Origin of the sequence: Pseudomonas sp. 18-147 (assembly GCF_051048045.1) — a bacterium.
Taxonomy (GTDB): domain Bacteria; phylum Pseudomonadota; class Gammaproteobacteria; order Pseudomonadales; family Pseudomonadaceae; genus Pseudomonas; species Pseudomonas aeruginosa.
In genome coordinates, this window is record NZ_CP182296.1 from 4,694,120 (window position 1) to 4,805,061 (window position 110,942).

The window sequence follows — 110,942 nt, forward strand, 5'->3', positions numbered from 1 at the left end:
CCGACCGCCTGGTGATGGCGGTGCCCCAGGGCCATCCGCTGGCCGGACAGGCCAGGGTACGCCTACGCGACACCCTGCAGTTCCAGCATATCGGCCTGCCCGAGGGCACCACCCTGCACGCCTTCCTGTACGAACGGGTGGAGCAGATGGGCGAGCAGCTATCGCTGCGCATCCAGGTCTCCAGCTTCGAGGCGATCTGCCGGATGATCGAGGGCGGCGTCGGCATCGGCGTGATCCCGCAGTCCGCCGCGCGCCGCCACAGCCGGACGATGAAGCTGGCGACCATCGAACTCGACGAGCCCTGGGCGATCCGCGAGCGCAGCCTGCTGGTACGCGACCTGGAAGCACTGCCGAGTTGCCTGCGGGCGTTGATCGAGGAGTTGCAGAGGGTGGGAGACAGCCTGTAGGGCGGATAACGCCCCTGGCGTTGTCCGCGGGGCTCCGGAGAATCGGCGGACAACCGCCAGGCGGTTATCCGCCCTACGACTCCCGACAAGCCGGGGTGCGATCGTCGCGAAGGGCGCCGCCCACCACTCCCGCTCAGTTCGCCAACCCACCGCTCTCCGCCAGGCTGTGCTCGTCCGCGGCGAGCATCGCCGGCATGTGCTCGCGGAGGAACTCGACCCAGGTGCGGATCTTCGCATCCAGGTACTGCCGCGAGGGGTAGAGGGCGTAGACGTTGAGATGGAACAGGCTATAGCGCGGCAACACCCGCACCAGGCTGCCGTCCTTCAGGCCGTTGACCGCCGCGTACACCGGCAGCGCGCCGATACCCATGCCGGAGACCACCGCCTCGGTCATGGCGTCGGCGGTGTTGACCTGGAAATGCGTCTGGTTGATGCAGGCCAGTTCCTGGCCGTCGGGACCGTCGAACAGCCAGCGGTCCAGCGACATCACCGAGTTCACCAGGCGCAGGCAACGGTGCGCGGACAGCTCCGCCGGCAGCTTGGGGAAGCCGTGCGCGGCAATGTAGCCCGGCGAGGCGCAGAGGATGCTGTAGGTCTGGCCGATGCACTTGGAGACGAAACCGGAGTCCGGCAGCTCGGGGGCGATCACCACGGAAATGTCGTAGCCCTCGTCGAGAATGTCGGTGATCCGGTTGGCCAGGGTCAGGTCGAAGCCAACCTCCGGGTAGGTCTCGCAATATTGCGAGATGGCCTTGATCAGGTAGTGCTGGCCGATGCCGGTCATCGCGTGGACCTTCAGCGTGCCCGACGGCCGCGCATGGGCGTCGCCCGCCTCGGCCTCGGCCTCCTCGATGTAGGCGAGTATCTGCTGGGCGCGCATCAGGTAGCGCTGCCCGGCTTCGGTCAGCGCGATGCGCCGGGTGGTGCGATGCAGCAGGCGGGTCTGCAGGTGGGCCTCCAGCTTGGCCACCGCACGGGAGACATAGGCGGTCGTCAGGTCCAGGCGCTGGGCGGCGGCAGTGAAACTGCCGGTCTCCGCGACGCTGACGAACGCGCGCATATTGAACAGGATATCCATCACGGCCCTCTAGGCTCTGACGCTTATGGCGCGTCTCTTTTCCACGCAACCCGGAGGACACCCCAAGGCGGCGCAGATTCTGTCACGAGTCAACCCACCTATTATTGCCTTTTGTGACAAAAATTTTTCACCTATCCGAGCTCTTATCCGCAAGCGCGGGCGCTCCTAGAATTCCCAGCCGTTTCGGCCTCCCCTCGCCGTCGTTCAGGATTCGCAGCAGTGCCCCGCGCCACCCGGAAAGGTCTCCCCCTGGTTCCACCGGCTCCCCTCGCGTTCTTTCCCAGCCCCGACGAATTGCGCCGCGCCCTGCTCGAATGGGCGCGTAGCGACGGCGTCGCCTGGGTCTTCGTGTTCAAGGCCCTGATCACCGCCAGCCTCGCCCTGTGGCTGGCCTATCGCCTGGAACTGCCGCAGCCGAGCACGGTGCTGGTGACGGTCTTCATCGTCATGCAGACGCAGAGCGGGCAGGTCCTGGCCAAGAGCTTCTACCGCATCGTCGGAACCCTGATCGGCCTCAGCGTGATGGTCACTCTGATCGCCCTGTTCGCCCAGGAGCGCGTGCTGTTCCTCGCCTGCCTGGCGCTCTGGGTCGGCCTGTGCACCGCCGGCGCCGCGCGCTACCGCGATTTCCGCGGCTACGCCTGCGTACTCGCCGGCTACACCGCGACCATGATCGGGATTCCAGCCACCGCGCACCCGGAAGGCGCCTTCATGGCGGCGCTGTGGCGGGTCCTGGAAATATCCCTGGGCATCCTCTGCACCGGTACCGTCAGCGCCATCTTCCTGCCGCAGACCAGCGGCGCCGCCCTGCGCAACACACTCTACGGGCGCTTCCGCGACTTCGCCGGGTTCGCCGCCGAAGGCCTGCAGGGCAGCCTCGACGGCGAGCGCTTCGGCGAGCTCAGCGCGCGCTTCGTCGCCCAGTCCGTGGGCCTGGAAAACCTGCGCAGCGCCACTACTTTCGAAGATCCGCACATGCGCCTGCGCAGCGGCCGGCTGATTCGCCTGAACAACGAATTCATGGTCATGACCAGTCGCTTCCACGGCCTCCACCGCCTGCTCGAACGCCTGCGCGGGCGCGGGGCGCAGAATGTCCTGGAGGTCCTGGCGCCCTGCCTGGCGGAGCTTGCCGGGCTGCTCGCGCCGATTCGCGAACGGACGCCCACCGACGCCGACGCCGCGCGCCTGGCCGAACGCATCGAGGCCTACAAGCCGGAACTGATGCAGAACATCCGCCAGGCCCGCCAGCGCCTGGTGGAGCAGCGCCCCGGCGAGAACGACCTGCTGGATTTCAACACCGCTGCCGAACTGGCCTTCCGTTTCACCGACGACCTGCACAACTACGCCCTGACCCACGCTTCCCTGGCCGAACACCACCATGCCCGCGAGCAATGGAAGGAAAGCTTCGTCGCCCGCGCCAACCCGGTCGCCGCGCTGGTCGCCGGAGCGCGCAGCGCGCTGATGATCGGCCTGCTCGGCACGTTCTGGATCCAGACCTCCTGGCCCCACGGCGGCACCTTCGCCCTCACCGCGGTACTGATCTCGGCGCTCTCCTCGACCTCGCCGAATCCCGGCCGGTTGTCGCTGCAACTCACCCTCGGGACCCTCGCCGGGGCCTGCACCGGGCTGTTCGTGCTGCTCTACCTGCTACCCCACGTGGACGGTTTCCCGATGCTGCTCTGCTGCCTGCTGCCGGTCTTCGCGGTCGGCGCCCTGCTGCTCTGGCGGCCGCAGTGGAACGGCTACGGCGTCGGCCTACTGGTGTGGTTCTGCTTCGCCTCGCTGCCGGCCAACATGGCGCGCTACGACGCCCTGGCCTTCTTCAACGAATACCTGGCACTACTCTTGTCGATGGTCCTCGCCACGGTCGCCGCCATGGTGATCCTGCCGCCGAACCGGCCGTGGATGTGGAAGCGCCTGGAGCACGACCTGCGCGAGCGGGTGGTGTTCGCCATCAGCGGCAAGAGCAAGGGCCTGGTCTCCGGTTTCGAAAGCGGCACCCGCGACCTGCTGAACCAGGCCTACACCTTCTCCGCCGGCCGCCCGGACGTGCAACGCCGGTTGCTGGGCTGGATGTTCCTGGTGCTGGAGGTCGGCCAGGCGATCATCGAGCTGCGCCTCGAACAGCAACGCCTGCCCCAGGAGCCCTGCTACGCCGAACGCACCGCCTGGCGCCGGGCGATCCGCCTGATGGGCCGGGCGCTGATCCGGCTGTTCCTGCAACCCGGGCCGAGCAACCGCCAGCGCGCCCTGCACGCGGTGAACCAGGCGATCATGGCGGTACGGGCGGCGCCGGAGCCGCGCGCACCGCAGTTCGATACCTCGCCGCTGCGACGGGTGCTCAGCTACCTGCACTTCATTCGCAGCGCCCTGCTCGACCCGCAATCGCCCCTGGGCCAGGAAAGAAACCCGTGAGCCGGTCGCAAAGCCGCGGCGCAGAAGGCCACAGGGATATTGTTACCGATCCGTACAAGGTTCTTGTCTTGACTGAGTCTATATGTCGCAGCCTATCCCAACTTACAATAAACCTAACAGCCGAAGTTAACTCCCGTTGAACTTCGACTCCGCAACTTGATTGCAGACTTACTTACCCAGCCTTGTTTATCGAGTTGCCCCGGTGACCTGTCCGCCTGTCTTCCGACGGCAGATCGTACCCACTCAGAAACTACTCAGGTAAATAGTAATGAAGGCTTTCGCCCTGATGGCCCTGTTCGCCTGCTCGCCGCTGGTGATGGCGGCTGGCGCCCAGGATCAACCTGCCAGCCAGCAGGAAAACGCTGTTGAAGAATATGCCTATGGCATGCAACTGGATGTGGCTCGCGTTATATCTTCAACCGACACTTCCAATGCCTGCGGCATCGTTCCCGCACGCATGACCTACGAAGATTCGAACGGCCAGAAACATACCGTCGAATATCAGGTCTGGGGCAACGGCTGCACTGGCGGCTAAACTCTGCTCGACCTCCGGGTCGACCTCCGAAGGATCGCGCCACGAGGGGCAGCTCGCCCATCCGGCGCGATCATTGTGTACTCGGCGGCGACAATCCCGCCCCTCGGCGAACATCCTGGCCGTCTTCCCCACGCCTCATCGTGCTGCCGCCCTTTCACAAGGGCCGACGCCTCCACCGTTTCTTTCCCAGCCTGCAACAAACCGGCAAGCATGCCGCTCAGCCCTCGCCTTGCCCCACGCCATGCTGGCGCAGCTTGTTCGCCGCCGTGGTATGCGAAACGCCGAGGCGCTTGCCCAACTGGCGGCTGCTCGGATGTTCGCGGAACAGGCGCTCCAGCACCGCCTTCTCGAAGCGCCCGACGATGGCGTCGAGGTCTCCTTCCAGGGAAAAATCCCCCAGCGGCTGCGGCGCGCCGTAGTCCGGCAGGCGGATGTGCTCGGCCTTGACCGTTCCCCCTTCGCACAGCGAAACCGCCTGGAACAGCACGTTTTCCAATTGCCGCACGTTGCCCGGCCAGTGGTAGCGTTCGAGACGTTCCAGCGCCTGCGCGGAAAGCTTCGGCAGGCCGCAGCCGATCTGCCGGCTGGCCTGGTCGAGGAAATGCTCGGCGAGCGGCGCCAGGCCATCCAGGCACTCGCGCAGCGGCGGGATGTGCAGCGAGAGCACATTGAGACGGTGATAGAGGTCCTGGCGGAATTCGCCCTTGGCGCAGAGTTCGGACAGGTCTACCTGGGTGGCGCAGATCACCCGCACGTCCAGGTACACCTCCTCGTCGCTGCCGACCCGGCGGAAACAGCCGTCCTGCAGGAAGCGCAACAGCTTGGCCTGCAGGCGCGGGCTCATCTCGCCGACGCCGTCGAGGAACAGCGTGCCGCCGGCGGTAAGCTCCAGCAGGCCGAGCTTGCCCTCCGGGCGGGCGCCCTCGAAGGCTCCCGGACCATAGCCGAACAGCTCGGTCTCGGCCATGGATTCCGGCAGGCCGGCGCAGTTCAACGCCATGAACGGCGACTGCCCGCGCGGGCTGGCCAGGTGGCAGGCGCGCGCCAGCAGCTCCTTGCCGGTGCCGGTCTCGCCCTCGATCAGCAGCGGCGCGTCCAGCGGCGCCATGCGCCGCGCCTCGCGGACCACCGCGGCCATTACCCGCGAACTCTGGAAGATACTGTCGAAGCCACGCAGCTCCTGCTTGCGCACATGGTAGATGCGCTCGCCGACGCGATCCGCGCGATGCAGGGTCAGCACCGCTCCAGCCAGCGCCTCGCTCTCGTCGTGCTCGGATTGCAGCGGCGCGATGTCGGCGAGGAACACGTCGCCCTTCACCTTCACCCGCAGCCCGTTGATCCGCGCCTTGTTGGCGCGCACCAGTTCGGGCAGGTCGAGGTCCTCCACATAGCGCGACAGCGGAATCCCCGGCACCTCGTCGACGCGCACGCCGAGCAACTGCGCGGCGGCACGGTTGGCGGCGACGATCTGCCCGCCCATGTCCACCGAGAGCACCGGGAAGTCCAGGGCGGCGAGCAGCGCGTTGAGTTCCAGGTGCCGGCGCTCGCTGGGCATCAGGCCGACGCGCTTGACCCCGAAGACCCCCGGCACCGCCTCCAGCTTGGGCCGCAACGACTGCAACTGGAGGTTGATCATGTTCGGACAGAGCAGGTAGATGGCGTTGCCCTGGTCGCCGCCGACTTCGCCGCGATTGACGTTGATGCCGTAGTCGACCAGCAGGTTGAGGATGTCGCGGAGGATGCCTACACGGTTCTGGCAGTGCACTTTGATACGCATGGCGTGGCCCGGTGTTGTCGTTCTGATGGGCTCGCGGCCGGTTTTTTAACTCCCGGCCGGAAATTTCCGTCAAGAATATGTGACAGTTAGACTCACCAGCAACAATGCCTGACCCAATGAACAGGCGACCCAGGCCAATTCGTAAGGAAAACTTTACGAAAACGCCGATTCCTCCCCGTTGCCCGGTCCCTATCCGGGGCTGCACGGACCGTCCCGACGCGGTATCGATAAGGCAACGACAACAACAAAGACCCCGCGGCCACAAGCCGCTCATGGAGTCCGTATGAAAACGACGCAGTACGTGGCCCGCCAGCCCGACGACAACGGTTTCATCCACTATCCGGAAACCGAGCACCAGGTCTGGAATACCCTGATCACCCGGCAACTGAAGGTGATCGAAGGCCGCGCCTGTCAGGAATACCTCGACGGCATCGAACAGCTCGGCCTGCCCCACGACCGGATCCCCCAGCTCGACGAGATCAACAGGGTTCTCCAGGCCACCACCGGCTGGCGCGTGGCGCGGGTTCCGGCGCTGATTCCGTTCCAGACCTTCTTCGAACTGCTGGCCAGCCAGCAATTCCCCGTCGCCACCTTCATCCGCACCCCGGAAGAACTGGACTACCTGCAGGAGCCGGACATCTTCCACGAGATCTTCGGCCACTGCCCACTGCTGACCAACCCCTGGTTCGCCGAGTTCACCCATACCTACGGCAAGCTCGGCCTCAAGGCGAGCAAGGAGGAACGCGTGTTCCTCGCCCGCCTGTACTGGATGACCATCGAGTTCGGCCTGGTCGAGACCGACCAGGGCAAGCGCATCTACGGCGGCGGCATCCTCTCCTCGCCGAAGGAGACCGTCTACAGCCTCTCCGACGAGCCGCTGCACCAGGCCTTCAATCCGCTGGAGGCGATGCGCACGCCCTACCGCATCGACATCCTGCAACCGCTCTATTTCGTCCTGCCCGACCTCAAGCGCCTGTTCCAACTGGCCCAGGAAGACATCATGGCGCTGGTCCACGAGGCCATGCGCCTGGGCCTGCACGCGCCGCTGTTCCCGCCCAAGCAGGCGGCCTGACGAGAAACGCCGCCGCCGCGGCTGACCCCGCGGCGGCCTTGTACTATGGTGGACGGGCACGGCCCGTCCGCCGCTCCCACATGCGACAACCAAGGACTCCCACCATGACCGCACTCACCCAAGCCCATTGCGAAGCCTGCCGCGCAGACGCCCCGCACGTCAGCGACGAAGAACTGCCCGTGCTGCTGCGGCAGATCCCGGATTGGAACATCGAAGTCCGCGACGGCATCATGCAACTGGAGAAGGTCTACCTGTTCAAGAACTTCAAGCATGCCCTGGCCTTCACCAATGCCGTCGGCGAGATATCCGAGGCCGAAGGCCACCATCCGGGCCTGCTGACCGAGTGGGGCAAAGTCACCGTGACCTGGTGGAGCCACTCGATCAAGGGCCTGCACCGCAACGACTTCATCATGGCGGCGCGCACCGACGAGGTAGCGAAAACCGCCGAGGGGCGCAAATGAGTCATTTCGCCAAGGTCGCCCGCGTACCGGGCGACCCGATCCTGGGCCTGCTCGACGCCTACCGCAACGATCCGCGCGCGGACAAGCTGGACCTCGGCGTCGGTGTCTACAAGGATGCCCAGGGCCTGACCCCGATCCTGCGCTCGGTGAAACTCGCCGAGCAGCGCCTGGTCGAGCAGGAAACCACCAAGAGCTACGTCGGCGGCCACGGCGATGCGCTGTTCGCCGCGCGCCTGGCGGAACTGGCGCTCGGCGCCGCCTCGCCGCTGTTGCTGGCGCAACGCGCCGACGCCACCCAGACGCCCGGCGGCACCGGCGCCTTGCGCCTGGCCGGCGACTTCATCGCCCATTGCCTGCCCGGCCGCGGCATCTGGCTGAGCGACCCGACCTGGCCGATCCACGAGACCCTGTTCGCCGCCGCCGGCCTGAAGGTTTCCCACTACCCCTACGTCAGCGCCGACAACCGCCTGGATGTCGAGGCGATGCTTGCTGGCCTGGAGCGCATTCCCCAGGGAGACGTGGTGCTGCTGCATGCCTGCTGCCACAACCCGACCGGTTTCGACCTGAGTCACGACGACTGGCGCAGGGTGCTCGACGTGGTGCGTCGCCGCGAGCTGCTGCCGCTGATCGACTTCGCCTACCAGGGCTTCGGCGACGGTCTCGAGGAAGACGCCTGGGCGGTACGCCTGTTCGCCGGCGAACTGCCGGAGGTGCTGGTCACCAGTTCCTGCTCGAAGAACTTCGGCCTGTACCGCGACCGCGTCGGTGCACTGATCGTCTGCGCGCAGAACGCCGAGAAGCTCACCGACCTGCGTAGCCAACTGGCCTTCCTCGCCCGCAACCTCTGGTCGACCCCGCCGGCGCATGGCGCCGAGGTGGTCGCGGCGATCCTCGGCGACAGCGAGTTGAAGGGACTCTGGCAGGAAGAGGTCGAAGGCATGCGCTCGCGCATCGCCAGCCTGCGCATCGGCCTGGTCGAAGCCCTGGCGCCGCACGGCCTGGCCGAGCGCTTCGCCCATGTCGGCGCGCAACGCGGGATGTTTTCCTATACCGGACTGAGCCCGCAGCAGGTCGCTCGGCTGCGCGACGAGCACGCCGTTTACCTGGTCTCCAGCGGCCGGGCCAACGTCGCCGGTCTCGACGCGCGCCGCCTCGACCGCCTGGCGCAAGCCATCGCCCAGGTCTGCGCGGACTGAACCCTCACGGTTACCCTGAGCCGGCTGTGATGGCCGGCTTTTTTTCGCCCCAGCGAATGCCGCGCACTCCCGCCGAGGCGGCGGATAACCGCGTTGCGGTTATTCGCCCTACCGCACCACGACCTTGTGGGCGTAGGGCGAATACCGCCACAGGCGTTATCCGCCGAACCTCTCCGAACCGGGCCAACCATAAGTCAGCACTTTCAAAGCCCTACGTGCTTTTCCTACAAAAGAGCATAAAATGCTCAATTATGGGCACCAGTTCACACTGCGCCCCACGGCCCCCACTTTCTCGTCTTAGTGAGCAACGCACGTGAGAAACCGTCTCCTGTCACTGGTCACCCTGTTCCTGTCCCTCAGCGTTGCCACCGCGGTATCCGCCTCCCCGCCGCCCAAGGCCGGGCTGCCGCTGCAACAGGAGCTGGCGTCGGGCAGCGCGCTGGTTACCGACCAGAACACCGGCAAGGTGCTCTACTCGCGCAACCCCGACCTGGTGGTGCCGATCGCCTCGATCACCAAGCTGATGACCGCCATGGTCGTGCTCGACTCGAAACTGCCGCTGGACGAGGTACTGCCGATCGCCATCAGCGAGACCAGCGAAATGCGCGGGGTGTTTTCCCGGGTGCGGGTCGGCAGCCAGATCAGCCGCCGGGACATGCTCCTGCTCGCCCTGATGTCCTCGGAGAACCGCGCCGCCGCCAGCCTCGCGCAGAACTATCCGGGCGGCAAGAACGCCTTCGTCAAGGCGATGAACGCCAAGGCTCACGCCCTGGGAATGAAGAACACCCGCTACGTCGAGCCGACCGGGCTGTCGCTGCACAACGTCTCCACCGCTCGCGACCTCACCCGCCTGCTGGTGGCCAGCCGGCAATATCCGCTGCTCAGTCAGTGGAGCACCACTCCGGAGAAGACCGTGGCCTTCCGCCACCCCAACTACACCCTGGGCTTCCGCAACACCAACCACCTGATCAACAACAAGACCTGGAACATCCAGTTGACCAAGACCGGCTTCACCAACGAAGCAGGCCACTGCCTGGTGATGCGCACCACGATCAACCGCAATCCGGTCAATCTGGTGGTGCTGGACGCCTTCGGCAAGTACACCCACTTCGCCGACGCCACGCGCCTGCGACGCTGGCTGGAAACCGGCCAGGTCACTGCGATCCCGGCCGCGGCCAAGGCCTATCGCCTGCAACGCGACCGCGAGCGCGGCCTCGGCCAGCCGGTGGCCCAGGCCGTACGCTGATCCGTCGCGAAGACCGGCCGGCTCAGAAATCCACCTTGCCGCGCCCGGCCTTCACCGCGCCGCGCTTGGCCTTGCCGTCCAGCCGGCGCTTCTGCGAGCCGCGCGTAGGCTTGGTCGGGCGGCGCGCCTTCTGCACCTTGGCCACGCTGCGGATCAACTCCGCCAGGCGCTCCAGGGCATCCTCGCGGTTCTGCTCCTGGGTCCGGTACTGCTGGGCCTTGATCACCACCACGCCGTCGCCGCTGATGCGCTGGTCGTTCAGTGCCAGCAGACGCTCCTTGTAGAACGGCGGCAACGACGAGGCCTGGATGTCGAAGCGCAGGTGCACCGCGCTGGAGACCTTGTTGACGTTCTGCCCGCCGGCGCCCTGGGCGCGAATGGCATTCAGCTCGATCTCATGGTCGGGCAGGTGGACGGCATTGGAGATGATCAGCATGGGGCGGCACGGTGGACCAACGGGCTGCCAGCATAACCCCTTTGCCGAGCGGAGAAGCAGGCCAAAAGAAACCCGGCCGCGGCCGGGTTCCTTCATTTCGGCTAAGGCGCCAGGTCGAACTCAACGCTCCTTGCAGGCGACCCCGTCGGTGGGCTCGCCGCCCTTCCAGTCGCCGTAGAGGGTGGCTTCCTCGCCCTTGGTCCACCAGATGTACTGGCCGGCGGCGTACTTGGCGCCGGAGGCGGAAATCACATTGCTGAAGACCAGCGTCGAGTTGTCGCTGACCGGCACCACGGCGAGGCTGTTGTCGCCCTTGTTCAGGTACTGCACGGTGAACTTGCGACCGTTCTCGCACTTGTAGTCGACGCTGCGGGTATCCAGCTTGGCATCCCCCGGCAGGGCCAGGTAATCGACCTGGGCGGTCTGCTTGTCGTCGTCGCTGCCGCCGCAGGCGACCAGGACCACGGGAACGGCAGCCAGAAGCAGCCAGAGCGCTTTTTTCATGGAAATCCCTCTAACGAGAAAAAATGGCGCTGCCACTGTAGGAATTCGGCACCTGCCGCGTCAACGACAGGCGCCCCTAGAAAAAGTCTTGTGGGCCGCCGGGACACGCAAAGGAGCGCTCCCCTCTCCTCTGCGCGCCGGCGCCCCATCGATCACTCGGTGACCGGCTTCACCCGCAGGCCCGGCATCGGCCGCGGGGCTCCCTTGAGTCGATAGCAGGCCCACATCACCAGCAGCCAGACCGGGATGGCATAGACCGAGACCTGGATGCCGGGGATCAGCAACATGACGCCGAGGATGAACACCACGAAGGCCATGCACAGGTAGTTGCCGTACGGATACCAGAACGCGCGGAAGTGCGTACGGGTGCCCTGGCGGTCCATCTGCGCGCGGAACTTCAGGTGCGCCATGCTGATCATCGCCCAGTTGATCACCAGCGCCGCCACCACCAGCGACATCAGCAGCTCCAGCGCCTGGTGCGGGATCACATAGTTCACCACCACCGCGAGGAAGGTCACCAGCGCCGATACCACCAGGGCGCGTACCGGTACGCCGCGCTTGTCGACCCTGGCCAGCGCGCGCGGGGCATCGCCCTGCTCGGCCAGGCCGAGAAGCATGCGGCCGTTGCAATAGGTGCCGCTGTTGTACACCGACAGTGCGGCGGTGAGCACCACGAAGTTCAGCAGGTGCGCGGCGGTGCCGCTGCCGATCATCGAGAAGATCTGCACGAACGGGCTGCCGCTGTAGGCATCGCCGGAAGCGTTGAGGGTCTGCAGCAGGCTGTCCCAGGGCGTCAGCGAGAGCAGCACGATCAGGGCGCCGATGTAGAAGATCAGGATGCGATAGATCACCTGGTTGATCGCCTTCGGGATCACCGTCCTCGGCTTGTCCGCCTCGGCCGCGGTGAAGCCGAGCATTTCCAGGCCACCGAAGGAGAACATGATGATCGCCATGGCCATCACCAGTCCGCTCACTCCGTTGGGGAAGAAACCGCCGTGTGCCCAGAGGTTGCTCACCGAAGCCTGCGGACCGCCGCTGCCGCTGAACAGCAGGTAGCAGCCGAGCAGGATCATGCCGATGATCGCCACCACCTTGATGATCGCGAACCAGAACTCGGCTTCGCCGAAGGCCTTGACGTTGGCCAGGTTGATCGCGTTGACGACGACGAAGAACAACGCCGCCGTGGCCCAGGTCGGCACCTCCGGCCACCAGTAGTGGATGTACTTGCCGACCGCGGTCAGTTCCGACATCCCGACCAGGATGTACAGCACCCAGCAGTTCCAGCCGGAGAGGAAGCCGGCGAAGCCGCCCCAGTACTTGTGCGCGAAGTGGCTGAAGGAGCCGGCGACCGGCTCCTCGACGATCATCTCGCCGAGCTGGCGCATGATCATGAAAGCGATGAAGCCGGCGATGGCGTAGCCGAGGATCATCGACGGGCCCGCCGACTTGAGCACCCCGGCCGAGCCGAGGAACAGGCCGGTGCCGATGGCGCCGCCGAGGGCGATCAACTGGATGTGACGATTCTTCAGGCCGCGCTTGAGCTCGCCCGAATGCGGATGTTGGCCGTCCATTGAATTATCTCACGCAAGTGGAAATTTATTGTTGTCGGAGGCGAAACGGGGCCGTGCGGCTCAGGCGGCAGGCGCACGGCGGGCGCCATGCGGGGCGCGTGGCGGCGGGCGGTCGGCTGGGCGGAGGGAGGACTCACGGATCATGCGTCACCTGTTTGTTGTTGTACGTGACGTGAATGGGCCGCCAGGCTCGTGGCTCGGCGGTGCGGGCAAGGCTGGCGCGATCGGCGCCGCTGGAACGGAAACGCGGAGCGCAAGGAAAACCGCCAGCCCCGGAAGAGGCTGGCGGCAGCGGGATCAGATCACGCCGCGGCGAATCTGGTCTTCCTCGATGGACTCGAACAGGGCCTTGAAATTGCCCTCGCCGAAGCCCTGGTTGCCCTTGCGCTGGATGATCTCGAAGAAGATCGGGCCGATCACCGTGTCGGTGAAGATCTGCAGCAGGATGCCGTCGTCGCCCGGGGCGCCGTCGATCAGCAGGTTCAGTTCGCGCAGTTGCTCGAGCGGCTCGTCATGCCCGGCGACGCGGGTGTCGACCTTCTCGTAGTAGGTGTCCGGGGTCGACATGAACTTCACGCCGTTGTCGCGCAGCTTGCGCACGGTGGCATAGATGTCGTCGGTGGTCAGGGCGATGTGCTGGATGCCTTCGCCATGGTATTCGCGGATGAATTCCTCGATCTGCGAGGTATCGTCGGCCGACTCGTTGATCGGGATGCGGATCTTCCCGCAAGGTGCGGTCATGGCGCGGGAGAACAGGCCGGTGAGCTTGCCTTCGATGTCGAAGTAGCGAATCTCGCGGAAGTTGGCGATGCGCTCGTAGAAACCGGACCAGACGTCCATCTGGCCGCGCTTGACGTTGTGGGTCAGGTGGTCGATGTAGGTCAGGCCGACCGAGTTGTCGTTGGCGCTGCGGCCTTCGATGAACTCGAAGTCGACGTCATAGATGCTGCGGTCGCCGTAGCGGTCGACAAGATACAGCAGCGAACCGCCGATGCCTTCCAGACAGGGGATGTTCAGCTCGCCGAAGTTGGCGTGGCTGCCCACCAGCTTGGCGCCCTGGGATTCGGCGTAGGCGGCGGCCTGGGAAGCGTTCTTCACCCGGAAGGCCATGGCGCAGGCGCTCGGGCCGTGCTTGAGGGCGAATTCATGGACATGCCCGGTCGGGCTGCCGTTGAGCACGATGTTGATATCGTTCTGCTGGAACAGGAAGACTTCCTTGGAACGATGCTTGGCGGTTTCGGTGAAGCCCATCATGTTGAACAGCTGGCGCAGCTGCTCGATGCCCTTGGCGTCGGGGGCGGTGAACTCGACGAATTCGAATCCGTCGGTACCGATGGGATTGTGCTGTTCGATCTTGGCCACGGCGTTCATCCGGCCTCCTCGTTGTTCTTGTTGAATGGACCGCCGCCGGTCCAGGCGGCCGACGACATGGGAGATGCCTTCATCTCACCCCGTGGCGGCGCGGCGGACAAGCCGTCGGCAGGGCCCCGGCACAGGGCCTGGCGCAGGGTTTCTGGCAACTATTCCTTACGCGCCGGCGGCATGCATGGCGAACGCCCGGTCTTCGTAAAGTTATCTTTACAGTGCGGTGCGAAAAGCTGCCAGCAGCGCTGTCACGGCTGCGCTGAAAGCCGGCGCTGCATGATCGGCGTCAAGCGGTTAACCTGCGTCTTTCCTCCGCGACGGCATTCCCATGGCACGACCCGCCCCACCCGACCTGAGCGACAGCCGCCGGCCCCTGCGCGGCGTTGCCCGCAGCTATCCTGCCGGGCACCGCGTCGATGCCCACGAGCACGCCTGGGGCCAGGTGCTCTATGCGGTGTCCGGGATGATGTGGCTGGAGACGCCCGACGAGGCCCTGCCGGTCCCGCCGCAACGGGCGGTCTGGTTGCCTCCGGGCCTGCGCCATGCGGTGCGGGTCGCCTCCGAGTTGCAGATGCGCAACATCTACCTGAGCCCGGAACTCTCCCGCGGCCTGGAGGACCGCACCCTGGTGCTGGTGGTCGGCCCGCTGCTGCGCGAGCTGATCGTCAGCCTGGTGGAGCAGGAACGGCAGAGCGACCCCGACTACTATCGGGCGCTGGCCGATCTCGCCGTGCTCGAACTCGGCCGCGCGCGCCGTTCCAGCCTCCGCGTACCGCTGCCGGACGCCTCCGACAGGCGCCTGCTCGCGCTGTGCCAAGCGGTGATGGCCAATCCCTCCCTGGACATCGGCCTGGAGCGCCTGGCCGAAGACGCCGGGGCCAGCGTGCGGACCCTCTCGCGCCTGTTCCAGCGCAGCCTGGGCATGGGCTTCGCCGACTGGCGGCGGCAGGTGCAGCTGGCGACCGCCTCCGCCGCGCTCATCGATGGCCGTCCGGTGGCAGGCATCGCCCATGCCCTGGGATATACGCCGAGCGCCTTCAGCGACATGTTCCGCCGCGAGCTGGGCGTCTCTCCCACCGAGTACAGGGCCGAGCATCACCAGCCGTTCCAGCCTTGACCGGTATTCGATAGCGATTGGCCGATAGATGTTTTTTCGGCCAACTAGACTGGCACCATCGTTCACCGTCCCTGTCAGCCGCCATGAACTACCTGATCTCCCTCGGCATCGGCCTGCTGGTCGGCCTGCTCTACGCCGTACTCGACTTCCGCTCGCCGGCGCCACCCACCATCGCCCTGGTCGGCCTGCTTGGCATGCAGCTCGGCGAACAGCTTTTCCCCCTTGGCCGCGACCTGCTGCAGCAGTGGCTGCACTGATCGCCGCGACGACACGGAGCCCCCGATGAAAGCACTGCAATTCGACCGTACCGGCGACCTCGCCGCCCTCGAGCTGGTGGACATGCCCGACCCGCTTCCCGCCGCCGATGAGGTGCGGGTGGAAATCCGCGCCGCCGGGCTGAATCCGAGCGACGTGAAGAACGTCCTCGGCCGCTTCCCCTATACCACCCTGCCCCGGGTACCGGGCCGCGACTTCGCCGGGGTGGTGGTGGAGGGACCGAAGGCTCTGCTCGGCCAGGCGGTCTGGGGCACCGGGCGGGAGCCGGGATTCTTCCGCGACGGTAGCCACGCGCAGTTCCTGACCCTGCCGGCCGCCGGCGTCGCGCTCAAGCCGGAAAGCCTGAGCTTCGCCCAGGCCGCCAGTTGCGGGGTGCCCTACAGCACCGCCTGGGACGCCCTGCAACGCAGCCAGGTCAAGGCCGGCACCCGGCTCCTGGTAATCGGCGCCAACGGCGCGGTCGGCAAGGCCGCGCTGGCGCTGGCCAAGGCCCTGGGGGCCGAAGCGATCGGCGCGGTGCGGCGCGAGGAGCAACGCCAGGCGCTGGAAACGCAGGGCATCGCCGCGCTGCTGCTGGGCGAGCCGGCCGAACTGGCGGCACAGGTGGAAGGGATCTTCCCCGGCGGGGCCGAGGTGATCTTCGATACGACCGGTTTCTGGCTCGAGGCGGCGGTCCCGGCGCTGGCCGCCTTCGGTCGCCTGGCGATCATCGCCGCACCGGCCGACGGCCATGTGCGCCTGCCGGCGTTGAACCTGTACCGTCGCGGTGGCTCGGTGGTGGGGATCAACTCGCTGCTCTATGGCGTGGAAGCCTGCGCAGGCTTCCTCGACGCCTTCGGCAAGCTGTTCGACCAAGGCCGCCTGCCGCTGCCGGACGGTCTGCGGGAAGTCCCGCTGGAGCAGGGCGTTGAGCAGTACCGGGCGGTGAACGAAGGCACCTGCGAGAAGATCATCCTGGTGCCTTGAGGACCAGCGGAATCCCGGCGGAACACGCCGGGATTCCGCTGCGCGCAAGACTACTCCGCGCCGACCGCGAGCTTGCGGGCGCTGCGCGCCTCCTCCAGCTGCATGCAGCGCTCGAGGAACAGGTACATGTAGTCGTAGCTCTTGCAGATCGCGTCGCGCAGTTGCCGGCGCAGCTCGGCGCTGGGATTGGTGCCGGCCAGGGTGCAGATGATCTCCAGCGCCTCCCAGGGGTGGGCATCGTCGTACTGGGCGTGGAGCTTGAGCCACTTCATGGCGCGCTTGCGGCCTTCCTTGGGGAAGGCGTTTTCGTAGACGCCGTTCGAACAGACCAGCGCCGACCACTCGCCGGTGACGCCTTCGATGGCGTAGTTGGTGGCGGCCATGGCCACCGCCAGTGAGTCGCTGGCGCAGGTGTGCCAGCACCAGTGGCTGAGCGCGTGCAGTTCGGCCGGCACGTCTTGCGCCTGGATCTCGGCCAGGCTCACGCCGTGGGCCTCGGCCCAGTGCAGCCAGTAGTCGGCGTGGTTGAGTTCGACCCGAATGTTGCGCATCAGCCAGCGGCGCGCCATGTCTTCGCCGGGATGGCGGGCGAAACGGGTCTTCAGCAGGTTCTGCGACATGTACAAGGGGAACTGCTCGACCACCGGCCAGCCGCCGATCAGGTACAGGCGCATCAGCGCCGGGCTCAGCTCGGCGTCGCGCATGCGCCGGTACAGCTCGTGACCGGAAACCCGGTCCTTGCTCGCCTGGCAGTCGACGATCAGTTGCTGCGCCCACTGCGGATAGCTTCCCGCCTCCTGCAAGGGGCCCGTACGGTCAAAGAACTCGCTCACACCCGTCTCCCTTCTCTTCTTGTCGGCAACGGCCTCATAGCAGCGAAACTACTCTTTCTTCGCCCCGCGGTCACCTACCGGAGGTTCTGTCCCAGGCTCGGCCACAGGCCCTGGGCATCCACTCCAGCCCCCGGAGGCTGGCGACTGAACGGCAGGGGCGCGCCGATGGCCAGGCCCTGGGCATAGTCGATGCCGATCTCGCGCAGCGCTTCCATGACTTCGACGGTCTCGACGAACTCCGCGATGGTCCGTTTGCCCATCACGTGGCCGATATGGTTGATCACCTGGACCATGGCGCGATCGATGGGATCCTCGAGCATGTCCTTGACGAAGCTGCCATCGATCTTCAGGTAATCCACCGGCAGGTGCTTGAGGTAGATGAAGGACGACATGCCGGCGCAGAAATCGTCCAGGGAGAAACGACAACCGGTGTCCTTGAGCTCGTTGATGAAGCGGATGGCGCTGGCCAGGTTGGCAACCGCCACGGTTTCGGTGACCTCGAAGCAGATCGTCTGCGGCGGAATGCGGTAACGGGCGAACAGCTCGGTGAGGAACTGCAGGAACGACTCGTCGCCGATGGTCGCGCCGGAGAGATTGATGGCGCAGGTGCCGATCGGCTCGGCGCGAGGGTCCTGGGCGCGCTCGACAAGGGTGCGGAAGGCATTCTCCACCACCCAGCGATCGATCAGCGTCATCAGGCCGTAGCGCTCGGCGGCGGGTATGAAGCTCAGCGGCGGCACCAGGCGCCCGCCCTCGTCGCGCAGGCGCAGCAGCAGTTCGACGTGCAAGCCCTCCTCCGCACCTTCGCCCAGCGGCACGATGGGCTGGGCATAGAGACTGAAGCGGTCTTCCTCCAGCGCCAGGTGGATGCGCTGGACCCAGGTCATCTCGCCGAAGCGCATCGATAGTTCGACGTCGTCCTGATGGAACACCTGGACCCGGTTGCGGCCCTTTTCCTTGGCCATGTAGCAGGCCATATCGGCGGAGCGCAGCGCCTCCTCGAGGGTCGAGATACCCGGCAGCAGGTGCACCAGGCCAACGCTGACGGTGCAGTTGAACGGCTGCCCGCTCCAGGTGAAGTGCAGGTCCTGGATGGTCTTGCGCAGATGGTCGGCGATCTCCACGGCTTTTTCCGCCGGACAGTTCTCCAGCAGGATGCCGAACTCGTCGCCGCCCAGCCGCGCCAGCGTGTCGCCCTCGCGCAAGCCTTGTTGCAGCAGGGTACAGACCTGGCGCAGCAGTTCGTCGCCGGCGGCGTGGCCGCAGGTGTCGTTGACCAGCTTGAACTGGTCCAGGTCGAGGAACATCAGGGCGTGCCGCCCGCTGTTGCGCTCCAGGCGTTCCAGCGCTATCTGCAGGCGATACTCGAACTCGCGGCGGTTGGTCAGCCCGGTCAACGCATCGTGGGTCGCCTGCCAGGACAGGCGCGCCATGTACTGGCGCTCGCGGGTCATGTCGTGAAGCACCAGGACCACCCCGGTGATCTCGGCGCCACGGTGGATCGGCGCGCCCACCAGGGTCACCGGCACGCTGCTGCCGTCGTGACGCAGAACCAGCTTGGAATGCTCGCGACCGCCGTCGATCTCGCCGCTGAGGATCTGCTCGATCAGCAGCATGCCCTCCTCCCGCGAGCTTTCGTCGACGATCCGGAACAGCGACGCCAGGGGCAGGCCGCGGGCCTTGTCCAGCGTCCAGTTGGTCATCTGCTCGGCGGCCGGGTTGAGGTAGGAAATGCCCCCCTGGGTGTCGGCGGTGATCACTCCGTCGCCGATCGAGGCCAGGGTGATCTGGGCCCGTTCGCGCTCGGCATCGAGGGCGTTCTCCACTTCCTGGCGCTGCATCAGTTGCTGCCGGGTCCGCAGGAACGCCAGGAGGATGAGCACGCTGGCGGTGGTCAGGTTGGCCACCAGCAGCAGCCTGAGCAAGGCCCGCGAGCCCTCGCCAAGGGCGTCGCTGAAGGCCTTGGCCGCCGGCGTGACCTTCTCGTTGATCGCGTGGATCTCGGTCTTCCACTGTTGCACCTGCTCGGCGCTGGCCTGCCCGGCGCCGATGCCCGCGCGCATCTTGCCGGCGACATCGATCAGTTCCATGACGTACTTGTCGCCCACCAGCCACAGCTCGATGGCGCGCTCGAAGTAACTGAAGTCGTGGAAGTTGCGGTACAGCCAGATGATCGCGGTAACGTCGTCGGCATGGTTGCCGCCCTTGAGGATGCCCTGGCGGGCCGCCTCGATGTCCGGGTCGGGCTGGTCCAGGGCAAGGCGCATCTCGCGGTCGCCGAGGGGGATCGCGATGGCCTCCTCGTAGCGGCGGAAGTCTTCGTCGGCGCGTGAGTCGGCATAGAGGGTGAGGTAGTAGATGGCATCCTTCTGGCCCTTCGACCAGAGGCTTTCGCCGCCGACATAGCTGCGCACCGCGGAGAGGACGTAGAGACTGCCGCCCGCCAGCATGGCCTGCAGCAGCACCACGACGATGAAGGGCCATACCAGGCCGAGCAGGCGGGGCTTGTCGAGAGTCCGGTTCTGCCTCATTCCATCTACCATTCAAACTGGCGCTAAGCGATCGGGCGCCGTCTCCGTCACCCCTGACTGCATCACCTGTCGGCCGCTCAAGATCCCGTCGCAGAACTCCCGAGGCCTTGCCTGCCGGCAGCCACGACGCTGGAGGAGGCGGACACCTGGCAAACAGTAGGAGTCTAGTGGCTGTTTGCCGAACCTGCCCTGCACCTGGCGGAACAGACAGCGTTTTTTATTGCCGCAGCCAATAAAAACCGGATGTCTTATATGGAATATACGAGAAAAACCGCCAGGCGACAGCCTGGCGCCTCACATCTGTTGCAGATGTCCGTAGAGCCGGGCGTAGAGGCCGCCTTCGGCGATCAGTTGCTGGTGATCGCCGTCTTCGGCGATATGCCCGCCATCGAAGACCAGGACCCGGTCGGCCTGCTTCACCGCCGACAGCCGATGGGCCACGATCAATGTGGTGCGGCCTTCGAGGAAGTCCCCGAGCGCCTGGTGCAGGGCGTACTCGGTAGCGGCGTCGAGGGCCGAGGTGGCCTCGTCGAGGATCACCACCTTGGGCTCGGCGAGGATCATCCGGGCGATCGCCAGGCGCTGCCGCTGACCGCCCGACAGGCGCACCCCGGAACGCCCGACCACGGTGTCCAGCCCCTGCGGCAGGCGCCGCACGCCGTCGGCCAACTGGGCGATCTCCAAAGCCCGCCAGCAGGCCTGGTCACTGCGTTCGCGGCCCATGGTCAGGTTGGCCCGCACGCTGTCGTTGAACAGCGCCGGATGCTGGAGGACCACCGCGACATGTTCGCGCACGCAGTCCAGGCCGATTTCCTCCAGGGGCACCCCGCCGTAGCGGATGCTGCCGCGCTGCGCACTGTAGAGGCCGAGCAGCAGTTGCACCAGCGTGCTCTTGCCGCCGCCGCTGGCGCCGACCAGGGCAACCTTCTCGCCGGCGCCGATGTTCAGGTCCAACTGCTCCAGGACCTTGTCCTCGCCGTAGGCGAAATCCAGCCCGCGCACCTCGATGCCAACGGTCGTGCGGCCGGCGAACGGATCGCGCAGCGGCGGGTAGCGCGGCTCGTCGGCCCGCGCCAGCAACTCGTTGATCCGCTGCAACGCGCCGCCAGCGGCGTAGTAGGCGTATTGCAGGCCGAGCAGCTGTTCGACCGGACCGATCATGAACCAGAGGTAGCTGAACACCGCGAGCATCTGGCCGATCGACAGGTCCGAGAGCAGCACGGTGAGCATCGCCGCGGCGCGGAACACGTCGATGCCGAACTGGAACAGCAGGCCGCTGGCGCGCCCGGCGGCGTCGCTCTTCCATTGCGAGGCCACGGCGTAGTCGCGGACCTCCTGGGCGCGGTGGCCGAGGCGGCCGAGGAAATAGCCCTGGCGATTGCCGGCGCGGACTTCCTGGATCGCCTCGAGGGTCTCGGTGAGCGCCTGGGTGAAGCGCGCGGTGCTGTCGTTCTCGAGCTTCTTGAGATGCTTGACGCGCTTGCCCAGCTGCACCGTGGACCAGATCACCAGCGGGTTGAACAGCAGGATCAGCAAGGCCAGCTGCCAGTGCATCCAGACCAGGATCGCGGCGGTGCCGAGCAGCGTCAGCAAGGCGACCAGGAAGCGGCTGAGGGTTTCCCCGACGAACTTGTCCAGGGTATCCAGGTCGGTGACCAGGTGGGCGCTGATCGACCCGCCGCCGAGGGTTTCGTATTCGCCCAGGGCGATATGCCGGAGGCGCTCGATCAGACGCAGGCGGATGCGGTAGACGATGTCCTTGGACAGCCGCGCGAACAGCTTCGCCTGGAGCACGTTGAACACCAGCGCCGCCCCCCGCAACAGAAGGGTCGCCGCCAGCATCAGGCCGATGTAGCCGAACGCCACCTGCCAGTCGGCGGGCAACAGGCGGTCCATGAAACGCAGCGCGCCGTCACCCTTGCCGAGCAGCACTTCGTCCACCAGCAGCGGCAGCAGCAAGGGAATCGGCACGGTGCAGAGGGTGGCCAGCACCGCCACCAGGTTGGCGAACAACAGGGCTTTCTTATGGCGCAGTGCGAGTCGACGAATCTCCGCCCAGCTCAGGCGGTCTCCGCGCTCACTCATGCCGGCCCCGTTCCAGCCAGCGGCCGAGCAAGGGTGAAAGTTCGGCAAGCGGCTGGTAGCCGTTGGTGAGCAACGCCAGTTGGCCGTTGCGTTCGGCCAGCAGGGTCGGGAACCCGGCGATGCCGAGATCCTGGACCCAGGCGAAATCGGCGGCGGTGGCGTCACGCGCCTCGCCGCTGTCGAAGGCCGCGGCGAACTCGATGCGCGGAAGCCCCACCGCTTCCGCCAGGCCGGCGAGCACCGCCGCCTGGGTGACATCGCGACCCTCGGCGTAGAACGCCCGCTGGATCGCCCTTACCAGCGGCCAGGCGCTTTCCTCGTCGAGGCTGCGCGCCGCCACCAGGGCCCGGCAGGCCGGCTCGGTGTCATAGACGAAGCCTTCGGGCAACGCGTCGTCGAAGCGGAACGGCTGGCCGGTGGTCTGCTGCACGGTCTGCCAGTGGCCGAGGATGTAGCCGCGGGTATTCGGGTCGAGCGCCGCGCCGTGGCCGGCGCGCAGGCCACCGGCTACCAGGTGGAAAGCGACGCCGTCGGCGGCCGCCTGCCGGGACAGCGCCTCGGCGACCGGGGCGAAGCCCCAGCACCAGGAGCACATGGGGTCCATCACGTACAGCAGGCGGGCCTTGGCCAAGGTTCAGTTCTCCAGCGTGGACTGGCGCGGATCGCGACCGAGCGGGTGCGGCTGGTTGCGCTGCCGCGCCAGTTCGATCTGTTTCTGCCGCTCGCGGGCGCCGGCGCGGGTCTTCTCGCTCAGCGAGTCCCAGCAGTGCGGACAGCTGATGCCGGGCACGTAGTGCTCGGACTGGCGGTCCTCCAGCGAAACCGGGTTGCGGCAGGCGTGGCACTGATCGTACTCGCCCTCGCTAAGATCGTGGCGCACGGTCACGCGGTTGTCGAATACGAAGCAGTCGCCGCGCCACAGGCTCTGTTCCTGCGGCACCTCTTCGAGGTACTTGAGGATGCCGCCCTTGAGGTGGAAGACCTCCTCGAAACCGGCGCCGAGCATGTAGCTGGAAGCCTTCTCGCAGCGGATGCCGCCGGTGCAGAACATCGCCACCTTCTTGTGCCGCGCCGGGTCGTAGTGGGCCTTGATGTACTCGGGGAACTCGCGGAACGACCTGGTCTTCGGATCGACCGCGCCCTCGAAGGTGCCGATCGCCACCTCGTAGTCGTTGCGGGTATCGATCAGCAGGACTTCCGGATCGCTGATCAGGGCATTCCAGTCCTTCGCCTCGACATACTGGCCGACCTGCTTGTTCGGATCGACGCCAGGCACGCCGAGGGTGACGATTTCCTTCTTCAGCTTGACCTTGGTGCGGTAGAAGGGCTGTTCGTCGCAGTAGGATTCCTTGTGCTCGATATCGGCCAGCCGGGGATCGCTGCGCAGCCAGGCGAACAGCGCATCGATGCCTTCGCGGCTACCGGAGACGGTGCCGTTGATGCCTTCCTCGGCCAGCAGCAAGGTGCCTTTCACACCGTTGTCGAGCAGGGTTTGCAGCAGGGGTTCACGCAGCGCCACGTAATCGTCGAGAGTCACGAACTTGTACAGCGCCGCCACGACGATGGATGTCATGGGGATATAGCCTCCAGGTGGTCGCCCGCGTAAAGGGCGGACCGGAACGAAAAGCGCCAGCCGCTGGCGCCATGGAAACGACAACGCCGGCGGAAGGCCGGCGCTGGGTGCGTAGTCTAGCGCAGCAGGGGCAGGCTCTGCACCCCGCCGCGACGGACGCCGTCTCAGGGTATGTCGTGCTTGCTCCCGCCGCGGCAGGTCGGCGAGGCCGGCACCGCGGCCTGGCTCCACTCCTCAGGGGTGAAGGTATGCAGCGCCAGGGCGTGGAACTCGCCCATCAACCCACCGAGGGTGGCATATACCTTCTGGTGCCGCTTCACCGCGTTCAACCCGGCGAACTGCGGGCTGACCAGCACCACCTTGAAGTGGGTCTCCAGCCCGCGGCTGTGCATGTGGCTCTCGTCGAGCACCTCGACGTGTTGCGGATCGAGGGGCTGCAGGGCGGTCTGGATACGGTCACGCATGCTCATCGCGAATCACGACTCACTTTTTCTTCTGGGCCGGCGCGGCGACGCCGAGTTCCTTGTCCATGTCGGCCATCAGCTTGTTCACCGGCTCGACGGCGCCTTGCAGCTTGGCCTGGGTCAGTTGGGCGGATTCGGCGGTCAGGCGCGGCATCTTCTCCAGCACCTTCTTGCCCAGCGGCGACTGGTAGAAGGCATTCAGGTCCTTCAGCTCGGACTCGGTGAAGTTGGTGGTGTAGAGCTTGATCAGCTCGGGCTTGATCTTGTCCCAGCCGATGGCGCGGTCCAGTTCGGCATTGGCCTTGGCCTGGTAACGCTCGAGAACCGCCTTCTTGCTCTCCGGCGCCTTGGCCTGGGCGAAGCGCTGGGCCAGCATCTGCTGCACCTGGGCATAGACCGGGACCGTCAGCTTGTCGGCATGGACCAGCTTGAGGAATTGCTCGGCCTGGCTGGCGGAATCGGCCATGGCCATGGAGCTGAGGCTGAGCAGCACGGCGCTGCCGATGAGGCGAAGACGGGTCATGGAAAATCCTTGAGGTTGGGTAGATGTGTCCGTGGGACCCGACATTCTGCGCCTAAGTTCGAAATCCGCTCAAGCGCGGCGCCGAATATCGGGAGAATCCTATCCGGCGCCCGCCCGCTCCATGCCGTCTACTATCAGTTCTGTAGTGGGTACTTGCCGCCTTCCTTCCGCAGCCGGCATGCTTGCGTCAGCCTGTCACATGGATGTGTTAGATGAACGGAACCGCCGCCGATACCCTCGCCGTATCGCCCCCGCCCCTGCGCAACCTCTGCGACGGCCACGGCCGGCTCGATCCCCGGGCGGTCGGCTGGTCCGCCCGGCCGCGGGTGCTCTGCCACATCCCCGGCCACTTCGGCCGGCGCAAGCGCTGGAACCACTGGTGCATCGTCAGCCCCGGCTGGATGCTCTCGCTGACCATCGCCGACCTCGACTACCTGACCTACGGCGCCGCCTATTTCCTCGACCTGGACAGCGGCCAGGCGGTAGCGCACACGCAGATCCGCTTCTTCGGCCTCGGCTGCCAGTTGCCCGACGAGCCGCAGGCCAGCCATGCCTTCGAGCATCCCCGCCTGCAATTGCGCTTCGACGAACAGCCCGGGCGCCTGCGCGTCACCGGCCAGGCCCCGGACCTCGGTGGCCTGCCGCTGGAGCTGGCGCTGGAAGTGCGACGACCGTCGCACCTGGAGTCGGTGAACCTGGTGGTGCCGATGGGCGAACACACCTTCCATGCCTGCAGCCGCCAGCTCGGCCTGCCGATCAGCGGCTGCCTGCAGCTCGGCCGCCGACGCTACGACTGCCAGGCGGGCCAGAGCTTCGCCGCGCTGGACTTCGGCCGCGGCGTCTGGCCGCTGCATACCTACTGGACCCGCGCCGCCTTCGCCGCCCCCGGCGGCATCGCCGGCAACTTCGGCACCGGCTGGACCGAAGCCAGCGACCTGCGCGAGAACGCCCTGTGGTTCGGCGGCAAGCTCAGCCGCGTGCTCGACGACGTGCACATCCGCGAGCCTCGCGACCCGCTGGCCGAATGGCGCCTGGACAGCGCCTGCGGTCGCGTCGAGCTGCTCTTCCGTCCCGAACAGCTGCACCAGGCGCGGCCCAGCGTCGGCCTGTTCTATGCCAATACCCGCCAGTGGTTCGGCCGTTTCAACGGCACCCTGCGCCACGACGACGGCGACTGCGTGCCGGTGGACGGCGCCCTCGGCTGGATCGGTTCGACCCGCGCGCGCTGGTGAGGCCGGCGGCGGGCAATCTATTTCCGACCCGCAGCGCGGCGAAAAATGCCCACGAGGAAGCGACGGCAGCGGAACCCAAGGCGGGAGCGAAGGCCTAAACTGCCGGATACGCACCCTGGAGAACACTCATGAGCCGGACCGAAACCGATAGCCTGGGCACCATCGAGGTGCCCGACGACGCCTACTGGGGCGCCCAGACCCAGCGTTCGCTGGAGAACTTCGCCATCGGCGGCCAGCGCATGCCGCTCGCCGTGATCCACGCCCTGGCGCTGATCAAGAAAGCCGCCGCGCGGGTCAACGACCACCTCGGCGAACTGCCGCCGGAAGTCGCCCGGCTGATCGAACAGGCCGCCGACGAAGTCCTCGCAGGCCGCCACGACGAACACTTCCCGCTGGTGGTCTGGCAGACCGGCAGCGGCACCCAGACCAACATGAACGTCAACGAGGTGATCGCTGGCCGCGCCAACGAACTGGCCGGCAATCCGCGTGGCGGCAAGTCGCCGGTGCATCCCAACGACCACGTCAACCGCGCGCAGAGTTCCAACGACAGCTTCCCCACCGCCATGCACATCGCCGCCGCCAAGGCCGTGCACGAACAATTGCTGCCGGCCATCGCCGAGCTTTCCGGCGGTCTCGCCGAACAGTCGGCGCGGCACGCCAGCCTGGTCAAGACCGGGCGCACCCACCTGATGGACGCCACGCCGATCACCTTCGGCCAGGAGCTCTCGGCCTTCGTCGCCCAGCTCGACTATGCCGAGCGCGCCATCCGCGCGGCGCTGCCGGCGGTCTACCAGTTGGCCCAGGGCGGCACCGCGGTGGGCACCGGGCTCAACGCGCCGAAGGGCTTCGCCGACGCCATCGCCGCGGAAATCGCCGCCGAATCGGGCCTGCCCTTCGTCGCCGCGCCGAACAAGTTCGCCGCCCTGGCCGGCCACGAGCCGCTGGTCATCCTCTCCGGCGCCCTGAAGAGCCTGGCGGTGGCCCTGATGAAGATCGCCAACGACCTGCGCCTGCTCGGCTCAGGCCCACGCGCCGGCTTCGCCGAGGTGAAGCTGCCGGCCAACGAGCCGGGCAGCTCGATCATGCCCGGCAAGGTCAACCCGACCCAGTGCGAGGCGCTGTCGATGCTGGCCTGCCAGGTCATGGGCAACGACAGCACGATTTCCTTCGCCGCCAGCCAGGGCCATCTGCAACTCAACGTGTTCAAGCCGGTGATCGTCTACAACCTGCTGGAGTCCATCCGCCTGCTCGCCGACGGCTGCCGCAACTTCAACAAGCATTGCGTCGCCGGCCTGGAGCCGGACGCCCAGCGCATGGCCGACCTGCTGGAGCGCGGCCTGATGCTGGTCACCGCACTGAACCCGCACATCGGCTACGACAAGGCCGCCGAAATCGCCAAGAAGGCCTACGCCGAAGGCACCACCCTGCGCGCCGCGGCGCTGCAGCTGGGCTACCTGGACGAAGCGCAGTTCGACGAATGGGTACGGCCGGAGCAGATGCTGGAGGCCGGCCACCATGGTTGAAACCGCCAAGACCGGCGCCACCCCACTGGAAGGCGACGGCAAGCGCATCCTGCTGATCGTCGGCTCGCCCAAGCGCAAGAGCTTCTGCCACCTGCTCGCCGAATGCTACGCCCAGGGCGCGCGCAGCAAGGATCACGTGGTGCGCGAACTGAAGCTGGGCGAGCTGGCCTTCGACCCGATCCTCCACGAAGGCTACGAACAGAGCCAGGTGCTCGAACCCGACCTGCTGGAAGCGCAGCGGCAGATCCACTGGGCCGAGCACCTGGTGTTCGTCTACCCGGTCTGGTGGGGCGGCCTGCCGGCGCTGCTGCAGGGCTTCTTCGACCGCGCCCTGCAGCCGGGCTTCGCCTTCCGCTACCGCGGCACCCAGGACAAGGACTGGGAGCAACTGCTGGGCGGGCGCAGCGCCGACCTGCTGGTCTGCCACGACCAGCCGCTGTCGCGGCTGCGCTTCCTCAAGGGCCCGCCGGCGCACCGGCAGATGGTGCGCAGCGTGCTCGGCGCCTGTGGCATCGCCACCCGCCGCCTGGAAGAGTTCGCGCCGATGCGCAGTTCCAGCGAGGAACAGCGCCAGGGCTGGCTGCGTCGCGCCGAACAGCTCGGCAGCCAGGTCTAGTTCCCTTCCCGCCCGGCTGCGGCCGGGCGCGGACACTGATCGTTCTGACAGGTCCGCCACCTTCCCGCCGGCTTCCCTTCCCCGCCCCCATGGCGGCCCTTTGCCTGCCTCTACCGGCTCACAGTGCGGGTGCCGACCGCTTTGCATTCCGCGACATCCATCAGGAATGGGTAGCGAATCTGACCGGCCCGTCACATTTGGTAGGGACCTCAAACCGGCACCGAGGGCTAGGATCAGCCCGCTTCGAAATGAATCCGGTTCTGGAAAAAAGGACTTGTCATGAAACACTACTCAGCCACCCTGGCACTCCTGCCACTCACCCTCGCCCTGTTCCTGCCCCAGGCAGCCCATGCCCACGGCTCGATGGAAACGCCGCCCAGTCGGGTCTACGGCTGCTTCCTCGAAGGTCCGGAGAATCCCAAGTCGGCCGCCTGCAAGGCCGCCGTCGCCGCCGGCGGCACCCAGGCGCTGTACGACTGGAATGGCGTCAACCAGGGCAACGCCAACGGCAACCACCAGGCGGTGGTCCCCGACGGCCAGCTCTGCGGCGCCGGCAAGGCACTGTTCAAGGGCCTGAACCTGGCTCGCAGCGACTGGCCCAGCACTGCCATCGCGCCGGACGCCAGCGGCAACTTCCAGTTCGTCTACAAGGCCAGCGCGCCGCACGCGACCCGCTACTTCGACTTCTACATCACCAAGGACGGCTACAACCCCGAGAAGCCGCTGGCCTGGAGCGACCTGGAACCCGCGCCGTTCTGCTCGATCACCAGCGTCAAGCTGGAGAACGGCACCTACCGGATGAACTGCCCGCTGCCCCAGGGCAAGACCGGCAAGCATGTGATCTATAACGTCTGGCAGCGCTCGGACAGCCCGGAAGCCTTCTACGCCTGCATCGACGTGAGCTTCAGCGGCGCCGTCGCCAACCCCTGGCAAGCGCTGGGCAACCTGCGCGCGCAGCAGGACCTGCCAGCCGGTGCTACCGTCACCCTGCGTCTGTTCGATGCCCAGGGCCGCGACGCCCAGCGTCACAGCCTGACCCTGGCCCAGGGCACCAACGGTGCCAAGCAATGGCCGCTGGCGCTGGCGCAGAAGGTCAACCAGGACTCCACCCTGGTCAACGTCGGCGTACTGGATGCCTACGGGGCGGTCAGCCCGGTGGCCAGCTCGCAGGACAACCAGGTCTACGTGCGCCAGGCCGGCTACCGCTTCCAGGTCGACATCGAACTGCCGGTCGAGGGCGGCGGCGAGCAACCGGGCGGCGACGGCAAGGTCGACTTCGACTATCCGCAAGGCCTGCAGCAATACGACGCCGGGACCGTAGTGCGCGGTGCCGATGGCAAGCGCTACCAGTGCAAGCCCTACCCGAACTCCGGCTGGTGCAAGGGCTGGGACCTCTACTACGCCCCGGGCAAGGGCATGGCCTGGCAGGACGCCTGGACCCTGCTGTAACGCCCTCGACTGCCGCCCGCTCCGGGCGGCAGTCGTTTTCGCCGCCAGGCACCCGCCGCGAGACGGCGAATCCGCGCAACGGTACAGTCCCCCGGCGAAACCCTGGCTACGTGTGCCTGTTCAATCTGCCGTGCGCTCCCTAGGCTGGTCCGACCACCAGCACGGGGAAACCACGCATGCCTTTTTCTCTCGCCGCCCTCCAACAGGCCGCCGCCATCGTCCACCAGAGCCTGCCGCCGACGCCGCAGATACGCTGGCCGCTGCTATGCGAGGCACTGGGTTGCGAAGTGTGGATGAAGCACGAGAACCACCTGCCGGTGGGGGCCTTCAAACTGCGCGGCGGCCTGGTGTATTTCCACCACCTGGCGCACCAGGGCGAGCGGCCGGCCGCCGTGATCAGCGCGACCCGCGGCAACCACGGCCAGTCGGTGGCCTTCTCGGCGAGCCGCTACGGCATCCAGCCGATCATCGTCGTCCCGCACGGCAACAGCCGCGAGAAGAACGCGGCGATGCGCAGCCTTGGCGCGGAGCTGATCGAGCACGGCGAGGACTTCCAGGCCTCCCGCGAATACGCCGCCGAGCGCGCCCGGCGCGAAGGCCTGCACCTGATTCCGGCGTTCCATCCCTGGCTGGTGGCCGGGGTCGCCAGCTACAGCCTGGAGTTGTTCGCCGCGCTGGCCGACCTTGACGAAGTCTACGTGCCGATCGGTATGGGTTCGGGCATCTGCGGCCTGATCGCCGCGCGCGACGCGCTGGGCCTGAAGACCCGCATCGTCGGCGTGGTGTCCGCCCATGCGCCGGCCTACGCCCTGTCGTTCGAGGCCGGCACGGCGATCAGCCACCCGGTCGACACCCGCCTGGCCGACGGCATGGCGTGCAGTACGCCGGACCCGAGCGCGCTGGAAATGATCCTGGCCGGCGCCGATCGCCTGGTGCGGGTCAGCGACAGGGAGATCGGCGCGGCCATGCGCCTGTGCTTCACCAGCACCCACAACGTCGCCGAGGGCGCCGGGGTGGCGGCGCTGGCCGCCGCCTGGCAGGAGCGCGAGCGCCTGAAGGGGCTGAAGGTAGGCCTGATCCTCAGCGGAGCGAACGTCGACCGCGAGGTATTCGCCGAGCAACTGGCCGCCGGCGACTGAGCCGGCGCCGCTAGGCCAGCCCCGCGAGGAGCAGCAGCCACCAGGCGAGCACCAGCAACTGCACGAAGAAGCCGGCAAAACGCAGCCAGACGAACAGCGCGGAGGTGCTGACCAGGTGCATCAGCGACTGGAACAGCCGGGCGCCGAGCACCAGTGGCGCCAACGGGTCGGTCAGGCTGCTCTGCCCGCTGGCGATCGCGTAGAGCAGCGCGCCGGCCAGCAGCGGCAGGTTCTCCACGCAGTTGGCATGGACTCGCACCAGCCGCTGGCCGAAACCGCCAGGCGTGTTGCTGCCATCGGCGGCGAAGGCGTTCACCGCCATCCGCCCGCCGAGTACCAGCAGGCCGCGCTGGCTGACCAGCAGGAAGACCAGCAACAGGGTCCAGGCGATCAGGCCGAGCAGGCAGATCGCGCTAGGGCTGAGAAACATGGATGACGCTCCTTCTATTGTGTTGTCGTGGGAAGGATGAAGCGTCTGGATTCTAGGCCGGCTAGAGCAATTGCTCTATTCGCAGTCCGCCGTCCTTAAGTCGTGTTCTGCCGGCACGCCGCTCGGCCCCGATGTACGCCGTCGGCGTATGCGTAACCGGACGACCCACTGCCCGCGGCCTTCCGAACGGACAAAGAAAAGCCCCGCCGAAGCGGGGCCTTCCTTGCACGCAGCACTCAGGGCTGTCTTCTCATCAGAGCGAATCGAGATAGCGCTCCACATCCAGCGCGGCCATGCAGCCGGCGCCGGCCGAGGTGATCGCCTGGCGGTAGACGTGGTCGGCCACGTCGCCGGCGGCGAACACACCCGGTACGTTGGTCGCGGTGGCGTTGCCTTCGCGCCCGCCGTTGACCACCAGGTAGCCGTCCTTCAGGGCCAGTTGCCCTTCGAACAGCGAGGTATTGGGAGTATGGCCGATGGCGACGAACATGCCATCCACGGCGATCTCCTCGCTGCCACCATCGCGGGTCTTCAGGCGCACGCCGGTGACGCCCATCGTGTCGCCAAGCACCTCATCGACCTCGGCGTTGAGCTTGAGCACTATCTTGCCTTCGGCGACCCGCGCCTGCAGCTTGTCCTGGAGAATCTTCTCGGCGCGGAAGGTTTCGCGACGATGCACCAGGGTCACCCGGCTGGCGATGTTGGCCAGGTACAGGGCCTCTTCGACAGCGGTATTGCCGCCGCCGATCACCGCCACTTCGCGGTTGCGGTAGAAGAAACCGTCGCAGGTGGCGCAGGCCGACACGCCCTTGCCCATGAACGCCTGCTCCGACGGCAACCCCAGGTAGCGCGCGCTGGCACCGGTGGCGACGATCAGTGCGTCGCAGGTGTAGGTGCCATTGTCGCCGCGCAGGGTGAACGGCTTGCCGGCCAGGTCCACGGCATGAATGTGGTCGAAGACGATCTCGGTCTCGAAGCGCTCAGCGTGCTCCTGCATCCGCTGCATCAGTGCCGGGCCGGTCAGGCCGTGGGGATCGCCCGGCCAGTTGTCGACCTCGGTGGTGGTGGTCAACTGGCCGCCGGCCTGCATGCCGGTGATCAGCAGCGGCTTGAGGTTGGCGCGCGCGGCGTAGACAGCCGCGCTGTAACCGGCGGGACCGGAACCGAGGATGATCACTCGGGCGTGGCGGAGGGTATCGGGCATCTCGTCGGACTCCTGCCGACATCAGCGTCGGCGCGAATAAAAACGGGGCCACCAAAGCACATGGGGAAGGCTTGGAAGGAGCGGTCGCCCCGGGAAAAGGTCGGCCGGGCACACTTCGCGCCCGGCATCGGGATCACAGTGCCTCGGCGTTCTCGGCCAGGTACGAGGCCACGCCCTCGGCGCTCGCCTTCATGCCTTTCTGGCCCTTGCGCCAGCCGGCCGGGCAGACCTCGCCGTGTTCCTCGGTGAACTGTAGGGCCTCGACCAGGCGCACCATCTCGTCCACCTCGCGCCCCAGCGGCAGGTTGTTCACCACTTGGTGCTGGACCACCCCGGCGCGGTCGATCAGGAACGAAGCACGCAAGGCCACGCCGTCCTCGTGCTCGATGCCGTAGGCGCGGGTGATCTCGTGCTTGACGTCGGCGACCATGGTGAACTCGACCGCACCGATGCCGCCCTTCTCCACCGGCGTGCTGCGCCAGGCGTGATGGGTGAACTGCGAGTCGATGGAGACACCGACCACCTCGACGCCCAGCTCGCGGAACTTATCCATGCGGTTGTTGTGGGCGATGATTTCCGAGGGGCAGACGAAAGTGAAGTCGAGCGGCCAGAAGAACAGTACGACGTACTTGCCGCGCAGGCTGGAAAGCTGGAAGGCATCGACGATGGAACCGTCGCCGAGGACCGCGGCGGCAGTGAAATCGGGGGCTTGCTTGTTGACCAGTACGCTCATCGCGAGGCTCCTAGAAGGTTGGGTTGCGCCCGGCGACGCCAGGCTCCCGAAAGAATATGCAGCGCAGGTTACCCAGCCACGACGATGCATTGAAATGTCGAATTTCAATTCGCACGATAGAGTCAGCCTATGCTCTCAACCTGCGGCTAGACTCATGCTGTCGCCCATTACCCGTCCTCACCGCATGCCCCTACGCACACGCCTGCTCTGGCTGTTCCTGCCGTTGCTGGCCGCCAGTCTCGGCGGTATCTGGCTCTTGTCGGAAAGCATCCTGCTGAGCCGTTTCGACCGAGAGGACCAGCAACGCCTGCAAGAGGGCGCCACCGTCCTGCACAACCGGCTGGACTTCGAGTTGAAGCGCCACCTGGACATCGTTCGCACCTACGCCTGGTGGGATGCCAGCTACGACTTCATCCAGCGCCCCAACGAGACCTTCGAACAGGAAAACCTCGACCACGAGATGCTCGACGACCTGGGATTCGACTTCGTCCTGTTCCTCGACGACCGGGGTCACCTGCAACTGAAGCAGTGGTCCCCGCCCGCGCCCGACCAGCGCGTGCTCTTCGGCGCCCCCTCGGCGAGCGACCAGGCCCTGCTCGAGGCACTGCAGCAACGCGCCATCCGCCTCGGCGCGCTGGACTTTCGCGGACGCACCGACCACAGCCTGAGCGAGCTGCTGCTGGTCGACAACCTGCCGACCCTGCTGGTCAGCGTGCCTATCAGCAACAACCAGGGTAGCGCGCCGGCGAAGGGCGCGATCCTCGCCGGCTACTTCCTCGACCGGGAACGCCTGGCCAACCTCCGCGAACAGATGCAGGCCGACCTGCAACCGATGCCCAACATCGCCACCGACTCCACCTGGAAGCCGATGCGCAGCCGCAGCGGCAGTACCCACAACCAGGCCCTGCTCAGCCCACGGCGGTTCATCGGCGAACATGTCCAGCAGGTCTCGGTGCAGTACCTGAGTTCCAGCGGCGAGCCGCAGCTGCGCTTCGACATCACCAAGAAACGCCTGCTCTACATCCAGGGCGAGAAGGCCATCAACTTCTTCCTCGGCGCCTCCCTGCTGGTCGCGCTGGGCGCTTTCCTGGTCGGCTACCTGGCCCTGGAGCTGTGGGTCCTGCGCCGGGTCCAACGGCTCAACCGGGAGGTCGCCGAAGTCGGACGCAACGCCCACTCGATACGCCTGAGCGACTTCGGCAACGACGAGCTGGGACAACTGGCGGGCGAGATGAACCAGATGCTCGAGCGCCTGGAACACAGCGAGGCGCGCGACCGGGCGATCCTCCAGTCGATGCGCGACGGCTACTTCGAAATGGACGTCGACGGCGTGATCCTCACCGTCAACCCCGCGCTCTGCCAACTGCTCGGCCAGACGCGCGAAACGCTGATCGGCCATCCCTACTACGAACTGCTCGGCGAAGACGACCTGGCGCGTGCCCGCCAACCCTTCCAGCGCGCCATGCAGAGCGGCGCAGGCAAGACCTTCGCCATCCCCCTGCAGCGCGCCGACGGCAGCCTCGGCTACTTCGAGGCCACGGTTTCGCTGATCCACGACCTGCAGGGCGAACTACGGGGCTACCGCGGCATCGTCCGCGACGTCAGCGACCAGATCGCCTACCAGCAGCAATTGCTGGAAATGGCCTACCGCGACCCGCTGACCGGCCTGGGCAACCGCAAGGCCTTCGACGAACAGCTCGGCCAGGCGTTGCTTCGCGCCGGCTCCGGCGGAAGCGAACTGGCGCTGCTGTACCTGGACCTGGACCGCTTCAAGGAGGTCAACGACCGCTTCGGCCACGACATCGGCGATGCCCTCCTCAGGACCGTCGCCGAACGGGTACGCAGCACCCTGCGGCAGCCGGACAAGGCCTACCGCCTGGGCGGCGACGAATTCGCCGTGCTCCTCGAGGACAGCCAGGAAAACAATCCGCAGCGCCTCGCAGAACGCCTGCTGGCGGCGCTGGTCCAACCGATCGCGCTGAATGGCGAACGCATCGACTTCGTCACCCCGAGCATTGGCATCGCTCTCTACCCGCGGCATGCCGGCGATGCCGAAGGACTGGTCCGTGCCGCCGACAGCGCCATGTACGAGGCCAAGCGCCAGCGCAACCACTATTGCCTGTACCAGGCGCCAGCCTGAAATGCGCGGTCAAACAGGCTCTGTCGCGGGCTTTCGCCAGTCTGCTAAGGTTTCAGCCCGCATCCCATCGGAGAACCATTCCCTATGCCAGCCCTGAGCGGCCCGCAATACCTCGGCGAAGGCCTGAAGCTGATCATGCGTCCCGGCCTGCGCCTGTTCGTGCTGATCCCCCTGACCCTCAACCTGCTGGTGTTCGCCCTGCTGATCGGCTTCGCGATGCAGCAGTTCAGCCACTGGGTCGACCTGCTGATGCCCAGCCTGCCCGACTGGCTGAGCTTCCTGCAGTACATCGTCTGGCCGTTGTTCGTCCTGCTGGTGCTGGTGATCGTGTTCTTCACCTTCACCATGGTCGCCAACATCATCTCCGCGCCGTTCAACGGCTTCCTCTCGGAAAAGGTCGAGGTGGTGGTTCGCGGCCGCGACGACTTCCCGCCGTTCAGCTGGGCCGAACTGCTGGCGATGATCCCGCGCACCATGGGTCGCGAGATGCGCAAGCTCGCCTACTTCCTGCCGCGCGCGCTGGTGCTGCTGGTGCTGAGCTTCGTGCCCGGGGTCAACCTGATCGCCACGCCGCTGTGGATCCTCTTCGGCATCTGGATGATGGCGGTGCAGTACATCGACTATCCGGCGGACAACCACAAGCTCGGCTGGAACGAGATGCTCGCCTGGCTGCGCAGCAAGCGCTGGGCGTGCATGGGTTTCGGCGGGGTGACCTACCTGGCGCTGCTGATCCCGCTGGTCAACCTGGTCATGATGCCCGCCGCCGTCGCCGGCGCCACCCTGTTCTGGGTCCGCGAGGAAGGCGAGAAGGCGCTGGTGAAATAAGCATGCGCCCGGTGTCCGCTGTCGGCATTGTCAGGCGGGCGTCAGCGCCCTGACAGCCGGCGTCGGGCACACTACGAATGCCCTCGGGAGCGTCGGCGCAGGCCGCAGCCGAGACCTGCGCCAGCCCTTGCAGACCGGCTCGACGCTGCCGAACCGACTGGCCGCCGGTGCCTCCCCACGCAGGCGGCCTTTTTTTACCCGCCTGCCTTGCCGTCCATGCAGGATGGCCGGCGCTCACCCCCTTCCTGTCCGCTACGCCCCCCTCGACTCCACCACCCTGGCACTACAGTGGCAACCAGGCGAAGCAGGCTCCGGCCCGCTTTCGATGACCACCGTCCCCAGCCCGCCCAGCGGCGGAAAACAAGAAGAGGGTCGCCATGTCACGTTCCGCATTCACCGCGCTCTTGCTGTCCTGCGTCCTGCTGGCGCTCTCCATGTCTGCCAGGGCCGACGACCTGCCCTACCGCTTCGGCCTGGGCAAGGCGGACATCACCGGCGAAGCCGCCGAAGTCGGCATGATGGGTTACTCCTCCCTCGAACAGAAGACCGCCGGCATCCACATGCGCCAGTGGGCGCGTGCCTTCGTGATCGAGGAAGCGGCCAGCGGACGTCGCCTGGTCTACGTCAACACCGACCTGGGGATGATCTTCCAGGCCGTGCACCTGAAGGTCCTGGCCCGGCTCAAGGCGAAGTACCCCGGTGTCTACGACGAGAACAACGTGATGCTCGCCGCCACCCACACCCACTCCGGTCCGGGCGGCTTCTCCCACTACGCGATGTACAACCTGTCGGTGCTCGGCTTCCAGGAAAAGACCTTCAACGCCATCGTCGACGGCATCGTCCGCTCCATCGAGCGGGCCCAGGCCAGGTTGCAGCCCGGCCGCCTGTTCTACGGCAGCGGCGAGCTGCGCAACGCCAGCCGCAACCGTTCGCTGCTGTCGCACCTGAAGAATCCGGACATCGCCGGCTACGAGGATGGCATCGACCCGCAGATGAGCGTGCTCAGCTTCGTCGACGCCAACGGCGAGCTGGCCGGCGCGATCAGTTGGTTCCCGGTGCACAGCACCTCGATGACCAACGCCAATCACCTGATCTCCCCGGACAACAAGGGCTACGCCTCCTATCACTGGGAGCACGACGTCAGCCGCAAGAGCGGTTTCGTCGCCGCCTTCGCCCAGACCAATGCCGGCAACCTGTCGCCCAACCTGAACCTGAAGCCCGGCTCCGGTCCCTTCGACAACGAGTTCGACAACACCCGCGAGATCGGTCTGCGCCAATTCGCCAAGGCCTACGAGATCGCCGGCCAGGCCCAGGAGGAAGTGCTCGGCGAACTGGATTCGCGCTTCCGTTTCGTCGACTTCACCCGCCTGCCGATCCGCCCGGAGTTCACCGACGGCCAGCCGCGCCAGTTGTGCACCGCGGCCATCGGCACCAGCCTGGCCGCCGGTAGCACCGAAGACGGTCCAGGCCCGCTGGGGCTGGAGGAAGGCAACAATCCGTTCCTCTCGGCCCTTGGCGGGTTGCTCACCGGCGTGCCGCCGCAGGAACTGGTGCAATGCCAGGCGGAAAAGACCATCCTCGCCGACACCGGCAACAAGAAACCCTACCCCTGGACGCCGACGGTGCTGCCGATCCAGATGTTCCGCATCGGCCAGTTGGAACTGCTCGGCGCCCCCGCCGAGTTCACCGTGATGGCCGGGGTGCGGATCCGCCGCGCGGTGCAGGCGGCCAGCGAAGCGGCCGGTATCCGCCATGTGGTCTTCAATGGCTACGCGAATGCCTATGCCAGCTACGTCACCACCCGCGAGGAATACGCCGCCCAGGAATACGAAGGCGGCTCGACCCTCTATGGCCCCTGGACCCAGGCCGCCTACCAGCAGTTGTTCGTCGACATGGCGGTGGCGCTGCGCGAACGCCTGCCGGTGGAAACCTCGGCGATAGCGCCGGACCTGTCCTGCTGCCAGATGAACTTCCAGACCGGAGTAGTGGCCGATGATCCCTATATCGGCAAGTCCTTCGGCGACGTGTTGCAACAACCCAGGGAAAGTTATCGCATCGGCGACAAGGTGACCGTCGCTTTCGTGACCGGACATCCGAAGAATGACTTGCGCACCGAGAAGACTTTCCTGGAAGTGGTGAATATCGGCAAGGATGGCAAACAGACGGCCGTGACCGTTGCCACCGATAATGACTGGGATACTCAATACCGCTGGGAGAGAGTGGGTATATCTGCCTCGAAAGCGACTATCAACTGGTCCATTCCACCAGGGACCGAGCCCGGCCATTACTACATCAGGCACTACGGCAACGCGAAGAACTTCTGGACCCAGAAGATCAGCGAAATCGGCGGCTCGACCCGCTCCTTCGAGGTACTCGGCACCACTCCCTAGCGGGCTCCAGCCAAGGTTGCGAGATTCGCCAGCCAACTTTATGACGCATGAAAGTCGTCAAATAAAATGTGATTTAAAACACATGAACAAGTGACCTTTCATTCAGCCGACAAGGGCATGGAACTCCATTTCCATGCCCTTTGTTTTTATCCCGAAAAACTTCTCAAGTTGTCGCTCAAGGTCATATCGAAGTCGCTTTCGGGATCAACCGATAAATTATCGCCATGAAACCATCGGCTCGCTGTATTCCCTGCCGGAAAAACAGCGAAGACGATTAATCATCTCGAAACAAGAAGTACGCAGATTGATGGAAATCAAAAAACCACCCGGGAAATAAAACGATGACCGAAAACTGGAAATTCCGCCGTCGAACCTTTCTCAAGCACGGCGCCCAGGCCGCTACCCTGGCCGGCCTTTCCGGGCTGTTCCCGGAGACGCTCCGGCGCGCCCTGGCCATCGAGCCGGACATCCGCACCGGAACCATCCAGGACGTCCAGCACGTGGTCATCCTGATGCAGGAGAACCGCAGCTTCGATCACTACTTCGGCCACCTCAACGGCGTCCGCGGCTTCAACGATCCTCGCGCGCTCAAGCGCCAGGACGGCAAGCCGGTCTGGTACCAGAACTACAAGTACGAGTTCTCCCCCTATCACTGGGATACCAAGGTCACCAGCGCCCAGTGGGTGAGTTCGCAGAACCATGAATGGTCGGCCTTCCACGCGATCTGGAACCAGGGCCGCAACGACAAGTGGATGGCGGTGCAGTACCCCGAAGCCATGGGCTACTTCAAGCGCGGCGACATTCCCTACTACTACGCCCTGGCCGACGCCTTCACCCTGTGCGAGGCCTACCACCAGTCGATGATGGGCCCGACCAATCCGAACCGCCTCTACCACATGAGCGGACGCGCCGCCCCCAGCGGCGACGGCAAGGACGTACACATCGGCAACGACATGGGCGACGGCACCATCGGCGCCAGCGGCACGGTGGACTGGACCACCTATCCCGAGCGGCTAAGCGCCGCTGGCGTGGACTGGCGGGTCTACCAGGAAGGCGGCTACCGCTCCTCGTCACTCTGGTACCTGTACGTCGACGCCTACTGGAAATACCGGCTCCAGGAGCAGAACAACTATGACTGCAACGCCCTCGCCTGGTTCAGGAACTTCAAGAACGCTCCGCGCGATTCGGACCTCTGGCAGCGCGCCATGCTCGCCCGCGGCGTCGACCAGTTGCGCAAGGATGTGCAGGAGAACACGCTGCCGCAGGTGTCCTGGATCGTCGCGCCCTACTGCTACTGCGAGCATCCCTGGTGGGGCCCCTCGTTCGGCGAGTACTACGTGACCCGGGTGCTCGAGGCGCTGACCAGCAACCCCGAGGTCTGGGCCAGGACCGTGTTCATCCTCAACTACGACGAGGGCGACGGCTTCTATGACCACGCCAGCGCCCCGGTGCCGCCGTGGAAGGATGGCGTCGGCCTTTCCACGGTCAGCACCGCCGGCGAGATCGAGGTATCCAGCGGGCTGCCCATCGGGCTCGGCCACCGCGTCCCGCTGATCACCATCTCGCCCTGGTCGAAGGGCGGCAAGGTCAGCGCCGAAGTGTTCGACCATACCTCGGTGCTGCGCTTCCTCGAACGCCGCTTCGGCGTCGTCGAGGAAAACATCTCGCCCTGGCGGCGTGCCGTCTGCGGCGACCTGACTTCGCTGTTCGACTTCCAGGGCGCAGGCGATACCCAGGTCGCCCCCGACCTGACCAACGTCCCGCAGAGCGACGCGCGCAAGGAGGACGCCTACTGGCAGCAGTTCTACCGGCCCAGTCCCAAGTACTGGTCCTACGAGCCGAAGAGCCTGCCCGGCCAGGAAAAGGGCCAGCGCCCTACCCTCGCGGTGCCCTACCAGTTGCACGCCACGCTGGCCCTCGACATCGCCGCCGGCAAGCTGCGCCTGACCCTGGGCAACGACGGCATGAGCCTGCCGGGCAATCCGCAGGGACACTCCGCTGCGGTATTCCAGGTGCAGCCGCGGGAAGTCGGCAATCCGCGCTTCTATACCGTGACCAGCTATCCGGTGGTCCAGGAAAGCGGAGAGGAACTGGGCCGGACCCTCAACGACGAACTCGACGACCTGCTCGACGCCAACGGCCGCTACGCCTTCGAGGTGCACGGCCCCAACGGCTTCTTCCGCGAGTTCCACGGCAACCTGCATCTCGCCGCGCAGATGGCGCGGCCCGAGGTATCGGTCACCTATCAACGCAACGGCAACCTGCAGTTGAACATCCGCAATCTCGGCCGCCTGCCGTGCAGCGTGACGGTGACGCCGAACCCGGCCTATACCCGGGAGGGCAGCCGTCGCTATGAACTCGAACCGAACCAGGCGATCAGTGAAGTGTGGCTGTTACGCAGCAGCCAGGGCTGGTACGACCTCAGCGTGACCGCCAGCAATACGGAAGCCAACTATTTCCGCCGCCTGGCCGGACACGTCGAGACCGGCAAGCCGAGCAGGAGCGATCCATTGCTCGACATCGCAGCGACCTGAAGCGAGGAGTCCATCGCATGAGACCTACCCTGACCTGGACCTTGCTGGCCCTGCTGCTCTGCGGCACGGCCATCGGCGCCGTCCTGTTGTTTTACCCATCGGAGCCGGCGCCCGTCGCGCCCTTCGCGTCTCCCCCGCAGGCCACACCGGCGGCAAAACCTTCCATTCCTTCCCGAGCCCCCGAGATGAATACAGCCACCGCTCCCGACAACCTGGAACAGCAACTCGGCGAGTTCGGCCGCAACGCCGGGCAGATGTCCGAGATCGAACGCAAGCAGGCCGCCGAAGGCCTGATCGAACAGCTCAAGCGCGAGGTGGCGGTCGGCGCCGATCCGCGCCAGACCTTCGAGGAGATCCAGCGTCTGACGCCCTATGTGGAGGCCGATGCCAGGCGCCGCGAGGCGCTCGACTTCGAGATCTGGATGGCGCTCAAGGACAACGCCTCCGTCCAGCAGCAAGCGCCGACGCCTGGCGAGGAAGAGCAACTGCGCGAATACGCGCAAGAGTCGGACAAGGTGATCGCCGAGGTGCTCGCCAGCGTCGACGGCGAGGAGCAGCGTCACGCCGCCATCGACGAACACCTCAAGGCCCTGCGCAAGCAGATCTTCGGCGAGGAGAACCCACGCCTGCTGCAACGCTGAAATCCACGGCGCCCCGACAGGGGCGCCGTCACGCAAGCGTCACCAAAACTTCACATCCGCTACACGGCGTCGGTCGACACTGACGTCATGAGCAGACCTCTAAGCATCGCCCTGATCAGCGAAACCTACCCACCGGAAGTCAACGGCGTCGCCAATACCCTGGGGCGCCTGCATGCCGGTCTCCAGCAGCTTGGCCATCGGGTCCAGGTGGTGCGCCCGCGCCAGCCCGGCGACGACGGCCGGCGCAGCGACGCCGAGCTGGTGCTGACCCGCGGCTGGCCGTTGCCCGGCTACCCCGGCCTGCAATGGGGCATGTCGAGCCTGCACAAGCTGCTGCGCTGCTGGAAGCGCCAGCGCCCGGACGTGCTCTACATCGCCACCGAAGGCCCGCTCGGCTTCTCTGCCCTGCGCGCCGCGCGGCGCCTGGGCATCCCGGCGGTCAGCGGCTTCCACACCAACTTCCAGCAGTACAGCGAGCACTACGGCTTCGGTCCGCTGACCCGGCTGGTCACCGGCTACCTGCGCTGGTTCCACAACCGCACGCAGATGACCCTGGTGCCCAGCGGCAGCCAGCGCATGGAATTGCAGCGGCGCGGTTTCGAACGTCTCAACCTGCTCTCCCGCGGGGTCGACAGCCAACTCTTCCATCCCTCCCGGCGCGATCCCGAACTACGTCGGCGCTGGGGCCTGGGCGAACAGGACATCGCCGTGCTGCACGTCGGCCGGCTGGCGGCAGAGAAGAACCTCGGCCTGCTCGGCGGCACCTTCCGCGCGCTCTGCGCCGCCCATCCGCAGCTGAAGCTGCGCCTGGTACTAGTGGGCGACGGGCCGGAGCGCAGGCACCTCGAACGGGACCTGCCCGAAGCGCTGTTCTGCGGCGTCCAGCGCGGCGAAACCCTGGCCGCCCACTACGCCTCGGGCGACCTGTTCCTCTTCCCAAGCCTGTCGGAGACCTTCGGCAACGTGGTCCTCGAAGCCCAGGCCGCCGGCCTCGCGGTGGTCGCCTTCGACCAGGCCGCCGCCGGCCAGCACATCCGCCATGGGCACAACGGCGTGCTCGCCGCGCCGGGCGACAAGAGCGGCTTCGTCGAAGTCGCCAGTTGGCTGCTGGACGACCAGGAACGCCTGCGCCGGGTCCGTCTCAACGCCCGCCAACACGCCAGCCGGCAAGGTTGGGACAGTATCGTCGAGCACTTCCAGAACTACCTGGAAGACGCCTGCGCCAGTCCGCTGGTCCAGCCCGCTCGGTCGAAGCCCGAGCGGCCGCCGGCAGAGGATGGCGGGGCCTTGCCACGCAGCCGCGAGTAGCTCTCAGGCAAAGGCTTTCGGCGTGGCGATGAAGCCCAGGCTCATGGCCCCGGCGCCCAGGTTGATGCCGCCGGTAGGGCTGAGCATGCCCAGGTGCAAGTGGATGTCGCGCTCGCGGCAGGCATTCTCCAGCGCGGCGAAGCCCGGCAGGTCGCGCAGCGCGGTCGGATCGCCGGCATAGCTGAGACCCAGTTGCGGTGCCAGCAGCTCACCCGCCTGTACCCGCGCCAGGGCATAGCCGAACAGCTTCTCCGCCGACTTCTCGAAGCTCGGCGAGAGCGCCACCGGTTTGTCCTCGCCATCGGCCAGGCTGAACACCGGCTTGACGTCGAGCAGCGAGCCCAACCCCAGCGCCGCGCCCTTGACCCGGTCGACGAAACCGCTGCGATCACCCTTCTGGAAGCCGCGCCGGCGCAAGTGGCCCAGGTCATCGGCGACCAGGTAGGTGCAGGTCTGCTGGCTGAGCTGTTCGAGGCGCGTACGCAGCGCGTTGGGGTGGCTGCCCTGCGCCAGCAGGCGCGTGCCCTCGGCCGCCAGGCAGGCGATGCCGGCGAACACCGAGTGGCTGTCGAGTACGCGCAGGGTGAAGGGACCGGCGATGCCGGCCGCGTGGCGGCGCTCGTGGTAGTGCTGGAGCAGGCCGAAGGAGGCCTGGGTGGCGTGCTCGAAGATCGGACTGCGCAGGCTGTCGACGGTGAGGCAGACCACGTAGTCGAAGTCGGTCACCAGTTCGTCGAGGAACCATTGTTGCAACTCGGCGGCGGAGAGCGGCTGGCTGCCGTCCTTGCTACCGACCTTGGGCAGGTGGTCGCGGTAGAAGCTCAGGGTGGTGTCGGGGTCGCGTCGATCGATGAGCCGCTGCTCGCCCAGGCGGATCCCGATCGGCATCACGCGGATGCCGTGGGCGGCGAGGAATTCGGGCGGCAGGTCGCAGGTCGCGTCGACCACCAGGCCGATACGCATGGATTCGCTCCTCTGGCCGTTTCTCGGCCTATTGTTGTGTTGGCGGTCATACAATGCCGGTTTCGGACTTTGAAGTCAGCCGGCCGCACGGCGGGTTTTCGGAAAAAATCACGGCCATGAAAAATCCCACCCCGAGGGGTGGGATCTGCTTGCCGGCGCGGCGCCGGGCCGGTGCGTCGCGGACGCGCCTTCAGACCAGGCTGGCCAGGGCCTCGCGGCTGAACGGCTTGATGTCGCCGATACGCCCCTCGCGGACCTTCACCGCCCACTCCGGATCCACCAGCAGCGCGCGGCCCACCGCGACCAGGTCGAACTCGCCCTTGTCCAGGCGCTCCACCAGGCCGTCGATGCTCGCCGGCTGCGCCACCTCGTCGGTTTTGCCGAAGAATTGCAGGAACTCGCTGCCGTCCAGGCCGACGTTACCCACGGTAATGGTCGGCTTGCCGGTCAGCTCGCGGGTCCAGCCGGCCAGGTTGAGTTCCGAGCCTTCGAACTCGGGAATCCAGAAGCGGCGGGTCGAGCAGTGGAAGATATCGACGCCGGCCTCCACCAGCGGCGCGAGGAACTCGCGCAGGCCCTCCGGGGTTTCCACCAGGCGCGCGGAATAGTCCTGCTGCTTCCATTGGGAGAAGCGGAAGATGATCGGGAAATCCGCGCCGACCGCCGCGCGCACCGCCCGCACCAGCTCGACGGCGAAGCGCGAGCGATTGGCCAGGCTGCCGCCGTACTCGTCGTCCCGCTGGTTGCTGCCTTCCCAGAAGAACTGGTCGATCAGGTAGCCGTGGGCGCCGTGGATCTCCACCCCGTCCATGCCGATCGCCTGGGCGTCGCGAGCGGCCTGGGCGAAGGCGGCGATGACGTCCTGGATGTCGGCCTTACTCATGCCGTGGACCAGCACCTTGCCGTCCTTGGCCTTCTCCATCGGGCCGTAGCCGGGCACGCTGGCGTCCGGCTCCACGCCCAGGCGCCGAACGCTGCCGACGTGCCAGAGCTGCGGAACGATGCGCCCGCCCTCGGCATGCACCGCGTCGACCACCTGCTTCCAGCCGGCCAGGGCGTCCTCGCCATAGAAGCGCGGCACGTTCGGATAGCCGTTGGCGGCCTTGTGGCCGACCGTTGTGCCTTCGCTGACGATCAGGCCGACGCCGGCGGCGGCGCGCCGGCGGTAGTACTCGACGACCTTGGCGTTGGGTACGCCGCCGGGGGAAAAGTTGCGGGTCATCGGTGCCATCACCACACGGGTGGGCAGTTCCAGGGCGCCGAGGCGGAACGGTTGGAACAGGGCTTCTACGGGGGCACTCATGGACGGACTCCTGAGGGGGAATGGGAGGTTCGGGCAGGTATCAGGCGCGGAGCAGCAGCTCCAGGCGCGACATGAAAGCATTCAGCGGAGCGAGGCCGGCGCCGACCTTGAAGCGCGCCAGGGCGCCCTGCCAGGCGAAGCCGATGAAGCCGGCCAGGCTCGCGCAGTCCTCGTCGGCGGCCAGTTCGCCGGCCTCGCGCGCCTGCTCCAGACAGTCCTGGAGGATTCGCGCGGAAGCCTGCAGGATCGACTCGACCTTGGCCGCGATCGGCGGCGACAGCTCGGCCATCTCGAAGCTCAGGCTGCCGATGAAGCAGTGGTATTCGGGCTTTTCCTGGCGGGCGAAGTGCTCCAGCAGCTCGCCGTAGTAGCGCAGCACCCGCTCGCACGGGCTGAAGCGGCTATCGCCGAGGGCCTGGGCGTAGCGCGCCAGGCGCGGCGCGTAGACGTGCTCCAGGGCCTGCTGGGCGAAAGCTTCCTTGCTATCGAAGTAGTGATAGAAAGAGCCCTTGGGGATGCGCGCGGCCTGGACGATCTCCAGCACCCCGGTGCCGTGGTAGCCACGTCGGGTCATGACCTCGGAGCCCTTGGCCAGGATCAGTTCGCGCTTGTCGAGTCGGTTGCTAGTCATGGAACGAGAGAATATGACCGGTCGTCTCGTCCGCCCAGCATTATCAACGGCGGTGATCAGGCGTTACAGGCAGGGGCTTATCGCGTTGCGTCATGAAGCGGCGCAAGACAGGAAAGGAAGCGGCGGGACGCGAACGCGTCCCGCGGGAGATCAACCCAGGGCCTTCTCGATGGCTTGCACCAGGGCCGGATCGTCCGGCGCCGTGCGCGGGCTGAAACGCGCCAGCACGCGACCGTCGGGACCGAGCAGGAATTTCTCGAAGTTCCAGGTGATGTCGCCGGGAAACTCCGCGCCCTCGCCCGCCAGCAGGCGATAGAGCGGATGCCGCGCGCTGCCGTTGACCTCGACCTTGGCGCTCATCGGGAAGCTGACGCCATAGTTCAGGCTGCAGAAGGACTGGATATCCGCCTCGCTGCCCGGCTCCTGCCCGGCGAACTGGTTGCAGGGCACGCCGAGCACCGCGAAACCGCGCTCGCGGTAGGTCTGGTAGAGATTCTCCAGGCCGGCGTACTGGGGTGTCAGGCCGCATTTGGAGGCGACATTGACCACCAGCAGCACCTTGCCCTTGAACGGGGAAAGCGGCAGGTCCTGTCCATCCAACCCCTGCAGGGTGAGATCGTGAAAGGCACTCATGACGTACTCCTTGCGCATTCAGCGACACAACGTGCCAAGCCCCGCACCGGGCAAGAACCCTGGCTGCGGCGCATCCCCAGGGACGGGGTAAAGAGCCCAGGCATGGCGCATGACGCGAAAGGCGCCCACAGGCGCCTTTCGCTATACCAGCTTAGCAGTTCCGCCGGCGGACGGCCCAGGCCATCAATCGGCGAATGAACGCCGATCAGTGGTGGTGACCGCCTTCGCCATGGATGTGGCCGTGGGCGATTTCCTCGGCGTTGGCCTCGCGCACGTCGACTACCTTGACCTTGAAGTTCAGGCGCTGGCCGGCCAGCGGATGGTTGCCGTCGACGGTCACGTCGTCGCCGTCGATGTCGCGGATGGTGACGATCTGCATGCCGCCGTCCGGAGCCGAGGCGTGGAACTGCATGCCGACTTCCAGTTCGTCGACGCCTTCGAACATCTCGCGGGTCAGGGTCGCGACCAGTTCGGCGCTGTATTCGCCATAGGCGTCTTCCGGCTCGATGGCGACGCTCAGTTCGTCACCGACGTTCTTGCCTTCCAGGGCCTTCTCCAGGCCGACGATGATGTTGCCGGCACCGTGCAGGTAGACCAGCGGCGCGCCACCAGCGGAACTGTCGATGACATCCCCGGCGTCGTTGGTCAGGGTATAGTCGATGGAAACCGCCTTGTTGGCCGCGATCTGCATGGTTCGAAACCTTTTCGATAAAGAAGATGAATGCGTAAGTGTACGCATCAATAGCCCCGAAAGCGACCGCGCCCCTGATGAACGGGGCGCGCGAGCGCCGTCGCGGGTGATTGATTTTCATCAGGACGAGGAAGGCCATTGGGTGGCAGTCTTGTCCTGTGGCCATACTCAACACCTGCGCCACCAACCGCCCTGGCAATCGCGCGCCTGGGTCCTTGACGAAAACGAGCGGCACAGACAGCTCGGCCGCGAATTTCGCTGCGGCTGGTGTGCCCGGGAAGAAGAAGAGCAGACCAAGGAGCAGTGATGCCCTCACGCAACATACTGGTGATCAACTGCGGCAGTTCGTCGATCAAGTTCGCCCTGGTCAACGAGGCCCACTCCCTGTTTCCCCTGCACGGCCTCGCCGAGCGCCTGGGCAGCCGCGATGCGGTGCTGCGCTGGAAGCGCGGCGGCGACAGCGACAGCCTGATGATTCCCAACGCCGACCACCGCGCCGCCCTCGCCCAGTTGCTGCCGATGGTGCAGAACGCCGCGGGCGGCAAGCTCCACGGCATCGGCCACCGGGTGGTGCATGGCGGCGAGCTGTTCACCCATGCCACGCGCATCGACGACCGGGTGGTCGAGGCGATCCGGGCCACCGCGCCGCTGGCGCCGCTGCACAACCCGGCCAACCTGCAAGGCATCGAGGCAGCGATGACGCTGTTTCCCAAGCTGCCCCACGTCGCCGTGTTCGACACCGCCTTCCACCAGAGCCTGCCGGAGCACGCCTACCGCTACGCCCTGCCGGAAGCCCTCTACCGCGAGCATGGCGTACGCCGCTACGGCTTCCACGGCACCAGCCACCGCTACGTCAGCCACCGCGCCGCGGAAATGGCCGGGTTGGCGGTCGGCGACAGCAGTTGGCTCAGCGCCCACCTCGGCAACGGCAGTTCGACCTGCGCCATCGTCAACGGCCAGAGCCTCGACACCAGCATGGGCCTGACCCCGCTGGAAGGCCTGGTAATGGGCACCCGCAGCGGCGACGTCGACCCCAACCTGCACAGCCACCTGGCGCGGACCCTGGGCTGGAGCCTGGAGCGCATCGACTCGATGCTGAACAACGAAAGTGGCCTGCTCGGCCTCTCCGACCTGTCCAACGACATGCGCACCCTGGAGCAGGAGCGCGAGCAGGGCCACCCCGGCGCGGCCCTGGCGATCGAGGTGTTCTGCTACCGCCTGGCCAAGTCTCTGGCGGCGATGAGCTGCGCCCTGCCGCAACTGGACGGGGTGATCTTCACCGGTGGCATCGGCGAGAACTCGCCGCTGGTGCGCGCCAAGACCGCCGCCCACCTGCGGCTGTTCGACCTGCGCCTCGACCAGGAGGCCAACGCCCGCTGCGTGCGCGGCGTCGCCGGGCCGATCCAGGCCGCGGGGCATCCGCGGGTACTGGTGATCCCGACCAACGAAGAGCGGCAGATCGCCCTCGACACGCTGGCCCTGCTCGACTGAACTGGATCGACGCCCCCGCCCAACCAGGCGGCGTGGCCAAACGCACGGCTTAAGGAGCCCAGATGCATACCTTCTTCATCGCCCCGACCGGTTTCGGCGTCGGCCTCACCTCGATCAGCCTCGGCCTGCTTCGCGCCCTGGAACGCGCCGGGCTGAAGGTTGGCTTCTTCAAACCCATCGCCCAACTGCATCCCGGCGACCTCGGCCCGGAGCGCTCCAGCGAACTGGTGGCGCGCACCCACGGCCTGGATACGCCGAAGCCGCTGCCGCTGGCCCAGGTCGAGCGCATGCTCGGCGACGGCCAACTGGACGAACTGCTCGAAGAGATCATCAGCCTCTACCAGCGCGCCGCCGCCGACAAGGACGTGGTGATCGTCGAAGGCATGGTACCGACCCGTCACGCCAGCTACGCCGCGCGGGTCAACTTCCACCTGGCGAAGAGTCTCGACGCCGAGGTGATCCTGGTCTCCGCGCCGGAAAACGAGACGCTCACCGAACTGACCGACCGTATCGAGATCCAGGCCCAGCTGTTCGGCGGCCCGCGCGATCCGAAGGTGCTGGGGGTGATCCTCAACAAGGTCCGCGGCGAGGCCGACGCGGCCAACGCCGAGGACGGCGTGGCGGACTTCGCCCGGCGCCTCACCGAACACTCGCCGCTGCTGCGCGACGACTTCCGCCTGATCGGCTGCATTCCCTGGCAGGACGAACTCAACGCCGCGCGCACCCGCGACATCGCCGACCTGCTCAGCGCTCGGGTGATCAACGCCGGCGACTATGAGCAGCGCCGGGTGCAGAAGATCGTGCTATGCGCCCGCGCCGTGCCCAACACCGTGCAACTGCTCAAGCCCGGCGTGCTGGTGGTGACCCCCGGCGACCGCGACGACATCATCCTCGCCGCCAGCCTGGCCGCGATGAACGGCGTACCCTTGGCCGGCCTGCTGCTGTGCAGCGACTTCCCGCCCGACCCGCGGATCATGGAACTCTGCCGCGGCGCCTTGCAGGGAGGCCTGCCAGTGCTGTCGGTGGCCACCGGCTCCTACGACACCGCGACCAACCTGAACCGGATGAACAAGGAAATCCCGGTGGACGACCGCGAGCGCGCCGAGCGGGTCACCGAGTTCGTCGCCGGGCACATCGATTTCGAATGGCTCAAGCAGCGCTGCGGCACGCCGCGCGAGCTGCGCCTGTCGCCGCCGGCGTTCCGCTACCAGGTGGTGCAACGCGCGCAGAAGGCCGGCAAGCGCATCGTCCTGCCCGAGGGCAGCGAGCCGCGCACCGTACAGGCGGCGGCGATCTGCCAGGCGCGCGGCATCGCCCGCTGCGTGCTGCTGGCCAAGCCGGAAGAGGTCCAGGCGGTGGCCCAGGCCCAGGGCATCGTGCTACCGGAAGGCCTGGAGATCATCGACCCTGACCTGGTGCGGCAGCGCTACGTCGAACCGATGGTCGAGCTGCGCAAGGGCAAGGGGCTGAACGCGCCGATGGCGGAGCAGCAACTGGAGGACAGCGTGGTCCTGGCGACCATGATGCTTGCCCTGGACGAGGTCGACGGCCTGGTCTCCGGCGCCATCCACACCACCGCCAGCACCATCCGCCCGGCGCTGCAACTGATCAAGACCGCGCCCGGCTACAACCTGGTGTCGTCAGTGTTTTTCATGTTGTTACCGGACCAGGTGCTGGTCTACGGCGATTGCGCGGTGAATCCCGATCCTTCAGCCAGTGACCTGGCCGAGATCGCCGTGCAGAGTGCCGCGTCGGCGCAGGCTTTCGGCATCCCGGCACGGGTCGCGATGATCAGCTACTCCACCGGCGACTCCGGTTCCGGGGTGGATGTCGACAAGGTTCGCGAGGCCACCCGCCTGGCGCGCGAGCAGCGCCCCGACCTGTTGATCGACGGACCCTTGCAGTATGATGCCGCCGCCATCGCCAGCGTCGGCCGCCAGAAGGCGCCGAACAGCCCGGTGGCCGGGCAGGCCACGGTGTTCATCTTCCCCGACCTGAACACCGGCAACACCACCTACAAGGCGGTGCAGCGCAGCGCCGATTGCGTCAGCGTCGGGCCGATGCTGCAAGGCCTGCGCAAACCGGTGAACGACCTGTCGCGCGGCGCGCTGGTGGAAGACATCGTCTACACCATCGCCCTCACCGCCATCCAGGCGGACGCCCAGGCCCCGGCCTGAAGGAACGCCGCCCAGTGGGCGGCACTGGCTTCGGCCAGGCACGAGGATGTGCCATGTGAACGGCGGGACCACGCCCCGCTCCACGCGCCCGGCCCTGGCCGGGCGCCTACGTACAAGGACTCCTTGATGCTGTCGTTTCTCCCCCATTTCCTGCGCGGCTCCCTGGCCGGCCTGCTGCTGGTGTCCAGCACCCTGTGCTGGGCCTGCCTGCTGTTCGGCATGACCCTGGTCAAGCTGCTCCTGCCGTTCGCCGCCGCCCAGCGCCTGTGCAGCAAGATCATGAGCCTGATCGCCGAAGGCTGGATCGCCTGCAACAAGGGCTGGATGAACCTGGTCCAGCGCACCCGCTGGAACGTCCAGGGCCTGGAGGGCCTGGAGTACCAACACTCCTACCTGGTCACCAGCAACCACCAGAGCTGGGTCGACATCCTCGTCCTGCAATACCAGTTGAACCGACGCATCCCGCTGCTGCGCTTCTTCCTCAAGCAGGAACTGATCTGGGTCCCGATCATCGGCCTGTGCTGGTGGGCCCTCGATTTCCCCTTCATGAAGCGCTACAGCAAGGCCTACCTGGCCAGGCACCCGGAGAAGAAAGGCCAGGACCTGGCGACCACGCGCAAGGCCTGCGCCAAGTTCAGCCGCATCCCGGTAGCGGTGTTCAACTTCCTCGAAGGCACCCGTTTCACCCGCGCCAAGCACGACGAGCAGCAGTCGCCGTTCCGCCACCTGCTCAAGCCCAAGGCCGGCGGTATCGCCTTCGTCCTCGACGCCATGGGCGAGCAATTGAAGACCCTGGTCAACGTGACCATCCACTACCCGGACGGCAGCCCGACCTTCTGGTGCCTGCTTTCCGGACGCCTGAAGGACGTCGTGGTGCGCTTCGAGGAACTGGAGATTCCGCGCCAGTTCGTCGGCAAGAGCTACGACCAGGACGCCGGCTACCGCGCGGAATTCCAGCAATGGGTCAACCAGCTGTGGGAGCGCAAGGACCAGTTGCTCGACAGCCTGCACCGCGAGTTTCCCGGTAACGCCAAGGCGTAGGACGAAGAGCGCCGACCAGCGCCCATGAAAAAGCCCGCCGAATGGCGGGCTTTTTCGTCCAGGCCGCGATCAGTACTGCGGCTGGGTCTGCGCCGGGCCCTGGGCGCCCGGAACCGGTCGCAGGTTGACCTCGACGCGCCGGTTCTGCGCGCGACCGTCGGCAGTGGAGTTGCTCGCGATCGGCTGGTCCGGGCCCATGCCGCGGGTGCTCAGGCGGGTGCCGTCGACGCCCTGGGCGGTCAGGTAGCCGGCCACGCTCTGCGCACGACGCTGGGACAGGTCCATGTTGTGCTGGCGGCTGCCGGTGCTGTCGGTGTAACCGACGATCTCGATGGTGTTCTGGTTGTACTGCTTGAACGAGTTCGCCAGGTTGTTCAGCGGCGCGTAGAAGCTCGGGGCGATGTTCGCCGAATCGGTGGCGAAGGTGATGTTGCCCGGCATGATCAGCTTGATGTCGTCACCTTGGCGCTGCACTTCCACGCCGGTGCCTTCCATCTGCCGACGCAGCTCGGCTTCCTGCTTGTCGGCGTAGTAGCCATAACCCGCGGCGGCCGCGCCGGCAACGGCAGCGCCGATCAGCGCGCCCTTGCCACGGTTGTTGTGGTCGATCGCAGCGCCGGCGACGGCGCCGGCCAGCGCACCCAGTCCGCCGTACTTGGCCGTCTTGCTCATGCCACCCTGGCTTTGGCTTTGCGTGTCGTAGGGGTTGTTGTTGGCACAACCGGCGAGCAGCGCCAGTGCGGTGACGGCTGCGGCCAGAGGCAGGCAACGGGAGGTGAACATGGGAAAACTACTCCTCGAGGTACTGAAACGCCCCTGCGTGAGGGGCGGCCGATATCTTAGAGCATAGCCAAGTGGCAAAATTCCCGATGCTCGGAAAAATCCTTTTCAGCCCCTGACGAAGGGGTTCTCGCGCATCTCTTCGCCCAGCGTGGTGTCCGGGCCATGGCCGGCGACCACCGTGGCGTCCTCGTCGAGGCTGTACAGGCGCTGCCGGATCGAACGCTGGATCGCCGCCGAGTCGCCGCCCCACAGGTCGGTGCGGCCGATGCCACGGCGGAACAGGGTGTCGCCGGCGATCAGCAGCTTCGCCCGGGGGAACCAGAAACTCATCGAGCCCGGCGTATGCCCCGGCGTGTGCAGTGCCACTCCGCAACCGCAGGCCAGTTCCTCGTCGTCGGCCAGCCAGCGGTCCGGGGCCGGCACCGGCGTGTAGGGCACGCCGAACAGTTGGCACTGCATCTCCAGGTTGTCCCAGAGGAACTGGTCGTCCTTGTGCAGGTGCAGGCTGGCGCCGGTGCGCTTCTTCATCTCGCCGGAGGCGAGGAAGTGATCCAGGTGCGCGTGGGTATGGATGATGCTGACCACCTGCAGGCCGAGGCGGTCGAGGCGCTGCAGGATCAGTTCGTGGTCGCCGCCCGGATCGACGACGATGGCCTTCCTGGTCAGCGGATCGCCAATGATGGTGCAGTTGCACTGCAAAGGCCCGACGGGAAAGGTTTCGCGGATCAGCGCGGGGGATGTCGACATGCAAGACTCCGATCACGGTCGGCGCGGCAAGCGCGCCATGGATTTCTATGAAACGCCAAGCATGGCACATCCATCCGCTGCAGAGGATCGCCGGCGTCGGCTCAGGGCGCTTCGCGGTAGTCGCTGGGCAGCTTGCCGGTCCACTTGCGAAACGCCCGGCGGAAGTTCGACGAATCGTTGAAGCCGAGCAGCAGGGCGATCTCGTACAGAGGTAGCTGGGTGGTGGTCAGGTATTGCAGGGCCAGGCGCTTGCGCACATCGTCGAGGACCTGCTGGTAGGTGGTGCCCAACGACGACAGGTGCCGGCGCAGGCTGCGCCCGCTGGTGTGCAGTTCGCGGGCGGCCTGTTCGAGATCGGGGAAGTCGCCGGGACGCGCCAGCAGCAGGCGGCGCACACGGGTCAGCAGGCCTTCCTGGACGTCCAGGGTGGCCAGCAGCGCCTCGCACTGCTGCTCGCACATCTGCACCGTGGCCGGGTTGGCCAGCGCCATCGGTCGTTCCAGGTACTCGCTGGGCATGCTCAGCCAGTGCCAGGGCTGCTCGAACTCCGCGGCCACCCCGAACACCTCGGCGTAGCGCCGGGCATGGGCCGGCGGCGGATAGGCGAAGCCGACCCGCACGTCCTGCAACGGCTCGCCGACCAGGAAGCAGGCGATGGAATACAGCGTCGCCATCAGGCCCTCGGCGGCGAACACCGAAGCGGCGCCCAGCGGCATCGACTCCACCGCGCGCAACTCGGCGCGGCCGTCATCGAGCACCAGTTCCAGTTCGTAGGCCAGGCCGAGCACCCGGTAGTACTTGAGGGCGAACTGGATGGCCTTGCCCAAGTTGGCGCTGGACAGCACCGCGTAGCCGAGGATGCCGTGGGCGGAGACGTTCAGGCGCTGGCCGAGCACCAGCCCCAGCGCCGGCTCGCCGCACAGGGCCTGGGCGCTGTAGGTGAGCTGGTTGAAGTCGAGGAAGGACAGGCGGCCGTTCGGGCTGTCCAGCACCTCGGGACGCACCCGCGCAGCGTCGAACAGCGCCTGGCGGGATACGCCGTACTCCGCGACAAGATCGAGGAGTGCCTCGGCATAGGCCACCGGCACCAGTTCGGCGGTGAAATTGAGCGGTTGTTTCATGGTTGTTTATTGTTCTGACCGCTGGCCGGATATGACCGGAAAGTTGGCAGAAGATAACCTTGTGAGGCTATCCCCCGCAAGCGATAGTCGATCCCATGGTCCTTCACCATCACAGGGAGCCGCTATGGCCAGCACCACCCCCGAAGGTCTGGAGATCCGCCCGCGTCATCTGGACTTCGACCTGCCCGATCCGATGCCGCGCCATTGGCACAGCGGCGACGCTTTCAAGACCCACATGTTCAACGCCATGTCGGTGCTGTTCCCCGATGGCGAGCGCTTCTTTATCGACTCCGTGCGCCACTACCGCGAACGGGTCGAGGACCCGGCGCTGAAGCAACAGATCCGTGGCTTCATCGGCCAGGAAGGCCACCACAGCCGCGAGCACCTGGTCTACAGCGACCGCCTGCGCGCCCTCGGCTACGACATCGACCGCCTGGAAGGCGGCGCCAAACGGCGCATCCGCTTCGCCCAGCAGAAACTGCACCCGTCGCGGCAACTGGCGGCCACCGCGGCCCTGGAGCACCTCACCGCGATCATGGCCGACGGCCTGCTGAGCAACCCCAGGTGGCTGGAAGGCGCCGACCCGACCATGGCCCGCCTGTGGCGCTGGCACGCACTGGAGGAAACCGAGCACAAGGCGGTGGCCTACGACGTGTTCATGCTGGTCAACGGCAAGGCCAGGCTGCGCCGCCGGGCGATGGTCCAGGGCACCTTCTTCTTCGCCCTCGACACCACCAAGGGCCTGGTCCACATGCTCAAGCGCGACGGCCTGCTGTGGAACTTCAAGGTCTGGCGCGACGGCATCAAGTGGCTGTGGGGCAAGGACGGCGTGTTCCGCTCGCTGGTGGGCGTGTACCTGGACTTCTACAAGAAGGACTTCCACCCCTGGCAGCACAATAACCTGCACCTCATCGAGCAGTACCGCGACCAATTCGAACCGGAACCGAAGGCCGCCTGACCCTCCTCGCCGCCCCTCCGCGCCGCGAGAGGGGCATGCATCGCTTCCCTGCCCTGCCTGGTATTTCGGCCTTTCGTCCACGCATTAAAAAGCCCGCGACTGACCAGCGCGGGCTTCTTCATGAAGGCCTGGGATCAGGCCATCAGGAAGCGCAGTGCATCCGCCGCGGTCTGCTCGGGAATCTCCTCCATGGGGATATGCCCGACGCCCGGATAGGTCTTCACCTGGATCCCCGGCAGGTCGCGTTGCCACAGCGGTACATGCTTCGGCGAGATCCAGCGGTCGCGTTCGCCCCACATCAGCAGGGTCGGCGCGACGATCCGGGCGATGCGTTCGCCGGAGGTGCCGAGCTCCTCGCGGTTGACCTTCAGCAACACGCGGAAGATCTCCATCATGCCCTTGCGGTTGCCCGGGCGGCGGCTCAGATCGTAGTAGCGGTCGACCACCCCCGGCTTGATCCGCCCCGGCTCGCCATAGACTTCCTTGATGCCCTGGGCGATCAGCGCTCGCGGCATCCACAGCGGCATCGCCAGGGTCGAGCCGGGCAGCGCCGCCGAGGCGATCATCCACGGCACCTTGCGCATCTGGTAACCGGCCGGATCGATCAGCACCAGCCGCTCCACCCGCTGCGGCTGCGCCAGGGCGAAGTTCCAGGCGATATAGCCGCCCAGGGAGTTGCCGGCGATCGAGGCCTTGTCGATCTTCAGGAAATCGAGCAACTGGCCGAGGATCGCCACCATGCGCTCGCCGGAGTAACGGCTGTCACGCCCCGGCCCGGTCAGGCCGAAGCCCGGTACGTCGAAGCGCACGATGCGGAAGTACGGCGACATCGCCTTCACCCAGTCGTCCCAGGTGTGCAGCGAGGCCACTACGCCGTGGATCATCACCAGTACCGGCTTGTCGCGGCTGCCTTCGTCGCGGTAGTGCAGCGGGAAACCGTCCAGCTCGATGAAGCGCGAGCCGCTGGAGGGTGCGGCGTAGCGTTCGCGCAACGACTCCAACGAGAGAGAGCCGAAGCCCAGCCGGGCGAATCCGACCGCCAGCGGCGGTTGCAGCAGATAGGGTGTCGCGGACATGGACGCACGTCTCCCGTCTTGTTGTTATGACAGGGCATCAGAGCATGGCCACGGCGGGCTGCGAGCCCAACCTAGGTTCTGTAGGCGCGAGCGGCGACTGCCCGGCTGTTACCCTTGCAGTCTCGTCGGAGCCTGGGTGCGGGGACAGAGCGTACCCACCAGCAGGTCGCCGAGCACCCGCTTGACCCGCGGCAGCTCCAGCGGGTCGCTGGCATTGAGCAGCTCCAGCGAAGCCGCCTCCATCGCCCAGATCAGCACCCGGTAGGTCAGCGCATCGTGGGCCGCGCCCTGGGCGCCCAGGCGCTCGGCCCACAGCTCGATAATCTTCAGGTGCGCGCGCTGCCGGTGCGCCGCCAGCGGCGAGCCGGCATGCAGGGCCTCCTCCTGCATCATGCGAATGATCGGACCGACCGCCAGGTGGTAGTCGAAGAACAGCGAGACCATCGCCCGCAACCAGTCCTCGTCGCTGCCGGCCTCGCTGCGCAGCCCGCCGAAGCGCGCCAGCAGCAATTGCACGGCGCTGTGGTAGATGCTTTCCAGCACCTCCAGCTTGCCGGCGAAATACTTGTAGAAAGTCCGCCGCGAGACCCGCGCCGCCTCCAGCAGGTCGTTGACCGTGGTCTCGGCGATCCCCTTGCGGGTGAACACCGGGATCGCCGCGAGCTGGATGTTGGTTCGTTGCAGATGCCCCACCAGCGGCCCCTCGCCCTGCGCCGCCTGGCGCGCCAGCGCGCCGTAGCCGCCGAGGTCCTCGAATACCGCCTGCAAGCCGTCCCACTGCGCCGTTGCCATCCCGTCCGCCCCAATCGAAGCGCGGGGTGACGGCGGCCCCGGCCATCGCTAACCTAGGCCGATCCACGCGCCCCGCAAGGAAAGTCCGTGCCGACCCTATCACGCCGCCTGCTCTGGCCGCTGGCCATCCTTTTACTGGTTCTCGGCCGCCCGCTCGCGGCCGCCGACCTCTACTACCTCGGCCAGCGCATCCCGGACATCCAGAAGCCCTGGGACAGCCACGACTACCAGGTGCTGATCGACGCCCTGAAGAAGATCGAGGAAACCCAGAAGAACGCCCTGCCGCGACGCAGCGGCGAATTCACCGGGCCGCTCTACCTGCGCATGGTCAGCGAGGAAAACTTCCGCCCGCAGCTGAACATCTACAGCCCCCTGGAGATCCGCCAGAACGAGGCCCGCGAAGTACTGTTCAAGCTCAAGGAGCTGATGCGCCTGTACTTCGATTTCCGCGCCGCCAAACAGCCCTACGGCGCCGAGGCGCTGGGCCTGATGAGCTACTCGCTGCGCGAGCAGTCGATCCTGTTCACCCTCACCGTCGAATTCTGGATGACCCTGTCCCAGGCCGAGCAGCGCAACCCCGCGCGCCTGCAGGGCATGCAGGAAACCAAGGCGGCCGCGGCGATGCTCACCGGCAGCGCCCTCGACTACCTCGGCCTCACCGCCCAGTTCGAGCGCCAGGACCTGGTGCTCTACTCCGCCGAACTGGCCAAGGAAATGCCCGAGCTGTTCATCCACCTGCCCTCCCCGGTGCGCGCCCAGTTGCTGGAACGCATCGCCGCTTTCGCCAAGGACCACCCTTACCCCGAGGTCCGCGACAACATGCGCGACCTGCAACCGGTGTTGCAGGCGATCCAGGCCGACGTGGAAAAACAGCTGGCGCCCGGGCGGAACGCCAAGGCACCGGACAAACCCCTGGACCTGAGCCCGCCTCCGGAGGGGAAACCCAGCGGCGTCAAAGGTTTATGAGCGGCGGATTGGACTCTCGCAGCCCTTTGCCGTAGACTGGTCGTCGACCTGTCAAGGTTTTGGGGCCGATTAGGATTCGACGCCGGTAACAAAACTTGAGGGGCATGCCGAGCTGGTAGCAGAACTCGTAAATTCGCTGCTGCAAACTTATAGTTGCCAACGACGACAACTACGCTCTAGCTGCTTAATGCGGCTAGCAGTCGCTAGGGGATGCCTGTAAACCCGAAACGACTGTCAGATAGAACAGGATCGCCGCCAAGTTCGCTGTAGACGTAACGGCTAAAACTCATACAGCTCGCTCCAAGCACCCTGCCACTCGGGCGGCGCGGAGTTAACTCAGTAGAGCTGGCTAAGCATGTAGAACCGATAGCGGAGAGCTGGCGGACGGGGGTTCAAATCCCCCCGGCTCCACCAAACGCAAAAGATAAGCCCCTGATTTTCCTAGTGAATTTCAGGGGTTTTTCTTTTATCCCCCGCAGGTGTCGAGATTTTGTCGAACCGCCCTCTGCGACGCACGGCCAACGCTGAGCACATGGATCGCTTGACCAAGCCTCGCTACGCACCTAGAATTCGGCCTGTCAAAGCAGATGCCACTAACCTCTATGGGTGTCTGCGCGACATACGAAGGGTCCCTGCGGGGGCCCTTAATACTTTCTAGGGAATGGAAATGGACCGACTAGGGATTTTCGTCGACGCCGGGTACCTCTTTGCCCAAGGCTCCCTTGCCATCAGTGGCAATGTCCAAAAGCGCCTGAATTTGTCGATCAACGAGCAAGCAGTCATCACGCAGCTTACTCAGACGGCTGACGAACTTTCCGGCGGCATCCCCCTTCTACGTATCTATTGGTACGACGCGATCGGAAGCAAAGGGCCTACCCTAGAGCAAAAGCGTCTTGCGAACAGCAATAACGTGAAGGTTCGAATGGGCACCCTTAATGGCTCTGGTGAGCAAAAGGGCGTCGATTCCATGATCGTCATCGACATGATCGAACTCGCTCGCAACCATGCAATCACCGATGCTGTTTTAGTATCTGGTGATGAGGATGTACGAGTTGGCGTACAGTTTGCTCAGTCTTACGGCGTACGAGTTCACCTGATCGGCATCGCCGCGGCCACTGGAAAGAACAATCAGTCGCCCAGCCTCGTTCAAGAGGCAGACACACAGGTGAACTGGAACCAAGACGTAATCCAGTCGTTCCTAACTATCAGGCAACCTGTAACAGGAAGAGAACCTGCTGCTAGCCAGTCGGACACACCAGCTGCCCCCTCAGCCGAGCAAAGTGCCCAGCCTGCTGCCCAGGCTACTTCTGCGGAATCGCCTCCGGAGCAAGCACAGGTCGAGGAAGCAAACGCAGCACCTCAATCTGACGCACCAACTGAAGAACACGGCGCTGAACCGGCGGCTGAAGACCCCAACGCAATCCTGGCCGCTGTGGCGGATAGACTCACAAACGAGTTGATAGTTGGCGACCTCAACAAGCTGAAAGAGGTCTTCCAGTCCAGCAACTCTCTGCCTCCAGAATTCGATGGAAAACTACTTTGGCGCGGAAAAACTGCTCTAAGCCGGGCTTTGCAGCCTGCCGAGAAAGGCGTTATTCGGCGTGCATTCCGCGATGCAGTAAAAGCCAAGTAGTCGCCCTCTTCTCCTAGCTCATAGGACAGAGGGACCGAACCTGATGGCATCTTGAAGGTGGTCCGGTGACAGGTGTGCGTAACGCATAGTCATCGTAAGCGTCGAATGCCCCAGAATTTTCTGAAGCGTAAGTATGTTCCCTCCATTCATCATGAAGTGGCTGGCGAAGGTGTGCCGGAGAGCGTGACTGGCCTGTCCTTGCGGCAGCTTAATCGTGGTGCGCTCCAGGGCGCGGCGGAAGGATGTGATACAGGACGTGAACGGCCCATGCATCCGCCAATGCGCCCTTACCCGCTCAGCCAGCTTTGTCGGGATCGGCACGTGGCGTACCTTCCCTGACTTGGTTCCCGCATAAGTCACGACGTTTCCCTGGAGTCGATGCGCGTGGAGCTTTTCGGCCTCGGACCATCGAGCACCGGTAGTTAGGCAAAGCAGCGTCACCAGCTCCGTATGCGGGTTATCGCAACGGTTACGGATCGAGTCCAGCAGCTCGCTAATCTGCTCAGTGGTGAGCCACGACAGTTCCCGCTCTTGCAGCTTGAGCAGCTTCACCCCGGCCAGCGGGTTGCCGTAGTCGATCTGACCCAAATCCTTCAGTTCATTGAACACCGCACGGAGGTAGTCCAGTTCGTTGTTCAGGGTCTTCCCGGATATCCCCTCCTCCAGCCGCTTCCGCCGCAAGCTCGCATACAAAGACGCATCCAGGGCCGTTGCCACCGGGTCCCCCAATCGAGCAGCCAATTGCAGCATTTTGGACAGCCGCCGAGGCGCATCACGCAGTGAGTGCCCATGGAGGTCGTACCAGAGTTGCACTAGCTCGGAGAGCCTGCGGCGATCCTTGGGCTTGATACTCCAAGCCGGACTCTCGATGCACTTCTGCCGCACCGTAACTTCGAAGCGTTGAGCCTCGCCCTTGGTCTTGAATCGTCTGCGAAAGCGCTTGCCCTTGATGGGTTCGATATCAGCTAGCCAGCGTCCATCCTCCAGCTTCGTGATTGCCATCAGACGGCGTATCCCCTTCTCAAATAGCGGTCTGAGATCAGGTTCTTGATGTGCTTTTCAAGGTCTCGCCGAGTCCAGCCTTTCGCTAAGTAGTGGTCTTCGATCACGTGCCAGAATTCGAGGCTGTAGGCGGACTCAATCGCCTTTTTTGCGGGGATACGCTCGCGTGCGATCAGGCTGATGAACTGGCCCAGGAACATCTCGCAGTTCTTGCCGGAGAAGCCCATGGCTGTCTTGCGATAACGCCGATACTCGACACGCTCGATGAGCGGATCGGCCTCTACCTGGACCTTCACGTCTTGCATTATCAGGGTCCAGAACGGGTCATGCTGAGTACGTAGACCGAGTAGCCGATACGCCTCGCAGCCGTACACCCAGAGGTGATCGAGGTGCTGGGAGATACCCTCATAGGTCCGGGTGCCAATCACGCCGCCAGAGGCCTTTACGGAGCCCTGAGCGAATTGATTGATGATGGTGTGGTGGTAGCGAAACTCGATGCGCCAGACCGGCTCTTTGGGGTTGTAGGCTGCGTCGCTGTCACCAAACGGATTGCCGTTGTGGGTGGACCAGACGGCGTTCCAGTAATCGAGCTTGTCGGTAGCGCGGGCCTGTAGCGACTTGTTGTAGACCGCTAGCTGGATGCCTGTCGGCGAGCCGAACATATAGGTTTCACCACGTCCGTAGACCGAGGCGTTGCCGTTGAACTCGATGCGGTCGATGCCGCTGATCTGGCGTACCCGATTGGATCGGCAGTACATGCGATCCACGATGTTCTCTTTCGGAGTCCAACCTTGCACGTCCAGGGCGATGTGGACGGCACACTGGTTGGGCTCGCAGTGAGTCATCACCGCCGCAGCGAGTGAATCCATGAGTCCCTGGAGCGCCTTCGGGGCCACACCATCAATCGCATGCGGAGAAACCTCAATCTTGAGGTGAGAACCGATGCTCTCCAGCTTCATGTTGTGGTTCTTGATCAGCAGGATCAGGCCGAGGTCTGCATTCTGCAGGCGGAACTGATACCCGGAATCGCGCCCGACACGCCCCTTGGACCATTCGTAGCCGGCGAACTCAACGATAGGTTCCTGGGAGTCGAATAGCGCGATAACTTCGGGGCGAATCAGTCCGTTGTACAACTGGCGGACGGTATCCACGCCGCAGCGCAAAACGCGAACCCCGGATAGGTCGGTCATTTTCGCCGTATAGGCGTCGATGAAGAGGCGGCCACGCGGGGAGTCGATGATTTGACCGTCCGGTTGAACTAGCAGTCGACGTTGATCACTGAACTTTGCCATCTGAATTCTCCAACGTTATCCATTAATGTCCATTTCACTGCGTGTGTTGTTAGACGTGTTACAGGGACGTCGCCGCGCCTTCGGCCTACCGCTCATGCCTTGCGCTCCCGGCCGGCGTCGCGGCGAACGTCCAACACTCCAGTTGCACCGGACTGACCCAACAGGAGGGGATGGTGGGTTGCTTGAGCGGAGCGCCGCCGCACAGGAGGTAGGCCGTCAGCACGAGAGCAACGACGTTGATCAGTCCCTCTAGGCTCATCGCGTTTTCCTCGTTTGCATTTCCTGGGCATGAGCGTGCCCGTCGCTGGAATACAGGCGCTCGCGCCGGTGATTCAGCGTTCGGAAATGGTGGAATTAAGAGGCTTTGGAACGGGGCTCTGGGGCGCGCCGCTGTGGTTATCTCACCACAAAATCAGGTGCTGGAACGGGGCTATGCCGAAGGCGAATGGGGCCGGAAACGTAGTCCAACACTATCCAGTTAAGTCCATTCACTCCGCTCGGATATGCACGACCGGCATCGCCCAACACCAAGGGCTCTGCCCTTGTCATCCCGCTCTTGCCGCCGAGGGCTCGGGAGCGCGGGGCGGAGAAGCTGCCCCACGCTCACCGGCCAAGGCTGGTGACGGGCATGCGTTCAAGGGTTCGCTGCGCCCGTGCTTCCGTTCGCCGGAACGGTGGGGCTGTTCCGACGAGCCGGGAGCGCGGCCCTTGAGCGCGGATCTTTAGGGTGGGCGATGCGGTCCAGTACGTTGCCGGAACCATGCCGGTCGCGGTGCCGCATCACCCGAATCGTGCGAATGTCGGACCAGAACAATTCGTTCGGATAGCGCCCCTCGCCGTTGGCCGCGACGACGAGGAAGTAGGGATCACTGTGAACGCCTTCGAGTGCCAGGACGATGCCGACAACATGAAGAAGACACCAGAGCGGCTCGGGGTCTTGTTCCCACACCAATTCGAAGAGAACGGTTTGCCCCAAGTAGGTCAGGGCGCTTTCGGTATCCAGGGCGACGCGGTTGCTAGTCATCGTTGTAATCTCCCGCTTCGAAATTCTCTTTGCCGCTGAGCAGATCGGCGCGGAAGCGCACCATGTTCACCACCTGCATTTCCCCCATGGTGGTGCTAGGGATGGTGCCGTTACGCACCCATTCCTCAGCTTCTTCAACCCTCACGCCGCACATTTCGGCGAAGGCCGGGATGGTGCAAATGTCGGGGCTCGATTGGTGTTCGCTCATAGGGGCAACTCCTTTTCCATAAGCTGGCTGGTGAACAACGCGACGTTTACCAGCACGTGCTTGCCGACCTTCTCGTGAGGGATATAGCCGTTGCGAATCCACCCCCAGACCACGTCATGGCGGTCGCCCATGCGAATCCAGTCGGCGAACTCTCTCCAGGGCATCACCGGAGGCGGGCTCGAAAGGTCTTTTTGAGACGGGTTGAGTCCTTCTACATTCATGGCCTTTGCTGCACTATGCTGGTCAATACTGGCAACAGCTAAAGTCAGACTGACTCTAGCTGGAATGAAGCATATTCAGCTCAAGTCAATTTGACTAGAGTTTATTTAGATGAATAAGTAATGATCAAACAGCGCGTCATAACCATTCTGTCGTGGTCCGATATCCGACTTCCCAAACTCGAGGAGCTAACCGGTATCAGTCGCTACACCTGGAGCAACCTGAAGAACCCTTCCAAGAACAGAGAAATCAAGGAAGAGGAGATTCTCGCGATTGCAAAGGTTTTCCCGCAGTTCCGTTGGTGGTTGCTGACTGGCGAAGTGATGCCAGAGGTGGGGCAAACCAGCCCTGACTACGAGGACGCGAATCGAAGTTTGGCCAATCAAGGCGCGGGGTGACGCTCACCACTAAAGTAAGCAAACGCTGGTACGCATGGCGCTCCAGCGGTCGGATGGTGGAAAAAGAAGAGGCTAGGTCTGGCATTCCTGTGATCAGGCAGCCTCTCCGCAAGCAGGGACGTGACGTGCATGGAAAAGCGCGAGACTGACGAACAACTCAGAAGCTTGAGTTTCGACATGGACGAGGAAATCGACGATCGCAACGAACGTCGAGGTCAAAAAGACAACGATACAGTTCCAATAAAATTCAATGAAGTTGGACAGCGTAAGAGTATTAGTCGAGTGTCTATTCTAAAAGAAATAGAGAGCACCTATGGAGCCTTTGAAACCCTTAGGGAAAGTGCACCAGCAGATAAGCTCGGGGTTTTCTCAAGAAGCCAGCATGACAAGTTGGCAAAAATATTTGACAAAGGTAATTATCTATCGCGAATTGAGTGGATAATTCGCCACTATTTGGCCTCAAAAAAAATGACGCTAGCTGTATTGTACTTTACACAATCAGAGGAGTTAGAGGGGCGCGGAATGAAGAATCTTTCATTTTATGCCTGCTACTATTCCTTATTCAGCGTCCTATCTGCAAACATGCTATTGGCTGCGGACTTTAAGCTAGAGAAGGTTAGGGAAATATCACACACCGCCGTCTCCAAAGAAATACTCAACTATTTCGTAAGGTCCGGAGTGTACAAAAAGGACGTTGTAGATTTGCTGGAGGAGCTTAGATTTTGTAGAGAACTATATAGCTACCACCTCCCTATATCTGGCGACGTCTTGAGTGGAAGCTCCGCTCTGAACGTGGAGTCTCTCCAAAGCCGTCTTAGCGAAGTTCTTCCTGTATGCCTGCAAGTGCTCGAAATGCAGTCATATCTTTCATACTATGCGTGGAAAAAAATAGTAAAGGGCAGACTCGAGCTTCGGGGTGAATATGCACGGGAAATTGATGAGCTGTTTGACTCGGTAGTTCACCGAAAAAGCGACTCTGGATTTTCACATCTAGATAGAGGGGATTACGGTCTTCTCGGGTATTTTCTAAAATCCGGAGAGCCGCTACCTATCACTTGGCTAATCAACGACAAGGTATTAGAGGAAGTTGAATGTGCATGGGGGGACGAGCCTGAGGATGGGTATCAGATAAGCTCAGTATCAAGTTATATGTCTAGAGTTACCGGCGCATTCTGAAATAATTAGGGATATGGTAATGCATGACTTCGATGAGCTTGCCTTTCGCTGTACAGATTTCACCCTGCAATCTCTATCTGATGCAAACGCAAGAGTTACTCGCGAATTAATTAAGAGTGGATCAACCACCCTAGTAAAGTCACTCCAGATGATACAGCTACAAAAAGCAATATTTGCAGTTGGGATGTTTTCTATGTTTGAGGCGTACTTGCAGGGTCAGCTAAACTGCAAGGATAGATTCAAAGCAGCTCGAGAGATTTTAGAACAAGATAAAGAGAACGGACTGAAAGAAAGGTTTGATGATGTGGCAGCCGCAATAAATGTGCTAAAACACGGAAGCGGGCGTAGTTATAATTACCTGCTAGACAACTCTCAGAGACTGCCATTTAGAGTTAGAGCACCAGGAGGTCAATTATTTAACGAAGGTGACATATCTGAGGTAATGATACTTATCGATGTGGATGACGATTTCGTAAGGCTTTGCAGTGAGACTATTAAAAGAGTTTCAGTCCACCTGCGTGGGCGGAGCTTTTCCTAAGTATCTATTGCATTCTTTCCCCAGTAGAGTGGGCTTGCATTGCAGTTTTCATCAAGCCAAGCCTGATACCCTTCTATGCAGGGTCCTCCTAAGTTAATAGTCAGCTCGACGCCATATAGAGCAAGGACAAAGTAAAACTCTCCGTGGCGTGTGTGTAGGAAGTCGTATTCATGAACTTTTTGCCCTTCTGATCCATGTATGTGTTCACCCTCATTGGCATCGTATATGCGCCTTGAGAAGTGAGGCCAGTTTTTTATTTTTCCATATCGTGCATGATCTCTGATTGGGTCAAACTCTTTTTCCTCAACGATATAGTCAATCCCGCCCTCCGAGTCCAATAATCTCTGGGCCATGGCCTCTAGCGCTACTTTTGCAAGAAACCTGGACGTCAATTCTGACTTTGGGATTCCAGAGCCTATAGGAAAATATAGTTTTAAGGGTGTTCCACTATCGGCTAGCTCAAATAGCTCTGGGCTCAGCTCAATTGACATTACTGATTCGTCTTTATTTAGCATGCGTTGAATCTTAACCGGATGGCTGGAGCCTAGTATCGCGCCGCTGATTGAAGGGATTCTGCCTTTTTTGCTTGGTATAGCTTGGTGAAATCTAAGTTCTTCAATCTCGGGAGATCCCAGGAATTGCCTTTCCACCTTTCGGGAGAAATAGTTGTTGCACTTGTCGCAAACAATTCCGGGAGGCAAAATTTGTTTGGTATTCCAGAGGCTTTCGGGGATTATGTGTTCAACGCTCTTTGAGTTTTGTGAGTCTAGCTTGCAGAAAATACACCTCATTGAAACACCGCCTAGTAGGCCATCACTGTTGTTTCGAAAGCTACGGCCTGAGCCTAGAGCCGTCTAGCTTCGTGCCGAAAAAATGTTGAAATTATTAGCCGACGCTTGCCTCGAATAGCCGAAATGACGAAACGAAAGGGCTGATCGCGCTGACATTGCCCCCGAAGCACCATCAACAACCACGCCAAAAAGCGGGTTCAAATCCCTATCTTTTTGACACATCTAGCGCTTTAAATGCGGCTACGTGGCCTAGCGAAGATGCCAGATCAGCAGGTGTTAACCCATTGGCATCCTTGACGATCTCAGCACCGAGTTCGAGAAGCAATGCTACGGCCTCGGGGTGATCCTGCTCTACAGCGCAATGAAGTGGAGTAAAGCCAGTCTCTCCAGGCAGGTTGATATCAGCTCCGGCGGCGACAAGAACGCGTATGGCTTCGCAGTCACCCCAGCAGCTGACGACATGCAGCGGAGAGTCGCTCCAGCCATTTCGATAGTGAACGGAGTCAATCTGGTGCTCGAAGAAGTCGGGCACTGTCGCAATTTCCGAGAAGATATCCTGGAGTGACCGCATGGGGTTCGTAGCCTAATCAGTCCTTGAAAACAGCAAGCCTTCACTTCGAAGGCGGCCTGGATGCGCCTAGCCTAGCAAGATCCTCCCGTTGTGCGAGTCGAAAAAGTGTCGAAATTACTTGCCGCCACTTGCTACTAATGGCCTATATGACCCTGCTGAAAGCCCCTATTTCTGCGGTGTTAGCCAATAATGACCATCAATGGCCAAGCCCAAAAACGGGTTCAAATCCCCCCGGCTCCACCAAACGCAAACGATAAGCCCCTGATTTTCCTAGTGAATTTCAGGGGCTTTTTCTTTGCCCAGTTCCTTGCCTGCTCCTCCAGCGCCGGGCCTTTCCTGTTGCCGGCTCGCCTTGCTGCTCCCTCCCCTACCGTGACCGGCACCCGGCGAGCTTCGCCGGCCCGCCCTTTTGGCTGCGGACGCGTGGAATGATATTTCCCGAATCTGTTAATGAGACCGTTCGATTCCGCCGCCAACAAGGTTCTGGAACGCTGGCAGGAAAACATTCATGGATTCAGGTTCGAAACTCCCCGTCCAAGAAAACGAGCCTCCGAGAAACCGACGCATACTTTTCGTCAAGCACAGAAAAAGAATTTGAGCTAGACACTCACTACCAGGGTAAGCAGGCGTCTTATATCCCTGGAAAGCGAAACCTAAAACAGAGATTCCAAAACACGATAAACCGGCCTCCACAGACGCTCGAAGGACAAGAAAAATGAAAAAGGAACCGAAAGGAGCAAAAAACAGGATAGTCATCGCCAAAGATGAGAAGAACGTTCTGACCTGCACCAGCGAAGGGTTCGAATATACGCCAGACATCGTCAAGAACGTCTACGGAAAGAGCAGCCGACCCGCACTGGAAGACTGGTTCCTGACGGAACTTGATTTCTTTCGCAGGTATTACCCGGGATACGAGATTTTCACCCTCGGCTCCAGTTGTGTCTTCGGCGAAAAGTTCGTGAACTACCTGACCATCTGCGAATTCGACATAGACAGTACCTACGCCTTCGACTGTCTCAAGAAGGCCCTGAGGGAGTCCGACCAGGCCATTAGGCGGAAACTCTCCGCCATGTGGAAATGGGACATGGCCGCCAGGAAGGACTGGAGCATCGTCTTCATGGTCGGGCACATGGACTTCGCCTACTTCCTCCAGCACAGGAAGGAGTTCCAGGGGGATGCCCATAAGCGCTTCATGAGTACATTCACCACGGCGGAGACGAAAATCACCTCTCGCGACTACAAGGTCATGCATGACGGCGCGATCCTGCCCTTCGACGAAACGGCCCTGTCGCCGGAAGACAGGTTCATTTTCGAGAACTATCAAAAGATAAAGTTCGAAACCACGCCACTATGAAGTTAACGGACAAAAGCGAAAGGCGCCCGGCCGGACGCCTTTCGCCAATAAACCCCAGCCACTCGCCAGTTGCTTTCAAGAACTTCTACGAAGTCCAGGAGTTCCGACTCCTGGCCGACTCTTCCAGAGTTCCGCAATAAAACTACAAATCAAAAATATCCTCAGACTGGATGCTTGAAAAAACACCGTTGGCAACGTTTCAATTCCCACCATATCTTCCGCATGGATCAGTGGGAAAACTCATGTCACTACAGTCTGAAATGCTCGTGGAGCAGAAAGTTTCCAACGCCCAGAAATCCACCGGCACCGCCTATCTTCTGTGGTTCTTCCTGGGCGGTTTCGGCGCACACCGCTTCTACCTGGGGAAAACCGGCACGGCGGTTACCCAACTGATCATCACACTGATCGGTTGTTTCACCCTGTTCCCCCTGATCATTACCGGCATCTGGTGGATCGTCGATGCCTTCCTGATTCCCGGCATCATCCAGGGCCATACGGAACAGACCCGCCGCGACGCCCGGCTGGAAGTTGCAGCGCTGCAGGTAGCCGGCGCTTCCGTGTCGCACCCTCAAGACTGACCGGCGCACCTCGCTACGGTCCTCGGCGGGCCGGAGAAGAAACCGATGCCGGGAGGTGGGACAAGGAGAAGTCCCCTTCTGCGTTTCTTCCGCTGGCGATAGGTGCCGACTCGCTCAATCCCGAATTGGCCGCCAGAGCGGCCAGCACATCTCACTGATGCAAGGACCCGCACATGAGTGGAAAACCCGCCGCCCGCGTCACCGATCCAACGACCTGCCCAGTGCCAGGGCATGGCAGCAACCCCATCGTCCAGGGCTCTCCCGACGTCGTTTTCGACAGCCTGCCGGCAGCACGGCAAGGCGACGCCTCAGCCTGCGGAAGCCCGATGATCTCAGCCGTTTCGTCGACGGTACTCATCAACGGCCTGCCGGCGGTGACGCTGGGTAGTATCGGGGCGCACGGCAATGTGGTGATCGGCGGCTCGGGGACGGTACTCATCGGCGACGTCTTCACGCCCGCCCCGCGCGCTCCCGCCCTTCCCCCTAACCGCAACGGCGTGCCCTGTTCCGGGCGCTTCCAGCTCATCGACCACGAAACGGGCAAGCCCGTCGCCGGACGCCGGGTCAGGGTCTGGTCGAGTGGCGGCTGGAATGCGTTCGACACCACGGATGCCGACGGCATGACCTCCTGGATCGAGCGCCCCACCGCGGAGATCCTCTACATCGACCTGGTGCAGAGGTGCGACGCATGAGCGACCAGCCCAGCCTGTCCCGGGGAGGCATGAGCCCCGAAGGCAGGACCAACCCCGTCGGCACCCTGGAACCCAGGCTCGATCCGCAGGACAAGAAGGTGCTGTGCTCGGCGGTCTGCCATTGCAGCAGCACGCCCAACCTCAGCCAGGATGGCAAAAGCCTCAAGCAGGCGTGCGTGGCACAGCGGCTGGGAGAGTTGGACGAAGTTCTCCAGGGACGCAGCCCCTACAAGCCCGAGGTCAGCTACGACATGACCAAGAACCCACCGCAGCCGACTCTCGATAGCCAGACCGGTAACAGTCCACATGGCTGGATACCGGGATGGATCAGCAAGTATTGGGATGAAGATCCGGAGCATCCGCCGTTCAAGCCAGGGAAAGGAATGATTCGCAGGCCCGACGTGATCATCGTTCAGAATCCCAACAGGCCGCCAACCCAGGACAATATCAAACAGGTGGTGGAGATGAAGTTTCCGCCTGACCCACATAATAGGGAACAACTTGAGGATTATGCAGCGATTGCCGGCAACAAGAACAAGATTGTTGAAATGAAGCCCTCCGACTGCGACTGTGGCCAGGAAAATCAACGATCCAAGGTGCCAGTAGAGCAAGTAGGGTGGGCCGCCGCCATCGCAGGTGGGGTGATGTTCGTCTTGACCCGAGGCCGTTCCCCTCGCCCGATGATTCCCGCCTATTGATCAAGAGGAAAAGCCCATGGAACAGCCATTCGATCTGGCCGCAGAGTTAGCCAAGCAACCCCATCTGCTGGAAATAGCCGGCAACCTGTTGATGAAGGGCGGCCCCGAAGACTATATCGGTGCAGTGCTTTGCCTACGCGGCACTCTCTACTTCAAAGAGGCCCATACCCCTCTGGTACGAGAGTCATTATGCCAATGCTTCGATGAGTTCAAGCGCCTGGCAGAGCCCCACCTCACCCGGCTCTGGCGTGAAGAGCCTGCACAAGGAAAGCCACTGACCGCATACCGTGACACCCAACCACTGCGCGAGATGATGGGGGCAATGGATGAAGACGATCATCTCAGCTTCTGCTACACCAGCGGCAAGAAATCCCGCGATGCAGGCGCCTGGCTGTTTGATATTTACGGCAAGCGGAGCTGGCAAGCCAAAATGGGGCATGATCTTAGTGTTCTGGAGTTCTCCGTACCTCTGCTATATCAAGAGCAGCAGCCATTGGATTTCCTACAGCTATTTATCGACTTCGCACGTCGACTAGAGCCTGAGCAGGGGTATGCGGGGCATGCCTACAATCTCTCGCCGACCAGTTGGGACAATGACGAGCCCTCCGAAGCCTTTATGGCGGCGCGTATGCCGGGTTTGGATGTAGGGACGGCTTGTCTGTTGGCCAATACTCCCGAGTTCAAACCTACAAGAATCAAAACTGTCAGTTGGCTAACCCTCCTGAACAACGAGCGCCTGGCGCTGGCCGGCGGGCTCGATGCCCTGCGTGCGCAACTGCCCTCCAGCCACTTTGCCTTCTACCGCTACGGCGATGGCGTGGTAATCCAGGCCGGTGCCTATCCCTATATCGCGGGTGATGCGGAAGACTCCAGGCCCGCTCCGTATGTGCTGCTGAACCACGCGCTCAAAGGCATTCGCTATGAAACCATCGGCTCGCTACACGGCGGCTCCCACGACGGCGAATTGCGGCTGGTGGGCTGGGCGGCCGATCAATGGCTGAAACGGCTGGATGTGGAAGACAGCGAGATTCCCCGGTGGCGCGACAAACTGCTCAGCGCTGAGCCTTGCCTGGACGCGACGAATACGCTGCCGGAGCGCCTGTAGGGGCTTACGTTTTCTGGGATCAAAAGTGCTCGTCAAGGCTAAACTCCCTATGAGGCGAGCCTGACAGAAAAAATATCTGCCCCTCACAAGAGTGCTTATAAGCAAGAATTCAACCTATCTAATCGTGCCTTCAATATCACCCAAACAGTATCTATTACTTATTATTCAACAACCATCCCCCTTTAATAGATTCGCAACTCGAAACCCAAACTCAAACTCAAAATCTGTCTTCCTTACACCTTACTAAAACTTCTTCAAACCCATAAGACCATCTCCATTGGCGTCATTTACTTCTTATCGGTGATATCTAAAATACCTTTAAATTGGAAACAGCTCTAAGGCTTTGAAGTTGAAGAACTGTCGTAACGAATAGCCTTAGGCGCCCGCCTCTTCGATATCCGCGAAGTTGCTGATTTTCACCGCGCCATCCGGGAAGCGTGCGATAACTTCCAGCTGGCCACCCATGGCTTCGATGTGGCTGCGCAAGGTGGAGATGTACATATCCGTACGCCGCTCCATTTTGGCAATTGCCGGCTGCTGCACCTGCAGCACTTCAGACAGCATCTTCTGCGACAAGCCTCTAGCCTGGCGCAACTCATTCAGGGGCATTTCAGCCAACAGTTCCTGGGCCTTGGCCTCGACGCGGGCCTGTGCCTCAGGCGACATTTGCGCCCGAAGGTCGGAGAATTTCTTAACCATCGATCAGTCCCTCCTCACGGAGCTGGTGCAAGTGTTCGTCATAGAGGCGGTCGGCAATGGGCACGTTCAATTCGTACCAACGATCATCGCCAGTCTTGTCGCCACCGATCAGCAGTATCGCGGAGCGTCTGGGGTCAAACGCGTAAAGCGTTCGGAAAGGTCGCCCGCCGTGTTGAGTCCGTAGCTCTCTCATATGGCCATGGCGGGAGCCATTGATGCCGCTGCTGTGGGGGTGCCCCAAGGATGGCCCCCGCTCCTCAAGCAAGCGAACCGTCACAGCTAGCGACTCCTGCTCATCCTCGGACAGAGAACCCCACCAATCACCGAACTCGTCGGTGTACTCGATATCCCACGCCACAAAATATAACCCCCAGGGAATATTCCATCAAAGGAATCCTACTTAAAGAGACCGCTTCCCGACAACGGACAGAACGCACGGAGTCCTGAAGACGATCCGGCGCCAGACGGACGAACCAGGACCAGCGAGGCAGCCTCATTCCGTGTGTCGAAAAAGTGTCGAAATTACTCGCCCATACAGGCCGGCATAGCACAGAGCTTGGCCCGTCCCCTCCGATCCAGCCCCAGTCCTGCCCAGCCTTGGCTATTTATGACCATTAACGAGAACGGGCCGGGGGCACCGCCTCCGTCGGTTATCGGTGTCTGCGTGCGTATTCCGCCTCGAACAGCGACAGCAAGGAGCCGGTGATGCGGCAGGTGCTTTCACCGGGTTCTTCGGTTTCGTCGAGCAGGTCGAGGACGCTCAGCGTTCCGATCGCCGACTCCAGACGGGTGCGGGCGGTGTCGAACAGATCTTCGCTGGCTGCGCTGCAGTCCAGGTAGAGGGTGGCGCAGCCGGGATGCTGGTTGCATTGCGAGGTGCGTCGCAGGGGGATGAAGGTGGAAGGGGACTGTGCGGTGACGGTTTTGCCCGGACAAGGTGCCGCTCGGGCAAGGTGCGAAGCGCTTCACAAAATGCCAAACAGAGGGCGAGCGCATCCCATCGCCAACACGCAATCGCCTTGAATGGCCGCTTCGATTCCTCGTCATGCGGGGATGCCGTGCTCGGCTCCAGCGCATCGCCACCCACACCGGAAACCCTATGCCCTACCGCGTTCTCCTGCTCATCCTGGCCCTGACGCCCGCCCTCGCCTCCTCCGCCACCCTGGACGAACGCCTGGGCGACCTTGAACACGCCTTCAAGCCCGACCTCGACGGGACGACAAGCGCAAAGCCGGCCAGCCCGCCGCCGGAGCGGTTCAAGCTGGCGCCGCTGGGCAGCGTGGTGCGCAAGAAAGAGTGCGCGACATCGAGCCTACCGGACGAGCAGTCCAGCTGCGCGGCGCTGGAGTTCTGCACGGACTGCGCACAGTAAGGTGGAGCGCCGGCAATCTCACTTGGCGAACAACTGGCCCATGTCGCGGAAGCTCTTGAACTCCAGCGCGTTGCCGCAGGGGTCGAAGAGAAACAGCGTGGCCTGCTCGCCGACCTGGCCCTTGAAGCGGATGTAGGGCTCGATCACGAAGCGGGTGCCGCGCTGCTTCAGGCGTTCGGCCAGGGCGTGCCAGTCGTCCCATGCGAGGACCACGCCGAAGTGCGGCACCGGCACGTCGTGGCCGTCCACCGGGTTGCTGCCGGCGTGGCGCTGGGAATCGGTCTGCGGATGCTGGTGGATGACCAACTGGTGGCCGAAGAAGTCGAAGTCGACCCAGTGCTCGGCGGAGCGGCCTTCGCTCAGGCCGAAGACCTCGCCGTAAAAGCGCCGGGCGGCGGGCAGGTCGTGGACGGGGATGGCGAGGTGGAAGGGCATCAGGCTCATGGCGCGGTTCCTCTGTGGGTGTGCCGGGATTATTTGCCGTGCCGATTTCGATGGAAAGCGCATAATATTTCGCCTGAGCAACATTTTTTTCGAGGCTTGGATGATCCGCGAACTCCGCACCCTGGTCGCCGTGGCGCGCCGGGGCTCCTTCGCCGCGGCGGGTGAACAGGTGGGGCTGACGCAGTCGGCGGTGAGCGCGCAGATCCGCGCGCTGGAACGCAGCGTCGGCGTCGAGTTGTTCAAGCGCACGCCGCGCGCGGCACACCTGAACGAGGTCGGGAGGCAGGCGGTGCGTACGGCCGAGCAGATCCTCGCGCTGTTCGACGGCATCGGCCAGGGCGACAGCCCGCGCGGACGCCTGCGCATCGGTGCGGTGAACACGGCGCAGACCGGGCTGCTGCCGGAGGTGCTCAAGCGCCTCGCCGAACAGGCGCCACACATCGAGCCGCAGGTGGTGCCGGGCGTCTCGCTGCACCTGCTGGACCAGGTGGACGCCGCCGAACTGGACCTGGCGATCCTCATCCGCCCGCCGTTCAACCTGCCGCGCGGGCTCTCCGCGCAACGGGTCGAGCGCCAGCCGTTCGTGCTGATCGCGCCGCCGCAATGCACTGCGACGGATGCGCTGGAATTGCTGCGCACGCAACCGTTCATCCGCTACGACCATGTGTCCTTCGGCGGTCGCCTGGTGGGCGATTTCCTCGAGGCGCAACAGCTCAGACCACGCCAGGTGATGGAGCTGGATGAGATCGACGCGATCGCGCGGATGGTGGAGAACGGTCTCGGCGTGGCGCTGCTGCCCCGGGCCGGGCTGTGGCTACGCGAGCCGGCGCGGGTACGGGTGATCGAACTGGGCGCGCTGGAATTCCAGCGCGAGCTGGTGATGGTCAGCCGCAGCGGTTCGGCGCAGGACGACCTGGTCGGTGAATTCCGCCGCGCCCTGCTGGCCGAGACGGCGGCTCAGGAGGCCGCGCCGACCACCGCGTAGCGCGGCGCCGGGCGCGCCAGCTCGCCGAGGAAGGTCCACAGGCGTTCGGCCTCGCCGGGTAGCGGCAGGCGGCGACGGATCAGGGTGTAGCGCAACGGCACGTCGAAGCGCTGGCCGCCGGCGCGCACCAGGCGACGGCTGGCGAGGTCCTCGCGGACCAGGGTATGCGGCAGCCAGGCGACGCCCAGGCGCGACTGGGCGAAGAAGCGCAGCCCCTCGGTCTGGCTGGAACTGTGATGGCGCTGGAGGAACAGGCCGCTGTCGCGCAGCAGCGGTTCCAGGGCCCAGCCCAGGTGGCATTCCTCGGAGTAGCCGAGGAACGACAGCGCTTCGGTCTGCAGGCGGTCGAGATTGAACAGCGGCTGGCCGGCGGCGTCCGGCGCGCAGACCGCCACCAGTTGTTCGTGGCCAAGCTCCAGGCGCTGGAACTCGGCTTCGCTGTCGATGCCCAGGCGGCGCGACACCGCCTCGCCTTCGTCGAGCAACGCCACCACGTAGTCCACCGAGCCGTCGCGCAGGCGCGACAGGCATTGCGGCAGGTAATCGCAGTCGACGCTGAACTTGGCGCTGCGGAAGTCCGCCTGCAGGCGCGGAATCCAGTGCGGGAAGAACACCGAGGAGAGGATGTGCGGGGCGCAGAAACGAATGCGCCGCTGGGCGTCTTCGTCGCGCTCGCGGATCGACTGGCGCAGGTTGTCCAGGGCGCGCACCGCGTCCTGCGCCACGCCTTGCAACTGGCGGCCGGCCTCGGTCAGTTCGAGGGCGTGCTTGTGGCGCTCGAAGACCGGCGCGCCGAGCCACTGTTCCAGGGTCTGGATACGCCGGCTGAGCCCGGACACGGAGACATGGCACTCCTGCGCCGCACGGCTGAAGCTCTTGATCCGACAGAGGACGAGGAAGTCCTTGAGCATCACCAGGTCGATCATCGTTGCGCGTTCCTCAACGGTCGGGCGTTTTCAGTCTACTTCGCGCGGCGGTGCCTGTTGCAAGGCTAAAGTTCGGTTTGTTTTGCCGATTTGGCAAGCAGCTCGTCGACTCCCGCAAAACAGACCGGGAAAACCGGCCCACAGTAGTGAGGTCGCGCTTTTCCAGCCATCGACCCGCCCGAGCATCGTGGCCGGGCGGGTCCGCCACGAGGACAGGACCATGCAGACATCCCCCGCTCCGGCCATCGTCGCCGGCGGCGCCTACCAGCCGGTGGTGCTCCACGCCGGCATCGCCTACGTCAGCGGCCAGTTGCCGCGCCAGCACGGCGAGCTGCGCTGGACCGGCAAGGTCGGCAGCGAACTCGACCTGGAACAGGCCCGCCAGGCCGCCCGGCTCTGCGCGGCGCGCTGCCTGCAGGCGCTGGAGGAGGCGCTGGGCGGCCTGCAACGGGTCGAGCGGCTGCTCAAGGTGACCGGCTACGTCGCCAGCGCGGCGGGTTTCGTCCAGCAGCCGGCGGTGATCGATGCCGCCAGCGAATATTTCGACGAGGTGCTCGGCGCGCGCGGCGGCCACGCCCGCGCCGCCGTCGGCGTGGCCGAGCTGCCGCGCGGCGCCGCGGTGGAGGTGGAACTGATCGCGGCGGTGCGGCCATGAGCGCGCTCTTCCCCGCCGCCCCCGACGCCTTCGGTGCCGACGAACTGCTGCGCCTGCGCCGCGAGACCCCGGCCTGGGGCAGCTACGCGCACTTCGCCCATGGCTCCGCCAGCCTGCCGCCGCAGGTGCTCTACGACGCCCTCGACAGCTGGCTGGAAGCCGAGCGGCGCTGGGGCGTGCAGCGCGCCGCCGAGCATTTCGCCGAGCCCTTGCTGGCGGTCCGCGACAGCGTCGCGCGAGTGCTCGGCACCCAGCCACGGCACATCGCCCTGCTCGACTGCGCCAGCCGCGCATGGTCGGTGGCCTTTGCCGCGGCCCTGGCCGCCCATCCACGGATACGGGCGATCAGCAGCTTCGACGAATACGGTTCCAACAGCCTGTGCCTGCTCGCCGCGCGCCAGCAGCGCGGGCTGGAGCTGCGCCTGATCGACGCGCGCGGCGACGCCGCACAGCTGTTGCAACGGCTCGACGAGCAGTTGCACGACCTCGCCCCCGGCCAGACGCCGCTGCTGTCGCTCAGCGCGGTGCCCACCGGGCATGGCGCGGCTACCGCGCTGGAGGGCGTGGCCGAGCGCATCCGCGCCCATGACGGGCTGTTGTTCCTCGATGCCAGCCATGCGGTCGGCCAGTTGCCGCTGGCGGTGGAGGCGATCGGCTGCGACGTGCTGGTGTTCCCGCCACGCAAGTGGCTGCGCGGGCCAAAGGGACTCGGCGTGCTCTATCTCGGCGAACGCGCCCTGGAGCGCCTGGCCCTGCCCGACGGGCTGGACGTCGGCGGCGCGCAATGGAGTGACGCCTTCGCCTTGCAGGCACGGGATGACGCGCGGCGCTTCGAATGCTCGGAGTTCAACCCGGGGCTGCGCCTGGCGCTCAAGGCCAGTTGCGACTACCTGTTGCAGACCGACGTCCGGCGCATCGCCCGGCGCAACCGCCAGTTGCGCGAACGCATCGCCCAGCAGCTCTACCGCCGGCTCGGCTGGACGCCGCTGGAACAAGGGCCGCACGCCAGCGCGTTGATGACCTACGCGGCCCCCGAACTGAGCGGCGAGCAATGGTTGAAGCGCCTCCACGCGCGCGGCGTGAACGCCTCCTACATCGGCCCGCAGTATGCCCGCTGGGCGCTGCGCGAGCAGGCGCTGCCGGGGGTACTGCGCCTGACTCCGCACTACCTGACCGACGACAGCGAGATCGAGCGCCTCGGCGAGGCCCTGGAGGATTGCCTGCGACAGCGCGCCGCCAGTTGAGCGACCTTGCGCGAATGGCAACATTGCGCCGCCGTGCCGGCGGTTGGCGCAACGCCGGGCGATTTGCGCAAGGTCTTTGTGCCGGCGGCAACGAGCGTTGCCGAATGCGCCGCGCACGGCCGCCGCCATGCGGTTTAAATCCCTCTCGTAGAACAACGCATAACGATCCCGCCAGCGACATCTTTCACCTGCCTGAGACACCGACGACTTTCGACGCCCTGGGCAGCCTTTCGGTCCGCCGCGGACCGCTCCGCCCTCAATGGAATGATGAATGGAGGAAAGACGACCATGACCGGATCCCGGAAAACCCTGATTCTCGGATGCGCCTCCACCGGCGCCAAGTTCACCCCGCGCAACCACGCCGCCACCGGCGACCGCCTGCTCGACAGCATCTGCACCGGCGCCACCATCCGCACCGCCCCCGGCGAACTGCTGGACGAAGCGCGCCAGCTCTACGAGATGGGTTGCCGCTACTACCACTATCACGCGCGCAACCCGCTGACCCAGGAACAGACCACCGACAACGACATCTACCAGGCGGTCAGCCGCGCCCTGCAGAACCGCTTCCCCGACCTGATGTTGAGCTTCGGCGCCAGCCGCAACGGCAGCGAGGTGCAGGAGAACATCCGCCGCTTCGGCGAGTGGGAGCGGGTCAGCCACTGCGCCATCCCGCTGCACCTGGGCGGTGCGCACTTCGTGACGATCCAGGCGGCCATCGAATTGCAGGTGATCTGCGAGCTGGAGAAGCAAAGGCGCAAGCTCGACCTCGACTATGCCTCCAGCCCGGCCTTCCTCGCCGACCTGCGCGACTACCAGCCGTCGACGGCGCTGGAAAAGGCCGAGTTGCAGACCCACTCCACCAGCAAGGGCGCCGACTACGGGGTGACCTCGCCGATGACCCAGTTCCAGGTCTACCGCAACGCCATCCAGGCGCGCCAGAAGCTCGGCCTGTTCCACGAGGTGGAGTGGGTGCAGCACGTGCGCAGCTACGCCATGACCCGTTTCGCCGTGGAGCACCCGCGCCTGCGCCTGGGTGGTTCCGGCCAGTTGAACGTGATCCTGCTGTTCGGCTTCTCGCCACGCCTGCCGTTCCCGGAGACCTACCAGCAGTTCCGCGCGGTGATCGAGAGCGCCAAGAGCCTGGAGTACGACATCGGCGAACCCGGGGTGCGCAAGCGCAAGGTCAGCATCACGGTCGGCGCGGCGGTGATGCCGCAGCATGCCGCGCAGCACTTCCGACCGCTCGACGTCGGCCCTCGCGCCGGCACCCCGCTCTGCGCGCTACGCCGGCTGGCCGCCTATGCCGCGCAGGCGGACAGCCAGGTCGACGTGCTGCGGGTCGGCATGGAGGACACGCCCTACGCGGTGGACGATGACGGCCAGGTGACGCTCAGCGACAACTGCCAGTTGCTGCGCCAGGCTCTCGACGAACTGCGCGCCAACGGCGCCGAGGCCGAGCTCGACGGCGAACGGATCTTCCAGCGCATGGGCATGGAACGCACCCTCGGCGAATACCTGTCGCTGCAGCGCCTGCATCCGCTCGGCGAAGCCAACTTCACCCTCGCACGGGAGTTCGTCCAGTGACCGCCGCCCTCGCCGCGAACCCGACCCAGCGCTACCGCTGGGTCATCCTGCTGATCGCCACCTTCGCCCAGGCCTGCGCCTGCTTCTTCGTCCAGGGCATCGGCGCGATCGCCGTGTTCATCCAGAACGACCTGCAACTCTCGTCGCTACAGATCGGCCTGCTGGTGTCGGCGGCGCAGCTGGTGCCGATCGTCGGCCTGCTGGTGGCCGGCGAGCTGCTCGACCGCTACTCCGAGCGGCTGGTGGTCGGCCTCGGCACGCTGATCGTCGCGCTGGCCCTCTGCGCCTCGCTGTGGGCCACCGACTACCTGACCATCCTGCTGTTCCTGGTGGTCGTCGGCGCCGGCTACAGCACGGCGCAGCCGGGCGGCAGCAAGTCGGTGTCACGCTGGTTCGCCAAGACCCAGCTGGGCTTCGCCATGGGCATCCGCCAGGCCGGGCTGCCGCTGGGCGGCGCGCTGTCCGCCGCGCTGCTGCCGTACCTGGCGGGGATCTACGGCTGGCGCAGCGCATTCCTCGCCGGCGGCCTGGTAGCGTTCCTCGGCGCGCTGGCCTTCATGCTCTTCTACCGCACCCCGCCGGACGCCCCCGCGCCCGGCGCGAACCCCGCCGAACGCGACCTGGGCGCGGTGGTGAAGTCGCGGCTGGCGATGATCACCGACCCGGCGATGAAGAACATCGTCTGTTCCGGGGTGGCGCTGATCTCGGTGCAGTACGGCATCCTGGTGTTCACCGTGCTCTACCTGCACGAGACCCTGGAGATCGGCATCGGCATGGCCGCGACCCTGCTGTTCGTCGCCCAGGGCAGCGGCGTCGCCGGGCGCATCCTGCTGGCCGCCTGGAGCGACCGCTGCCGCGCCGGGCGCTACTTCCCGGTGATGGTCTGCCTCGGCGCGGTGATCCTCGGCCTGCTGGCGCTGGTCCTGCTGCCCCTGCAATCGCCGTTGGGGATGGGCCTGGTAGTGGCCTGGCTGGGCTTCTTCGGCTTCGGCTGGTACGGTCCCTGGGTGGCCTATGTGGCGGATACCGCGCCGGTCGGCAAGACCGGCTTCGCCCTCGGCCTGGCAATGGCCATCAACCAGTTGGCGATCGTTCTCGCGCCGCCGGCGCTGGGGCTGCTCAAGGACTTCAGCCACAGCTTCGTCCCCGGCTGGCTGGCGCTCTGCCTGATGGCGGCGGTAGCCCTTGTGGTCACCGCCTGGAGCGGCCGCGGCCTGCCCACCGCGCTGCCACAGAAGCACTGAAGCGATGACGGCCACGGCCGAGGAGGCACGATGCGCGCGATCCTGTTCGATGTGTTCGGTACCCTGGTGGACTGGCGTTCCAGCCTGATCGAGCAGTTCCAGGCGTTGGAGCGCGAACTCGGCGGGACCCTGCCCTGCGTGGAACTGACCGACCGCTGGCGCCAGCAATACAAGCCGGCGATGGACCGGGTACGCAACGGCCAGGCGCCCTGGCAGCACCTCGACCAGTTGCACCGGCAGAGTCTCGAGGCCCTGGCCGGAGAGTTCGGCCTGGCGCTGGACGAGGCCCTGCTGCAACGCATCACTGGCTTCTGGCACCGCCTGCGGCCGTGGCCGGACACGCTCGCCGGGATGCACGCGCTGAAGGCCGACTACTGGCTCGCCGCGCTGAGCAACGGCAACACCGCGCTGATGCTCGACGTCGCGCGGCACGCCGGGCTGCCCTGGGACATGCTGCTGTGCGCCGACCTGTTCGGCCACTACAAGCCCGACCCGCAGGTCTACCTCGGCGCCTGCCGCCTGCTCGACCTGCCGCCGCAGGAGGTGATGCTCTGCGCGGCGCACAACTACGACCTCAAGGCCGCGCGCGCCCTCGGCCTGAAGACCGCGTTCATCGCCCGGCCGCTGGAATACGGCCCCGGCCAGACCCAGGACCTCGCCGCCGAGCAGGACTGGGACCTGATCGCCAGCGACCTGCCGGACCTGCACCGGCAACTGGCGGCCTCGGCCTGACCGACTTCCTACTTCCTGCCCCTGAACCGCTCGCCCAACCCGCGCGCTACGGCGCGCCGGGAAAGGCGCGCGCAGCGCCGGCACGCGTCCGGCAGGAGCTTCGTCATGTCCGCGAAGGATACCCCGGCCACCCAGACCGCCGAGCCCGGTCGCGCACAACCGGTCGAAGTCCCCGGTGGCGGCCACTGGTGGCGCCGCCTGCTGGCCTTCGCCGGCCCCGGCTACCTGGTCGCGGTGGGCTACATGGACCCGGGCAACTGGGCCACCGACGTCGCCGGCGGCGCGCAACTGGGCTACCTGCTGCTCTCGGTAATCCTGCTCTCCAGCCTGATGGCGATGCTGCTGCAGGCGCTGTCCGCGCGCCTGGGCATCGCCAGCGGCCTGGACCTGGCCCAGGCCTGCCGCGAACGCTACTCGCCGAGCACCTGCCGCCTGCTGTGGCTGGCCTGCGAGACGGCGATCATCGCCTGCGACCTGGCCGAGGTGATCGGCACCGCCATCGCCCTGAAGCTGCTGTTCGGCCTGCCGCTGGCCTGGGGCGCGTTGCTCTGCGTGGCCGACGCGCTGCTGGTGCTGGTCCTGATCGGACGTGGCCAGCGGCCGCTGGAGGCCTTCGTGGTGGCGTTGCTGACACTGATCTTCGCCTGCTTCGCGGTACAGTTGCTGCTCTCGCGTCCCGAACTCGGCGAGGTGCTCCAAGGGTTCTTGCCGAGCCCGCGGGTGCTCAGCGATCCGGCTGCCCTGTACCTGGCGATCGGCATCGTCGGCGCGACCGTCATGCCGCACAACCTCTACCTGCATTCCTCGCTGGTGCAGAGCCGCGCCTACCCGCGCAGCCTTGCCGGCAAGCGCCAGGCGCTGCGCTGGGCGGTGGCCGACAGCAGCCTGGCGCTGACCCTGGCGCTGCTGGTCAACGCGGCGATCCTGATCGTCGCCGCCAGCGTGTTCCACCGCAACGGGCACACCGAGGTGGTCGATATCGAGCAGGCCCACGCGCTGCTCTCGCCATTGCTCGGCCTGGAACTCGCCTCGCTGCTGTTCGCCGTGGCGCTGCTCGCGTCCGGCCTCAACTCGACGGTCACCACCACCCTGGCCGGGCAGATCGTCATGGAGGGCTTCCTCCGCCTGCGCCTGGCGCCCTGGGCGCGGCGCCTGCTGACCCGTGGCGTCGCAGTGCTGCCGGTGCTGCTGGTGACCCTGCTCTACGGCGAGGACGGCACCGCGCGGCTGCTGATCTTCAGCCAGGTGATCCTGTCGATGCAGTTGCCGCTGGCAGTGATCCCGCTACTACAGTTCGTTTCCGACCGGCGCCTGATGGGCCCGCTGGCGATCGGCGCCGGGACCCGGTGGCTGGCCTGGGCGGTAGCGCTGGCGATCGTCGGCCTGAACCTGCAACTGCTGACCGACTTCGCGTTCGGCTGAGCATTGCCTGAGGGCACGCTGCGCGGTGCGGGACGCGCACTCAGGCAATGCTCAGCCATCGAGACCGCGGGGAAAACGGTCGGCCACCAGGTTCAAGGCGATGCCGTGCTCCAGGCAGGCCTTGAGTCCGGCCAGCACCAGGGTGAAACCTTCGGTGGCGTCGACCACCCGCGGGATGACCTCTTCCGGGGTGCCGACGAAACCGCTGTTGCGGATGCTGACGAAGGTTCCGGCGCCGGGCAGTTCCTCGAACAGCCACTCCACCTGGGAAGGGTTGCTCTCGCCATTCGGCCATTCGATGAGGATGCGGCGGTTCGTTTGCAGGTCTTTCACTTCGATTTCCTGGGAAACCCCGTACATGTCCCAGTGCCAGCGCAGCCGTTTCCCGGCTTCGAGGCGGGCATCGCCGCGGCTGAACCAGAACCTGGCGGTGATGGCCGGATCGACGAAGGCTTCGAAGACCTCGGCGATGGGGCGGCGGATCAGCATTTCCGCCTTGGCGACGACCTGTGCGACGGCAGTCATGGCAAGTCCTCCATGGGGGTGGGCAAGGGAGCGGCCGCCGCATCGGGCGGCCGCTCGCGGTTAATGGCTCAGGCCGGGTATTTCTCGTTCAGAGCGTAGAGGATCGCCGCCGTCTCCACATCCAGCGCGCCGTCGTAGTTCTCCGGGCGGAAATGCATCTGGAAGGCGCGCAGCAGGCTGGTGAAGTAGGCATCGTCGACCGTCGCCGGCAGCGCATAGCCGTACAGGCGGAACGCCTCCAGCAGGTCGGCGCGCGGCGGCAGGCCGTCGCGCTCGAAGCCTTCGCGATAGCGATCGCGGGTGGCGTCGTCGTACCAGGCGCCGATACCGGCCTCGTAGAGTTCCTTCCAGGGCAGCTTCGGACCCGGGTCGGACTTGCGCCCGACGGCGATGTCGGAGTGGCCGACCACGTTCTTCGGGGTCATGTCCGGGTAGCGCTGCAGGATGTTCTTCGCCAGTTGCTTGAGTGCGTTGATCTGCGAGCGCTCGTAGTCGGGGAAGGTGAACACGCCGTCGTCGTCGCGGGCGAGGTTGACGATCTCGATGCCGATGGAGGTGTCGTTGAGGTTGTCGCGGCGCGCCCAGCCGCTGACGCCGGCGTGCCAGGCGCGGTCTTCCTCGGCGACCAGGTTGAAGATGCGCTGGCCCTTGAAGCCGGCGGCCTTGTAGCTGGGGTCGTGCGGCGCCGGGATCAGGTAGTGGGCGCTGGCGGCGCCGGTGGTCAGCGCCTTGACCGAGGCGGCGAAGTCGAGCGCGGTGTAGTGCAGCACCAGGAAGCGCACGCGTTTGCCGTAGGGGGTAGTGGTGCGATAGCTGTTGTAGTCGATGGTCAGCATGGTTTTCACCTTTTTGCGGATGATGGAAAGCCCCCGGCCACAGGCTCGCCTGTAGCTAGGGACGTCGATGCAGCGATGAGGTTCAGGGGCCGGCCAAGGAAACGCGGGCCCCGGCTAAACCGGAAGGAAGAAGACCGGGCATAAAAAAGCCCGGCACGCGGCCGGGCAAAAGGGATACACCAAAGGCAAGCCCCAGCGAACTGGGGTACGGGGGCTCACCGAGGCCACTGAACGATGGCGTTATGACAGCACCCGGCACAACCGAACTTTAAGTTGGCCGGACGCCGTGCGGGCGCACCCCAGAGCCTTTCGCAGCGGTCGCCGCCCGCTGCGTCCGGTTGCGCGGCGGGCGGAAACGACGAAGCCCGGCGCTGGGGCCGGGCTTCGAGGGCGACCACGGGAAACGTGATCATGGGAAAAAACTACCGCGAGCGTCCCGCCGCGTGCAACACCGTTCGTCCGTTGGCCGCTCTACTTTGCACTTCTTCACAAAGTTCACCAATAGCCATACAGACCCTCGACAGAGCGGCTACTACTCTATCCACGCCAGGTCCGATTGCTCCTCCATCTCCTGGCATTCCCGGCCACTGTCCACCCCCGCACAGTGGCTTTTTTTCGCCTGCGCCTAGCGTCGAGCCAGCGGCGCCTCGTCCCGCGCCAGCATCAGCGCCAGGATGCAGCCGAGGAGGAACGCCTGCAGCGCCAGGCGAGCGGCCAGCAGCGTCGGCGGGAAGGATGGGAACAGGTCGGGGTGCTGCCACATGTAGAGGTTGGCCGGGGTCACGCAGAGGGTCAGGATGAACAGCCCGCACGCCGCCAGCCGGCGCCATGCCGGCACCAGCAGGGCGGCGGCGCCGAGCAGTTCGAAGACCCCGCTGACCCACACCGCCGCCAGCGGCCAGGGCACGTAGGGCGGGACGATGCCGACGAAGAAATCGGTGAAGACGAAGTGGCCAAGCCCACCCAGCAGGAACCAGGCGGACACGAAGGCCACGAGCAGCGTGCGAGCGGGCGACGGCATGGATAACCTCGGCGGGGCGATGGAACGGCAATCCTGCCACGCGCCGCCGACGCCAGGCCCATAACCTTTGCCCGGTTGGCAGGCGTCCGCCGAAACAAATGCTCAAACATTCCCGCCGCCGGGGCGACATCTGCTCAAAAAATGTCCTGGCCTTTCTTCGTCGAAAGACATACAATCCGGGACTGCGTACCAAACTGAAAGTCAATCAGGCTTTACCCCACGACCGGGCCCACAGATGAAAAGGGCTCTACCATCAGGGTTACAGCCTTCCGATGGTTCTTCGGTCGCCACTCTTCTGAAGCAATCCCCTGCCACGCAGGGCCGATGGGAAGACCGGCGTCCCGCAATACCACCCGCAGATTGATCAGGATCCTGGCCTGGAAACTTTCCTGCCAATCGATCCTCTGATTAGTACCTGAACTGCCAGCTTGCTCTTTTCGAAAAAAGCCGGCATAACCAGTACGTTCCCCCGACACAAAGCTTTCTTGGCACTGTCACGGAGCGGGAACATTTGCAATATACGCTGCTCCATAAGCGTGAAAGTAAAGGAACATAAGAATATGTCTATTCAACATCGTACTCAGGATGCAATTCGCACCCTAACCGCCGCATTTGCGCCGTTCGACTGCCTGATCCAGGCAACTCGTAAAGGAAACTTCAGTTTCACCATCGTTGACCAGCATGGCGTGGCCTGCCACAGCGAGCGCCTGTATCCGGAGCAGTACGACGACTCCGGCAAAATGGAAGAAGTGATCAATCGAGTTCGCAAGAAAACACTGGCTGCCTGAATCATGCAAGCATCAGCGCGAATGCAAGGAAAAGCCCCGTCCCCGACGGGGCTTTTTTGTGGGACAGCGAAAAGTACAGGTTAAGTTGAAGAAAGTTCCCACGCAGGAAATAAATATTTACTTATTCCTTTTTAAATATTTCCTCGCCAACTTCGTCATATTCCCGCGGCCAGGGGAAACAAGCGCAGGCCGTTTCTCCCGTACTCCACTCAGACGATCGCCAGGTTTCGCTTGCGGGTAGGCGGCGGAAACGCCTGGTCGAGCGCCCGCAGGTCATCGGCGCTCAGTTCCAGGTCGGCCGCCGCTGCATTCTGGCGGATGTGAGCGGACGTCACCGCCTTCGGGATCGCGATCACCCCCTGCTCCAGTAGCCAGGCCAGGGCGACCTGGGCGCTGCTGGCGTCGTGGCGCGCGGCGATCTCGCCGAGCGCCGGGTGCCGTAGCAGCCTGCCGCCCTGCCCCACCGGACAGTAGGCCATCACCGGCATGCCGCGCTCCTGGCACCAGGGCAGCAGGTCGTATTCGATGCCGCGTTCCTCCAGGTTGTACATCACCTGGTTGGTGGCACAGGCGCTGCCGTCCAGCTCGTACATGTCGCCCAGGTCGAAGTTGGACACGCCCCAGCGCAGGATCTTGCCCTGGTCGCGCAACCGCTCGAAGGCTTCGATGGTTTCCTCCAGCGGATACCGGCCCTGCCAGTGCAGCAGGTAGAGGTCGATGGTTTCGCAACCGAGCCGGCGCAGGCTGCGCTCGCAGGCCGCCGGCAGACCCTTGCGGCTGGCGTTGTGCGGGTAGACCTTGCTGACCAGGAAGACCTCTTCGCGGCGTCCCGCGATAGCCGCGCCGACCACGTCCTCGGCGCCGCCCTCGGCGTACATCTCGGCGGTATCGATCAGCGTCATCCCCAGCTCGATGCCTTCGCGCAGCGCCGCGACCTCGCGCTTGCGTTCGCCGGGCTGCTCGCCGATATGCCAGGTACCCTGACCGATGGCGGCGACCTCCTGGCCATCGATCAGCGTGAGCGTTTTCATGCAGCGTCTCCTGTGGTGAATGGACGGGGCCTCATGCCCAGGGATCATAGCTGCCGAAGCTCCAGACGTGGCCCTCCGGATCGCGGCAAGTGAAGCCGCGACCGCCGTAGTCCTCGTCCTTGATGTCGATGACGATCTCGGCGCCGGCGGCCTGGGCGCTGCGGAACAGGGCGTCGGGATCGGCGACCACCAGGTAGAGGCTCTGGGTATTGCCGCCGGCTTCGTCGACGTGCCGCATCAGCCGACCGTAGGCGTTGTCGCGGACGCTCGAGCCGAGCATCAGCATGCCGTTGGCGCCGTTCGGGCTGGCGTAGGTCAACTCGGCGTGGAGCACCTGTCCGTCCTCGCCGGGCACCACCAGCTTGCGCTGGAAGCCAAAGGTCCGGCACAGCCAGTCGATGGCGGCCGGCGCATCGCGGTAACGCAGGCAGGGAATGACGCTGGCGACGGTGTTGCTGGCGGGCGTGTGCATGGCGCATACCTCCGGGGGAAAGCACGACCACCAGCATAGACGCTGGACCGGACCGCCCCCGAGGCACGGATGGGCGGCGCGCCCTTCAGCGCAGCAGCGCCAGCACCCCGCCGAGCAACGGCACTCCGGCGGCGCAAGGCAATGCCCAGCGTGGCCGCCAGGCGAGCAGCAGGACCAGCGTGCCGGCCGCCAGCATCAGCAGGCAGGACCAGAAGACGATGCCGATCTCCACGCCCTGCCGGTGGATCGAGAAGGCCAGTGCCAGGCCCAGGTCGAGCAGCGCCACGCCGCGTAGCAGAAGCACCCGGGGAGCCGACGGCTCGTGGCCGAGGAGGTTCTTGTGGTGGCGGTTCATGGCCAGGCAGAGAGCGGTGAAAGCCAGCAGGTTGAGGCCGAAGACCAGCAGCATCAGGCCACCTCCTGGACGTTCAGGCGTCGCCGGACGGGCTTGCTCGACGCTTGCCGACGTCGCCAACCTAGCCAGGCGCAGAGCAGGCCGAGGCCCAGCAGGCTGAGGTCGACGCCGGCCAGCACCCAGTCGCCGCGCTGCAGGCTGGCCAACAGGTTGCCTTCCGGGCTACGCAGCAGGCCGAGCAGCGGCAGGCCCAGCGCCAGCACGGCGGCGAGGCGCAGTTGCGTGCGACCGAGGGTCCCGCTGTTGCGGCGGACGATGGCCCACAGCGCGACCAGCGCCCAACTGGCGCAAAACACGCGGATCTCCCAGGTGTCGCGGCCGGCCAGTTGCGTCGGCAGCAGGCGGTTGCCCCACAGCAGCGCCAGGCTGGCCAGCGGCAGGCCGCCGCAGACCGCCAGGTTCAGCGCCCGCACCAGACCAACGCCACGACTGCCGCGGACCTCGCGCTTGGCCAGCCAGACCTGCAACCCGCCGAAGATCATCATCGCCCCGGACAGCCCGAGCAACAGGTACATCCAGCGCACCAACTGGCCGCCCCACTGGATCATGTGCAGGCCGGTCAGCCAGCCGTAGGTGGCGTAGCCGGGCGCATAGGACGGCTGGGCATGCAGCAGTTCGCCGCTGGAGGCATCGAAGTTGACCGTGCGCTGGTCGTCGAGGATGCGCGAGGCGTCGCGCCGGCGGATGTCCACGGTGGCCGCCTCGTCATAGGGATGGTGGACGCTGATCCAGCCCGGCGCGCCGCCGTCGCCCCAGACCTTGCCGGCCTCGACGATCAGGCCGTCGATGGACGCCGGCGGCCCCGCCGGGCGGCCGACTTCCTCGCGTTCGTAGGAGCCCTGCACTTCATGGAAGAAGCGCTCGCCATCGTTCTGGTAGACCACCTGCAGGCCCGCCTGCATGTAGTAGACGATGAAGATCACCAGGCCGGTGTAGGCGATCATCAGGTGGAACGGCAGGCCGATCACCCCCAGCACGTTGTGCGCGTCGAGCCAGGCGCGCTGCCGCGCCGCCTGCGGGCGCAGGGTGAAGAAGTCCTTGAAGATCCGCCGGTGCACGATGGTCCCGCTGACCAGCGCCACCAGCATCAGCATCCCGGCGATGCCGACGATGTACAGGCCGACCATGCCGGCGTGCAGGTCGTAGTGCAGGGTGAAGAAGAACTCGCCGCCGACTGTCTTCGGCAGCGGCTGGCCGCTCACCGCGTCCAGCTGAAAGACCTTGAACTCGCTGCCGTCGCGCGGCTCCCAGCCGGCGTTCCAGTAGGGCGCCCGCTCGCTCGGCGGCAGCATCCACCAGGCATGGGCATCGGGGGCGCGCTGGCGCAACCAGTCGCGCACCTGGTCGGCGCCCAGCGACTGCGCGCCGGGCAGGTGCAGGTCCGGCTGCATCCAGCGGGTCAGCTCCTTGTCGAAGCTGGCCAGGCTGCCGGCGAAGACGATGACGAACAGCAGCCAGCTGACCAGCAGCCCCGACCAGGTATGCAGGCCGGACATCGATTGACGCAGGTTCATGGACGCGCTCCGTAGTCGAGGCCGAGCCAGGCCAGGCCGCCCAGCGCCAGGCTGGCCAGCGCCAGCACCCAGCAGGCGCGCCAGGCGCTGCGCGCGGCGAAGGCGTAGACGATGGCCGCGACCCACACGGCGAAGCAGCCGAGGCTGCCGAACGAGACCCGGTCGGGACGCGGCAGCGGCAGGTAGATGCTCAGGCAGGCGGTGACCGCATAGGCCAGCGCGTAGCCAAGCAGGACCGCGACGAGGATGCGGCCGGTGACGGACAGTCCGCCGGCCAGGGCCTGGCTGGTCATGGGGTGGCGTCCCGGGTGGAAACAGGGCCTTGCATCGTCGCTACCTCGTCTGGCTGGCACGGCGACGCCGCGCTCGCGGGTGGCGAGGCGGTCGTCGATTCGGAAGGTTTGCGACTGTATCTCAATTACGTTCGCATTTGTACTTGCTCCGGACGACCGCCAGGTCGCGTCGCGCCAGGGATTGCCGGGGTCCGACGAGTGCGGGTCGTATCCCGTCGCATTCGTCCGCCGCGCCATACGTCCATCTCCGCTCTGCGCAAGCGCGCCGAGCTTGGTAATATCGGCTGTTTGCGGTTTCGGCTGGTCTCGCCGAAGGACATACCGGATGACTTCACCCTCCGCCCCAGACACCCAGCTCAGCCTGGCCATCGACCCGGCCCGGCCGTATGCGCGGCTGACCCTCGGCAGCCACGTGCACAGCGGCTACGACCTGCGCAGCGGACGCATGCAGAGCATTTCCCGGCACCGTGCGGCGCTGGCCTTCATCTATGCCGGCGAGGCGGTTTCCGGGCGTCCCGGCAGCGAGCCACGGGAGGCCCAGCGGCGTATCGAACGGCGTCCGGCGCACGAGCAGGAATACCGCGAGACCCTGCGCCGCCTCGGCTTCAAGCCGGCGACCCGGCGCAGCGACGCGCTCGAGGAGAGCGCCGGCGAGATGTTCGAACTGCCCGGCGACAACGCCTGGCTGCACTTCATGCAGGACGACCTGCCGCGCCTGCGCCAGCAAGGCTGGTTCATCGACATCCGCGCCGACTTCGCCTACGACCTGACGCCCATCGACGCCTGGTACGCCGAGGTCGAGGAAGCCGACGACCGCCAGTGGTTCGAGCTGGAACTGGGCATCCAGGTCGCCGGCCAGCGGGTCAGCCTGCTGCCGGCGCTGACCGAACTGATCCGCCGCAGCCCGGCCCTGCTCGATCCGCGCGCCCTCGCCCGGCACGCCGACGAAGAGCAACTGGTGCTGCGCCTGGAACTCAACCCGCCGCTGCGCGTGGCGCTGCCCTTCGGCCGCCTGAAGCCGGTGCTGGCGGCGCTTTCCGACTTCTACCTGGGCGACCCCGAACCGCAGCGCAAGCTGCGCCTGGGCGCACCGGACGCGGCGCGCCTGGCCGATCTCGACGAGTTGCCGCTGGCCTGGGAAGGCGGCGACAACCTGCGCGACTTCGCCCGCCGCCTACGCAGTTTCCAGGCTCGTCCGGCGACCCCGCCACAAGGCCTGCGCGCCGAACTGCGGCCCTACCAGCTCGAAGGCCTGAGCTGGATGCAGACCCTGCGCGAACTCGACAGCGGCGGCGTGCTGGCCGACGACATGGGGCTGGGCAAGACCTTGCAGTCGCTGGCCCACGTGCTCCTGGAAAAGCAGGCCGGGCGGCTCGACACGCCGGCGCTGGTGGTGATGCCCACCAGCCTGATCCCCAACTGGCTGGACGAGGCCGAGCGCTTCGCCCCCGATCTGCGCGTGCTGGCCCTGCACGGCGCCGGCCGGCGCCGCGACTTCGCCCGCATCGACGAGCACGACCTGGTGCTGACCACCTATGCCCTGCTGCCACGCGACGCCGCCGAGCTGGGCAAGCGGCGGTTCCACCTGCTGATCCTCGACGAGGCGCAGAACATCAAGAACGCCACCACCAAGGCCGCCGTCGCCGCCCGCGAGCTGGCGGCACGGCATCGCCTGTGCCTGACCGGCACGCCGCTGGAGAACCACCTCGGCGAACTCTGGTCGCTGTTCCATTTCCTGATGCCCGGCTGGCTCGGCGACGCCCGCCAGTTCGCCCAAGACTACCGCACGCCGATCGAGAAGCACGGCGACGAGGCACGCCTCAGTCACCTGGCCGCGCGCCTGCGGCCGTTCCTGCTGCGACGGACCAAGGAACAGGTGGCCTCGGAACTGCCGCCGAAGAGCGAGTTCACCCAGTTCGTCGAACTCAGCGAGGCGCAACGCGAACTCTACGAGACCGTGCGCCTGGCGCTGGACCGCAAGGTCCGCGAGGAGATCGCCCGGCGCGGCCTGGCGCGCAGCCGCATCGTGATCCTCGAGGCGCTGCTCAAGCTGCGCCAGGTCTGCTGCGACACGCGCCTGCTGCAACGCCAGGAAGACGGCGCGCGCAGCGGCCGGGCGCTCAGCTCGGGCAAGCTGGCCTACCTGCTCGACATGCTCGACGAACTGATCGCCGAGGGTCGCCGGGTCCTGCTGTTCTCGCAGTTCACCTCGATGCTCGCGCTGATCGAGGACGCCCTGCGCCAGCGCGGCGTCGACTACGTCCTGCTGACCGGCGAGACCCGCGACCGCCGCGCCCCGGTACAGCGCTTCCAGAGCGGCAAGGTGCCGGTGTTCCTGATCAGCTTGAAGGCAGGCGGGGTCGGCCTCAACCTGACCGCGGCGGACACCGTGATCCACTACGATCCCTGGTGGAACCCGGCGGTGGAGAACCAGGCCAGCGACCGCGCCTACCGCATCGGCCAGGACAAGCCGGTGTTCGTCTACCGGCTGATCGCCCGCGGCACGGTGGAAGAGAAGATCCAGCACCTGCAGCAGGAAAAGGCCGCCCTCGCCGACGGCCTGTTCAGCGAAGGCAACGGTGACGGCTGGAAGCTCGACGAGGCCGATATCGACGCGCTGTTCGCGCCCTTGCCCAAGGCGCTCTGAGGGCCGCCCGGATTCAGCGCGCGACGCCGCGGTAGACGTAGGTCATCGGCCGCGGCCCGGGCAGGTAGCCCTGTTCCAGCTCGTCGATGCGAAAGCCGGCCTCGCGCAGCAAGGCCGGCATGTCGCGGTCCAGGTGGCAACCGCCGGCCAGCGGTTTCCACCAGGGCGTCAGGCGCCGTTGCCAGGCCAGCACCGAGGCGTCCGGCGCGCGCCCGTGCTCGCAGAACAGCAATTCGCCGCCACGCTTCAGCACCCGACGCATCTCGCCCAGCGCCGGCAGCGGCGCGGCGATGGAGCAAAGGGTGAAAGTGCAGACGATGGTGTCGAAGCTTTCCGCCTCGGCGCGGATCTCGCCAAGCTCGAGGGCGACCATTTCCACCGGGATGCCGATTTGCGCCGCGCGCTCGCGGGCCAGCGCCTGCATTTGCGCGGCCGGGTCGACGCCGACGATCGCCGACACCTTCGCCGCGTCGTAGAAGCCCAGGTTGAGCCCGGTGCCCAGACCGATCTCCAGCACCCGCCCATGGGCGCGCGGCACCAGCAGCGAACGCTGCTTCATCACGTCGCCCATGCCGCAGGCGAAGTCGATCAGGCGCGGCAACACGTAACGGTCATAGATGCCCACGAAACTCTCTCCTGGCACAGCGGCTGGAGGGGAAAGCATAGACCAGCGATGCATTAGACGATTGTCGACAATCAAGCGACGAATGATTGACCCCACGCAATCCAGGCGGTAGCTTTCGCAAACATTGTCGACACATCAACCCAGACAGCCAGTACCATGACCCAGAACCCGCCCCCTCTCGAAATTGCCCATGACGACGGCGAGACCTTGTCGGAACACGTCTTCCGCAAGATCCAGAGCGCCATCGTCAGCGGCGAGATCGCGCCGGGCAGCAAGATCTCCGAGCCGGAGCTGGCGCGCACCTACGGCATCAGCCGCGGCCCGCTGCGCGAGGCGATCCACCGCCTGGAAGGCCTGCGCCTGCTGGTGCGGGTGCCGCATGTCGGGGCGCGGGTGGTGTCGCTGAGCCACGCCGAGCTGATCGAACTCTACGAGATCCGCGAGTCCCTGGAAGGCATGGCCTGCCGACTGGCCGCCGAGCGCATGAGCCAGGCCGAGATCGACGAACTGCGCCGGGTGCTCGACACCCACGAGCGCGACGAGGCGTTCCAGGCCGGGCGCGGCTATTACCAGCAGGAAGGCGACTACGACTTCCACTACCGGATCATCCAGGGCAGCGGCAACGCCACCCTCACCCGCATGCTCTGCGGCGAGCTCTACCAACTGGTGCGGATGTACCGCATCCAGTACTCGACCACCCCGAACCGGCCGCGCCAGGCCTTCGCCGAACACCACCGCATTCTCGACGCCATCGCCGACCGTGACGGCGAACTGGCCGAGCTGCTGATGCGCCGCCACATCAGTGCGTCGCGCCGCAATATCGAGCGCCAGCTGGAACCCCAGCCGGCGAAGCTCGCCTCCGCTTCCTCCACCGTCTAAGAGGTCCGTGATGAGCCAGACGTCCCTTACCCCCGGCCAGCGCTTCCGCGAAGCCGTGGCCACCGAGCACCCGCTGCAGGTGGTCGGCACCATCAACGCCAACCACGCCCTGCTGGCCAAGCGCGCCGGCTTCAAGGCCATCTACCTGTCCGGCGGCGGTGTCGCCGCCGGTTCCCTGGGCCTGCCGGACCTGGGTATCAGCGGCCTCGACGACGTGCTCACCGACGTGCGCCGGATCACCGACGTCTGCGACCTGCCGCTGCTGGTGGACGTCGACACCGGCTTCGGCTCCTCGGCGTTCAACGTCGCCCGCACGGTGAAGTCGATGATCAAGTTCGGCGCCGCCGCGATGCATATCGAGGACCAGGTCGGCGCCAAGCGCTGCGGCCATAGGCCGAACAAGGAGATCGTCTCGCAGCAGGAGATGGTCGACCGCATCAAGGCCGCCGTCGATGCCCGCAGCGACGACTCCTTCGTGATCATGGCGCGCACCGACGCGCTGGCCGTGGAAGGCCTGCAGGCCGCCATCGACCGCGCCTGCGCCTGTGTCGAGGCCGGTGCCGACATGATCTTCCCGGAAGCCATGACCGAACTGGCCATGTACAAGGAATTCGCCGCCGCGGTGAAGGTGCCGGTGCTGGCCAACATCACCGAGTTCGGCGCCACCCCGCTGTTCACCACCGACGAACTGGCCTCCGCCGACGTGTCCCTGGTGCTCTACCCGCTGTCGGCCTTCCGCGCCATGAACAAGGCGGCGGAGAACGTCTACACCGCGATCCGTCGCGACGGCACCCAGAAGAATGTGATCGATACCATGCAGACCCGCATGGAGCTGTACGATCGCATCGATTACCACAGCTTCGAGCAGAAGCTCGACGCGCTCTTCGCGCAGAAGAAGAACGCCTGAACATCGAGCCCGGCGTGCGCCTGAGCGCCGGTCCGCGAACCCCGTGAAACCGAGTTGCAGCATCCAGAAAAAGTTCAAGAAAGGAGAGAGCAATGGCTGAAGCAAAAGTACTGAGTGGCGCCGGCCTGCGTGGCCAGGTGGCCGGTCAGACAGCCCTGTCCACCGTCGGCCAGGAAGGCGCCGGCCTGACCTACCGTGGCTACGACGTCCGCGACCTGGCGGCGGCGGCGATCTTCGAGGAAGTCGCCTACCTGCTGCTCTACGGCGAACTGCCGAACAAGCAACAGCTCGACGCCTACCTGAAGAAGCTCCAGGGCCAGCGCGACCTGCCGCAGGCGCTGAAGGAAGTTCTCGAACGGATTCCCAAGGACGCCCACCCGATGGACGTGATGCGCACTGGCGCCTCGGTCCTCGGCACCCTGGAACCGGAGCTGAGCTTCGACCAGCAGCGCGACGTCGCCGACCGCCTGCTCGCCGCCTTCCCGGCGATCATGACCTACTGGTACCGCTTCACCCACGAAGGCCAGCGCATCGACTGCAACAGCGACGAGCCGACCATCGGCGGGCACTTCCTCGCCCTGCTCCACGGCAAGAAGCCCAGCGAGCTGCACGTGAAGGTGATGAACGTCTCGCTGATCCTCTACGCCGAGCATGAGTTCAACGCATCCACCTTCACCGCGCGGGTTTGCGCCTCGACCCTGTCCGACCTCTACTCCTGCGTCACCGGCGCCATCGGCTCGCTGCGCGGCCCGCTGCACGGCGGCGCCAACGAGGCGGCGATGGAACTGATCGAACGCTTCTCTTCGCCGCAGGAAGCCACCGCCGAGCTGCTGAAGATGCTCGAGCGCAAGGACAAGATCATGGGCTTCGGGCATGCCATCTACAAGGATTCCGACCCACGCAACGAAGTGATCAAGGGTTGGTCGAAGCAGCTCGCCGACGAGGTCGGCGACAAGGTCCTGTTCGCGGTTTCCGAGGCCATCGACAAGACCATGTGGGAGCAGAAGAAGCTGTTCCCCAACGCCGACTTCTACCACGCCTCGGCGTATCACTTCATGGGCATCCCGACCAAGCTGTTCACGCCGATCTTCGTCTGCTCGCGGACCAGCGGCTGGACCGCCCACGTCTTCGAACAGCGCGCCAACAACCGCATCATCCGCCCGAGCGCCGAGTACACCGGCGTCGAGCAGCGCGCGTTCGTGCCGCTGGAGCAACGCTGATCCACGCCGTCCGGCGCGCCGAACGCTAGCGCGCCGGACGGTTGCCGCACCCAGAATTCGAAAGGCCGGCGTGGGCTGCGCCACGGCGCGAGCGACACGCTTCCGAACACCCCGTGATTGAGTCCGAGCCATGAACAGCGCACACCGCAAACCGCTCCCCGGCACCCGCCTGGACTACTTCGACGCCCGCGAGGCGGTCGAGGCAATCCAGCCCGGCGCCTACGCCAAGCTGCCCTATACCTCCCGCGTGCTCGCCGAGAACCTGGTGCGCCGCTGCGACCCGGCGACCCTGGAGGCTTCGCTGCGCCAACTGGTCGAGCGCAAGCGCGACCTCGACTTCCCCTGGTACCCGGCGCGGGTGGTCTGCCATGACATCCTCGGGCAGACCGCGCTGGTCGACCTCGCCGGCCTGCGCGACGCCATCGCCGACAAGGGCGGCGACCCGGCCCAGGTCAACCCGGTGGTGCCGGTGCAACTGATCGTCGACCACTCGCTGGCGGTGGAATGCGGCGGCTACGACCCCGAGGCCTTCGCCAAGAACCGCGCCATCGAGGACCGCCGCAACGAGGACCGCTTCCACTTCATCGACTGGACCAAGCAGGCCTTCCGCAACGTCGACGTGATCCCGCCGGGCAACGGCATCATGCACCAGATCAACCTGGAGAAAATGTCGCCGGTGATCCAGGCGCGCGACGGCGTGGCCTTCCCCGATACCTGCGTGGGCACCGACAGCCATACCCCGCACGTCGACGCCCTGGGCGTGATCGCCATCGGCGTCGGCGGCCTGGAAGCGGAAAACGTGATGCTCGGCCGCGCCTCCTGGATGCGCCTGCCGGACATCGTCGGCGTCGAGCTGAGCGGCCGTCGCCAGCCGGGCATCACCGCCACCGACGTGGTGCTGGCCCTGACCGAGTTCCTGCGCAAGCAGAAGGTGGTCGGCGCCTACCTGGAGTTCTACGGCGAAGGCGCCTCCAGCCTGACCCTCGGCGACCGCGCGACCATCTCCAACATGGCTCCGGAATACGGCGCCACTGCGGCGATGTTCGCCATCGACCAGCAGACCATCGACTACCTGCGCCTCACCGGCCGCGACGACGAGCAGGTCGCCCTGGTGGAGGCCTATGCGCGCACCGCCGGACTCTGGGCCGACAGCCTGGTCGACGCCGAGTACGAGCGGGTACTGAAGTTCGACCTGTCCAGCGTGGTGCGCAACATGGCCGGCCCGTCCAATCCGCACGCCAGGGTCGCCACCAGCGAACTGGCGGCGAAAGGCATCGCCGGCAACCTCGAGCGGGCCCGCGCCGAGGAAGCCGAGGGCCTGATGCCGGACGGCGCGGTGATCATCGCCGCGATCACCAGTTGCACCAACACCAGCAACCCGCGCAACGTGATCGCCGCCGGCCTGCTGGCGCGCAACGCCGACCGCCTCGGCCTGGTCCGCAAGCCATGGGTGAAGACCTCGCTGGCACCCGGCTCCAAGGTGGTCACCGAATACCTGCGCGAAGCCGGCCTGCTGCCGCACCTGGAAGCCCTCGGCTTCGGCGTGGTGGCCTACGCCTGCACGTCTTGCAACGGCATGTCCGGCGCCCTCGACCCGGCGATCCAGCAGGAGATCGTCGAGCGCGACCTGTACGCCACCGCGGTGCTCTCCGGCAACCGCAACTTCGACGGGCGCATCCACCCCTACGCCAAGCAGGCCTTCCTCGCCTCGCCGCCGCTGGTGGTGGCCTACGCCATCGCCGGGACCATCCGCTTCGACATCGAGCGCGACGTGCTCGGCGTGGTGGACGGCAAGGAGATCCGCCTGAAGGACCTCTGGCCGAGCGACGAGGAGATCGACGCGGTGGTCAGGGCGGCGGTGAAGCCCGAGCAGTTCCGCCAGGTCTACATCCCGATGTTCGACATCACCCACGGCGAGCGCGAGAAGGTCGACCCGCTCTACGCCTGGCGCCCGACGAGCACTTACATCCGCCGCCCGCCGTACTGGGAAGGCGCCCTCGCCGGCGAACGCACCCTGCGCGGCATGCGCCCGCTGGCGGTGCTGCCGGACAACATCACCACCGACCACCTGTCGCCGTCCAACGCGATCCTCGCCGACAGCGCGGCGGGTGAATACCTGGCGAAAATGGGCCTGCCCGAGGAGGACTTCAACTCCTACGCCACCCACCGCGGCGACCACCTCACCGCACAACGCGCGACCTTCGCCAACCCGAAGCTGTTCAACGAGATGGTGCGCAACGCCGACGGCAGCGTGAAGCAGGGTTCGCTGGCGCGGGTCGAGCCGGAAGGCAAGGTGATGCGCATGTGGGAAGCCATCGAGACCTACATGGAGCGCAAGCAGCCGCTGATCATCGTCGCCGGCGCCGACTACGGGCAGGGTTCTTCGCGCGACTGGGCAGCCAAGGGCGTGCGCCTGGCCGGGGTGGAGGCGATCGTCGCCGAGGGCTTCGAGCGCATCCACCGCACCAACCTGATCGGCATGGGCGTGCTGCCGCTGGAGTTCAAGCCGGGTACCACCCGCCTGACCCTGGGGATCGACGGCAGCGAGACCTTCGACGTGCTCGGCGCTCGCCGGCCGCGCGCCGACCTGACCCTGGTCATCCACCGGCGCGACGGGGAGCGGCTCGAAGTGCCGGTGACCTGCCGCCTGGACAGCGACGAGGAAGTCTCCATCTACGAAGCCGGCGGCGTACTGCAACGCTTCGCCCAGGACTTCCTGGAGGCGGCCGGCGCCTGATGGCGCCGGCGAAACACCCTGGTAGGACGGACGACGCATAGCGTCATCCGCCGACGACCGGCAGCGGCTGTCGAACGCAGCCGCTGCCCCTGAATTCGATTGCCGAGGACGACGACGCATGGCCCACCCACCCCAGATCCGCATCCCCGCCACCTACCTGCGCGGCGGCACCAGCAAGGGCGTGTTCTTCCGCCTGGAAGACCTGCCGGAATCCTGCCGGGTCCCCGGCGAGGCGCGCGATCGGCTGTTCATGCGGGTGATCGGCAGCCCCGACCCCTATGCCGCGCACATCGACGGGATGGGCGGCGCCACCTCCAGCACCAGCAAGTGCGTGATCCTCTCGAAGAGCAGCCAGCCGGGCCATGACGTCGACTACCTCTACGGCCAGGTCTCCATCGACAAGCCCTTCGTCGACTGGAGCGGCAACTGCGGCAACCTCTCCACCGGGGCCGGCGCCTTCGCCCTGCACGCCGGGCTGGTGGATCCGGCGCGGATACCGGAAGACGGCATCTGCGAGGTGCGCATCTGGCAGGCCAATATCGGCAAGACCATCATCGCCCACGTGCCGGTGAGCGGCGGCCAAGTCCAGGAAACCGGCGACTTCGAGCTGGACGGAGTGACCTTCCCGGCGGCCGAGATCGTGCTGGAGTTCCTCGACCCGTCCGACGACGGCGAGGACGGCGGCGCCATGTTCCCCACCGGCAACCTGGTGGACGATCTGGAGGTGCCGGGGGTCGGTACCTTCAAGGCGACCATGATCAACGCCGGGATTCCCACGGTGTTCGTCAATGCCGAGGAGATCGGCTACCGCGGCACCGAGCTGCGCGAAGAGATCAACGGCGACCCGCAGCAACTGGCGCGCTTCGAACGGATCCGCGTCGCCGGCGCCCTGCGCATGGGCCTGATCAAGACCCCCGAGGAAGCCGCGACCCGCCAGCACACGCCGAAGATCGCCTTCGTCGCCCCGCCCCGCGACTACCGCACCGCCAGCGGCAAGCTGGTGGCGGCCGGCGATATCGACCTGCTGGTCCGCGCGCTGTCCATGGGCAAGCTGCACCACGCGATGATGGGTACCGCGGCGGTGGCCATCGGCACCGCCGCAGCCATTCCCGGCACCCTGGTGAACCTCGCCGCCGGCGGCGGCGAACGCAGCGCGGTACGCTTCGGCCATCCCTCCGGCACCCTGCGAGTGGGCGCCGAGGCCAGCCAGGCGAACGGCGAATGGACGGTGACCAAGGCGATCATGAGCCGCAGCGCGCGAATCCTCATGGAAGGCTGGGTGCGCGTACCCGGCGACGCCTTCTGAACCGACCTATCCTTGCCCCGGCCTTCCGCCACCGCGAAAGGCCGGGGCGTCTTGCAGCCACGACAAGAAAAACCATCCCCGAACCAGCCTGACCCGAGAGGAAACCCACCACTTACGAACCACTGGAGTACGCGATGAGTGCCAACGTCGATCTCAACCAACGTCCCGACTACGACGCCGTCCTGCAGGACATCGCCGACTACGTGCTGGACTACCGCATCGATTCCACGGAGGCCCTGGACACCGCCCGCAACTGCCTGATGGATACCCTCGGCTGCGGCCTGCTGGCGCTGCGCTTCCCGGAATGCACCAAGCACCTCGGCCCGCTGGTCGAGGGCACCCTGGTCCCGCACGGCGCGCGGGTGCCGGGCACCTCCTTCCGGCTCGACCCGGTCAAGGCCGCCTGGGACATCGGCTGCATCGTCCGCTGGCTGGACTACAACGACACCTGGCTGGCCGCCGAGTGGGGCCATCCCTCGGACAACCTCGGCGGCATCCTCGCCGTCGCCGACCACCTCTCGCAGAAACGCCTGGCCAACGGCGAAGCGCCGCTGAGCATGCGCCAGGTACTGGAAGCGATGATCATGGCCCACGAGATCCAGGGCGTGATCGCCCTGGAGAACTCGTTCAATCGCGTCGGCCTCGACCATGTGCTGCTGGTCAAGGTCGCGTCCACCGCCGTCTGCGCCAAGCTGATGGGGGCCGACCGCGAGCAACTGCTGGCCGCCCTCTCCCACGCCTTCGTCGACGGCCAGGCCCTGCGCACCTACCGTCACGCACCGAACGCCGGCTCGCGCAAGTCCTGGGCCGCAGGCGACGCGACGAGCCGCGGCGTGCGCCTGGCGGACATCGCCTTGCGCGGCGAGATGGGCATCCCCGGCGTGCTCAGCGCGCCGCAATGGGGTTTCTACGATGTCCTGTTCAGCCACACCAGCAAGGACCTGGCGACCAAGCCCGAGGACAAGCGGCGCTTCAGCTTCCCCCAGGGCTACGGCAGCTACGTGATGGAAAACGTGCTGTTCAAGATCAGCTTCCCCGCCGAATTCCACGCGCAGACCGCCGCCGAGGCCGCCGTGCGCCTGCATCCGCTGGTGAAGGACCGCCTGCAACGGATCAGCCGCATCGTCATCACCACCCACGAGTCGGCGATCCGCATCATTTCCAAGGTCGGCCCGCTGGCCAACCCCGCCGACCGCGACCATTGCCTGCAGTACATGACCGCCGTGCCGCTGATCTTCGGCGACCTGGTGGCCGAGCACTACGAGGACGCCTTCCACGCCGCCCACCCGCTGATCGATCGCTTGCGCGAGAAAATGGAGATCGTCGAGGAGCCGCGCTACAGCCGTGAATACCTGGAGGCGGACAAGCGCTCCATCGCCAACGCCGTGGAAGTGTTCTTCGACGACGGCAGCAGCACCGGCCAGGTCGCCGTGGAGTACCCGCTCGGCCATCGCCGCCGGCGCGCCGAAGGCATCCCGCTGCTGCAGGAGAAGTTCAAGGCCAACCTGGCCACGCGCTTCCCGCCGCAGCGCTGCCAGAGGATCTTCGACCTGTGCAGCCACCAGGCATCGCTGGAAGCCACGCCGGTGAACCGCTTCATGGACCTCCTGGCGATCTGAGCGCGCCCGCCTGGAAGGCGCTGGGCGGCTGGCCGAGGACCCGGCGGAACATGGTCGAGAAGGCTGCCGGGCTCTGGTAGCCGCAGTCCAGGGCGATGGCGGTGACCGTTTCGCCGCCGGCCAGCCGCGCCAGTGCCTGCACCACGCAGGCGCGTTGCTTCCAGGCACCGAAGCTGAGGCCGGTGTAGCGACGGAAGGTGCGGTTGAAACTGCGCAGGCTGGTATGCAGCAACCCGGCCCAGCGTTCGGCGCTGGCGCGGATGTCGGGCTCGACGAGGAACGCCTCGCAGAGCGCCAGCCAGCGCGGCTCGGGCGGCAAGGGCACGTGCAGCGGCAGCGTCTCGGCCGCCGCCAGCTCATGGAGCAACAGCGTCGCCAACGCGCCGTCGCGACCTTCGGTGTCGTATTCCAGGGGCATGTCCACCGCCGCCAGCAACAGTTGCCGCAGCAGCGGCGACACCGCCAGCACCTGGCAGTGCGCCGGCATCGCCATGGCGCTGCCGGGCTCGATGTACAGGCTGCGGGTGCTCACCCCGAGCATTCGCACCTCGTGCTCGACGCCCGGCGGAATCCACACTGCGCGCTGTGGCGGCACCACCCAGCCGGCGTCGCCGGTACGCACCTGCATCACCCCGCTGGCACCGTACAGCAGTTGCGCGCGACGATGCCGATGGCGCGGCAGCAGGTAGCCGTCGGGATAGTCGGTACCCATGGCCACCACGGCCCGGGGCGTGGCGTCGTACTGCTCGATGGAAGCGTTGCGCATGGTCGAAGCACCTGGCCGAAACGCGAATAGTATTGGCCAACCTCGCGAAGCGGGCCAGCCCCGGGACGCCTAAGCTGGCCTTCCGCTCTCGCTCCGGAAACCCGCCATGTTCTATCTCCTGCTCTTTCTCTGCGGCTGCCTCACCGGGGTCAGCGCCGTGTTGTTCGGCTTTGGCGGCGGCTTCGTGGTGGTGCCGCTGCTCTATCACCTGCTGCAACTCGGTCGCGCCGCCGACGACCCGCTGGCCCAGGCGGCCATGCAGGTCGCGGTGGCCACCTCGACCTGCGTGATGATCGTCAACGCCGCCCTCGCCACCTATCGCCACCGGCGCGCCGGCAGCCTGCTGCGCGCCTATGTCTGGCCGCTGGGCGCGTACATCGGTATCGGCGCGGTGCTTGGCGCGGCGCTGGTCGGCCTGGCCAGCGGCGACTTCATTCGCCTGGCCTTCGTCGCCTACCTCGCCATCACCATCCTCGACTGCCTGTTGCGTCGCGGCTTCCTCAGCCGCGCCGAGGAGCGCCAGGCGCGGCCGCTGGGCGTCGGCGAGACGCGCCTGGGCGGAACGCTGATCGGTGCGATCGCCACCTTCCTCGGCGTCGGAGGCAGCGTGATGACCGTACCACTGCTGCGCCGCTGCGGGCTGAGCATGACCCAGGCGACCTCCATGGCCAACCCGCTGAGCCTGCCGGTGGCTCTTGGCGGCACCCTTACCTACCTGGTCCTGGCCGGCTACCAGGAGCAAGGCCTGGGCCGAGGCTTCGTCGGCTACATCGACCTGCTGGCCTTCGCCACCCTGGCCGGCGGCGGCTGGCTCGGCATCCGCCTGGCGACCCCGCTGATCGGGCGGATTCCCGATGCGCTGCATGCACGGGTGTACGTCGGCCTGCTGGCGGCGGTGATGCTGAGCATGCTGGCGGGCTGATGCCCCAGCCTGGGTAGGGCGAATAACGCCAACGGCGTTATCCGCCGGATGCACCGGACCGGATATCGGCGCAACGAAAAAAGGGCCTCGTCCGAGGCCCCTTTTCTTTTCCGGCGCTACACCGCTCAGGACGCCGCGCGGCTTACCGAGCCGGTGCCGGCAGGCTCCTTCGGCGCCAGGTTGAAGGCGTAGTACAGGACGGTCAGCAGCAGGATGAACGGCGGGCCGATGTAGAGGGCGATGCGGGTGTCCTCGAAGAAGGCCATCAGCACCACCACCATCACCAGGAACGCCAGCGCCAGGTAGGAACTGACCGGGTACAGCCACATGCGGTATTGCAGCTTGTCGCACTCGGCCGGGCTGAGCGTCTTGCGGAAGCGCAACTGGGCCAGCAGGATCATCGCCCAGGTCCAGATCGCGCCGAAGGTGGCGATGGAAGTCACCCAGACGAATACCTTCTCCGGCACCAGGTAGTTCAGCAACACGCCCAGCAGCAGCGCCAGGATCGACAGGATCAGCGCCCGGCGCGGTACGCCGCTGCGCGAGGCCTTGCCGAAGAAGGCCGGGGCCTGGCGATGCTGGGCCAGGCTGTAGAGCATGCGCCCGGTACTGAAGATGCCGCCATTGCAGGACGACAGCGCGGCGGTGATCACCACGAAGTTGATGATCCCGGCGGCGGTCTTGATGCCCATGCGCTCGAAGGTCATCACGAAGGGGCTGCCCTGGGTGCCGATCTCGTTCCACGGATAGAGCGACATGATCACGAACAGCGAGCCGACATAGAACAGCAGGATGCGCCAGAACACCGAGTTGATCGCGCTGGGAATGGTCTTGGTCGGGTTACGCGCTTCGCCGGCGGTGAGGCCGATCATTTCCACCCCGAGGTAGGCGAACATCACCATCTGCAGCGACATCAGCACGCCCTGGATGCCATTGGGCATGAAGCCGCCGTGGGCCCAGAGGTTGGAGATGCCGGTGGCGATGCCGTCGTTGCCGAAGCCGAAGGCGATCATGCCGATGCCGACCACCACCATCGCCAGGATGGTGACGATCTTGATCAGGGCGAACCAGAACTCGAACTCGCCGAAGGCACGCACCGCGATGAGGTTGATCGTGCCCATGCTCGCCAGGGCCGCCAGGGCCCAGATCCAGCGCGGCACGTCGGGGAACCAGATACCCATGTAGACGGCGACGGCGGTGATTTCGGCGACACAGGTCACCAGCCAGAGGAACCAGTAGTTCCAGCCGGTGATGAAGCCCGCCAGCGGGCCCAGGTAGTCCTTGGCGTACTGGCTGAAGGAACCGGCCACCGGATTGTGTACCGCCATCTCGCCGAGGGCGCGCATGATCACCAGGATCGCCAGGCCGCCGAGGATGTAGGAGATCATGATGGCCGGGCCGGCCATCTGGATGGCCTTCGCCGAGCCCAGGAACAGGCCGACGCCGATACAGGCGCCGAGCGCCATCAGGCGGATGTGTCGCTCACCGAGCTCGCGCTTCAGGGAGCCGTCTTGAACCTTCTGTTCGCCGACAGACGACATGGGAACAACCTCATTTTGTTATTGAGATAGATCAGTTGCGGACTCGCTCGTGCGGTCGGGGTAGGGAAGCGGATTTCACCAACGGCGCGGCCCCTGCGCGATACCGCACAGCGGGCGACGACGGGGCGTCATAGGTTCCAGGACTGCACACCGGAAGAGGCTGTCCGCTCTCGTGGAGCGAACGTGGGCATTGCGGGAGTCGACTACAACTGAGGTCGGGCCGGAGTTTTACACAAGATTTCAAGGCCGTCATGCCCCGCGATGGGGCAACTGGACCAAAGGCGTAAGGACCGCCAACGCTGAATGGATTCACTCCCTGGGCCGCGCGCGCAGCAGCAGGGACAGCGGCCGGCCGAGCCGGGAGTGGACGGTTTCGCGCTGGCCTTGCAGGCGCCAGCTGCGCTCGAGCAGCCGGCTGCGCTCCATGGGGTCAGCGCAGGGGTTCGCGGCAGCGGAGGTCGCGGTAGGGGCCGTCGAGCCTGACCCAGCCGTCTCCCGGCGAGGTCTGCATGCAGGCGACCTGGCCGTCGAGCTTGCTCTGCCATTTGTAGAAGGGCGCCGGCGCGGCCTGCGCCGCGAGGCCGGAGAAACCCGCCAGGACGACACCGACGAGAAGGGGGAAAAGTGTGCGCATCGACATTCCGGACCCGAAACACAAGGAACTCAGACAGACACTCTAACCCCTGCGCCACGCCGCTCCAATCCTCGGTCGTCCGATTGCCGCCGGGGAGATTTTCCTTGCACGAATGACAGCAGGGTTGCAGCGGGACAACTAGACTTCCCCCCAGGTGCGGATGAATTGCGCAGCTACAGGCGGTGCGAGCATGGGTGCATCAGAACGATCCACGAACGACCCTTCCGAGCTGCAACCCTGCAGTCTCCCTGCCTCCGCTTCTCCTCGAAAAAGCCGTCTCCGCCAACGCCTGATGCTGATCGGCTTCGCCTTGCCGATCCTCGCCGCGGTAGGCATCGTGGTCCTTCACGAAGCGCACACCTCGCGGTTGCAGGCACGCGAGCTGGCACGCTACGCCGCGACCCTGGACTACGAGGTGCGCCAGGGTCCCAGCGAGGCCATCCTGTTCCCGGCGGACGGCCCCTTCGACCGCCGCCTCGGCTACCAGTTGCTGCCTTCGTTCATGCAGCGCCTGTACGACCGCGACTACGCCATCACCCGCCAGGCGCACTTCTCCCCGGCGCTGATGCGCTACGCCGAACACCGGCTGTTCCCGCCCTACGCGGAAAAAGCCCAGGCCGGGCTGGACATCGCCGATTGCCGCGGCGTGCCGATCTACGACTTCCGCTATCCGCAACGGCGCTACGCGAACTTCGCCAGCCTGCCGCCGCTGGCGGTGCAGAGCCTGCTGTTCATCGAGAACCGCGACCTGCTCGATCACGAACGCCCCTACCTCAACCCGGCGGTGGACTGGGGTCGCTTCACCCAGGCGGCGCTGTCGCAGATCGGCAAGATGCTCGGCTTCAGCGCGCACTCCTCCGGCGGCAGCACCCTGGCGACCCAGATCGAGAAATACCGCCACTCTGCCGAAGGGCGCACCGGCAGCATCGGCGACAAGCTGCGGCAGATGCTCTCGGCCAGCGTACGCAGCTATCGCGAAGGCCCGGCCAACTTCGCCGCGCGCCAGGACATCGTGCTCACCTACCTCAACTCGGTGCCGCTGTCGGCGGCGCCGGGCTACGGCGAGGTCACCGGCCTGGCCGATGGCCTGTGGGTCTGGTACGGCGCCGACTACCGGCAGGTCGGCGAGGCCCTCGACGGCAAGGCCGGACTCGCCGCCCAGGGCCTGGCCCTGCGCCAGGTGCTGGCGCTGATGATCGCCCACCGCCGGCCTTCCTTCTATCTGGCGCCGCGCGGCCGCGACGAGCTGGACCGGATGACCGACAGCCACCTGCGGGTCCTGACCCAGGCCGGCGTCATCGAGGCGCCGTTACGCGATGCGGCGCTGGCGCAGAAGCTGGCGTTCCGCGACCCACGCAGCCAGCCGACGGTGCAACCGCTGCCGACCAACAAGGGCGTGACCCTGGCTCGCACCCGCCTGGCCGGGATGCTCGGCGTGCCACTGTACGACCTCGACCGTCTCGACCTGCGGGCCAATACCACCCTCCAGCACGAGTTGCAGGAAAGCGTCACCGCCTACTTGCAGAAACTCGCCGACCCGGACTACGCCGCCCAGCTCGGGCTGATCGGCGAACGCCTGCTGACCCCGACCTCGACCCGCTCGGTACGCTACAGCTTCACCCTGTTCGAACGTACGCCGAGCGGCAACCAGGTGCGGGTGCAGACCGACAACACCGACCAGCCCTTCGACATCAACGAAGGCAGCAAGCTGGAGTTGGGCTCCACCGCCAAGCTACGGGTGCTGGCCAGCTACCTGGAGACCGTCGCGCAGATCCACCGCGACTATGGCGGCATGAGCGTCGCCGAGCTGCGCAAGGTGGAAGTGGAGCCGCTCGATTTCATCCTCCGCTGGGGCATCGACTACCTGGTCGCCAGCCGCGACCGCGATCTTTCCGCGATGCTCCAGGCGGCCATGGAACGGCGCTATTCGGCCAGCCCCTACGAGAGCTTCTTCACCGGCGGCGGGCTGCACACCTTCAACAACTTCCGCAAGGAAGACAACGGCCGCCGGCCGATGCTGCTGGAAGCCCTGCGCGAATCGATCAACCTGCCCTTCGTGCGCCTGCTGCGCGACCTGATCCGCCACGATATCTACCAGAACGCCGGGAGCAAGGTGCAGTTGCTGGCCGACGACAAGGACCCGCGCCGCGCCGACTACCTCGACCGTTTCGTCGACAAGGAAAGCCAGGTCTACCTGCGCCGCTTCTGGGTCAAGTACCGCGACAAGGACGCCAACCAGCGCCTGGAGACCTTCCTCGACGGCCTGCGTCCCTGGCCGGTGCGGCTGGCCGCGATCCACCGCTACCTGCAGCCACAGGCCGACCTGGCGAGCTTCAGCGCCTTCCTCCGCGAACGCCTGCCCCGCGGCAGCCTGACCGACAAGCGCGCCGCCGAGCTGTACGAGCGCTACGGCCCGGGCAAGTTCAACCTCAACGACCAGGGCTACGTCGCCCGCGTGCACCCGCTGGAGCTATGGCTGCTCGGCTATCTGCAGAAGCAGCCGCAGGCGACCTTCGGCGAGGCGGTGGCGGCCAGCGGCGCCGAGCGCAAGGAGGTCTACGGCTGGCTGTTCAAGTCGCGGCACAAGAACGCCCGCGACAAGCGCATCCGCATCCTGCTGGAGGTGGAGGCCTTCCTCGACCTGCACCAGCAATGGAAGAAACTCGGCTATCCCTTCGATCACCTGGTGCCCTCCTACGCCACCGCCCTGGGCAGCTCCGGCGACCGCCCGGCGGCGCTGGCCGAACTGATGGGGATCATCGTCAACGATGGCGTGCGCATGCCGACCCTGCGCCTGGAGCACCTCGACTTCGCCCTGGGTACGCCCTACCAGACGCGCTTCGCCCCGGAAGCCACCCTCGGCCAGCGGGTGATGACCTCGGAGGTCGCCACGACCCTGCGCAACGCGCTGTCCCAGGTGGTCGACGCCGGCACCGCGCGGCGCCTGCAAGGCACCTTCAGCCGTCCGGACGGCGCGCCACTGGTGATGGGCGGCAAGACCGGCACCGGCGACAACCGCCTGCAGACCTTCAGCGCCGGCGGCCACGTGCGCAGTTCGAAGGCACTGAACCGCACCGCCACTTTCGTCTTCTACATCGGCCCGCGGCACTTCGGTACCCTCACCGCCTACGTCGACGGCAGCGAGTCGAGCCAGTTCAAGTTCACCTCGGCCCTGCCAGTGCAGGTACTCAAGGGCATGGCACCGCTCCTCAGGGACTACCTCGACCCACGCACCGCCACCCGCTGCCAGGTACCGTTGTCGCCGCAACAGATCGGCCGCCTGTAGCGGTTCAGCGCACCGGCCAGTACCAGGCCGGCCGGTCCAGCTCGCGCAGCCCCTGGATGCGGGTCTCGCCGAAGTCCTTCTCCAGCCCCAGCGAATGGCATTCCGGGTGCTCTTCGAGCGTCGCGACAAGCCGCGCGGCGTGCGACACCACCAGCACCTGGGAGTGCTGCGCGGCCTGGCCGACCAGGCGCCCGAGGGCCGGCAGCAGGTCGGGATGCAGGCTGGTTTCCGGTTCGTTGAGCACCAGCAGCGCCGGCGGCCGCGGCGACAACAGGGCGGCGATCCACAGCAGGTAGCGCAGGGTGCCGTCCGACAGCTCCGCGGTGCGCAGCGGCCGCAGCAGGCCGGGCTGCTCGATCAGCACTTCGAAGCGCCCTCCCGGGTTGTCGATGTGCAGGCGGCTGCCGGGAAAGGCATCGTCCACCGCCTCGTCCAGCGCCGCCGCATCACCGATCTCGCGGATGGTCTGCAGGGCCGCGGCCAGGTCGGCGCCGTCGGCGCCCAGCACCGGCGTATGGGTGCCGATCTGCGGCCGCCGCGCCGGTGCCTCGGCGTCGCTGCGGAAATGGTCGTAGAAGCGCCAGGAGCGGATCCGCTCGCGCAGGCCGAGCAGTTCCGGCACCTGTCGCGGGTCCACCGCCGCGCCCAGCATGCTGTCGAAGGTGGCGAGGTGCTGCGCCGCCACTTCCCAGCGACCGCCGCCGCCGCGTGCGCGCAACAACGGCCCGCGACGGTCGACGAGGACATTGGCCGGGCGCAGGAACGGGCCGGCCCAGATGCATTCGCGCTTGATCACCGGGTCGAGACCGAACTTGCTCTGGCTTGGCTCCGGCAGGCCGAGGTCGATGCAATAACCGAAATCCTCCCCGGCGAAGCCCAGGCGCAGGTTCACCGACTGCCGGCGCACGCTGCCTTCGATCGGCTGGGCGCCACTGCGCATGGCCCGGCTGATGTCCTCCGGTCCCGCCCACAGGGTCGATGGCAGGCCGCCCTCGCGCGCCAGCGACGGGATCACTTCGCCGCGCGCGCTGTCCGCCAGCAGGCGCAAGGCCCGGTAGACGTTGGACTTGCCGGCGCCGTTGGCGCCGGTGATCAGGTTCAGGCGCCGCAGCGGCATCACCAGGTCGCGCAGGGTGCGGTAGTTGGACACCGCCAGGGTGGTCAGCATGGCTGCTCTCGAAGGAACGGAAACGCGGCCGATTGTAGGCCAAATGCCGCATCGCTTACTTGAGCCCGGCCACCCCGGCGACGATCAACCCGACAGAAACCAGCTTCACCGCCGTCAGGCTCTCGCCAAGCAGCAGGACGCCGAGGAACACCGTGCCCAGCGAGCCGATCGCGGTCCAGATCGGATAGGCGACGCTGACCGGCAACTCGCGCAGCGCCAGGGTCAGGAAATAGATCCCGCCGATCGCCGCGACCACCGTCAGCAACGACGGCCAGAGCCTGCCGAAGCCGTTGGAGAACTTCATGCCCATGGCGAAGGCGACCTCGAAGGCCGCCGCCACCAGCAGATGGAACCAGGCCATGGCGGCTCCTCAGGCCGACCGCGCCAGCGCCAGCAGGCGCTGTTCCGCCTCGGCGCAGGAGTCCTCGAAGGACCTGCCGCCGGATTCCTCGCCTTCCGCCGCGACCACCGTGACCTCGTCGATGCCGATGAAACCCAGCGCGGTGCGCAACCAGGGATCGGCGTGGTTCATCGCCTGGTTCTCGCCGCCCGGGCCGAAGCCATGGCCACCGCGACTGGTGACGATCAGCGCACGTTTGCCACGCAGCAGCGGCCGGTACTGGGCGATGCCATTGTCGAGGACGAAATCGAAGGTCGCCCCGAGGCGCACGATCTGGTCGATCCAGGCCTTCAGGCCGCTGGGCACGCTGAAGTTGTACATCGGCGTGGAGATCACCAGCAGGTCGCTGTCGAACAGTTCGCCGACCAGTTGGTCGCTCAGCGCCAGGTCGGCCTGCATCGCCAGCGAACGCTGTTCCGGCTGGGGATGGAAGGCGGCGGCGACGAAGGCCTCGGTGACCGCCGGAAGCGGTACCCGGCCGACTTCGCGGCGAGCCACGCGGGCCTGCGGATGGGCTTCGCGATAGGCCGCCAGGAAAACCTCGGCGAGACGCCGGGACTGCGAGCGCTCGCCTCGCGGACTGGCATGCACTGCAAGAATTCTACTCATCTGTATCTCCTTGGATTCGGCTAGACTCGAATGGCCTCAAGGCCCTTCTCCTGGAGCCAGAAATTATTGGCAGCGGGGGTTCCCGACAAATGAGCAATAGTTGTTCAGGGTGAATTCAGTTCACCCATGGAGATTCCAATGTTCGCTTCCCTGCCGCTGACCGCGTTGCGCACCTTCGAATCGGCGGCCCGCCAGTCGAGCTTCAAGGCCGCCGCCGAGGAGCTTGC

The 110,942-nt window shown here is 65.5% G+C and carries 108 protein-coding genes and 1 other RNA gene (2 of these 109 running past the window's edge); 56 read left to right on the forward strand and 53 right to left on the reverse strand.

All coding sequences use genetic code 11. The features are described 5' to 3' along the window. A protein-coding gene (locus ACM0M4_RS22255) for a LysR substrate-binding domain-containing protein (protein WP_003085908.1) crosses the window boundary here: on the forward strand, positions 1-407 show its end. The gene continues 490 nt to the left of window position 1, outside the view; only the last 407 of its 897 coding nucleotides appear in the window; its start codon lies beyond the left edge, outside the window; it ends in the stop codon at positions 405-407. A 133-nt stretch (positions 408-540) separates the two neighbouring features. Here ACM0M4_RS22255 and ACM0M4_RS22260 read toward each other — a convergent pair whose 3' ends face one another. Beyond that, complete coding sequence (locus ACM0M4_RS22260; RefSeq protein ID WP_003105984.1) at positions 541-1,485, reverse strand: LysR family transcriptional regulator; 945 nt, start codon at positions 1,483-1,485, stop codon at positions 541-543. A 219-nt stretch (positions 1,486-1,704) separates the two neighbouring features. Here ACM0M4_RS22260 and ACM0M4_RS22265 point away from each other — a divergent pair, with 219 nt between their 5' ends. Both ACM0M4_RS22265 and ACM0M4_RS22270 read left to right on the forward strand, forming a co-directional pair. After that, positions 1,705-3,900 (forward strand): FUSC family protein, encoded by a 2,196-nt coding sequence (locus tag ACM0M4_RS22265; protein WP_074198674.1) that lies wholly within the window; start codon positions 1,705-1,707, stop codon positions 3,898-3,900. Positions 3,901-4,168: 268 nt separating this feature from the next. Next, entirely contained in the window at positions 4,169-4,435 is a 267-nt protein-coding gene (locus ACM0M4_RS22270) for a DUF2790 domain-containing protein (RefSeq protein WP_003085904.1), read from the forward strand. Between the two features lie 217 nt (positions 4,436-4,652). Here ACM0M4_RS22270 and ACM0M4_RS22275 read toward each other — a convergent pair whose 3' ends face one another. Then, on the reverse strand, positions 4,653-6,212 hold the full coding sequence (locus tag ACM0M4_RS22275) for a sigma-54-dependent phenylalanine hydroxylase transcriptional regulator PhhR (protein WP_003105980.1): 1,560 nt from the start codon (positions 6,210-6,212) through the stop codon (positions 4,653-4,655). A gap of 283 nt (positions 6,213-6,495) precedes the next feature. On the opposite strand from ACM0M4_RS22275, the gene phhA reads away from it, so the two are divergent. The 4 genes from phhA (at position 6,496) to pbpG (ending at position 10,187) form a co-directional block, all read left to right on the forward strand. Continuing rightward, positions 6,496-7,284 (forward strand): phenylalanine 4-monooxygenase, encoded by a 789-nt coding sequence (phhA, locus tag ACM0M4_RS22280; RefSeq protein ID WP_003105977.1) that lies wholly within the window; start codon positions 6,496-6,498, stop codon positions 7,282-7,284. Between the two features lie 104 nt (positions 7,285-7,388). Further along, positions 7,389-7,745 carry a 4a-hydroxytetrahydrobiopterin dehydratase gene (locus ACM0M4_RS22285; protein ID WP_003085898.1) on the forward strand — a complete coding sequence of 119 codons (357 nt, stop codon included), beginning with the start codon at positions 7,389-7,391 and terminating at the stop codon, positions 7,743-7,745. Further along, on the forward strand, positions 7,742-8,941 hold the full coding sequence (locus ACM0M4_RS22290; RefSeq protein WP_054376019.1) for an amino acid aminotransferase: 1,200 nt from the start codon (positions 7,742-7,744) through the stop codon (positions 8,939-8,941). Before ACM0M4_RS22285 ends, ACM0M4_RS22290 begins: the two co-directional genes overlap by 4 nt. A gap of 313 nt (positions 8,942-9,254) precedes the next feature. Beyond that, positions 9,255-10,187 carry a D-alanyl-D-alanine endopeptidase gene (pbpG, locus tag ACM0M4_RS22295; RefSeq protein WP_003105974.1) on the forward strand — a complete coding sequence of 311 codons (933 nt, stop codon included), beginning with the start codon at positions 9,255-9,257 and terminating at the stop codon, positions 10,185-10,187. A gap of 22 nt (positions 10,188-10,209) precedes the next feature. On the opposite strand, the gene arfB is transcribed toward pbpG, so the two are convergent. The 4 genes from arfB to hppD all read right to left on the reverse strand — a co-directional run bounded on the left by arfB (position 10,210) and on the right by hppD (position 14,069). Next, positions 10,210-10,623 (reverse strand): alternative ribosome rescue aminoacyl-tRNA hydrolase ArfB, encoded by a 414-nt coding sequence (arfB, locus tag ACM0M4_RS22300; protein WP_003105972.1) that lies wholly within the window; start codon positions 10,621-10,623, stop codon positions 10,210-10,212. Positions 10,624-10,743: 120 nt separating this feature from the next. Continuing rightward, positions 10,744-11,127, reverse strand: a complete 384-nt coding sequence (locus ACM0M4_RS22305; protein WP_003085889.1) for a lysozyme inhibitor — start codon at positions 11,125-11,127, stop codon at positions 10,744-10,746. A gap of 152 nt (positions 11,128-11,279) precedes the next feature. Further along, positions 11,280-12,698 carry an amino acid permease gene (locus ACM0M4_RS22310; protein WP_003159652.1) on the reverse strand — a complete coding sequence of 473 codons (1,419 nt, stop codon included), beginning with the start codon at positions 12,696-12,698 and terminating at the stop codon, positions 11,280-11,282. Between the two features lie 297 nt (positions 12,699-12,995). Continuing rightward, positions 12,996-14,069 carry a 4-hydroxyphenylpyruvate dioxygenase gene (gene hppD / locus ACM0M4_RS22315; protein ID WP_054376020.1) on the reverse strand — a complete coding sequence of 358 codons (1,074 nt, stop codon included), beginning with the start codon at positions 14,067-14,069 and terminating at the stop codon, positions 12,996-12,998. A 322-nt stretch (positions 14,070-14,391) separates the two neighbouring features. Here hppD and ACM0M4_RS22320 point away from each other — a divergent pair, with 322 nt between their 5' ends. The 3 genes from ACM0M4_RS22320 to ACM0M4_RS22330 all read left to right on the forward strand — a co-directional run bounded on the left by ACM0M4_RS22320 (position 14,392) and on the right by ACM0M4_RS22330 (position 16,422). Then, positions 14,392-15,180: an AraC family transcriptional regulator gene (locus tag ACM0M4_RS22320; RefSeq protein WP_016263823.1), complete on the forward strand. Its 789-nt coding sequence runs from the start codon at positions 14,392-14,394 to the stop codon at positions 15,178-15,180. A gap of 83 nt (positions 15,181-15,263) precedes the next feature. Then, entirely contained in the window at positions 15,264-15,437 is a 174-nt protein-coding gene (locus tag ACM0M4_RS22325) for a DUF1427 family protein (protein ID WP_042931428.1), read from the forward strand. A 25-nt stretch (positions 15,438-15,462) separates the two neighbouring features. Beyond that, complete coding sequence (locus ACM0M4_RS22330) at positions 15,463-16,422, forward strand: quinone oxidoreductase family protein (protein ID WP_003106575.1); 960 nt, start codon at positions 15,463-15,465, stop codon at positions 16,420-16,422. Positions 16,423-16,472: 50 nt separating this feature from the next. On the opposite strand, the gene ACM0M4_RS22335 is transcribed toward ACM0M4_RS22330, so the two are convergent. The 7 genes from ACM0M4_RS22335 to ACM0M4_RS22365 all read right to left on the reverse strand — a co-directional run bounded on the left by ACM0M4_RS22335 (position 16,473) and on the right by ACM0M4_RS22365 (position 24,476). Beyond that, positions 16,473-17,255 (reverse strand): TenA family transcriptional regulator, encoded by a 783-nt coding sequence (locus ACM0M4_RS22335; protein ID WP_003106577.1) that lies wholly within the window; start codon positions 17,253-17,255, stop codon positions 16,473-16,475. Positions 17,256-17,329: 74 nt separating this feature from the next. Next, positions 17,330-19,786 (reverse strand): EAL domain-containing protein, encoded by a 2,457-nt coding sequence (locus tag ACM0M4_RS22340; protein WP_003145639.1) that lies wholly within the window; start codon positions 19,784-19,786, stop codon positions 17,330-17,332. A 294-nt stretch (positions 19,787-20,080) separates the two neighbouring features. Further along, positions 20,081-21,871 carry an ABC transporter ATP-binding protein gene (locus tag ACM0M4_RS22345; RefSeq protein WP_003085865.1) on the reverse strand — a complete coding sequence of 597 codons (1,791 nt, stop codon included), beginning with the start codon at positions 21,869-21,871 and terminating at the stop codon, positions 20,081-20,083. Next, positions 21,864-22,466, reverse strand: coding sequence for a DsbA family protein (locus tag ACM0M4_RS22350; protein WP_003145641.1), 603 nt, complete (start codon positions 22,464-22,466; stop codon positions 21,864-21,866). Before ACM0M4_RS22350 ends, ACM0M4_RS22345 begins: the two co-directional genes overlap by 8 nt. Positions 22,467-22,505: 39 nt before the next feature. Then, positions 22,506-23,444: a rhodanese-related sulfurtransferase gene (locus ACM0M4_RS22355; RefSeq protein WP_003085861.1), complete on the reverse strand. Its 939-nt coding sequence runs from the start codon at positions 23,442-23,444 to the stop codon at positions 22,506-22,508. A 164-nt stretch (positions 23,445-23,608) separates the two neighbouring features. Then, positions 23,609-23,914 (reverse strand): BolA family protein, encoded by a 306-nt coding sequence (locus ACM0M4_RS22360; protein ID WP_003114234.1) that lies wholly within the window; start codon positions 23,912-23,914, stop codon positions 23,609-23,611. Between the two features lie 13 nt (positions 23,915-23,927). After that, on the reverse strand, positions 23,928-24,476 hold the full coding sequence (locus ACM0M4_RS22365) for a DUF2059 domain-containing protein (protein ID WP_003120754.1): 549 nt from the start codon (positions 24,474-24,476) through the stop codon (positions 23,928-23,930). Positions 24,477-24,643: 167 nt separating this feature from the next. On the opposite strand from ACM0M4_RS22365, the gene ACM0M4_RS22370 reads away from it, so the two are divergent. The 5 genes from ACM0M4_RS22370 to ACM0M4_RS22390 all read left to right on the forward strand — a co-directional run bounded on the left by ACM0M4_RS22370 (position 24,644) and on the right by ACM0M4_RS22390 (position 30,390). Beyond that, positions 24,644-25,663 (forward strand): DUF2804 domain-containing protein, encoded by a 1,020-nt coding sequence (locus tag ACM0M4_RS22370; protein WP_003114233.1) that lies wholly within the window; start codon positions 24,644-24,646, stop codon positions 25,661-25,663. 128 nt (positions 25,664-25,791) lie between these two features. Continuing rightward, positions 25,792-27,186 carry a class II fumarate hydratase gene (locus tag ACM0M4_RS22375; RefSeq protein ID WP_003085854.1) on the forward strand — a complete coding sequence of 465 codons (1,395 nt, stop codon included), beginning with the start codon at positions 25,792-25,794 and terminating at the stop codon, positions 27,184-27,186. Then, a complete protein-coding gene (locus tag ACM0M4_RS22380) occupies positions 27,179-27,802 on the forward strand; it encodes an NAD(P)H-dependent oxidoreductase (protein WP_003085852.1) in 624 nt (207 codons plus the stop codon). The genes ACM0M4_RS22375 and ACM0M4_RS22380 overlap by 8 nt, the downstream gene beginning before the upstream one ends. Positions 27,803-28,081: 279 nt before the next feature. Further along, on the forward strand, positions 28,082-29,251 hold the full coding sequence (gene cbpD, locus ACM0M4_RS22385) for a chitin-binding protein CbpD (RefSeq protein WP_003145647.1): 1,170 nt from the start codon (positions 28,082-28,084) through the stop codon (positions 29,249-29,251). A gap of 176 nt (positions 29,252-29,427) precedes the next feature. Beyond that, a complete protein-coding gene (locus ACM0M4_RS22390; protein WP_003114230.1) occupies positions 29,428-30,390 on the forward strand; it encodes a threonine dehydratase in 963 nt (320 codons plus the stop codon). Between the two features lie 10 nt (positions 30,391-30,400). Here the strand turns inward: ACM0M4_RS22390 and ACM0M4_RS22395 are convergent, their stop codons facing one another. From ACM0M4_RS22395 to ACM0M4_RS22405, 3 genes are all read right to left on the reverse strand, one after another. Beyond that, positions 30,401-30,820 carry an MAPEG family protein gene (locus ACM0M4_RS22395; RefSeq protein ID WP_003085846.1) on the reverse strand — a complete coding sequence of 140 codons (420 nt, stop codon included), beginning with the start codon at positions 30,818-30,820 and terminating at the stop codon, positions 30,401-30,403. A gap of 253 nt (positions 30,821-31,073) precedes the next feature. Continuing rightward, positions 31,074-32,024 carry a thioredoxin-disulfide reductase gene (trxB, locus tag ACM0M4_RS22400; RefSeq protein WP_003114229.1) on the reverse strand — a complete coding sequence of 317 codons (951 nt, stop codon included), beginning with the start codon at positions 32,022-32,024 and terminating at the stop codon, positions 31,074-31,076. 133 nt (positions 32,025-32,157) lie between these two features. Beyond that, complete coding sequence (locus tag ACM0M4_RS22405) at positions 32,158-32,757, reverse strand: peroxiredoxin (protein ID WP_003085842.1); 600 nt, start codon at positions 32,755-32,757, stop codon at positions 32,158-32,160. A gap of 184 nt (positions 32,758-32,941) precedes the next feature. On the opposite strand from ACM0M4_RS22405, the gene ACM0M4_RS22410 reads away from it, so the two are divergent. From ACM0M4_RS22410 to ACM0M4_RS22435, 6 genes are all read left to right on the forward strand, one after another. Further along, positions 32,942-34,897, forward strand: a complete 1,956-nt coding sequence (locus ACM0M4_RS22410) for a sensor domain-containing diguanylate cyclase (RefSeq protein ID WP_014603210.1) — start codon at positions 32,942-32,944, stop codon at positions 34,895-34,897. 84 nt (positions 34,898-34,981) lie between these two features. Further along, positions 34,982-35,722: a sulfate transporter CysZ gene (gene cysZ / locus ACM0M4_RS22415; RefSeq protein WP_003116482.1), complete on the forward strand. Its 741-nt coding sequence runs from the start codon at positions 34,982-34,984 to the stop codon at positions 35,720-35,722. A 377-nt stretch (positions 35,723-36,099) separates the two neighbouring features. Next, complete coding sequence (gene cerN, locus ACM0M4_RS22420; RefSeq protein WP_108689595.1) at positions 36,100-38,112, forward strand: ceramidase CerN; 2,013 nt, start codon at positions 36,100-36,102, stop codon at positions 38,110-38,112. A gap of 341 nt (positions 38,113-38,453) precedes the next feature. Beyond that, the gene (locus ACM0M4_RS22425) at positions 38,454-40,646 is read left to right on the forward strand and encodes a phosphocholine-specific phospholipase C (RefSeq protein ID WP_049308763.1); all 2,193 of its coding nucleotides are present in this window, start codon (positions 38,454-38,456) and stop codon (positions 40,644-40,646) included. Positions 40,647-40,663: 17 nt separating this feature from the next. Further along, positions 40,664-41,287: a phospholipase C accessory protein PlcR gene (plcR, locus tag ACM0M4_RS22430; protein ID WP_034051742.1), complete on the forward strand. Its 624-nt coding sequence runs from the start codon at positions 40,664-40,666 to the stop codon at positions 41,285-41,287. 87 nt (positions 41,288-41,374) lie between these two features. After that, positions 41,375-42,595: a glycosyltransferase family 4 protein gene (locus ACM0M4_RS22435; RefSeq protein WP_003116486.1), complete on the forward strand. Its 1,221-nt coding sequence runs from the start codon at positions 41,375-41,377 to the stop codon at positions 42,593-42,595. Positions 42,596-42,598: 3 nt separating this feature from the next. Here the strand turns inward: ACM0M4_RS22435 and ACM0M4_RS22440 are convergent, their stop codons facing one another. From ACM0M4_RS22440 to ACM0M4_RS22460, 5 genes are all read right to left on the reverse strand, one after another. Beyond that, positions 42,599-43,558 (reverse strand): DegV family protein, encoded by a 960-nt coding sequence (locus ACM0M4_RS22440; RefSeq protein WP_003114223.1) that lies wholly within the window; start codon positions 43,556-43,558, stop codon positions 42,599-42,601. 190 nt (positions 43,559-43,748) lie between these two features. Continuing rightward, entirely contained in the window at positions 43,749-44,861 is a 1,113-nt protein-coding gene (locus tag ACM0M4_RS22445) for an NADH:flavin oxidoreductase (protein ID WP_003120762.1), read from the reverse strand. 40 nt (positions 44,862-44,901) lie between these two features. Further along, positions 44,902-45,492: a TetR/AcrR family transcriptional regulator gene (locus ACM0M4_RS22450; RefSeq protein WP_016263829.1), complete on the reverse strand. Its 591-nt coding sequence runs from the start codon at positions 45,490-45,492 to the stop codon at positions 44,902-44,904. 150 nt (positions 45,493-45,642) lie between these two features. Continuing rightward, a complete protein-coding gene (locus ACM0M4_RS22455; RefSeq protein ID WP_003109429.1) occupies positions 45,643-46,125 on the reverse strand; it encodes a glutathione peroxidase in 483 nt (160 codons plus the stop codon). 205 nt (positions 46,126-46,330) lie between these two features. Then, positions 46,331-46,816, reverse strand: a complete 486-nt coding sequence (locus tag ACM0M4_RS22460) for an FKBP-type peptidyl-prolyl cis-trans isomerase (RefSeq protein WP_003085816.1) — start codon at positions 46,814-46,816, stop codon at positions 46,331-46,333. Here ACM0M4_RS22460 and ACM0M4_RS22465 point away from each other — a divergent pair. From ACM0M4_RS22465 to ACM0M4_RS22480, 4 genes are all read left to right on the forward strand, one after another. Then, positions 46,785-47,123 carry a DUF3565 domain-containing protein gene (locus ACM0M4_RS22465; RefSeq protein WP_003109430.1) on the forward strand — a complete coding sequence of 113 codons (339 nt, stop codon included), beginning with the start codon at positions 46,785-46,787 and terminating at the stop codon, positions 47,121-47,123. The genes ACM0M4_RS22460 and ACM0M4_RS22465 overlap by 32 nt on opposite strands. Then, positions 47,123-48,307 carry an acetate kinase gene (locus ACM0M4_RS22470; protein ID WP_003085814.1) on the forward strand — a complete coding sequence of 395 codons (1,185 nt, stop codon included), beginning with the start codon at positions 47,123-47,125 and terminating at the stop codon, positions 48,305-48,307. The genes ACM0M4_RS22465 and ACM0M4_RS22470 overlap by 1 nt, the downstream gene beginning before the upstream one ends. 62 nt (positions 48,308-48,369) lie before the next feature. Next, positions 48,370-50,484 (forward strand): phosphate acetyltransferase, encoded by a 2,115-nt coding sequence (gene pta, locus ACM0M4_RS22475; protein WP_003114221.1) that lies wholly within the window; start codon positions 48,370-48,372, stop codon positions 50,482-50,484. Between the two features lie 126 nt (positions 50,485-50,610). Next, positions 50,611-51,525: an acyltransferase gene (locus ACM0M4_RS22480; RefSeq protein ID WP_003085811.1), complete on the forward strand. Its 915-nt coding sequence runs from the start codon at positions 50,611-50,613 to the stop codon at positions 51,523-51,525. A 69-nt stretch (positions 51,526-51,594) separates the two neighbouring features. On the opposite strand, the gene ACM0M4_RS22485 is transcribed toward ACM0M4_RS22480, so the two are convergent. The 3 genes from ACM0M4_RS22485 to oruR form a co-directional block, all read right to left on the reverse strand. Then, positions 51,595-52,308 carry an OmpA family protein gene (locus ACM0M4_RS22485; RefSeq protein WP_003085808.1) on the reverse strand — a complete coding sequence of 238 codons (714 nt, stop codon included), beginning with the start codon at positions 52,306-52,308 and terminating at the stop codon, positions 51,595-51,597. A gap of 105 nt (positions 52,309-52,413) precedes the next feature. Then, positions 52,414-53,055, reverse strand: coding sequence for an MBL fold metallo-hydrolase (locus tag ACM0M4_RS22490; RefSeq protein ID WP_003085806.1), 642 nt, complete (start codon positions 53,053-53,055; stop codon positions 52,414-52,416). Positions 53,056-53,156: 101 nt separating this feature from the next. Further along, complete coding sequence (oruR, locus tag ACM0M4_RS22495; RefSeq protein ID WP_003114220.1) at positions 53,157-54,176, reverse strand: ornithine utilization transcriptional regulator OruR; 1,020 nt, start codon at positions 54,174-54,176, stop codon at positions 53,157-53,159. Between the two features lie 124 nt (positions 54,177-54,300). Here oruR and ACM0M4_RS22500 point away from each other — a divergent pair, with 124 nt between their 5' ends. Further along, on the forward strand, positions 54,301-55,134 hold the full coding sequence (locus ACM0M4_RS22500) for a metal-dependent hydrolase (protein ID WP_003109433.1): 834 nt from the start codon (positions 54,301-54,303) through the stop codon (positions 55,132-55,134). Positions 55,135-55,268: 134 nt separating this feature from the next. On the opposite strand, the gene ACM0M4_RS22505 is transcribed toward ACM0M4_RS22500, so the two are convergent. Then, a complete protein-coding gene (locus ACM0M4_RS22505) occupies positions 55,269-56,210 on the reverse strand; it encodes an alpha/beta fold hydrolase (protein ID WP_003085798.1) in 942 nt (313 codons plus the stop codon). Between the two features lie 108 nt (positions 56,211-56,318). Beyond that, positions 56,319-57,002: a TetR/AcrR family transcriptional regulator gene (locus ACM0M4_RS22510; RefSeq protein WP_003120766.1), complete on the reverse strand. Its 684-nt coding sequence runs from the start codon at positions 57,000-57,002 to the stop codon at positions 56,319-56,321. A gap of 87 nt (positions 57,003-57,089) precedes the next feature. Here ACM0M4_RS22510 and ACM0M4_RS22515 point away from each other — a divergent pair, with 87 nt between their 5' ends. From ACM0M4_RS22515 to ACM0M4_RS22525, 3 genes are all read left to right on the forward strand, one after another. Next, on the forward strand, positions 57,090-57,968 hold the full coding sequence (locus ACM0M4_RS22515) for a hypothetical protein (RefSeq protein WP_003109435.1): 879 nt from the start codon (positions 57,090-57,092) through the stop codon (positions 57,966-57,968). 61 nt (positions 57,969-58,029) lie between these two features. Continuing rightward, positions 58,030-58,382, forward strand: a transfer-messenger RNA (tmRNA) gene (gene ssrA / locus ACM0M4_RS22520). Positions 58,383-58,635: 253 nt separating this feature from the next. Next, positions 58,636-59,601 (forward strand): NYN domain-containing protein, encoded by a 966-nt coding sequence (locus tag ACM0M4_RS22525; RefSeq protein WP_023110322.1) that lies wholly within the window; start codon positions 58,636-58,638, stop codon positions 59,599-59,601. Between the two features lie 18 nt (positions 59,602-59,619). Here the strand turns inward: ACM0M4_RS22525 and ACM0M4_RS22530 are convergent, their stop codons facing one another. The 5 genes from ACM0M4_RS22530 to ACM0M4_RS22550 all read right to left on the reverse strand — a co-directional run bounded on the left by ACM0M4_RS22530 (position 59,620) and on the right by ACM0M4_RS22550 (position 63,348). Beyond that, positions 59,620-60,603 (reverse strand): phage integrase, encoded by a 984-nt coding sequence (locus tag ACM0M4_RS22530; RefSeq protein ID WP_023110323.1) that lies wholly within the window; start codon positions 60,601-60,603, stop codon positions 59,620-59,622. Continuing rightward, positions 60,603-61,895 (reverse strand): hypothetical protein, encoded by a 1,293-nt coding sequence (locus ACM0M4_RS22535; protein ID WP_023110324.1) that lies wholly within the window; start codon positions 61,893-61,895, stop codon positions 60,603-60,605. The genes ACM0M4_RS22530 and ACM0M4_RS22535 overlap by 1 nt, the downstream gene beginning before the upstream one ends. Before the next feature lie 634 nt (positions 61,896-62,529). Continuing rightward, positions 62,530-62,919, reverse strand: coding sequence for a hypothetical protein (locus ACM0M4_RS22540; RefSeq protein WP_023110325.1), 390 nt, complete (start codon positions 62,917-62,919; stop codon positions 62,530-62,532). Continuing rightward, the gene (locus ACM0M4_RS22545; RefSeq protein ID WP_023110326.1) at positions 62,912-63,127 is read right to left on the reverse strand and encodes a hypothetical protein; all 216 of its coding nucleotides are present in this window, start codon (positions 63,125-63,127) and stop codon (positions 62,912-62,914) included. Before ACM0M4_RS22545 ends, ACM0M4_RS22540 begins: the two co-directional genes overlap by 8 nt. Continuing rightward, a complete protein-coding gene (locus tag ACM0M4_RS22550; protein WP_023110327.1) occupies positions 63,124-63,348 on the reverse strand; it encodes a hypothetical protein in 225 nt (74 codons plus the stop codon). Before ACM0M4_RS22550 ends, ACM0M4_RS22545 begins: the two co-directional genes overlap by 4 nt. A gap of 120 nt (positions 63,349-63,468) precedes the next feature. Here ACM0M4_RS22550 and ACM0M4_RS22555 point away from each other — a divergent pair, with 120 nt between their 5' ends. From ACM0M4_RS22555 to ACM0M4_RS22565, 3 genes are all read left to right on the forward strand, one after another. Then, positions 63,469-63,744 carry a hypothetical protein gene (locus ACM0M4_RS22555; protein WP_023110328.1) on the forward strand — a complete coding sequence of 92 codons (276 nt, stop codon included), beginning with the start codon at positions 63,469-63,471 and terminating at the stop codon, positions 63,742-63,744. Positions 63,745-63,921: 177 nt separating this feature from the next. After that, positions 63,922-64,920, forward strand: a complete 999-nt coding sequence (locus ACM0M4_RS22560) for a hypothetical protein (protein ID WP_023110329.1) — start codon at positions 63,922-63,924, stop codon at positions 64,918-64,920. A 19-nt stretch (positions 64,921-64,939) separates the two neighbouring features. Next, the gene (locus ACM0M4_RS22565) at positions 64,940-65,458 is read left to right on the forward strand and encodes a hypothetical protein (protein ID WP_115288850.1); all 519 of its coding nucleotides are present in this window, start codon (positions 64,940-64,942) and stop codon (positions 65,456-65,458) included. On the opposite strand, the gene ACM0M4_RS22570 is transcribed toward ACM0M4_RS22565, so the two are convergent. Then, positions 65,455-66,249, reverse strand: a complete 795-nt coding sequence (locus ACM0M4_RS22570) for an HNH endonuclease (protein WP_023110330.1) — start codon at positions 66,247-66,249, stop codon at positions 65,455-65,457. The two genes, ACM0M4_RS22565 and ACM0M4_RS22570, sit on opposite strands and share 4 nt — an antisense overlap. Before the next feature lie 205 nt (positions 66,250-66,454). After that, complete coding sequence (locus ACM0M4_RS22575) at positions 66,455-66,820, reverse strand: ankyrin repeat domain-containing protein (protein WP_079280594.1); 366 nt, start codon at positions 66,818-66,820, stop codon at positions 66,455-66,457. Positions 66,821-67,535: 715 nt separating this feature from the next. Between ACM0M4_RS22575 and ACM0M4_RS22580 the strand changes: the two genes are divergently transcribed. The 5 genes from ACM0M4_RS22580 (at position 67,536) to ACM0M4_RS22600 (ending at position 71,247) form a co-directional block, all read left to right on the forward strand. After that, positions 67,536-68,174: a hypothetical protein gene (locus tag ACM0M4_RS22580; protein WP_003119439.1), complete on the forward strand. Its 639-nt coding sequence runs from the start codon at positions 67,536-67,538 to the stop codon at positions 68,172-68,174. 242 nt (positions 68,175-68,416) lie between these two features. After that, positions 68,417-68,752 carry a TM2 domain-containing protein gene (locus ACM0M4_RS22585; RefSeq protein WP_003119438.1) on the forward strand — a complete coding sequence of 112 codons (336 nt, stop codon included), beginning with the start codon at positions 68,417-68,419 and terminating at the stop codon, positions 68,750-68,752. A 173-nt stretch (positions 68,753-68,925) separates the two neighbouring features. Then, complete coding sequence (locus ACM0M4_RS22590) at positions 68,926-69,444, forward strand: PAAR domain-containing protein (protein WP_023116049.1); 519 nt, start codon at positions 68,926-68,928, stop codon at positions 69,442-69,444. After that, positions 69,441-70,142, forward strand: a complete 702-nt coding sequence (locus ACM0M4_RS22595) for a VRR-NUC domain-containing protein (RefSeq protein WP_044266417.1) — start codon at positions 69,441-69,443, stop codon at positions 70,140-70,142. The genes ACM0M4_RS22590 and ACM0M4_RS22595 overlap by 4 nt, the downstream gene beginning before the upstream one ends. Positions 70,143-70,158: 16 nt before the next feature. Continuing rightward, positions 70,159-71,247, forward strand: a complete 1,089-nt coding sequence (locus ACM0M4_RS22600) for a DUF3396 domain-containing protein (RefSeq protein WP_015647858.1) — start codon at positions 70,159-70,161, stop codon at positions 71,245-71,247. Positions 71,248-71,622: 375 nt separating this feature from the next. Here the strand turns inward: ACM0M4_RS22600 and ACM0M4_RS22605 are convergent, their stop codons facing one another. The 3 genes from ACM0M4_RS22605 to ACM0M4_RS22615 form a co-directional block, all read right to left on the reverse strand. Further along, the gene (locus ACM0M4_RS22605) at positions 71,623-71,946 is read right to left on the reverse strand and encodes an XRE family transcriptional regulator (RefSeq protein WP_003085668.1); all 324 of its coding nucleotides are present in this window, start codon (positions 71,944-71,946) and stop codon (positions 71,623-71,625) included. Then, positions 71,939-72,304 carry a type II toxin-antitoxin system RelE/ParE family toxin gene (locus ACM0M4_RS22610; protein WP_003111825.1) on the reverse strand — a complete coding sequence of 122 codons (366 nt, stop codon included), beginning with the start codon at positions 72,302-72,304 and terminating at the stop codon, positions 71,939-71,941. The genes ACM0M4_RS22605 and ACM0M4_RS22610 overlap by 8 nt, the downstream gene beginning before the upstream one ends. A 292-nt stretch (positions 72,305-72,596) precedes the next feature. Further along, positions 72,597-72,839: a hypothetical protein gene (locus ACM0M4_RS22615; RefSeq protein ID WP_042115131.1), complete on the reverse strand. Its 243-nt coding sequence runs from the start codon at positions 72,837-72,839 to the stop codon at positions 72,597-72,599. 206 nt (positions 72,840-73,045) lie between these two features. On the opposite strand from ACM0M4_RS22615, the gene ACM0M4_RS22620 reads away from it, so the two are divergent. After that, positions 73,046-73,318: a hypothetical protein gene (locus tag ACM0M4_RS22620; protein WP_003085667.1), complete on the forward strand. Its 273-nt coding sequence runs from the start codon at positions 73,046-73,048 to the stop codon at positions 73,316-73,318. An 18-nt stretch (positions 73,319-73,336) separates the two neighbouring features. On the opposite strand, the gene ACM0M4_RS22625 is transcribed toward ACM0M4_RS22620, so the two are convergent. Beyond that, positions 73,337-73,762 (reverse strand): VOC family protein, encoded by a 426-nt coding sequence (locus ACM0M4_RS22625; protein ID WP_003085665.1) that lies wholly within the window; start codon positions 73,760-73,762, stop codon positions 73,337-73,339. A gap of 100 nt (positions 73,763-73,862) precedes the next feature. On the opposite strand from ACM0M4_RS22625, the gene ACM0M4_RS22630 reads away from it, so the two are divergent. Next, entirely contained in the window at positions 73,863-74,747 is an 885-nt protein-coding gene (locus ACM0M4_RS22630) for a LysR substrate-binding domain-containing protein (protein ID WP_003085663.1), read from the forward strand. On the opposite strand, the gene ACM0M4_RS22635 is transcribed toward ACM0M4_RS22630, so the two are convergent. Further along, positions 74,720-75,673, reverse strand: a complete 954-nt coding sequence (locus tag ACM0M4_RS22635; RefSeq protein ID WP_003085661.1) for a LysR family transcriptional regulator — start codon at positions 75,671-75,673, stop codon at positions 74,720-74,722. The genes ACM0M4_RS22630 and ACM0M4_RS22635 overlap by 28 nt on opposite strands. Before the next feature lie 220 nt (positions 75,674-75,893). On the opposite strand from ACM0M4_RS22635, the gene ACM0M4_RS22640 reads away from it, so the two are divergent. The 6 genes from ACM0M4_RS22640 (at position 75,894) to ACM0M4_RS22665 (ending at position 82,554) form a co-directional block, all read left to right on the forward strand. Next, positions 75,894-76,328 (forward strand): RidA family protein, encoded by a 435-nt coding sequence (locus tag ACM0M4_RS22640; protein WP_003116494.1) that lies wholly within the window; start codon positions 75,894-75,896, stop codon positions 76,326-76,328. After that, the gene (locus ACM0M4_RS22645) at positions 76,325-77,572 is read left to right on the forward strand and encodes an aminotransferase class V-fold PLP-dependent enzyme (RefSeq protein ID WP_016561575.1); all 1,248 of its coding nucleotides are present in this window, start codon (positions 76,325-76,327) and stop codon (positions 77,570-77,572) included. Before ACM0M4_RS22640 ends, ACM0M4_RS22645 begins: the two co-directional genes overlap by 4 nt. 288 nt (positions 77,573-77,860) lie before the next feature. Then, positions 77,861-79,156: a 3-keto-5-aminohexanoate cleavage protein gene (locus tag ACM0M4_RS22650; protein WP_003159598.1), complete on the forward strand. Its 1,296-nt coding sequence runs from the start codon at positions 77,861-77,863 to the stop codon at positions 79,154-79,156. After that, positions 79,153-80,400, forward strand: a complete 1,248-nt coding sequence (locus tag ACM0M4_RS22655) for an MFS transporter (RefSeq protein ID WP_003085654.1) — start codon at positions 79,153-79,155, stop codon at positions 80,398-80,400. The genes ACM0M4_RS22650 and ACM0M4_RS22655 overlap by 4 nt, the downstream gene beginning before the upstream one ends. 30 nt (positions 80,401-80,430) lie before the next feature. Then, complete coding sequence (locus ACM0M4_RS22660; protein WP_003116497.1) at positions 80,431-81,132, forward strand: haloacid dehalogenase type II; 702 nt, start codon at positions 80,431-80,433, stop codon at positions 81,130-81,132. 105 nt (positions 81,133-81,237) lie between these two features. Then, the gene (locus tag ACM0M4_RS22665) at positions 81,238-82,554 is read left to right on the forward strand and encodes an Nramp family divalent metal transporter (protein WP_042858432.1); all 1,317 of its coding nucleotides are present in this window, start codon (positions 81,238-81,240) and stop codon (positions 82,552-82,554) included. A gap of 51 nt (positions 82,555-82,605) precedes the next feature. Here ACM0M4_RS22665 and ACM0M4_RS22670 read toward each other — a convergent pair whose 3' ends face one another. The 3 genes from ACM0M4_RS22670 to ACM0M4_RS22680 all read right to left on the reverse strand — a co-directional run bounded on the left by ACM0M4_RS22670 (position 82,606) and on the right by ACM0M4_RS22680 (position 84,936). Beyond that, the gene (locus ACM0M4_RS22670; protein WP_003145744.1) at positions 82,606-83,079 is read right to left on the reverse strand and encodes an SRPBCC family protein; all 474 of its coding nucleotides are present in this window, start codon (positions 83,077-83,079) and stop codon (positions 82,606-82,608) included. Between the two features lie 68 nt (positions 83,080-83,147). Further along, entirely contained in the window at positions 83,148-83,915 is a 768-nt protein-coding gene (gene ampDh3 / locus ACM0M4_RS22675) for an N-acetylmuramoyl-L-alanine amidase AmpDh3 (protein WP_003106625.1), read from the reverse strand. Positions 83,916-84,540: 625 nt separating this feature from the next. Further along, positions 84,541-84,936, reverse strand: coding sequence for a DoxX family protein (locus ACM0M4_RS22680; RefSeq protein WP_003106627.1), 396 nt, complete (start codon positions 84,934-84,936; stop codon positions 84,541-84,543). A gap of 560 nt (positions 84,937-85,496) precedes the next feature. Here ACM0M4_RS22680 and ACM0M4_RS22685 point away from each other — a divergent pair. Further along, a complete protein-coding gene (locus ACM0M4_RS22685) occupies positions 85,497-85,724 on the forward strand; it encodes a hypothetical protein (RefSeq protein ID WP_003085644.1) in 228 nt (75 codons plus the stop codon). Between the two features lie 209 nt (positions 85,725-85,933). On the opposite strand, the gene ACM0M4_RS22690 is transcribed toward ACM0M4_RS22685, so the two are convergent. The 5 genes from ACM0M4_RS22690 to ACM0M4_RS22710 form a co-directional block, all read right to left on the reverse strand. Further along, entirely contained in the window at positions 85,934-86,755 is an 822-nt protein-coding gene (locus ACM0M4_RS22690; RefSeq protein WP_003118648.1) for an aldo/keto reductase, read from the reverse strand. A 31-nt stretch (positions 86,756-86,786) separates the two neighbouring features. Beyond that, positions 86,787-87,227 (reverse strand): VOC family protein, encoded by a 441-nt coding sequence (locus tag ACM0M4_RS22695; protein WP_003085641.1) that lies wholly within the window; start codon positions 87,225-87,227, stop codon positions 86,787-86,789. 85 nt (positions 87,228-87,312) lie between these two features. Continuing rightward, on the reverse strand, positions 87,313-87,636 hold the full coding sequence (locus ACM0M4_RS22700; protein WP_003114195.1) for a DUF3325 domain-containing protein: 324 nt from the start codon (positions 87,634-87,636) through the stop codon (positions 87,313-87,315). Beyond that, positions 87,636-89,156, reverse strand: coding sequence for a PepSY-associated TM helix domain-containing protein (locus ACM0M4_RS22705; RefSeq protein WP_003103038.1), 1,521 nt, complete (start codon positions 89,154-89,156; stop codon positions 87,636-87,638). The genes ACM0M4_RS22700 and ACM0M4_RS22705 overlap by 1 nt, the downstream gene beginning before the upstream one ends. Next, entirely contained in the window at positions 89,153-89,449 is a 297-nt protein-coding gene (locus tag ACM0M4_RS22710; protein ID WP_003085639.1) for a DUF3649 domain-containing protein, read from the reverse strand. The genes ACM0M4_RS22705 and ACM0M4_RS22710 overlap by 4 nt, the downstream gene beginning before the upstream one ends. 655 nt (positions 89,450-90,104) lie before the next feature. On the opposite strand from ACM0M4_RS22710, the gene ACM0M4_RS22715 reads away from it, so the two are divergent. Then, positions 90,105-92,096 (forward strand): DEAD/DEAH box helicase, encoded by a 1,992-nt coding sequence (locus ACM0M4_RS22715; RefSeq protein WP_003118645.1) that lies wholly within the window; start codon positions 90,105-90,107, stop codon positions 92,094-92,096. 13 nt (positions 92,097-92,109) lie between these two features. Here the strand turns inward: ACM0M4_RS22715 and ACM0M4_RS22720 are convergent, their stop codons facing one another. Continuing rightward, positions 92,110-92,760 carry a class I SAM-dependent methyltransferase gene (locus ACM0M4_RS22720; protein ID WP_003118644.1) on the reverse strand — a complete coding sequence of 217 codons (651 nt, stop codon included), beginning with the start codon at positions 92,758-92,760 and terminating at the stop codon, positions 92,110-92,112. A 117-nt stretch (positions 92,761-92,877) separates the two neighbouring features. On the opposite strand from ACM0M4_RS22720, the gene ACM0M4_RS22725 reads away from it, so the two are divergent. The 6 genes from ACM0M4_RS22725 to prpD all read left to right on the forward strand — a co-directional run bounded on the left by ACM0M4_RS22725 (position 92,878) and on the right by prpD (position 101,389). Continuing rightward, on the forward strand, positions 92,878-93,600 hold the full coding sequence (locus ACM0M4_RS22725; RefSeq protein WP_003085635.1) for a GntR family transcriptional regulator: 723 nt from the start codon (positions 92,878-92,880) through the stop codon (positions 93,598-93,600). 10 nt (positions 93,601-93,610) lie between these two features. After that, positions 93,611-94,507 carry a methylisocitrate lyase gene (gene prpB, locus ACM0M4_RS22730; protein WP_003103044.1) on the forward strand — a complete coding sequence of 299 codons (897 nt, stop codon included), beginning with the start codon at positions 93,611-93,613 and terminating at the stop codon, positions 94,505-94,507. A gap of 92 nt (positions 94,508-94,599) precedes the next feature. Beyond that, positions 94,600-95,727 carry a bifunctional 2-methylcitrate synthase/citrate synthase gene (gene prpC, locus ACM0M4_RS22735; protein ID WP_003103050.1) on the forward strand — a complete coding sequence of 376 codons (1,128 nt, stop codon included), beginning with the start codon at positions 94,600-94,602 and terminating at the stop codon, positions 95,725-95,727. A 130-nt stretch (positions 95,728-95,857) separates the two neighbouring features. Then, a complete protein-coding gene (acnD, locus tag ACM0M4_RS22740; RefSeq protein ID WP_003085627.1) occupies positions 95,858-98,464 on the forward strand; it encodes a Fe/S-dependent 2-methylisocitrate dehydratase AcnD in 2,607 nt (868 codons plus the stop codon). A 118-nt stretch (positions 98,465-98,582) separates the two neighbouring features. Next, entirely contained in the window at positions 98,583-99,770 is a 1,188-nt protein-coding gene (prpF, locus tag ACM0M4_RS22745) for a 2-methylaconitate cis-trans isomerase PrpF (RefSeq protein WP_003103056.1), read from the forward strand. 134 nt (positions 99,771-99,904) lie between these two features. Then, positions 99,905-101,389 carry a 2-methylcitrate dehydratase gene (gene prpD, locus ACM0M4_RS22750; protein ID WP_003103059.1) on the forward strand — a complete coding sequence of 495 codons (1,485 nt, stop codon included), beginning with the start codon at positions 99,905-99,907 and terminating at the stop codon, positions 101,387-101,389. On the opposite strand, the gene ACM0M4_RS22755 is transcribed toward prpD, so the two are convergent. Beyond that, positions 101,367-102,155 (reverse strand): AraC family transcriptional regulator, encoded by a 789-nt coding sequence (locus tag ACM0M4_RS22755; protein WP_003103062.1) that lies wholly within the window; start codon positions 102,153-102,155, stop codon positions 101,367-101,369. The two genes, prpD and ACM0M4_RS22755, sit on opposite strands and share 23 nt — an antisense overlap. A gap of 106 nt (positions 102,156-102,261) precedes the next feature. Between ACM0M4_RS22755 and ACM0M4_RS22760 the strand changes: the two genes are divergently transcribed. Beyond that, the gene (locus ACM0M4_RS22760) at positions 102,262-103,077 is read left to right on the forward strand and encodes a sulfite exporter TauE/SafE family protein (RefSeq protein ID WP_003159593.1); all 816 of its coding nucleotides are present in this window, start codon (positions 102,262-102,264) and stop codon (positions 103,075-103,077) included. Between the two features lie 125 nt (positions 103,078-103,202). Here the strand turns inward: ACM0M4_RS22760 and ACM0M4_RS22765 are convergent, their stop codons facing one another. Beyond that, positions 103,203-104,618 (reverse strand): amino acid permease, encoded by a 1,416-nt coding sequence (locus ACM0M4_RS22765; protein WP_003103066.1) that lies wholly within the window; start codon positions 104,616-104,618, stop codon positions 103,203-103,205. A gap of 430 nt (positions 104,619-105,048) precedes the next feature. Beyond that, complete coding sequence (locus ACM0M4_RS22770; RefSeq protein WP_009875978.1) at positions 105,049-105,258, reverse strand: hypothetical protein; 210 nt, start codon at positions 105,256-105,258, stop codon at positions 105,049-105,051. A gap of 154 nt (positions 105,259-105,412) precedes the next feature. Here ACM0M4_RS22770 and ACM0M4_RS22775 point away from each other — a divergent pair, with 154 nt between their 5' ends. Then, the gene (locus ACM0M4_RS22775) at positions 105,413-108,538 is read left to right on the forward strand and encodes a transglycosylase domain-containing protein (RefSeq protein ID WP_054376024.1); all 3,126 of its coding nucleotides are present in this window, start codon (positions 105,413-105,415) and stop codon (positions 108,536-108,538) included. Positions 108,539-108,542: 4 nt separating this feature from the next. Here the strand turns inward: ACM0M4_RS22775 and ACM0M4_RS22780 are convergent, their stop codons facing one another. From ACM0M4_RS22780 to azoR1, 3 genes are read right to left on the reverse strand one after another with little or no spacing between them, the layout of a single operon-like run. After that, complete coding sequence (locus ACM0M4_RS22780) at positions 108,543-109,706, reverse strand: AAA family ATPase (RefSeq protein ID WP_003109755.1); 1,164 nt, start codon at positions 109,704-109,706, stop codon at positions 108,543-108,545. A 55-nt stretch (positions 109,707-109,761) separates the two neighbouring features. After that, a complete protein-coding gene (locus tag ACM0M4_RS22785) occupies positions 109,762-110,067 on the reverse strand; it encodes a DMT family transporter (RefSeq protein ID WP_003103070.1) in 306 nt (101 codons plus the stop codon). 9 nt (positions 110,068-110,076) lie between these two features. Next, entirely contained in the window at positions 110,077-110,715 is a 639-nt protein-coding gene (azoR1, locus tag ACM0M4_RS22790) for an FMN-dependent NADH-azoreductase AzoR1 (RefSeq protein ID WP_023129110.1), read from the reverse strand. A 126-nt stretch (positions 110,716-110,841) separates the two neighbouring features. On the opposite strand from azoR1, the gene ACM0M4_RS22795 reads away from it, so the two are divergent. Next, on the forward strand, positions 110,842-110,942 hold the 5' end (the start) of the coding sequence (locus tag ACM0M4_RS22795; protein WP_003123025.1) for a LysR substrate-binding domain-containing protein. Its footprint extends 829 nt past the window's final position; 101 of the gene's 930 nt are visible here — the first part of the coding sequence; its start codon is at positions 110,842-110,844; its stop codon lies beyond the right edge, outside the window.

Coding starts and splice junctions, on each gene's coding strand:
- ACM0M4_RS22260 (WP_003105984.1), bottom strand. CDS start 1,485: ATGGATATCCTGTTCAATATGCGCGCGTTCGTCAGCGTCGCGGAGACC.
- ACM0M4_RS22270 (WP_003085904.1), top strand. CDS start 4,169: ATGAAGGCTTTCGCCCTGATGGCCCTGTTCGCCTGCTCGCCGCTGGTG.
- ACM0M4_RS22275 (WP_003105980.1), bottom strand. CDS start 6,212: ATGCGTATCAAAGTGCACTGCCAGAACCGTGTAGGCATCCTCCGCGAC.
- phhA (WP_003105977.1), top strand. CDS start 6,496: ATGAAAACGACGCAGTACGTGGCCCGCCAGCCCGACGACAACGGTTTC.
- ACM0M4_RS22285 (WP_003085898.1), top strand. CDS start 7,389: ATGACCGCACTCACCCAAGCCCATTGCGAAGCCTGCCGCGCAGACGCC.
- ACM0M4_RS22290 (WP_054376019.1), top strand. CDS start 7,742: ATGAGTCATTTCGCCAAGGTCGCCCGCGTACCGGGCGACCCGATCCTG.
- arfB (WP_003105972.1), bottom strand. CDS start 10,623: ATGCTGATCATCTCCAATGCCGTCCACCTGCCCGACCATGAGATCGAG.
- ACM0M4_RS22305 (WP_003085889.1), bottom strand. CDS start 11,127: ATGAAAAAAGCGCTCTGGCTGCTTCTGGCTGCCGTTCCCGTGGTCCTG.
- ACM0M4_RS22310 (WP_003159652.1), bottom strand. CDS start 12,698: ATGGACGGCCAACATCCGCATTCGGGCGAGCTCAAGCGCGGCCTGAAG.
- hppD (WP_054376020.1), bottom strand. CDS start 14,069: ATGAACGCCGTGGCCAAGATCGAACAGCACAATCCCATCGGTACCGAC.
- ACM0M4_RS22320 (WP_016263823.1), top strand. CDS start 14,392: ATGGCACGACCCGCCCCACCCGACCTGAGCGACAGCCGCCGGCCCCTG.
- ACM0M4_RS22325 (WP_042931428.1), top strand. CDS start 15,264: ATGAACTACCTGATCTCCCTCGGCATCGGCCTGCTGGTCGGCCTGCTC.
- ACM0M4_RS22330 (WP_003106575.1), top strand. CDS start 15,463: ATGAAAGCACTGCAATTCGACCGTACCGGCGACCTCGCCGCCCTCGAG.
- ACM0M4_RS22340 (WP_003145639.1), bottom strand. CDS start 19,786: ATGAGGCAGAACCGGACTCTCGACAAGCCCCGCCTGCTCGGCCTGGTA.
- ACM0M4_RS22345 (WP_003085865.1), bottom strand. CDS start 21,871: ATGAGTGAGCGCGGAGACCGCCTGAGCTGGGCGGAGATTCGTCGACTC.
- ACM0M4_RS22350 (WP_003145641.1), bottom strand. CDS start 22,466: ATGTGCTCCTGGTGCTGGGGCTTCGCCCCGGTCGCCGAGGCGCTGTCC.
- ACM0M4_RS22355 (WP_003085861.1), bottom strand. CDS start 23,444: ATGACATCCATCGTCGTGGCGGCGCTGTACAAGTTCGTGACTCTCGAC.
- ACM0M4_RS22360 (WP_003114234.1), bottom strand. CDS start 23,914: ATGAGCATGCGTGACCGTATCCAGACCGCCCTGCAGCCCCTCGATCCG.
- ACM0M4_RS22365 (WP_003120754.1), bottom strand. CDS start 24,476: ATGTCGGGTCCCACGGACACATCTACCCAACCTCAAGGATTTTCCATG.
- ACM0M4_RS22370 (WP_003114233.1), top strand. CDS start 24,644: ATGAACGGAACCGCCGCCGATACCCTCGCCGTATCGCCCCCGCCCCTG.
- ACM0M4_RS22375 (WP_003085854.1), top strand. CDS start 25,792: ATGAGCCGGACCGAAACCGATAGCCTGGGCACCATCGAGGTGCCCGAC.
- ACM0M4_RS22380 (WP_003085852.1), top strand. CDS start 27,179: ATGGTTGAAACCGCCAAGACCGGCGCCACCCCACTGGAAGGCGACGGC.
- cbpD (WP_003145647.1), top strand. CDS start 28,082: ATGAAACACTACTCAGCCACCCTGGCACTCCTGCCACTCACCCTCGCC.
- ACM0M4_RS22390 (WP_003114230.1), top strand. CDS start 29,428: ATGCCTTTTTCTCTCGCCGCCCTCCAACAGGCCGCCGCCATCGTCCAC.
- ACM0M4_RS22395 (WP_003085846.1), bottom strand. CDS start 30,820: ATGTTTCTCAGCCCTAGCGCGATCTGCCTGCTCGGCCTGATCGCCTGG.
- trxB (WP_003114229.1), bottom strand. CDS start 32,024: ATGCCCGATACCCTCCGCCACGCCCGAGTGATCATCCTCGGTTCCGGT.
- ACM0M4_RS22405 (WP_003085842.1), bottom strand. CDS start 32,757: ATGAGCGTACTGGTCAACAAGCAAGCCCCCGATTTCACTGCCGCCGCG.
- ACM0M4_RS22410 (WP_014603210.1), top strand. CDS start 32,942: ATGCCCCTACGCACACGCCTGCTCTGGCTGTTCCTGCCGTTGCTGGCC.
- cysZ (WP_003116482.1), top strand. CDS start 34,982: ATGCCAGCCCTGAGCGGCCCGCAATACCTCGGCGAAGGCCTGAAGCTG.
- cerN (WP_108689595.1), top strand. CDS start 36,100: ATGTCACGTTCCGCATTCACCGCGCTCTTGCTGTCCTGCGTCCTGCTG.
- ACM0M4_RS22425 (WP_049308763.1), top strand. CDS start 38,454: ATGACCGAAAACTGGAAATTCCGCCGTCGAACCTTTCTCAAGCACGGC.
- plcR (WP_034051742.1), top strand. CDS start 40,664: ATGAGACCTACCCTGACCTGGACCTTGCTGGCCCTGCTGCTCTGCGGC.
- ACM0M4_RS22435 (WP_003116486.1), top strand. CDS start 41,375: ATGAGCAGACCTCTAAGCATCGCCCTGATCAGCGAAACCTACCCACCG.
- ACM0M4_RS22440 (WP_003114223.1), bottom strand. CDS start 43,558: ATGCGTATCGGCCTGGTGGTCGACGCGACCTGCGACCTGCCGCCCGAA.
- ACM0M4_RS22445 (WP_003120762.1), bottom strand. CDS start 44,861: ATGAGTGCCCCCGTAGAAGCCCTGTTCCAACCGTTCCGCCTCGGCGCC.
- ACM0M4_RS22450 (WP_016263829.1), bottom strand. CDS start 45,492: ATGACTAGCAACCGACTCGACAAGCGCGAACTGATCCTGGCCAAGGGC.
- ACM0M4_RS22455 (WP_003109429.1), bottom strand. CDS start 46,125: ATGAGTGCCTTTCACGATCTCACCCTGCAGGGGTTGGATGGACAGGAC.
- ACM0M4_RS22465 (WP_003109430.1), top strand. CDS start 46,785: ATGGAAACCGCCTTGTTGGCCGCGATCTGCATGGTTCGAAACCTTTTC.
- ACM0M4_RS22460 (WP_003085816.1), bottom strand. CDS start 46,816: ATGCAGATCGCGGCCAACAAGGCGGTTTCCATCGACTATACCCTGACC.
- ACM0M4_RS22470 (WP_003085814.1), top strand. CDS start 47,123: ATGCCCTCACGCAACATACTGGTGATCAACTGCGGCAGTTCGTCGATC.
- pta (WP_003114221.1), top strand. CDS start 48,370: ATGCATACCTTCTTCATCGCCCCGACCGGTTTCGGCGTCGGCCTCACC.
- ACM0M4_RS22480 (WP_003085811.1), top strand. CDS start 50,611: ATGCTGTCGTTTCTCCCCCATTTCCTGCGCGGCTCCCTGGCCGGCCTG.
- ACM0M4_RS22485 (WP_003085808.1), bottom strand. CDS start 52,308: ATGTTCACCTCCCGTTGCCTGCCTCTGGCCGCAGCCGTCACCGCACTG.
- ACM0M4_RS22490 (WP_003085806.1), bottom strand. CDS start 53,055: ATGTCGACATCCCCCGCGCTGATCCGCGAAACCTTTCCCGTCGGGCCT.
- oruR (WP_003114220.1), bottom strand. CDS start 54,176: ATGAAACAACCGCTCAATTTCACCGCCGAACTGGTGCCGGTGGCCTAT.
- ACM0M4_RS22500 (WP_003109433.1), top strand. CDS start 54,301: ATGGCCAGCACCACCCCCGAAGGTCTGGAGATCCGCCCGCGTCATCTG.
- ACM0M4_RS22505 (WP_003085798.1), bottom strand. CDS start 56,210: ATGTCCGCGACACCCTATCTGCTGCAACCGCCGCTGGCGGTCGGATTC.
- ACM0M4_RS22510 (WP_003120766.1), bottom strand. CDS start 57,002: ATGGCAACGGCGCAGTGGGACGGCTTGCAGGCGGTATTCGAGGACCTC.
- ACM0M4_RS22525 (WP_023110322.1), top strand. CDS start 58,636: ATGGACCGACTAGGGATTTTCGTCGACGCCGGGTACCTCTTTGCCCAA.
- ACM0M4_RS22530 (WP_023110323.1), bottom strand. CDS start 60,603: ATGGCAATCACGAAGCTGGAGGATGGACGCTGGCTAGCTGATATCGAA.
- ACM0M4_RS22535 (WP_023110324.1), bottom strand. CDS start 61,895: ATGGCAAAGTTCAGTGATCAACGTCGACTGCTAGTTCAACCGGACGGT.
- ACM0M4_RS22540 (WP_023110325.1), bottom strand. CDS start 62,919: ATGACTAGCAACCGCGTCGCCCTGGATACCGAAAGCGCCCTGACCTAC.
- ACM0M4_RS22545 (WP_023110326.1), bottom strand. CDS start 63,127: ATGAGCGAACACCAATCGAGCCCCGACATTTGCACCATCCCGGCCTTC.
- ACM0M4_RS22550 (WP_023110327.1), bottom strand. CDS start 63,348: ATGAATGTAGAAGGACTCAACCCGTCTCAAAAAGACCTTTCGAGCCCG.
- ACM0M4_RS22555 (WP_023110328.1), top strand. CDS start 63,469: ATGATCAAACAGCGCGTCATAACCATTCTGTCGTGGTCCGATATCCGA.
- ACM0M4_RS22560 (WP_023110329.1), top strand. CDS start 63,922: ATGGACGAGGAAATCGACGATCGCAACGAACGTCGAGGTCAAAAAGAC.
- ACM0M4_RS22565 (WP_115288850.1), top strand. CDS start 64,940: ATGCATGACTTCGATGAGCTTGCCTTTCGCTGTACAGATTTCACCCTG.
- ACM0M4_RS22570 (WP_023110330.1), bottom strand. CDS start 66,249: ATGAGGTGTATTTTCTGCAAGCTAGACTCACAAAACTCAAAGAGCGTT.
- ACM0M4_RS22575 (WP_079280594.1), bottom strand. CDS start 66,820: ATGCGGTCACTCCAGGATATCTTCTCGGAAATTGCGACAGTGCCCGAC.
- ACM0M4_RS22580 (WP_003119439.1), top strand. CDS start 67,536: ATGAAAAAGGAACCGAAAGGAGCAAAAAACAGGATAGTCATCGCCAAA.
- ACM0M4_RS22585 (WP_003119438.1), top strand. CDS start 68,417: ATGTCACTACAGTCTGAAATGCTCGTGGAGCAGAAAGTTTCCAACGCC.
- ACM0M4_RS22590 (WP_023116049.1), top strand. CDS start 68,926: ATGAGTGGAAAACCCGCCGCCCGCGTCACCGATCCAACGACCTGCCCA.
- ACM0M4_RS22595 (WP_044266417.1), top strand. CDS start 69,441: ATGAGCGACCAGCCCAGCCTGTCCCGGGGAGGCATGAGCCCCGAAGGC.
- ACM0M4_RS22600 (WP_015647858.1), top strand. CDS start 70,159: ATGGAACAGCCATTCGATCTGGCCGCAGAGTTAGCCAAGCAACCCCAT.
- ACM0M4_RS22605 (WP_003085668.1), bottom strand. CDS start 71,946: ATGGTTAAGAAATTCTCCGACCTTCGGGCGCAAATGTCGCCTGAGGCA.
- ACM0M4_RS22620 (WP_003085667.1), top strand. CDS start 73,046: ATGCCCTACCGCGTTCTCCTGCTCATCCTGGCCCTGACGCCCGCCCTC.
- ACM0M4_RS22625 (WP_003085665.1), bottom strand. CDS start 73,762: ATGAGCCTGATGCCCTTCCACCTCGCCATCCCCGTCCACGACCTGCCC.
- ACM0M4_RS22630 (WP_003085663.1), top strand. CDS start 73,863: ATGATCCGCGAACTCCGCACCCTGGTCGCCGTGGCGCGCCGGGGCTCC.
- ACM0M4_RS22635 (WP_003085661.1), bottom strand. CDS start 75,673: ATGATCGACCTGGTGATGCTCAAGGACTTCCTCGTCCTCTGTCGGATC.
- ACM0M4_RS22640 (WP_003116494.1), top strand. CDS start 75,894: ATGCAGACATCCCCCGCTCCGGCCATCGTCGCCGGCGGCGCCTACCAG.
- ACM0M4_RS22645 (WP_016561575.1), top strand. CDS start 76,325: ATGAGCGCGCTCTTCCCCGCCGCCCCCGACGCCTTCGGTGCCGACGAA.
- ACM0M4_RS22650 (WP_003159598.1), top strand. CDS start 77,861: ATGACCGGATCCCGGAAAACCCTGATTCTCGGATGCGCCTCCACCGGC.
- ACM0M4_RS22660 (WP_003116497.1), top strand. CDS start 80,431: ATGCGCGCGATCCTGTTCGATGTGTTCGGTACCCTGGTGGACTGGCGT.
- ACM0M4_RS22665 (WP_042858432.1), top strand. CDS start 81,238: ATGTCCGCGAAGGATACCCCGGCCACCCAGACCGCCGAGCCCGGTCGC.
- ACM0M4_RS22670 (WP_003145744.1), bottom strand. CDS start 83,079: ATGACTGCCGTCGCACAGGTCGTCGCCAAGGCGGAAATGCTGATCCGC.
- ampDh3 (WP_003106625.1), bottom strand. CDS start 83,915: ATGCTGACCATCGACTACAACAGCTATCGCACCACTACCCCCTACGGC.
- ACM0M4_RS22680 (WP_003106627.1), bottom strand. CDS start 84,936: ATGCCGTCGCCCGCTCGCACGCTGCTCGTGGCCTTCGTGTCCGCCTGG.
- ACM0M4_RS22685 (WP_003085644.1), top strand. CDS start 85,497: ATGTCTATTCAACATCGTACTCAGGATGCAATTCGCACCCTAACCGCC.
- ACM0M4_RS22690 (WP_003118648.1), bottom strand. CDS start 86,755: ATGAAAACGCTCACGCTGATCGATGGCCAGGAGGTCGCCGCCATCGGT.
- ACM0M4_RS22695 (WP_003085641.1), bottom strand. CDS start 87,227: ATGCACACGCCCGCCAGCAACACCGTCGCCAGCGTCATTCCCTGCCTG.
- ACM0M4_RS22700 (WP_003114195.1), bottom strand. CDS start 87,636: ATGCTGCTGGTCTTCGGCCTCAACCTGCTGGCTTTCACCGCTCTCTGC.
- ACM0M4_RS22705 (WP_003103038.1), bottom strand. CDS start 89,156: ATGAACCTGCGTCAATCGATGTCCGGCCTGCATACCTGGTCGGGGCTG.
- ACM0M4_RS22710 (WP_003085639.1), bottom strand. CDS start 89,449: ATGACCAGCCAGGCCCTGGCCGGCGGACTGTCCGTCACCGGCCGCATC.
- ACM0M4_RS22715 (WP_003118645.1), top strand. CDS start 90,105: ATGTTCGAACTGCCCGGCGACAACGCCTGGCTGCACTTCATGCAGGAC.
- ACM0M4_RS22720 (WP_003118644.1), bottom strand. CDS start 92,760: ATGCTTTCCCCTCCAGCCGCTGTGCCAGGAGAGAGTTTCGTGGGCATC.
- ACM0M4_RS22725 (WP_003085635.1), top strand. CDS start 92,878: ATGACCCAGAACCCGCCCCCTCTCGAAATTGCCCATGACGACGGCGAG.
- prpB (WP_003103044.1), top strand. CDS start 93,611: ATGAGCCAGACGTCCCTTACCCCCGGCCAGCGCTTCCGCGAAGCCGTG.
- prpC (WP_003103050.1), top strand. CDS start 94,600: ATGGCTGAAGCAAAAGTACTGAGTGGCGCCGGCCTGCGTGGCCAGGTG.
- acnD (WP_003085627.1), top strand. CDS start 95,858: ATGAACAGCGCACACCGCAAACCGCTCCCCGGCACCCGCCTGGACTAC.
- prpF (WP_003103056.1), top strand. CDS start 98,583: ATGGCCCACCCACCCCAGATCCGCATCCCCGCCACCTACCTGCGCGGC.
- prpD (WP_003103059.1), top strand. CDS start 99,905: ATGAGTGCCAACGTCGATCTCAACCAACGTCCCGACTACGACGCCGTC.
- ACM0M4_RS22755 (WP_003103062.1), bottom strand. CDS start 102,155: ATGCGCAACGCTTCCATCGAGCAGTACGACGCCACGCCCCGGGCCGTG.
- ACM0M4_RS22760 (WP_003159593.1), top strand. CDS start 102,262: ATGTTCTATCTCCTGCTCTTTCTCTGCGGCTGCCTCACCGGGGTCAGC.
- ACM0M4_RS22765 (WP_003103066.1), bottom strand. CDS start 104,618: ATGTCGTCTGTCGGCGAACAGAAGGTTCAAGACGGCTCCCTGAAGCGC.
- ACM0M4_RS22770 (WP_009875978.1), bottom strand. CDS start 105,258: ATGTCGATGCGCACACTTTTCCCCCTTCTCGTCGGTGTCGTCCTGGCG.
- ACM0M4_RS22775 (WP_054376024.1), top strand. CDS start 105,413: ATGAATTGCGCAGCTACAGGCGGTGCGAGCATGGGTGCATCAGAACGA.
- ACM0M4_RS22780 (WP_003109755.1), bottom strand. CDS start 109,706: ATGCTGACCACCCTGGCGGTGTCCAACTACCGCACCCTGCGCGACCTG.
- ACM0M4_RS22785 (WP_003103070.1), bottom strand. CDS start 110,067: ATGGCCTGGTTCCATCTGCTGGTGGCGGCGGCCTTCGAGGTCGCCTTC.
- azoR1 (WP_023129110.1), bottom strand. CDS start 110,715: ATGAGTAGAATTCTTGCAGTGCATGCCAGTCCGCGAGGCGAGCGCTCG.